Here is a 114,250-nt window from a genome sequence, read left to right as displayed (position 1 = left end):
TCTGCTCGGACGTCTCCCGGCGGGCCCGCTCGTGCATCTCCTCGATCTCGCTCTCCAGGCGAGCCCGCAGCTCTTCCGCCCGCTCCCTTATGGCGGTCGCGTCCCGGCGCGCCCCGACCAGCAGCTCGTCGGCGTCCGTACGGGCCTTCTCGACCAGGGTGTTGCCCTCGACCGTGGACTCCGCGACGAGACGCTCGGCCTCCTTGCGGGCCGCCCCGACCATCGTGTCCGACTGCTCCTCGGCCCGGGTCGCGGTCAGCAGCGCCTCCTCCTGGGCCTTGGCCATCAGCTGGTCGGCCTGCCCGGCCGCGTCGCCGCGCCGCTTGGACGCCGCCTGACGGGCCTCGTCGAGCAGCCGGTCCGCCTCCTCGCGGGCGTCGGTACGCATCTTGTCCGCCGCGCTCTCGGCCTCCGCCCGTACCTTCTGCGACTCCGACCTGATGCGTTCCGCGGCCTGCTGGGCCGAGCCCACCGTCTCGGCGGCCTCCGCGCGCAGCCGCTCGGCCTCGCCGCTCGCCTCCGACACCAGCTGGTCGGCCTGGGCCGCCGCGTCACCGCGCCGCTTGTCCGCGGCCCGGCGCGCCTCGTCGAGAACCCGCTCGCTCTCCCCGCGCGCCTCGGCGCGCAGCCGCTCCGCGCCTGCTTCGCCGTCCGCCTTGACCTGCTCGGCCTCGGACCTGATCCGCGTCGCGTCCTGGCCGGCCGCCGTCAGCGACTGCACGGCCTCGGCCGCCATCCGCTCCGCCTCGCCCGTCGCCTCACCGATCAGCCGGTCCGCCTGAGCCGCAGCCTCGTTACGGATCCGGTTGGCGTCCTCACGGGCCTCGGCGCGCGAACGGGCCGCGTCCTGGTCGGCCGAAGCCAGCGCGTCGGAGGCCTCCGTACGCATCCGCTGGGCCTGCTCCGAGGAGTCGGTACGCAGCCGCTCCGCCTCGGCGATGGCGTCCCCGACCGTGCGCGCCGCCAGCGTCTTCGCCGCGTCCGTCTCCTCCTGCGCGGTGCGGCGCAGCAGGCCCGCGTCCTGCGACGCCCGCTCCCGCTCCGCGTACGCGTCGGCGCGGACCCGGTCCGCCTCCTCCTGCGCCTCGGACTTCGTACGCTCCGCCACATGCTCGGCGGCCGACCGCATCCCGGCGATCTCCTGCTCGGCCTGCTCGTTCATCCCGGCCACGGCGTCCCGTACCTGCTGCGCCGTCTGCTCGGCGGCCGCGACCAGCTCCGTCGCCCGGTAGTCCGCCTCCTGGACCAGACGCTGCGCCTCGGCCTGCGCGTCCTCGACCCGCTTGCGGGCGGAAGCCAGCAGCTCCTCGCCCTGCTCGCGGGCCGCCGCACGCTCCCGCTCGGCCTCCTCGCGCGCCCCGGCCAGCGTCTCCTCCGCCTCCCGGCGGCGCCTCGCGGCCTCCTCCTGGGCGGCGGCCAGCGCCTCCGCGGCCTCGGCGCCCACCCGCTCCGCGGCGGCCGCTGCCTCCGCGCGCATCCGGTCCGCGCTGTCCTGCGCCTCCGCCTTTAGCCGCTCCGCCTCGTTCGAAGCCTCACTGCGCAGCCGAACGGCGACGGCCTCACCCTCGGCGCGCGACCGCGAGGCGTCGGCGGCCGCCTCGTCGCGCAGCCGCTCGGCCTCCGACTCCGCCTGCCCCTGGAGCGTACGTACCCGCTCCGACGCCTCGTTCCTGAGCCGGTCGATCTCCTCGCCGGCCTCCCGGCGCAGTCGCTGCGCCTCGCTCCTGGCCTCGCCCAGCACCTGCTCGGCGGCGGCGACGCGCTGCTCGGCCTCGGTGCGCAGCCTGCTGAGGTTCTCGGCCGCCTCGGCCTGACGGGCCGTGATGCCCCGCTCGGACTCCTCGCGCAGCGCGCCGGCCGCCTCCTCGGCGTCGGCGGCGATGCGCCCGGCCTGCTCCTCGGCCTCCGTGCGCAGCTGGTCGGCCTCGGACCGGGTGCGCTCCAGGGTCTCCTCGGCCTGCTTGCGCAGCGACGTGACCCGCTCGATCGCCTCGCCCCTGACCCGCTCGCTCTCGGCGCTCGCGGACGTACGCAGCTCGTCGGCGTCGTTCCTGGCCTTGGTCAGCAGCTCCTCGGCGGTCCTGGCCGCCTCCTCGATCTGCTGCACGGCCTCGCGGCGTGCCTCGCCGCGGATCCGCTCGCCCTCCGCGGCCGCCTCGGCCCGCAGCTGCTCGGCCTCGCCGCGCAGCCTGCGCGCCTCCTCCTGCAGCTCGACCGTCTTGGCCCGGTACTCCTTGGTGTCGTCCTTGGCCGCGCCCTTGAGCTGGTCGGCCTGCTCCGCCGCCTCGCTGCGCAGCCGGTCGATCTCCGCCTGGGCCTCCCGGCGGATCCGCTCGGCCTCCTCGGACGCCTTGCGGGTGGTCTCCTTGGCGTCGTCGGACGCCTTCGTCAGCACCTCTTCGGCGCTGCGGGCCGCCTTGGCGAGCTGCGCCGCCGAATCCTCGGCCGCGACCGTACGCGCCTTCTCGCCGGCCTCGGTCACCAGCCGCTCCGCCTCGGCGGCGGCGTCGGCGCGGGCCTGCTCGGCCTCCGTCTTCAGCGCCTCGGAGTCCTTCGTGGCCTCCGCGACGAGGCGGGCGATCTCGGACTTGGCCGTACGGGTGCGCTGCTCGTTGACGGACTCCGCCGTCGCCAGCTGCTTCGCCGCAGAGTCCTTCGCCTCGGTGAGGACCTTCTCGGCCTCGGCGCGCGCCTCGCGCAGCGCGGTCTCGGCCTCCTGTATCCGCTGCTCGGCGGCGCGGCTCAGCTCGGTGGCCTGGCGGCGTGCCTGGTCGGACTCGGCGGTCGTCGACGTACGCAGCCGCTCGGCGTGGGTGGTGGCCTCCTGCGCCTGCGTGGAGGCGGCGTTCAGCAGGCGCTCGGCGTCCTTGCGGGCGCGCAGCAGAATCGCTTCGGCCTCGCTGCGGGCGTTCTCCGCCTCGGAGCCGAGGCGCTGGCGGGCCTCCTGGGTGACCCGCTCGGTCTCGGCGCGGGCGGCGGCCAGGGACTGCTCGGCCTCCGCGCGGGACTCCTCCAGGAGCCTGCGGGCCTGTGCCTCGGTACGGGCCCGCAGTTGCTCCGCCCACGCCACGTTCTCGTTGACGTGCGCCTCTACGGTCTGCCGGCGTTCGGACAGCTCCTGGTCGAGCCGCTGGCGGCGGGTGACCGCCTCCGAGTGCAACTCGGCCTGGAGCCGGGACTGGTGCTCGGCGTGCTCCTGGAGGATGCGCTGCGTCTGCGCCCGGGCGTCGCGCAGTTCGCGTTCGGCGTCGGTGCGCAGTTGCTCGGCCTGGATCTGGGCGTTGCGCAGCAGTTGTTCGGCCTGGTAGCCGATGTCGGCGGCATCGTAGGCAGGACGGGACGCGAGGTTGCGGCGCGCCTCGTGGAGCTTGGCGCGCAGCACCTCGACCTGGTAGCCGAGATCCTCGGCGTGCTGAACCGCCTTCTCCCGCTCCGTCTTCAGCCGGTCCATCTCGGCTTCGAACCGCGAGAGATGATCGGTCTCAGCGTGCTGTTGGCTCTCCTGGCGTTCGTAGCCCCGCACGGTGCGGTCCCATCCGTCCCCTGGTCGCAACTCTTCCGAACTCTCCGAACAAGCACCACCCTGACATCGGGCGGCCCCCGGGGGGAATGGTGTCAGATCGACGGTGAGGCATGGGTCGCAGGCCCCGGTCCGGTCCCGGAGCCGGAATCGCCCACTCTACCGGCCGTGGAATGCGGAGGTCAGTGCTCCTCGGGGGAAGTGGGGGCGGAACCGGAGGCGGAGGCGGACGTGACGAGTTCGGTCAGTACGCCGTGGCAGTCCTTGGGGTGGAGGAACGTGATCCGGGAGCCCATCGAGCCGATGCGCGGCTCGTCGTACAGCACCCGTACGCCCTTGCCCCGGATGTCCGCCGCGTCGGCGTCCACGTCCGGGGTGCCGAAGGCGATGTGGTGGACGCCCTCCCCGTTCTTGGCCAGCCACTTTCCGACCGCGGAGTCCTCGCGGGTGGGCTCCAGGAGCTGGAGGTAGGTGGCACCGCCGTCCGACGTCTCGTTGATCTTGAGCATGGCCTCCCGGACGCCCTGCTCCTCATTGACCTCCGAGTGGAACACTTGGAAGCCGTAGGTCGAGCGGTAGAACTCGATGGTCTTGTCGAGGTCGAAACAGGCGATCCCGATGTGGTCGATTCGCGTCAGCATGGGACCAGTGCAGCGCGGAGGGCGGTGGTTACGCAACGTGCGCGCGATCACACTTGCTGCCCGGTGACCGGGCCGGTACCGCTCAGTACATTGAGGTAAACCGTCGTTCACTCCTCATCCCAAGGGGCCGTGCCTCATGCCTGGAACGAACCGCACTACGTCCGTCATCGTCGCGGGTGCCCGTACGCCCATGGGCCGGCTGCTCGGCTCGCTGAAGTCCTTCTCCGCCGCGGACCTCGGCGGGTTCGCGATCAAGGCCGCCCTGGAGCGGGCCGGTATCGCCGGGGACCAGGTCCAGTACGTGATCATGGGACAGGTCCTGCAGGCCGGGGCCGGGCAGATCCCCGCCCGGCAGGCGGCCGTCAAGGCCGGGATTCCCATGAACGTGCCGGCTCTGACCATCAACAAGGTCTGCCTGTCGGGGCTCGACGCGATCGCGCTGGCCGATCAGCTGATCCGCGCGGGCGAGTTCGACGTGGTGGTGGCCGGCGGCCAGGAGTCCATGACGAACGCCCCGCACGTGCTGCCGAAGTCCCGTGAGGGCTTCAAGTACGGCGCGATCGAGATGCTCGACTCGATGGCCCACGACGGGCTGACCGACGCCTTCGAGAACATCGCGATGGGCGAGTCCACCGAGAAGCACAACACCCGGCTCGGGATCGCCCGCGGCCCGCAGGACGAGTTCGCCGCGCAGTCGCACCAGCGGGCCGCCGCGGCCCAGAAGAACGGCCTCTTCGACGCGGAGATCACGCCCGTCGAGATCCCGCAGCGCAAGGGTGAGCCCGTCGTCTTCTCGAAGGACGAGGGGATCCGGGCGGAGACGACGGCCGAGTCGCTCGGCAAGCTGCGGCCCGCCTTCACCAAGGACGGGACGATCACCGCGGGCACCGCCTCGCAGATCTCGGACGGCGCCGCGGCGGTCGTGGTGATGAGCAAGGCGAAGGCCGAAGAGCTCGGATTGGAGTGGATCGCCGAGATCGGGGCGCACGGGAACGTCGCCGGGCCCGACAACTCGCTGCAGTCGCAGCCGTCCAACGCGATCACGCACGCGCTGGGCAAGGAGGGCATCGGGGTGGACGACCTCGACCTCGTCGAGATCAACGAGGCGTTCGCGGCTGTCGCCGTGCAGTCGATCAAGGACCTCGGGGTGTCCCCGGAAAAGGTGAACGTCAACGGCGGCGCGATCGCTCTCGGCCACCCGATCGGGATGTCCGGGGCTCGTGTGGTGCTGCACCTCGCGCTGGAGCTGAAGCGCCGGGGCGGCGGGGTCGGGGCGGCTGCGCTGTGCGGCGGCGGCGGTCAGGGCGATGCGCTGATCATCAAGGTCGCGGGCAAGTAACCCCGTTGTACGCAGGTGCGTACATCTTCTAGGAGCGGAGTTGTGATGCAGGACGTCCCCGAGCTGGTGGCTCAGGCACGAGAGGGCCGGCCGCGTGCCGTTGCCCGGCTGATCTCACTGGTCGAGGGGGCGTCCCCGCAGCTGCGCGAGGTCATGGCGGCGTTGGCCCCGCTGACGGGCGGTGCATACGTGGTCGGGCTGACGGGGTCGCCCGGTGTCGGCAAGTCGACTTCTACGTCGGCGCTCGTGTCCGCGTACCGGCGGGCCGGGAAGCGTGTCGGCGTGCTGGCGGTGGACCCGTCGTCGCCGTTCAGCGGGGGTGCGCTGCTGGGGGACCGGGTGCGGATGTCCGACCACGCGTCGGATCCCGGCGTGTACATCAGGTCGATGGCCACCCGCGGGCATCTGGGCGGTCTCGCGTGGGCCGCGCCGCAGGCGATTCGGGTGCTGGACGCGGCCGGGTGCGATGTGGTGCTGGTCGAGACGGTCGGGGTCGGGCAGTCGGAGGTGGAGATCGCCTCGCAGGCGGACACGTCCGTGGTGCTGCTGGCGCCGGGGATGGGCGACGGGATTCAGGCCGCGAAGGCGGGGATCCTGGAGATCGGTGACGTGTACGTCGTGAACAAGGCGGACCGGGACGGCGCCGACGCCACCGCGCGGGAGCTGAACCACATGCTGGGCCTCGGGGAGTCCCGGGGGCCGGGGGGCTGGCGGCCGCCCATCGTGAAGACCGTGGCTGCGCGGGGCGAGGGGATCGACGAGGTCGTCGAGGCGCTGGAGAAGCACCGGGCGTGGATGGAGGAGTGCGGCGTACTGGCGCAGCGCCGGGCGAAGCGGGCGGCGCACGAGGTGGAGACGATCGCTGTCACGGCTTTGCGGGAGCGCATCGCTGACCTGCGCGGTGACAGGCGGCTGGGGGCGTTGGCGGAGCGGATCGTGGCGGGGGAGCTGGATCCTTATGCGGCGGCGGACGAGTTGGTGGCGGGGCTGACGGAGGGGTAGGCGGGTCTTGGACGCGGGGTGCCGGTGCCGGCTGCCGGGGGTGGGTGCGGGTGCCGGTGCCGGCTTGCGGGGGTGGGGGTGCCGGGGGCGGGGCGCTCCGGGGGCGGTATTCGGGACTGCATGATTTAGGCGCGTAGCGGGGTTGCGTCGCGAAACCGGCGTTCAGCGCCACAAATCACGCTCTACGTCCCGAACACCACCCCCTGCGCGCCCCGCCCCCTGCGCCGGTGGACGAACCGCGCGGGTGGCCGGGTGGTCAGTCGTCGTCGTGGGTCGGCGTCACCTTCGCCGACGTTGCGTCGACCTTGAGCTCGTGCTCCCTGCCGTCCTTGCCCCGGATCTCCGCCTCCCACGCACCCGTGCCCTCGTCGTCGTCGAGTTCGATCGACGTCAGAGTCCCCGGACGCGTCTTGAGCGCCGCCGCGGCGGCCTCGTTGATGTCGACCTTCGTCGCCTTCGGGGCGCGGTCCCCGTCGTCGGAGAGACGTGCCTCGGCCTTTGTGGCGTTCACGTCTACTTCGTGCCACTTGGCGTCCTTGCCGTAGACGTCGACCTCCCAGACCTGGCCGTCGTCGAGTTCGGCGCCGGCGACCGTGCCCGGGACCGACTTGGCCGCCGCTGCCGTCGCCTTGTCGAGCGTGGTCGCCTGCGTTGCCGGCTTCGCGTCGTCGGTGGTGGCGAACGCCGTGGCGCCGGTCCCGACGAGCAGGGCCGCGGCGGTGGTCGCGATGACGAGCTTGCGCTTCATGGTGGTTCCTCCCGAGTGGTTCGGTTCGACATGGACCACCGTGCCGGGGACATGCTGAAGCGGACCTGAAGGGTGCTGAAGGCGTCTTCAGGTCCGGTTTGGGAACCTGGGCGCATGCGCTTGTTGATCGTGGAGGACGAGAGGCGGCTCGCGACGGCCCTCGCCAAGGGGCTCACCGCCGAGGGATTCGCCGTGGACGTGGTGCACGACGGGCTCGAAGGGCTGCACCGGGCCGGGGAGGGTTCGTACGATCTCGTGCTCCTCGACATCATGCTGCCCGGCATGAACGGCTACCGGGTGTGCGCCGCTCTGCGCGCCGCCGGGAACGACGTGCCGATCCTGATGCTGACGGCGAAGGACGGGGAGTACGACGAGGCGGAGGGGCTCGACACCGGCGCCGACGACTATCTGACGAAGCCGTTCTCGTACGTCGTGCTCGTCGCCCGGGTCAAGGCGCTGCTGCGCCGCCGCGGCGCCGGGGCTTCGCCGGTGGTCGAGGTGGGGGAGCTGCGGATGGACACCGGCAGTCGGCGGGTGCATGTGGGGGAGGACGAAATCCTGCTCACCGTAAAGGAGTTCGCCGTGCTGGAGCAGTTCGCCGTGCGGGCCGGTGACGTGGTCAGCAAGGCGCAGATCCTGGAGCACGTGTGGGACTTCGCGTACGACGGTGACCCCAACATCGTCGAGGTGTACGTCAGCGCTCTGCGCAGGAAACTCGGCGCCGGGCGGATTCAGACGGTGCGCGGCGCCGGGTACCGGCTGGTGAGGGGATGAGGCGGCTCTTCGGTTCCGTACGGGCGCGGGCGGCGCTGGGGGCGACCGTGGTGGTCGCCGTCGCGCTCGTCGCCGCGGGGCTCGCCGTGCTGCTGGCCCTGCGGTCCAACCTCATCGACCAGGCCGGGCTGCAGGCCGAAGTGGGGTCCCGGGAGGTCGCCTCGCAGGTGGCTCTGGGGCGGGCGTACCGGGATCTGGAGCTGCCCGACGACCTGCCGGCCCAGGTGGTGGGCGAGAGCGGGCGGGTCCTGGCGGTGAGCGAGGATCTGGAGGCGATCGACGGAACGGGCAGTCCCGATGTGCGGGCCGCCGCGGTGGCCGAGCGGCCGGCGGGTGGGGATGGGGATGGTCCGGGGCGGGGTGAAGTGTCGGACGACGATGCCGAGTTGATGTCGGGGAGTGCGACCGTCGAGGGGGAGCGCGGCGACTACCGCTTCGCCTCCGTGGAGGCCACGTCGCCGGACGGGCAGAGTGTGCGGGTGTACGTCGGTGCCCCGCTGGCCGCCGAGCAGAGCGCCGTCGGCACGGTGGGCGAGGCCATGCTGATAGGGCTGCCGCTGCTGCTCGTCGTGGTGGGCGGGGTGACGTGGCTCGTGACACGGCGGGCGCTGCGGCCGGTGGAGGGGATCCGGCGGGAGATGGCCGCGATCACCGCCTCCGAGGACCTGTCCCGGCGGGTGCCCGAGCCCGACGCCCATGACGAGGTGGCGCGACTGGCCGTCACCACCAACGAGACGCTGGCCGCGCTGGAGGCGTCCGTCGAGCGGCAGCGGCGGTTCGTCGCCGACGCCTCCCATGAGCTGCGCAGCCCCATTGCCTCGCTGCGGACACAGCTCGAAGTGGGCGCGGCCCACCCGGAGTTGCTGGACCTGGACGGCGCGGTCGGGGACACCGTACGGCTGCAGGCCCTGGCCGCCGACCTGCTGCTGCTCGCCCGGCTCGACGCGGGGGAGCGGCCCGGGCACGCGCGGGTGGATCTGGGTGCGCTGGTACGCGAAGAGGTCTCGCAGCGCAGCGACGGCCTGCCCGTGAGCGTGCTGGCGCAGGGGTCGTACGACGTGGCCGGATCGCGGGGGCAGCTCGCGCGCGTGCTCGGCAACCTGCTCGACAACGCCCAGCGGCACGGGAGAAGCGCGGTCGAGGTCCGGGTGCGGGGCGAGAGCGGCGCGGTGGTGCTGGAGGTGAGCGACGACGGCGGTGGGGTGCCCCCGGCGGAGCGGGAGCGGATCTTCGAGCGGTTCGTGCGGCTGGACGACGCCCGCAGCCGCGACGAGGGTGGCGCGGGGCTCGGACTCGCCATCGCCCGCGATGTGGCGCGACGGCACGGGGGAACGCTGAGTGTGACTGAGGGGGGCCTGGGTGGGGCCCTGTTCGAGCTGCGCCTGCCCGCTGCGGGTGGGCCTTGACGGTGCGGTGGGCCTTGACGGTGCGGTGCGAGGAAAGCGCGGCGGTGCTCTCCTCGCGCGGGTCAGGCCTTGCCGCGGCAGCCGCGCAGTTGCTCGACCACGGGGGTGAGGGAGGCCTGGATACCGGCGAGCGCTTCGGGGGACAGCAGGCCGATGAAGTGCCGGCGTACGGACTCCACGTGGTGCGGGGCGACCTGCTTCATGGTGTCGCTGCCCTGGTCGGTGAGTACGGCGTACAGACCGCGGCGGTCGGACTCGCAGTTCGCCCTGCGGACCAGTCCCGCGCTCTCCATGCGGGTGATCTGGTGCGAGAGTCTGCTCTTGGACTGAAGAGTCGCCGCCGCGAGGTCGCTCATGCGCAGCCGCCGCTCGTCCGCCTCGGAGAGGTTGACCAGGATCTCGTAGTCGTTGATCGTCAGCCCGAACGGCTGAAGGTCTCGTTCGAGCTGGTGCGTCAGCAGCCGGTTGGCATCCAGATAGGTGCGCCAGGCGCACTGCTCCGCATCGGTCAGCCAGGGGGTGGCCGTCTCGGTCTCCATGTATGGATTCTACCTAAGAAGTTGAATATTGGACAAAGTTGCGCCGCGTGACGTACGTAACAGGGATTCCGGGCGCAGGGGTGCAGGCGTTCGACGTCACACTCCGCAGACTACCGCTCACAGCCCGAAGCGACGCTGGAGGTCCCCCAGCTGACCGGGAAGGCGCGGTGCCGCGCCCGGCTGCCCCTGACCGCCTCCGTGGCCGCCCGGCACCCCCCGCTGGTCCGGGGTCGCCCCTGTGGCCTGCTCGGGCATGAGGGCCTCGGTGGACTGGAGCAGCACCGTACCGGCCCCCATGAACTCGAACTGGTGCTCCTCGCCCGACGTCCCGCCGGCACCGGTCAGTGTCCGGATTCCGCCCAGCCGACCAGCGCCTGCGGGTCCACCCGGATCGGCGGCTCCATGAAGACCACCGGGCCGTTGGACGCCGCGACGAACTTGCCCGTGCGTGGCTGCGCGAGCACTTCAAGGACGACCCGAAGCCAGAGATCAACATCGCCTGGCGTCGCGATGAGCAGCCCGACCCGGCAGCTTACCGGCGCGTGCTGGAGATCCTGTTCAGTCCACGCGCTGACAATCCCTCAGCGTAAGATCGTGCCCGCATGGGTGACCCCGGCAGCGCGCCAACGCCCCGGGGTCTGGCCAGTCACGAAAGGACTGACATGACCAAGACTCTCATGTCCGCGATCAAGACCGCGGGCAGGGCCGTACGCGTCGACACACTGCGTGCTGTGGACTACCTCCGAGTGTCCACAGAGGAGCAGGCCAAGGGCTACGGCATCACCTACACCGGCAAGAACACTCGCAAGTACATCGCCAGTACATCGCCAAAAAGGGATGGAAGCACGTCGGCACCTACGCCGACGATGGCCTGAGCGGGAGCCTTGAGGCGCACGAGCGCCCCGACCTTCAGCGCCTCATGGCCGACTCGGTAAAGACGCCCCGCCCCTTCGACATGGTGGTAGTCAACGAAGGGCGGGCCATCGGCCGCACCGGCCGCGCCTTCTGGCGCTGGGTCTGGGACCTGGAAGACCTCGGTGTGTATGTCGCCGTCGTGGACGGGGACTTCGATAACTCCACCGACGAGGGCCGAGCGCGCATGCGCGACGCGGCCAGCTACGCGGAGAAAGAGCGCGAGCGATCCGCAAGCGTACCCAGGGCGGCATTCAGGAGAAGGCCGAGGACGGTCTGTACCCCGGAGGCACCATCCCCTTCGGGTGGGCCGTCGCAGACGGCCGGTACATCGTCTGCGAGAAGGAGGTGAAGGCACTACGCCGCGGACGCGAGGTCTACTTGGCCAAGCGCAACTGGCGGACAGTGGCCCTTGCCTGGAACGCCGAAGGCCAACTTACCCGCACGGGCAAGCAGTGGACAGGTAAGAATGCGCGCCGAGTCATGCTCAGCGAAGCGACACTGAACAGCCGCATCATCTGGCGCGGCAAGGACGCGGCCCGCCGGCCGGACGGCTCTCTCATCTTCGGCGAGCAGGTCATCATCAAGCTGCCGAAGGTCTTCGAGAAGGCAGAAGCGCAGGAGCTGCGTCACGCTGCTGAACCCGCCCCCAAGCGGCCGCGGAGCAACGGCAGAGTTTACATCCTCTCCGGGCTCCTGACCAGTCCGTGCGGCAGCGTCTACCGCGGCCACAAACGCCGCCACTACGGCAGTGACTACCGATGCAGGGGGCGGGAGGAGAGGTTCGCCGGCTCCGATAGCGGCTGTACGTGTCCAGCCCTGGACGTTGACGCCATCGAAGGGAGCGTATGGCGAGACCTGGTCGAACTGCTCGCTGACGCCGATCGCCTGAAGGCTATGGCTCAGGATTGGATCGGGGCCAGGGCCGGCGAGCACGTCGACCACGTCAGTCGCATCGCTCAGCTTGATCAGCAGATCGCTGAACAGGCCCAGGTGCTTAACGCGACCATTGCGGTCGCGGCCCGGCAGGCCGCCGCGCGCGGGCTCGGTGACGCGGAGGTGGAGGCCGCCGCGGAGGCGGCCATCCGCCCCTTGAACGAAGACCTGATGGGTCTGGAGAAGCTGCGCGGCGAGGCCGTCGCGTGGCAGCGCGACGGCGAAGATGCGTCACGTCGAGCCCAGGACTTCGAGCGCCTGGCCGAAGCTGCTCGTACCGACCTGGGCGGCCTCACGCCCGAGCTGCGGGCGGAGCTGCTCCAGTTGCTGGAGCTTCGGGCGGAGGTCGTGCGCTGCGCACCCAGGCGCCAGGGCGTCGCCTGTCGGATCACTGACTGGTTCACGACCCGCGAGCGCCTCGTACCCGAACTGACCGACGATGCGTGGCGGAGAGTCGAGCCGCTGCTGAAGGGGCGCAGTGACGCCGCTCCCAAGCGGCCGACGCTCGAAGCGCTGCTACTCAAGGCGCGCACAGGGGTGCGCTTCAAGGATCTGCCCGGCGAGTACGGTAATCCCGCCTCGCTCCAGACGCAGGCGAACCGGTGGCGAGCCTCTGGCGCCTGGGATGCGGCGATGGATCTGCTGAAAGACGAACCAGGAGCGCCGGCCTGGCGGCCCGACCCCGTCGAAATCAAGGTCACCCTGCGACCGCTGGCGATTGAGTCCAGCATTGGCGGAGGGGACCGTTAGGGAAGCCGCGCATGCCCTCACCGCCGCCGGACATCTTCTTGAAGGCCATCTGGCCGTCGTACGCGACCATCGAGCCGTTCTTCGCCTTGACGGCGTCGCCGGACATGTCGACGGCGAGCACCTTGCTGCCTTGCAGTCGGAACTGAGCCACGTCACACACGGTAACCCGGCCCAGGACCCTGATAAAGGGGCCGCGAGGCGAACTGCCACAATGGCCCTCCGAGCTTGTGCGGACATTCACAAGATCGGGAATCAGCTCCCGCGACGACGAAGGTTGCCCCTCCGTGGACATCAAGACCGCTTCCGCTCTCCGCCGCCTCCGCCTGGTGTCCGCACCCGAGGCGGTCTCGTTCCTGCTGCTGCTCGTCTGCTCGGTGCTCAAGCGCACCACGGAATTCAACGCGGTCCCCGTTATGGGCGCGATCCACGGGCTGCTCTTCGTCCTGTACGTCCTGTTCTGGCTCGACGCCTGGAACCGTACGAAGTGGCCGCTGAAGACCGCCGCCTTCTACTTCCTGATGTCCGTCCTGCCAACCGGCGGCTTCTTCGCCGACCGCCGCCTGGTGCGCGAGGCCGAGGACGCCGTCATCGCGGGCCGTGCCCGCAAGCAGGGTGTGGTCGGCGCATGATCGTAGCCTTCTCCGTCAGCCCCCTGGGCGTGGGCGAGGATGTCGGTGAGTACGTCGCCGACGCGGTCCGCGTGGTCCGCGAGTCCGGGCTGCCCAACCGCACCGACGCGATGTTCACCTCCATCGAGGGCGAGTGGGACGAGGTCATGGACGTCGTCAAGCGCGCCGTCGCCGCAGTCGAGGCCCGCGCCCCGCGGGTGTCGCTGGTGCTCAAGGCCGACATCCGGCCTGGAGTCACCGACGGGCTGACCTCCAAGGTCGACACCGTCGAGCGCCATCTGAGCGCCTGATCCCGCTCTACGACACGACCCCGCTTCACAGCCTTCATGACGAAGCCCCCGGCCACTGTGGTCGGGGGCTTCGTCGGCTTCGTCAGCTCCGTCGTGCGCGGCCCGGATCAGGCGCGGGCCGGATGGTGCGGGCCGAATCGCAAAAAACGCCCGCTCGGACGCCCTTGGTTCGACACGCCGCCAAATGTCCCTTTTGGTAGGGGTATCGGGACGCTCTCGACTTCTGGAGGCACTGTGCGGCCGGAAGGCTACGACTACGACACCCACAGCCGGCTCGCCGGGCCGCTGACGGAGCCGGGCTCCGCCGCGTACCGGGTGCAGTACCGGAGCCTGATGGCCCAGGAACCACACCGAATACGGGCCGTGCTGCTGATGACGCTCGCCCCGGTGCTGTCGGCTCTCCTGCTCGTCTACCTCGTATGGCCCACTCACTGGACCGAGCGTGAGGGCGGCGACCGCTGGCTGGTCCACCTCGACATGGTGATGCTGGCCGCCATCGGTCTGATCATGTTCTTCATGCTGGTCAACGTGGTGTCGATCGCGCACGCCACGATGGTCGCCAGGGACCCCGTACCGGTGAAGCCCGAACCCGGGACCAGGGTCGCGTTCCTGACGACGTACGTTCCCGGCAAGGAACCGCTTCCGATGGTGCGGGCCACTCTGCAGGGCGCGGTGCGGCTGCGTCACGACGGGCTGCTCGACGTGTGGCTCCTCGACGAGGGCGACGACGAGCACGCGAAGGCGCTCTGCGCGGAACTCGGGGTACGGCACTTCACCCGGCGCGGCATCCCGGAGTGGAACACCAACAAGGGCCCGCACCGGGCGAAGACCAAGCACGGCAACTACAACGCCTGGCTCGCCATGCACGGCAACGGGTACGACTTCTTCGCCTCCGTCGACACCGACCACGTGCCGCTCGTCAACTTCCTGGAGCGGATGCTCGGTTACTTCCGTGACCCCGACATCGCCTTCGTCGTCGGGCCGCAGGTGTACGGGAACTACGAGTCCTGCGTCACCAAGGCCGCCGAGTCGCAGCAGTTCCTCTTCCACGCCCTGATCCAGCGGGCCGGCAACCGCTACGGCGCCCCCATGTTCGTCGGCACCAACAACGTCGTGCGAGTGAGCGCCCTCAGGCAGGTCGGCGGCCTGTACGACTCGATCACCGAGGACATGGCCACCGGCTTCGAGCTGCACCGCAGGCGCAACCCGAGGACCGGGCGTTTCTGGCGGTCCGTCTACACCCCCGATGTGCTGGCCGTCGGTGAGGGGCCCGCCTCCTGGACTGACTTCTTCACCCAGCAGCTGCGCTGGTCGCGCGGGACGTACGAGACGCTGTTCAAGCAGTACTGGAAGGCGCCCTTCCGGGTGCCGCCCGGCCGGCTCCTCACGTACACCCTGATGCTCGTCTACTACCCGATGACCGCCGTCAACTGGCTGCTCGGCATCCTCAGCTGCGTGCTGTTCCTGTGGTTCGGGGCGTCCGGCACCCAGGTGTCCTCGTCAGTCTGGCTGATGCTCTACAGCGACGCGGCGGCGCTCCAGATCGGGCTGTACCTGTGGAACCGGCGACACAACGTCTCGCCGCACGAACCGGAGGGCTCCGGCGGGCTCGCCGGCATGGCGATGTCCGCGCTCTGCGCGCCGATCTACGCCAAGTCGCTGGGCTCGGCCGTGCTGCGTACCCGTGGCAGGTTCGTGGTCACCCCCAAGGGCGGCCAGGCGAGCCCCGACCGGCTCATGACGTTCCGCATCCACCTGTTCTGGGTGGCGGTCCTCGTCAGCTCCTTCGCGGCTTCCTTCCACTTCGGTCACACCCACGCGGCGATGCGCACCTGGGCGGTGCTCGCTCTGGTCATCGCGCTGTCCCCGGTCGCTGTGTGGTGCTTCACCCTGCTGCGGGAGCGGGCCGCCGCCAGGGAGACGGCGCCGGTCGGCAGGCCCAGCAGCGCCGCACCGGGCGAGGAGCCGGAGCCCGCGCTCGTCACGACGACCGGAGGGAACTGATCCATGGCTTACCGGCCGACGAAGAAGTTCAAGAAGACGCTGCTGGGCAGCGGCGCGGTCGTGGTGCTCGCCGGGCTCAACGCCCCGGCCGCGCTCTCTTTCGCCGAGGAGAAGTACCACGCGTACAAGATCGCCCAGCCCGCCTACAAGGCGGAGTACGGATCGTGGAACACGGTCGACATCCCCGAGAAGTACCGGACGAACGCGATCCACGCGGCGCTGCTGCACACCGGCAAGGTGCTGATCATCGCGGGCTCCGGCAACGAGCAGGCCAAGTTCGACGAAGGGTCCTTCGACACCGTCCTGTGGGACCCGGCGGACGACTCGTTCGAGCTGGTGCCGACCCCCGAGGACTTCTTCTGCGCCGGTCACGCGCAGCTCCCCGACGGGCGGCTGCTGGTGGCCGGCGGCACCGCCCGCTACGAGGTGCTCGGCGACGAGGTCATGCGGGCCGGCGGCGGGATGCGGGTGAAGAACGAGAACCCCGACAAGCCCATCACGTTCAAGAAGGGCACCCGTTTCCGCTCGCCGTCGGGCGTCGTGTACGTCTCGAAGTTCGATGTGACCGTGCCGAAGGCCAAGCGCGGCTTCAAGGTCTCGTACGCCAAGAGCGGGCGCATGCTGCCCTGGAAGACGAAGGTCACCGCCTCCGAGACGCGGGTCTTCGTCGAGGCCGCCAAGGAGGGGCAGCAGTCCATCGTCAAGGAGTCCGCGCAGTACGAGATCGAGGGGCTGACCGGCAAGGACGCCGACAACGCGTACGGCATCGCGGCGGGCCTCACCATGGACAAGCAGGACTTCCAGGGGATCAAGGCGGCGTACGAATTCGACCCGAAGGCCGAGAAGTACATCCCGGTCGACCCGATGAAGGAGGCCCGCTGGTACCCGACGCTGGTGACGCTCGAAGACGGCAGGGTGCTCGCCGTCTCCGGTCTCGACGACGTCGGCGCGATCCTGCCGGGCGACAACGAGTACTACAACCCGAAGACGAAGAAGTGGTCGAAGGCGCCCTTCCGGTACTTCCCGACGTACCCCGCGCTCTTCCTCACCAAGGGCAACAAGATCTTCTACCCCGGTTCGAACGCCGGCTACGGCCCGGCCGACAAGGGCCGTGAGCCGGGCATCTGGGACCTGGAGAAGAACACCTTCAAGAAGGTCGACGGGCTCAGCGACAAGGACCAGACCGAGACCTCGGCCTCCCTGGTGCTGCCGCCGGCCCAGGACCAGAAGGTGATGATCCTCGGCGGCGGCGGAGTCGGCGAGTCCGACAAGGCGACCGGGCGTACGGCGATCATCGACCTGAACGAGAAGAGCCCCGCGTTCAAGACGGGCCCCGAACTCCCGCAAGGCACAAGGTACTTGAACAGCGTCATCATGCCGGACGACTCGGTCTTCACCAGCGGCGGCTCCAGGGACTATCGCGGGCGCGGCGCCAGTAACGTCCTCAAGGCGCAGTTCTACGACCCCAAGACCAACGCCTTCAAGGAAGCCGCCGCGCCGACGGTGGGCCGCAACTACCACTCCGAGGCGCTGCTCCTGCCCGACGGGCGGGTCGTCACGTTCGGCTCGGACTCGCTCTTCGGAGACAAGGACAACACCAAGCTCGGCAAGTTCGAGCAGCGCATGGAGATCTACACGCCGCCGTACCTCTTCCGGGACACGGCGATGCGTCCGGTGCTGGGGGCGGGTCCGCGCGAGCTGGCGGCGAACGGGCGGGCTACGTACGAGACCAAGCACCCGGAGCGGATCGAACGGGCCCGGCTGATGCGGCCGAGCGCGGTCACCCACACCACGGACGTGGAGCAGCGTTCGATCGAGCTGGGCGTGAAGAAGGGCAAGGGCAAGGTGACGTTCGAGGTGCCGGACGACAAGTCGCTGGTGCCGCCCGGCTACTACATGCTCTTCGTCACGGACGTGCAGGGGACGCCGTCGAAGGCGAAGTGGATCCACGTGGGTGAGTGAGGCCCCTCCGGCGCGGTCTCCGTTACGACTTCGCGCGGCGGGCCAGGCCCAGGGCGTAGTCCGGCCACCAGGTGCCCGCCGCCGGGCCGCCCCGGCACTGGCCGTCGGAGTCGCCGGGGCGCTTGATCCACAGGAACGCGTCGAGCAGCGGGTCCTGGGCGCGGTCGCTGGGCGGCGTACCGAGGGCGCGGTCCGGCGGATTGCACCACGCGTCCCGGCGGCCGCCGGACAACGGGCCGTTGCCGTTGCGGCTGCTGTCGATCACGTAGTGGGCGCCGCCCAGCAGCCCTGACAGCGTGCCGCCGAACGCCCGGACCGTCTCGTCCTTCTCGAAGTTGGAGACATTGAGCGAGATGCCGTCGGCCCGGTCGACTCCCGACCGCTTGAGCGGCTCGACGAGCTTGGCCGGGTCGTCGATCCAGGCCGGATTCCCGGCGTCCAGGTACACCTTCGTCTTCGGCTGGCGCTTCAGCCGGTCGACGGCCTCGGAGAGCAGCGCGGTGCGCTCGTCGTGATTCTCCGGCGGGGTGCAGCCGTCGACGATGTGCGCCACCGCGTCCGGCTCCAGGACCACGATGGCCGGGGCGTCACCGATGCTCGCCGCGAACGTATCGATCCAGTTGCGGTACGCGCCGGCGTCGGCGGCCCCGCCGGCGGAGTGCTGGCCGCAGTCACGGTGCGGAATGTTGTACGCGACGAGTACCACGGTCTTGCCGTCGCCCGCCGCACCCTTCACCGCGCTCTTGATGGCGGGCGCGGGGTCGTCGGCGTCCGGCCAGTCGGCGACGGGCCGGTCGGCGATACGCCGCAGCTCCTCGGCGTCCGCGCCGCGCCCCTGCTCCTCCCAGGTCGCGACCTGGCGGGCGGCGTCGCTTTCCGGGTCCACCCAGAACGGCGACGCGTTGCCGACCCGGGCCCCGGCCTCGCTCGCCGCGGCGGCGGGCTCTTCCCCCCGCCCCGGCGTGCCCGCCTCCGGCCCGGAGCTGCCGGATGAGCAGCCCGCGGAGGCGAGCGCGAGCAGGGCCGCGACCACTGCGGCGGTGAGCGTACGGGTCGGCATGCGGCCGGACATCCAGCCCCCTTGAACGGATCGACTGGGCGGGTACGAACCGGGCAATCGTTGCATAACGATCACCTCGTACCGCTGTGCGACACCGGCGGGGGCACTCGCGGGGGCGGCGGCGGGACCGAAGTGCGAGACGGTGATGTTCACGATATGACCGGCCGGTAGGGTCGACGGCGTGCCGAAGCCGCTCAGCCTCCCCTTCGATCCCATCTCCAGAGCCGACGAGCTCTGGCAGCAGCGCTGGGGACCCGTCCCCTCGATGGCCGCGATCACCTCGATCATGCGGGCGCACCAGATCCTGCTCGCCGAGGTCGACGCCGTCGTCAAGCCGTACGGGCTGACCTTCGCGCGTTACGAGGCGCTGGTGCTGCTCACCTTCTCCAAGGAGGGCGAGCTGCCGATGTCCAAGATCGGCGAGCGGCTGATGGTCCACCCGACATCGGTGACGAACACCGTCGACCGCCTGGTGAGATCCGGCCTGGTCGACAAGCGCCCGAACCCGAACGACGGCCGGGGCACGCTCGCGTCGATCACCGAAGTGGGCCGCGAGGTGGTGGAGGCGGCGACGCGGGACCTGATGGCGATGGACTTCGGGCTCGGCGCGTACGACGCGGAGGAGTGCGGCGAGATCTTCGCGATGATGCGGCCGCTGCGGGTGGCCGCGCGCGATTTCGACGATAAATAGCAGGGGTGACGCCGGGCGGGTGACCCGCGCGAATATCGCCCCTTGTGCCCCGTTAGGCTCGACGCCATGAAGTCGAATGTGCTGTCCCGATACCGGGTGATGGCGTACATCACCGCCGTCTGGCTGCTGGTGTTCACCGCGGCGATCGTCGCGAAGTACGGATTCGACGTCGGCGACACCATGCTGATCTCGCAGATCCACGGTGTGTTGTTCATCATCTACGTCGTCTTCGCCTTCGATCTCGGCAGCAAGGCGAAGTGGCCGTTCGGCAAGCTGCTGTGGGTGCTGGCGGCCGGCTGCATCCCCTTCGCCTCCTTCTTTGTCGAGCCGAAGGTCACCCGCGAGGCCCGCTCGCTGATCACGGACGCCCGCCCGGTGACGGTCGGTCTTTAGGGCTGCCCCGAGGCCCACACCGCCGCGAGGATGCTCGTGGCGGTCAGCCATCGACATTTACTAGGACGTCCTAGTAAATTCGAGGTATGGACGCTGAAGCGATCGAGGAAGGCCGCCGCCGCTGGCAGGCCCGCTACGACAAGGCCCGCAAGCGAGACGCGGACTTCACCACGCTCTCCGGAGACTCCGTGGACCCCGTGTACGGGCCGCGGCCCGGCGACACGTACGAGGGATTCGAGCGGATCGGCTGGCCGGGGGAGTACCCCTTCACGCGTGGGCTGTACGCGACCGGCTACCGCGGCCGCACCTGGACCATTCGGCAGTTCGCCGGCTTCGGCAATGCCGAGCAGACCAACGAGCGCTACAAGATGATCCTGGCCAACGGCGGCGGCGGGCTGTCCGTCGCCTTCGACATGCCGACCCTGATGGGCCGCGACTCGGACGAGCCGAAGGCGCTCGGCGAGGTCGGGCACTGCGGTGTCGCCATCGACTCCGCCGCCGACATGGAGGTCCTCTTCAAGGACATCCCCCTCGGTGACGTCACCACGTCGATGACGATCAGCGGCCCGGCCGTCCCCGTCTTCTGCATGTACCTCGTCGCGGCGGAGCGCCAGGGCATCGACCCCGCCGTGCTGAACGGCACGCTCCAGACCGACATCTTCAAGGAGTACATCGCGCAGAAGGAGTGGCTCTTCCAGCCCGAGCCGCACCTGCGTCTGATCGGCGACCTCATGGAGCACTGCGCGAGCTCCATCCCCGCGTACAAGCCGCTGTCGGTCTCCGGCTACCACATCCGCGAGGCGGGAGCGACGGCCGCGCAGGAGTTGGCGTACACGCTCGCGGACGGTTTCGGATACGTCGAGCTGGGCCTCAGCCGGGGCCTGGACGTCGACACCTTCGCGCCCGGCCTGTCCTTCTTCTTCGACGCGCACGTCGACTTCTTCGAGGAGATCGCCAAGTTCCGCGCGGCGCGCAGGATCTGGGCGCGGTGGATGAAGGAGGAGTACGGCGCGCAGACGGACAAGGCGCAGTGGCTGCGCTTCCACACCCAGACCGCCGGCGTCTCGCTGACCGCGCAGCAGCCGTACAACAACGTGGTGCGTACGGCGGTGGAGGCCCTGGCGGCAGTCCTCGGCGGTACCAACTCCCTGCACACCAACGCCCTGGACGAGACGCTGGCCCTGCCGAGCGAGCAGGCGGCGGAGATCGCGCTGCGTACCCAGCAGGTGCTGATGGAGGAGACGGGCGTCGCCAACGTGGCGGACCCGCTGGGCGGCTCCTGGTACATCGAGCAGCTGACGGACCGTATCGAGGCCGACGCGGAGAAGATCTTCGACCAGATAAGGGAGCGCGGCCTGCGGGCGCACCCCGACGGCCGGCACCCGATCGGGCCCATCACGTCCGGCATCCTGCGCGGGATCGAGGACGGCTGGTTCACCGGCGAGATCGCGGAGTCGGCGTTCCAGTACCAGCGGTCGGTGGAGAAGGGCGACAAGCGGGTCGTCGGCGTGAACTGCCTGCACGGCTCGGTGACGGGCGACCTGGAGATCCTGCGCGTCAGCCACGAGGTGGAGCGCGTACAGGTCAGCACACTGACCGACCGCAAGGCGGCCCGCGACGAGACGAAGGTGCGGGAGTCGCTGGCAGCGATGCTGGCCTCGGCGCGCGACGGCTCGAACATGATCGAGCCGATGCTCACTGCGGTACGGGCGGAAGCGACGCTGGGCGAGATCTGCGGCGTACTGCGGGACGAGTGGGGGGTCTACACGGAGCCGCCGGGGTTCTGATCCCGAGAGGATGGCGTGGCGCAGGGGTGGCCCGGTTGCATTCGGCCGGGCCACCCCTGCGTCTACCCGTACGTCTACGTGGTGCGCGCCTGCGTCCTGCGCAGCGCGCGGATGTCCCGGATGAGCACGACTACGCCGCTGAGTATGAGGAGAGCCCCGAACCCGACCCACGCGACGGACCCTCCCGCCCGGTACTCGCGGACGCCGAAGAGGAGGAGGAGCGCGGCGGGGATGAGGCTGAGGACCGAGATCAGCGTGCTGATGCGGTTAATCACAGGGACATCCTCTCGCGCCGGCGCCCGCCCCTCCTACGAACCGGTGATGCCCGGCCCCGGGCTCGCCGTCAGGCCGCTCACCAGCAGGGCCGAGAAGCTGCTCGCCCACTGCGCGTCCACCGGTTCCGCGCTCACCAGCGCCCGGTGGACGACCGCGCCCGCGATGACGTCGAAGATCAGGTCCGCGTTACGGGCCGCCTGCGCGGGATCCTCCTCGTACGGCAGCTCGCCGCGGGCCTGCGCACGCTCCCGCCCCAGCAGCACCAGCCGCTTCTGGCGGTCGACGATCGCGGAGCGGATCCGCGCGCCAAGCGCCTCGTCCCGCGTCGACTCCGCGACCACGGCCATCAGCGCCGTCTTCGTCTCGGGCCGCCCCAGCAGCGCCGCGAACTGCAGCACCACACCCTCGATGTCGGCCACCAGGCTTCCCCGGTCCGGCAGTTGCAGCTCGTCGAAGAGGACGGCCACCGCGTCGACGACCAGTTCGTTCTTGCTCGCCCAGCGCCGGTACAGCGTGGTCTTCGCGACCCCGGCCCTGTTCGCCACATCGCCCATGGACAGCTTCGACCAGCCCAGTTCCACCAGCGCCGCCCGGGTCGCCTCCAGGATCGCCGCGTCGGCCTCGGCGTTGCGCGGACGGCCGGTGCGGGAGGGAGGGGCGGGGGCGGGGGGCGTGATGCTGGGGGGCATGGCGTGACCATACCGGCCAGTAGGTGCGGCGCCACCGTGAGGGAGATCACGGAATCCGGCGGCCGGGAGCGCGGGCCTTCCAGTTACGCTACGACCCGTAGCGAAAGAGCGGTCACTGAGCGACAACCGCGCGACAGCCGCCGGCGCAGGGTGGGGACCCCGCGCCGAACACCGGCCCCTCGGGGCCGTGAACGAACTTGGGCCGTGCCCTCCGTACGCCCCGCAATCCAGCGGGACCGCCGGACGGGCGACCGGCTTTTCTCTACCGCGCGCGAAAGGGGGAGGATGTACGCATGCAGCCTAGGAACATGTCCATGAGTGGCGTCGTCGACCTCGCCGCGGTGAAGGCGGCCGGCGAAGCCCGGCAGAAGGCGGAGCAGGCGCGCTCCGAAGCCTCCGGAGACGGTGGCGGCGGCGCGGCCGTGGCCCCGTCGAGCCTGGTGATCGATGTCGACGAGGCCGGTTTTGAGCTCGATGTACTCCAGCGCTCCGCCGAAGTCCCGGTCGTCATCGACTTCTGGGCCGAATGGTGCGAGCCGTGCAAGCAGCTCGGCCCGCTTCTCGAGCGCCTCGCCGTCCAGTACAACGGCCGTTTCGTCCTCGCCAAGGTGGACGTCGACGCCAACCAGATGCTGATGCAGCAGTTCGGGATCCAGGGGATTCCGGCGGTCTTCGCGGTGGTCGCCGGACAGGCGCTGCCCCTCTTCCAGGGCGCTGCCCCCGAGTCGCAGATCCGCGAGACGCTGGACCAGCTCGTGCAGGTCGCGGAGGAGCGCTTCGGCCTGACCGGCATCGCCGTCGCCCCTGAGCCGGGCGCCGGTGACGGCGTCGGCGTCGGTGTCGGTGACGACGCCGAGGAGCCTCCGGGGCCGTACGACGCGTTGCTCGAAGCGGCCGTACGGGCGCTGGATGCCAACGACTTCGGCGGTGCGGCCCAGGCGTACAAGAACGTACTGGCCGACGACCCCGGCAACACCGAGGCCACCCTCGGGCTCGCGCAGGCCGAACTGCTCGCGCGCGTCCAGGGTGTTGATCCGCAGCAGGTCCACAAGGCGGCTGCCGAGAGCCCGGCCGATGTTGCCGCGCAGATCGCCGCGGCCGACCTGGATCTGGTCGGCGGACATGTCGAGGACGCCTTCGGGCGTCTGGTCGACACGGTGCGCCGTACAGCCGGTGACGACCGTAATGCCGCGCGGGTGCGGCTCCTTGAGCTCTTCGAGGTGATCGGTGGCGACGACCCCCGGGTGGCGTCGGCGCGTACTGCCCTGGCGAGGGTGCTGTTCTGACCGGTGACGCCCCTGGGGACACCACGGGGCGTCACCGTAGATTTGGCGACTCAGTGACACGAGGCGGCCGCCCTTTACCAAAACTTGGTAATGGCGGCCGCTGTTACTTGCAGTAAGCCAATCGAGCCCATCTGCCCTTTTCTGGGCGGCAATCACAGCTTTTTTCCGATCACGTGGCGGCACCGTATGTGGCACCCCGATGCCGGGCGGTCGCGCTTCGGTTATCGGCCCGTTACTAGCGAGTAACGAACCCCCTTGTGCCCCGGCGGTGAATGCACCACGATCGGCCTCGCTCGGTCCAACACCGCACCAGCCCGACAGCCATTCGGTGCCGCGGTCCCCTGGGTCCCCACCGAGTGGGCCGGTGTCCGTTGACGCCGGTCGTGGACAGGGGGGTCTCTGCCGAACGGCGGTGCCTGTCCAGCAGGTTGCGCGAATGCGTGGCCAGTGGTTGTCGCTCGGGGGTGATCGCCGGTGTTTCGGATGTCGTTCGCGCCTCCGATACGGGCGCTCCCCTTCCCGAGGACGTAGCACTTCTCCCATCCCACTGCGGGCTGACGCCCGTCCTGGAGATGTACGTCCGAGAAGGAGGAAAGTCATGGAGTCTGCAGTTCGTGGCGGTACCAGATGGAAGCGGTTCGCCGTCGTCATGGTGCCCAGCGTGGCCGCGACGGCCGCGATAGGCGTCGCCCTGGCACAGGGTGCGCTGGCGGCGTCGTTCAGCGTTTCCGGCCAGAGCTTCAAGGTCAGCGCGGAGAAGCTTGCGGGTAAGGGCTTCTTCCAGTACGGCGGAATGGCCGAAGGCACCGACCTTGAGGGCAACAAGGCTGCCCACCCGGTCGCCGTGTCGGCGTTCAAGACCGCCGAGATCACCAAGATGTGCCAGTCGGTCGTGACGCCCAACGTCCCGATCTTCGGCAACATCTCCCTCCAGCTGACCGCTGGTGGGGGCGGTACTCCGGTCAAGGCCGAGAACCTGTACCTGGATGTCGAGGAGCTCGGCGCCGACGCCACGTTCAAGAACATCGACATCGGTGTGGCGGCGGGCAAGGCCACCAAGGGTCCGGGTATCCAGCCGGGCACGCGGGCCAACCCGTACGGCTTCTCGCAGCAGGCCGACTCGGCTGTGCTGACCAACGTGAAGCAGAAGGCCTGGGCCACCACGGCCGGCACTTTCAAGCTCAGTGGTCTGAGCATGAAGCTGCACAAGGGCGTCAAGGAGTGCTACTAAGCACTCCCTCTGCGGGCGGGGCGCGTGACACGCTGTCCCGCCCGCTCCCTCTCCCTCATCTCTGCACAGCAACACCGGTTCCAGGGAGCTGTTTTCCATGAGCGCCGAGTCCTCGGTCCCGAGCCGCGATGTCCACTACTGGCGGCTGCGTTTCCGTGCCTGGCGGGGCGGCCGGCCGTTCTGGGCGGGCCTGCTCACCATTTTGGGCGGCGTGCCGATCGCGTGGCTTCCGTACGCCGAAATCAAGATCGGCCACCTCACGATGGCCATGGCCACCACTGCGGGAGCGGGGTCGCTGATCATCGGCGTACTGCTCGTCACGCTCGGTCTGACGATGTGGTACCACCACATCGTCCGGGTGTTCGCGGGTGTCGCGTCGATTCTGCTGGCCCTCGTGTCGATCCCCGTGTCCAATCTGGGCGGCTTCATGGTCGGCTTCCTGATGGCGCTGATCGGCGGAGCCCTGTCCATCTCCTGGGTGTCGGCCAGTCCGGACGCGGCCGGCCAGAACCCGCCCGTGGGCGCCGAGCCGTACGCCGGCCGGGACGCGGATCGGCACGCGGAGCCGTACGCCGGTCCCCACGCCGATCCCCACACACCGCACGCCCCGTACGAAGAGGGCGGCACGTACGCAACCGACACATCTGTTGACGCCAACGGCGGGAGGAACAGTGCGGGGTGACGAGGCGGAGCTGACTGCGGCCCGGGGCGACCGGACCCGCGAAAGAATCGGTCCGCGCCACGCGGCCCCCAAGAAGTCGCTCCTGACGAAGCTGCAGATACCCGCGGGCAAGGCGATGGCCCTGGCCGCGATGCCGACGGCGGTGTTCGTTGGGATGGGGCTCACCCCGAAGCTGGCGCTCGCCGACGATCAGGTGACGAACCCCTTCGCGCCGGGCCCCTGCGTAACCCGCTCGGACACGCCCGAACCGGACGCTTCCGCGTCGAAGTCGCCCGAACCCTCGGACATCCCGTCCTCGGGCACCTCCCCGTCGCCCACCGAGAGCCCGAGCGCCACGCCGGACACCCCGGCCGAGACGCCGGAGCCGGACGAGACGCCTTCGGCGGACGAGAGCAGTTCCGAGCCGGCCACCGAGCCGACGACGGAGCCGGCGACCGAGCCCACCAAGGAGCCGGAGGCGGGCCGTACCGCCGACCCGGAGCCGTCGCCGAGCGAGAGCGAGACGAAGAACCCGCTCGATCCGCTGGGTGTGGGCGACGCGGTCAAGGACCTCCTCGACGGCCCGGACAAGGAGACGTTGTCCCCCGAGCCGGACCCCTCAGACAGCGAGACCTCGACCGCCAAGCCGGACATGGACACGTCCGACAAGGCTGAGGACCCCGCCGACAACCCGGCGGGCGACACGGCGGGCAAGCCTGCCGACGAGCCCGCCGACAAGCCCGCCGACAGGACCAAGGACGCCATCAGGGAAGCGGCGGACAAGGCGGGCGCGACGGTCGAGGAGTTGGACGACGACGCCAAGGGCGCCGCTGACGACGCGGCGGACGGCGCCGCGGACGACGCCGCCGAAGGCAAGGCCGACGACCCGGCCGACGACGCCGGCGGCAAGAAGCCCTTCCCCTGCCCGACCGCCGCCCCGGAGGCGCTCGCCGCCGCCGACCTGGAACAGGGCATCCCGGACCTGCCGGACGACCCGTGGATCCTGGAGAGCTCGAAGCTCACCCTGCGCGGGCTCGACTACAAGGGCATCGTCGAGGTCAGGACCGGCAGCGGCAAGATCAAGAAGGTCCTGAAGTTCACCACCAGGGAAACCGACATCAAGGACCTCCATCAGAAGGTCGTCGGCCCGAACGGCACCACAGCTCACGTGCGGGCTTCAAAAGGTTCCACCTCGACGCTGCGCGAAGGCACGGTCACCATGTACACGGAGAAGCTGAAGGGCAACCTCTTCGGCCTCATCCCGATCACGTTCAGTCCCGAGACCCCGCCGCCGCTGAACGTACCGATCGCCATGTTCACGGACGTCACGGTGACCCAGGCCGGCCAGTTCGGCGGCACCCTCAAGGTCCCGGGCCTGCACAACTTCTACACCGGCCCCAACAGCTGAACCCACGTACCCATCCGGGAGCCGCGTCACCGACGTGCCCGCATCCTTGCCGAGGATGCGGGCACGCCCATGTTTCTCCCCTCTCCTCGCCGCGCCGCAGGGCGGACGAGTGGGGTGTTGCCTGCCGAGGACGAGGCAGCGATCTTCACGCACTACGACCTTCCGTACGAAAGCGGCGCCGGCGGCGAGCGCAGACTCGCCCGGCGCTGACACTCCTTACGCAGGCCAACCAGGGGAGTGAGAGGAGGCCGGGCACGGTGTGCGCCATGTACTTCAGGATCTTGCTGGCCTGTGGCTCCGAGGTCAGGTACTTCCGCGCCCAGTCCGGAATCGGCGTCCGCTTCACGTGCGCCCACAGGTCGGACAGGTCGCCGTCCGCGCCCACTACGGCGTCCAGCGCGTCGGAGATGTTCTTCGGCGGTGTTTCGTTGCCGAGTTCGAACTGGGCGATGCGGCTGTGGGCGATCGGGATCTTGTCGCCCAGCTCCCGCTGGGTCCACCCCGCGCGCAGGCGCAGCTTGCGCAGCTTCGCGCCGTGCAGGGCGGTCAGAGAAGTGGTCGGGTCAAGTTCCTTTGGTGCGGGCACCTTTGCCCCCGTTTTCGCTCTCGTTCCCCGAAAACTGTTACTCCTGGTGATCGTAGCCGTACGCACCGATGCTGGTCCCATGACCGAGCGAATTGCCGAGCCGAAGCGTGAGTTCACCCAGCTCTTCAGTTCCACCCGCCGAGGTGCCCATCTCGCCCGTGTCACCGCCGCCCAGCAGCTCGGTGAATGGGGATGCGCCCCTGACGCCGTCGACGTCGCCGCGCTCGTCGTCTCCGAGCTCGCCGCCAACGCGGTCGCGCACTGTCGGACGCCCGGCCGGGACTTCCTGCTGTGCGTCGCAGTGGTGCCCGGCCGGCCCGCCGCCCTGCGTATCGAGGTCTCCGACGCCTGCGCCGACCGCCGTCCGTCGCCGCGCCCCTGCATGCCCGCCGACGACTTTGAGAGCGGGCGCGGCATGGTGCTCGTACAGGCACTCGCGCTGGGGTGGGGTGTGGCCGAGCGGCCGTACGCAAGACGGTGTGGGCCATGTGCGCCCTGGGGGCGGCGTGAGATGTGGGTGTGGGCCGCACCCCCGTGCGGAGGGTGCGGCCCACGGGTGCGGCCCACGGGGCCGGCAATGACGTACGCGTCAGGCGTGTTCGCCGCCCAGGTGGTGGACCCGGACCATGTTCGTGGTGCCGGGGACGCCGGGGGGCGAGCCCGCGGTGATGACCATCGTGTCACCGTTGTTGTAGCGCTGGAGCTTGAGGAGCTCCGCGTCGACCAGGTCGACCATCGCGTCGGTGTTGTCGACGTGCGGGACCACGAAGGACTCGACGCCCCAGCTCAGGGTGAGCTGGTTGCGGGTGCCGGACTCGGTGGTGAAGGCCAGGATCGGCTGGGCCGCGCGGTAGCGGGAGAGGCGGCGGGCCGTGTCGCCGGACTTGGTGAAGGCGACCAGCGCCTTGCCGTTCAGGAAGTCGGCGATCTCGGCGGCGGCGCGGGCCACCGAACCGCCCTGGGTACGCGGCTTCTTGCCGGGGACCAGCGGCTGGAGGCCCTTGGAGAGGAGTTCCTCCTCGGCCGCCACGACGATCTTCGACATCGTCTTGACCGTCTCGATCGGGTACGCCCCGACCGAGGACTCCGCCGACAGCATGACCGCGTCGGCCCCGTCCAGGATCGCGTTGGCGACGTCGGACGCCTCGGCGCGCGTGGGGCGGGAGTTGGTGATCATCGACTCCATCATCTGGGTCGCGACAATCACCGGCTTGGCGTTGCGGCGGCACAGCTCGATGAGCCGCTTCTGCACCATCGGGACTTTTTCGAGCGGGTACTCGACGGCCAGGTCGCCGCGCGCCACCATCACACCGTCGAACGCCGCGACGACGCCCTCCATGTGCTCGACGGCCTGCGGCTTCTCGACCTTGGCGATGACGGGGACCCGGCGGCCCACCTCGTCCATCACCTTGTGGACGTCCTTGACGTCTTCGGCGTCGCGCACGAAGGACAGGGCGACCAGGTCGCAGCCCATCCGGAGCGCGAAGCGCAGGTCGTCGATGTCCTTCTCGGACAGGGCCGGGACGTTGACCGCCGCGCCGGGCAGGTTGATGCCCTTGTGGTCGGAGATCACACCGCCCTCAATGACGATGGTGTGGACCTGGGGGCCCTCGACGGAGGTGACCTTGAGCTCGACGTTGCCGTCGTTGATCAGGATCGGGTCGCCCTTGGTGACGTCACCGGGCAGGCCCTTGTACGTGGTGCCGCAGATGGATTTGTCTCCGGGGACGTCCTCGGCGGTGATGATGAACTCGTCGCCGCGGACCAGCTCGACGGGGCCCTCGGCGAATGTTTCGAGTCGGATCTTGGGGCCCTGGAGATCGGCGAGCACGCCGACCGCGTGGCCGGTGTCCTCGGCGGCCTTGCGGACGCGGACGTACCGCTCCTCGTGCTCCGCGTGGGTTCCGTGGCTCATGTTGAATCGGGCCACGTTCATACCGGCCTCGATGAGCGCTTTCAGCTGCTCATACGAGTCGACGGCGGGGCCCAGTGTGCATACGATTTTGGAACGGCGCATGAGGCGGATCCTATCGGTTTGTTTCCCTGCGGAATATTCCGTCTGGTGGAATGTACAAATGGGCGGGGCGCCGCTCAGGAGAGAACCAACGCATAGGTCTGGCGGGCGATTTCCAGCTCCTCGTCCGTGGGTACGACGGCCACCGCGACCCGGGCGTATCCGGGCGAGATCAGCCGCGCCGAGTCCGCCCGTACCGCGTTGAGATCCGCGTCCACCGCCAGGCCCAGCTCCTCCAGGCCGGTGATCGCGGCCGCCCGCACGGGCGCCGCGTTCTCGCCCACGCCCGCGGTGAACACCACCGCGTCGACCCGCCCCAGAACGGCGTAGTAAGCGCCGATGTATTTCTTGAGCCGGTGGATGTAGATCTCGAAGGCGAGCAGCGCCTGCCGGTCGCCCTCGTCAATGCGGCGGCGGATCTCCCGCATGTCGTTGTCGCCGCACAGTCCGATGAGTCCGCTCTTCTTGTTCAGCAGTACGTCGATCTCGTCGTCGGTCATTTTCGCCACCCGCTTGAGGTGGAAAACCACCGCAGGGTCGATGTCACCGGAGCGCGTACCCATGACCAGCCCCTCCAAGGGGGTCAGGCCCATCGAGGTCTCGACGCACTCCCCGCCCCGGACCGCGGACGCCGAGGCGCCGTTGCCGAGGTGCAGCACGATGACGTTGACATCCGACGGGTCCTTGCCGAGCAGCTTCGCCGTCTCGCGGGAGACGAACGCGTGCGACGTGCCGTGGAAGCCGTAGCGGCGGATGCGGTGCGCGTCGGCGGTCTCGACGTCGATGGCGTAGCGGGCGGCGGACTCCGGAATCGTGGTGTGGAACGCGGTGTCGAAGACGGCGACCTGCGGCAGGTCGGGGCGCAGCGCCCGGGCGGTGCGGATGCCGGTGATGTTCGCCGGGTTGTGCAGCGGGGCGACCGGCACGAGCCGCTCGATCTCCGCCAGAACCTCGTCGTCGATCACGGTCGGCGCGGAGAACCTCAGGCCGCCGTGCACCACCCGGTGGCCGATCGCCGCCAGTTCCGGCGAGTCGAGGCCGAGTCCGTCCCGGGACAGCTCCTCGGCGACGGCTTTCAGCGCGGCCTCGTGGTCGGCGATCGGCGCGGTGTGCTCGCGCCGGTCGGTGCCGTGGGCGAGCGGGGTGTGCACCAGGCGCGAGGTCTCCTCGCCGATCCGCTCGACCAGACCGGCCGCCAGGCGCGAGCTGTCGCTCATGTCGAGGAGTTGATACTTCACCGAAGAGGAACCGGAGTTGAGGACGAGGACGCGCGTGGCAGCAGTCACGGGTGCGGGGCTTTCTGCAGTCGAGGAGGTGGGCGAGTGGGCGTTCATTCGGTCCCGCCCTGTGCCTGGATCGCGGTGATGGCGACCGTGTTGACGATGTCCTGCACCAGGGCGCCGCGCGACAGGTCGTTGACCGGCTTGTTCAGGCCCTGGAGGACCGGGCCCACCGCCACGGCGCCGGCCGAGCGCTGCACGGCCTTGTAGGTGTTGTTGCCGGTGTTCAGGTCGGGGAAGATCAGCACCGTCGCCTGGCCCGCGACCTCGGAGCCGGGCAGCTTGGTGGCGGCGACCGACGGCTCGACGGCCGCGTCGTACTGGATCGGACCCTCGACCAGCAGGTCGGGGCGGCTGCCCCGCACCAGCTCGGTGGCCTCGCGGACCTTGTCGACGTCGGCGCCCGAGCCCGAGCTGCCCGTGGAGTACGAGAGCATCGCCAGCCGGGGCGTGACGCCGAACTTCGCGGCCGTGCCCGCCGACTGGACGGCGATGTCCGCGAGCTGGACGGCGTCCGGGTCCGGATTGACCGCGCAGTCGCCGTACACCAGCACCCGGTCGGCGAGCAGCATGAAGAAGACCGAGGAGACGATCTTCGCGTCCTTCTTGGTCTTGATGATCTCGAAGGCGGGACGGATGGTCGCGGCCGTGGAGTGCACCGATCCGGACACCATGCCGTCGGCCAGGCCCTCGTGGACCATCATCGTGCCGAAGTAGTTGGCGTCGGCCACCACGTCGTGCGCCAGCTCGACGCTGACGCCCTTGTGGGCGCGGAGCCTCGCGTACGACTCGGCGAAGCGGGCCCGCAGCTCCGAGGTCTGCGGGTCGATGAGCTGCGTCCGGGTCAGGTCGATGCCCAGGTCGGCGGCCTTCTTGCGCAGTACGTCGACATCGCCGAGCAGCGTCAGGTCGCACACGTCGCGCCGCAGCAGTACGTCGGCCGCGCGCAGTACGCGCTCCTCGGCGCCCTCGGGCAGCACGACGCGGCGCCGGTCGGCGCGGGCCTGCTCCAGGAGGTCGTGCTCGAACATCATCGGCGTGACGCGGCCGCTGCGGGCCACCGCCATCCGGGCCAGCAGGTCGGCGGTGTCGACGTACCGCTCGAAGAGGCCGAGCGCGGTCTCCGCCTTGCGGGGGGTGGCCGCGTTCAGCTTGCCCTCCAGGGCGAAGAGCTCACCCGCGGTGGGGAAGGAGCCGCCGGCCACCGAGATCACGGGGGTGCCGGGCGCGAGGCGCGCGGCCAGGGTGAGCACCTCGTCGCCGGGGCGCTCGTCGAGGGTGAGTACGACGCCGGCTATGGGCGGGGTCCCGGCGCTGTGCGCGGCCAGTGCCCCCACCACCAGATCGGCGCGGTCGCCGGGGGTGACGACGAGGCAGCCGGGGGTCAGGGCGTTCAGGAAGTTCGGCAGCATCGCGCCGCCGAAAACGAAGTCCAGCGCGTCGCGCGCGAGGCCCGCTTCGTCGCCGAGCACCACCGTGCCGCCCAGGGCCTGGGTGATCTGGGCGACGGTGGGGGCGGACAGCGCGGGCTCGTCGGGCAGCACGTAGCAGGGGACGGGGAGGCGGGTCTCCAGGCGCTCGGCGATCTGTGCACGGTCCATCGGGGCGACCCGGTTGACGGCCACTGCGAGCACATCGCAGCCCAGGGCCTCGTACGCCCGGTAGGCGTTGCGGGTCTCGGCGCGCACCGACTCGGCGAGCTGCTTCCTGCCACCGACCACCGGGATCACCGAGGCGCCGAACTCGTTGGCGAGGCGGGCGTTGAGGGCGAGTTCGTCGGGGAGCTGGGTGGCGGCGAAGTCCGTGCCGAGGACGAGGACGACCTCGTAGTCCCGCGCCACCTTGAGGAAGCGCTCGACGATCCGGGAGACCAGCTCATCGGTGCCCTGCTCGGCCTGGATGACCGACGCCTCGTGGTAGTCCATGCCATACCCGGACGCGGGGTCCTGGGACAGCCGGTAGCGGGCGCGCAGCAGGTCGAAGAGCCGGTCCGGCCCGTCGTGCACCAGGGGGCGGAAGACACCCACCCGGTCTACCTGGCGCGTCAGGAGTTCCATGACTCCCAGTTCGATGACCTGCCGGCCGTCTCCCCGGTCGATCCCGGTCACGTACACGCTGCGCGTCACGCGTGGTCTCCGTCCAGTTGGGGTGGATTACCCGTGGATTACCCTCTTGACAATACCTGCGCGGATGGGTAAGGCGCCCGCCGGGTGAGGCGTCCTGGAGGGCTCGTACTGGGCCCCGGCGCCCCCGCGTGCTGGCGCCCCCGCGTCCCGGCGCACCGGCGTGGCGGCCGGATCGCCGGGAGCCTGAGCTGCCGGGAGCGCGAAGCCGGCGCGGCCCGTGGAAGAATCGGAATCCGGCTCACATGTACCACTACCGAGCAGGAGACAGATCACGATGCGTATCGGAGTTCTCACCGCAGGCGGAGACTGCCCCGGCCTGAACGCAGTGATCCGGTCGGTTGTGCACCGGGCCGTGGCGGAGCACGGCGACGAAGTCATCGGCTTCGAAGACGGATTCAAGGGCCTGCTCGACGGCCACTACCGCCCGCTCGACCTCGACGCCGTCAGCGGCATCCTCGCCCGCGGCGGTACGATCCTCGGCTCCGCGCGCCTGGAGCGCAACCGGCTGCGCGAAGCGGCCGAGAACTGGCACGAGTTGTCGGAGCGCTCCGGCATCGACGCCCTCATCCCGATCGGCGGCGAGGGCACGCTCACCGCGTCCCGGATGCTGTCGGACGCGGGGATGCCGGTGGTCGGCGTACCGAAGACCATCGACAACGACATCAACGGCACCGACCGCACCTTCGGGTTCGACACGGCCGTCGGCGTCGCCACCGAGGCCATAGACCGCCTGAAGACCACCGCCGAGTCGCACCAGCGGGTCATGGTCGTCGAGGTGATGGGGCGGCACGCGGGCTGGATCGCCCTGGAGTCGGGCATGGCGGGCGGCGCGCACGGCATCTGCCTGCCGGAGCGCCCCTTCGCGGTGGACGACCTGGTCAAGATGGTCGAGGAACGCTTCGCGCGCGGCAAGAAGTTCGCCGTGGTGTGCGTCGCGGAGGGTGCGCGTCCGGCCGAGGGCTCCATGCCGTACGAGAAGGGCCTCATCGACCAGTTCGGGCACGAGCGCTTCACGGGCATCGGCACGCGGCTCGCGATCGAGCTGGAGAGGCGGCTCGGCAAGGAGGCCCGCCCGGTCATCCTAGGCCACGTCCAGCGCGGCGGCACCCCGACGGCGTACGACAGGGTGCTCGCCACCCGCTTCGGCTGGCACGCGGTGGAGGCGGTGCACCGGGGCGACTTCGGCAAGATGGCGGCGCTGACCGGCACCCGGATCACGATGGTGCCGCTGGCGGAGAGCGTCGAGGAGCTGAAGACGGTGCCGGAGGAGCGGATGTACGAGGCCGAGTCGGTCTTCTGAGCGCAGGGGCGCAGGGGGGCGAGGGCAAGGGCGGGCGGGCGCTCAGCGGGCCAGCAGCCAGAAGCGGCCGACGATGTCGTCCAGGAACTCCCGGCCCGCCGCCCCGTCCCCGGTCTCGCTGCCGCTCCAGCTGAGCGTCGAGACCATCCGCGACTGGTAGTCGCCGTGCAGCCGCTGGAGTACGTCGTCCAGGCGGCGCCGCGGCACAGGCACCAGCTTGGCCACCGGTCGTACGTACGCCTGCCAGCGTGTCGTCACCGCGCTGCGCAGGACCTCGGCCAGTTCGTCGTTGCGGCCCGACGCCGTCACGAACTCCTCCGGGGTCAGGCCCAGCACCTCGGCCAGCGACGCGGACTGCCGTTCGGTGCCGCGCCAGCGGCCCGCGTCCTCCATCTGCTGGTACGAGTTCATGTCCAGGCCCACCAGCCGCGCCAGATCCTGCGCCGACAGGCTCCGGGAGATCCGGTGCTCGCGCAGCGAGGCCGGGGCGGCGAGCAGGTCGGCCAGCGAGCACCACAGCACCCCGGCCAGCGCGGTGAGCTCCTGGGTGCCGGGCGCGCGCAGGCCGCGCTCCCAGGCCACTACCAGGTCCGGGCCGACATTCAGGCCGTACTGGGCGCGCAGCCCGTAGGCGACATGGCCGGGCGCCATGCCGAGCGCTTCGCGCAGTCGGCGGGCGGCGGGGGCGTTGAAAGGCGGAGAGGGGTGCACGGGCACACCGTATGTAGTCCGGCAGCCCGGCGACTACGGTGCGTTCCCCCAAGATCACAAATCGTAGGAACGTCCTACTTTCGCGCCGCCGCTCTTCTTACACCGAGGTGACCCACCGGTAGTGCAGTTCCGGGCGGCCGATCTGACCGTACTGCGGACTGCGCTCGGCGCGGCCTGTGGTGACCAGGTGCTCAAGGTAGCGGCGGGCGGTGATGCGCGAGATCCCGACCGTGGCTGCGGCCGCCGCGGCGGTGGCGCCGCCGGGGGAGTCGCGCAGGCTACGGGTCACCGCCTCCAGCGTCGGGGCGCTCAGTCCCTTGGGCAGTGCGGCGGGCCGCGGGGAGCGCAGCGCGCCGAGCGCCCGGTCCACCTCGTCCTGGCCGCTGGCCTCACCGGCGGCGGCGCGGAACTCGGCGTAACGGGTGAGGCGGTCGCGCAGGGTGGCGAAGGTGAACGGCTTCAGTACGTACTGGACGACCCCGAGCGAGACGCCTTCGCGCACGACGGCCAGGTCGCGGGCGGAGGTGACGGCGATGACGTCGGCGCTGTGACCGGCGCCGCGCAGCGAACGTACGAGCGCGAGGCCGTGTCCGTCCGGGAGGTACAGGTCGAGCAGGAGGAGGTCGACCGGGGCGCGGTCGAGCGCGCGGGCCGCCTCCGCGCGGGAGTGGGCCACGGCGGAGACGGTGAAGCCGGGGACCCGGGCGACGTACAGGGCGTGGGCGTCTGCGGCGACGGGGTCGTCTTCGACGACGAGGACGCGGATGGGGGGTGCCGTCATGGGGTCGCCCCCTGGGGGTGCGGGTCGCCCGCGGCGTGCTCGTTCCCCACCCCGCCCCTTCCCGAAACTGGGGCAAGCCCCAGACCCCGGACGCCCTCCGGGCGTGTCCTCAAGCGCCGGACGGGCTGGATGTTCCGGCCCCTCCGGCGCCTGAGGAGCGGGGTCCGGAGCGGAGCCCCGTGCGCCGGGGTCATGTCCGCACCCCCGCGCCCGCACCCAGCGGAACCCGCACCGTGAACTCCGCGCCGCCGCCGGCCGCCGCGCCCAGCGCGATCGTCCCACCGCCCCGGTGCACCGCCTGGCGGACCAGGGCCAGGCCCAGGCCCCGGCCCGCGCTCTTCGTCGACCAGCCGTGCGCGAACACCGCGTCGGCCGACTCCGCCGCCACCCCCGGGCCCGTGTCGGTGACCCGCAGCAGCAGTTCGCCGCCGCCGCTGTCGCCACCGTCGTGGGCGCGGGCCGTCACCGTCACGCGGGCGCCTTTACTGCCCTGCGCCGCGTCCACCGCGTTGTCGACCAGATTCCCCAGGATCGTCACCAGATCGCGCGCGCCCAGCGCCCCCGGCAGCACCCCGTCGTCGATCCGGCTGTCCTCGTCGAGTACGAGCGTCACGCCTCGCTCGTTCGCCTGCGCCGCCTTGCCGAGGAGCAGCGCGGCCAGTACCGGCTCGCCGACCGCGCCGACGACCCGGTCGGTCAGCGCCTGGGCCAGCTCCAGCTCCGCGGTGGCGAACTCCACCGCCTCGTCCGCGCGGTCGAGCTCGATCAGTGACACGACCGTGTGCAGGCGGTTCGCCGCCTCGTGAGCCTGCGCGCGCAGCGCCTGCGTGAAGCCGCGTTCTGAGTCCAACTCACCCGACAGCGCCTGGAGTTCGGTGTGGTCGCGCAAGGTCACGACCGTACCGCGCCGCTCTCCGCCGCTCACCGGCCCGCTGCTCACGACGATCACCCGGTCCGCGGTCAGGTGCACCTCGTCGACGCGCGGGCCGGTCGCCATGAGCGCCGCCGTGAGCGGCCCCGGCAGGTCCATGTCGGCCACCGGGCGGCCCACCGCGTCGGGCCCGAGGCCCAGCAGTTCGCGCCCGGCGTCGTTGATCAGCGCGATGCGCCGCTGTCCGTCGAGCATCAGCAGCCCCTCGCGTACGGCGTACAGCGCGGCCTGGTGGTAGTCGTGCATGCGGCCTAGCTCGGCGGCGTTCATGCCGTGCGTGTGCCGCCGCAGACGGGCGTTGATGACGTACGTACCGAGGCCGCCCAGGACGAGCGCGCCCGATGCGACGCCGAGAAGGGCCGCCACCTGCTGCCGAATCTGCGCGCTGATCCGCTCCACGGTGATCCCGGCGCTGACGAGCCCCGTGATCCGGGCCCCGTCCCGCACCGGCGCCACCACCCGCACCGACCGCCCCAGTGTCCCCGTGTACGTCTCGTCGAACGTACGGCCCTCCAGTGCCGGGCCGGTGTGTCCCAGGTACGTCCGGCCGATCTCGGCCGGTTCCGGGTGCGTCCACCGGGTGCCGTCCGGTGCCATGATCACGACGAAGTCGACGCCGGTCTCCTTGTGCAGGGACTCGGCGTAGGGCTGGAGGGCCGCCGTCGGGTCCTCCGAGCGGGCCGCCTCGACCACGGCCGGTGACTTCGCCACGGCGGTGGCGGTCGCGAAGGCCTGCCGGCGCGCGGTCTCCTCCGCTTGGGCCCGGTCGGACACGTACGCGAAGACCGCGCACCCGACGACGATCACCGCCACGAGTACGACCTGCATCGCGAAGAGCTGCCCGGCCAGGCTGCGAGGCAGACCGCGTGGGCGGGGAATGCGCATGGCGCAAGTGTGTGGCCGAAATCCCGTGAACGAAATGCACGTAACGGTGACGGGTGTCACAGCGTGATGGATAGTCGCCGGGACCCATCGGGACATGGGCACCGCAGCACGAACGAGGAGGAACCCCGTGGTAGAGGGCATGGCAAAGGGCGAGGCGACGAAGGCCGCCAGACGGGATCGCACGCACTATCTGTATCTCGCCGTCATCGGCGCGGTCGTGCTCGGCGTCATCGTGGGCTTCGCGGCCCCCGGCGTGGCCGTCGAACTCAAGCCACTGGGCACCGGCTTCGTCAACCTGATCAAGATGATGATCTCGCCGATCATCTTCTGCACGATCGTGCTGGGCGTCGGCTCGGTCCGCAAGGCGGCCAAGGTCGGCGCGGTGGGCGGGCTCGCGCTCGGTTACTTCCTCGTCATGTCGACCGTCGCGCTCGCCATCGGCCTGCTCGTCGGCAACCTGCTGGAGCCGGGCGCCGGCCTCGACCTGACCGAGGCCACCCGCAGCGCGGGCGCCGAGCAGGCGGAAGGTGCGAGCGAGTCGACCGTGGACTTCCTGCTGGGGATCATCCCGACGACCCTGGTGTCCGCCTTCACGGAGGGCGAGGTCCTCCAGACCCTGCTCATCGCACTCCTGGTGGGCTTCGCGCTGCAGGCCATGGGCAGGGCGGGCGAACCGGTCATCCGCGGCATCGGACACATCCAGCGCCTCGTCTTCCGCGTGCTCGCCATGATCATGTGGGCGGCGCCGGTGGGCGCCTTCGGCGCGATCGCCGCGGTGGTCGGCGAGACGGGCGTCGACGCGCTGAAGTCCCTCGCGGTCATCATGATCGGCTTCTACATCACCTGCGCGCTCTTCGTCTTCGTCGTACTCGGCACGATCCTGAAGCTCGTCGCGGGCGTCAACCTCCTCTCCCTCCTGAAGTACCTCGGCCGCGAATTCCTGCTGATCCTGTCGACATCGTCGTCCGAGTCGGCGCTGCCCCGGCTGATCGCGAAGATGGAGCACCTGGGTGTCAGCAAGCCGGTCGTCGGCATCACCGTCCCGACGGGCTACTCCTTCAACCTCGACGGTACGGCGATCTACTTGACCATGGCCTCGCTCTTCGTCGCCGAGGCGATGGGCGACCCGCTCTCTGTGAGCCAGCAGATCTCCCTGCTGGTCTTCATGGTCATCGCCTCGAAGGGCGCGGCGGGCGTCACGGGCGCGGGCCTGGCCACCCTGGCCGGCGGTCTCCAGTCGCACCGCCCCGAACTGGTCGACGGCGTCGGGCTGATCGTCGGCATCGACCGCTTCATGAGCGAGGCGCGCGCCCTGACGAACTTCGCGGGCAACGCGGTGGCGACGGTGCTCGTCGGCACGTGGACCAAGGAGATCGACAAGGACCGCGTCACCGAAGTCCTGGCCGGCCGCGTCCCGTTCGACGAACGAACCCTGGTCGACGACCACGCCGAGACGCCGAAGGAAGGCCCGGCCCATTACCTGCCGGAGCCCCGCGACGCAGAGAAGACAACAGCCTCTGAAGGCCGGGGCAGCTCGATGTTGCCTTGACGTCGGCGTCAAGGCTTACCGTCGGGGCATGCGAATCGGCGAGCTGGCTGAGCGGGCAGGGACCACCGCGCGGGCGCTGCGGTACTACGAGTCCCGCGGGCTGCTGCCCGCCCGGCGTGCGGTCAACGGTTATCGCACGTACGACGAAGACGACCTGCGGCTCCTCCAGCAGATCCGGACCCTGCAGGACTTCGGGTTCGAGCTGGAGGACACCCGGCCCTTCGTGGAGTGCCTGCGGGCCGGGCACCCGGCGGGGGACTCCTGTCCCGCCTCGCTGGAAATCTACCGGCGCAAGGTGGCCGACCTGGACACGCTGATCGGTGAGCTCGGGGCAGTGCGGGCCCAGGTCGGCGCCCAACTGGCCCGTGCCGAACTCGAAGCCGGTGCGGCGGTGCCCGGCGGGCCCGAGCCGCGCTGTGAACTGACGAACTGAGGAGTGGTGGCGATGGTGCAGGCCATGGGAGTGGACGCGGTCACGGACGCGAGCTTCGAGGAGGACGTGATCAGGGCCGGGCTCCCGGTTCTGGTGGAGTTCACAGCCGACTGGTGCGGCCCGTGCCGCCAGCTCGCGCCCGTATTGAGCGAGGTCGCCCGGGAGGAGGCTGCCCGGCTCAAGGTCGTGCAGCTCGACGTGGACAAGAATCCCGAGACGATGGCGCGGTACGGCGTGCTGTCCATGCCGACACTCCTGGTCTTCCGGGACGGTGAGCCGGTGAAGCAGATGGTCGGCGCGCGTGCCAAGCGGAAGCTGCTGCAGGAGCTCGAAGACGTGATCTGACCGGGGGAGAGGGGTCCGCCGCCCTGCTTGGGCGGCGGACCCCGGCCCCGGTCAGGCCGGCTTGAACCACACCGTCGCCAGCGGCGGCAGGGTCAGCTGGAGACTGGAGCGTTGTCCGTGCGCCCCGGCCGGTTCCGGCTTGAGCGGCTCCGGGTTGTGCACGTCGCTGCCGCCGTAGCGGGCCGCGTCGGTGTTCAGGACCTCCATCCAGGCCGGGGCGAGGTCCGGGACGCCGAGCCGGTACTCGTGCCGTACGACCGGCGAGAAGTTGGACACCGCCAGCAGCGGTCCGCTCTGCGCGTCGAAGCGCAGGAACGCGAAGACGTTGTCCTCCGCCGCGTCGCCCGCCACCCACGCGAAGCCCTCCGGCACGGTGTCCCGCTCCCACAGGGCGGGCGTCGCCGTGTACGTCTGGTTGAGGTCGCGTACCAGGTCACGCACACCCCGGTGGTCCGGCTCCGCCGAGTACGCCGGGTCGAGCAGCCACCAGTCGGGGCCGTGCCCCTCCGACCACTCCGCGCCCTGCGCGAACTCCTGCCCCATGAAAAGCAGTTGCTTGCCGGGGTGTGCCCACATGAAGCCGAGGTACGCCCGGTGGTTGGCGCGCTGCTGCCACCAGTCGCCCGGCATCTTGCTGACCAGCGCCCGCTTGCCGTGCACCACCTCGTCGTGCGAGATCGGCAGCACGTAGTTCTCGCTGTACGCGTACACCATCGAGAAGGTCATCTCGTTGTGGTGGTACTTGCGGTGCACCGGCTCCTTGCTGACGTACTCCAGCGAGTCGTGCATCCACCCCATGTTCCACTTCAGGCCGAAGCCGAGGCCCCCGCCGTCGGTGGGCCGGGTGACGCCGTCCCAGGCGGTGGACTCCTCGGCGATCGTCACCACACCGGGATTGCGGCGGTAGACGGTGGCGTTCATCTCCTGGAGGAACGCCACCGCGTCGAGGTTCTCCCGGCCCCCGTACTGGTTCGGCGACCACTGGCCGTGCTCGCGCGAGTAGTCGAGGTAGAGCATCGAGGCGACCGCGTCGACGCGCAGCCCGTCGATGTGGAACTCCTCGCACCAGTACGTGGCGTTGGCGACCAGGAAGTTACGCACCTCCGGGCGCCCGTAGTCGAATTCGAGCGTGCCCCAGTCGGGGTGCTCGGCGCGCAGCGGGTCCTCGTGCTCGTACAGTGTCCGCCCGTCGAACCTGGCCAGCGCCCAGTCGTCCTTCGGGAAGTGCGCGGGCACCCAGTCGACGATCACGCCGATGCCGGCCCGGTGCAGCGCGTCGACCAGGTACCGGAAGTCGTCGGGCGTGCCCATGCGGGACGTCGGCGCGTACAGGCCGGTGACCTGGTAGCCCCACGAGCCGCCGAAGGGGTGCTCGGCGACGGGCATCAGCTCCACGTGGGTGAAGCCGAGGTCGGAGACGTACGCCGGCAGCTGCTCGGCGAGCTGGCGGTATGTCAGGCCCGGACGCCAGGAGCCGAGGTGGACCTCGTAGACCGAGAACGGGGCCTCGTGGACCGGGCGGTCGCCGCGCCGGCCCATCCACTCCTGGTCGCGCCACACATGGTGCGAAGCCGTCACGATCGACGCGGTCGCGGGCGGCACCTCGGTGCGGCGGGCCATCGGGTCGGCGCGCATGGTGTGGCCGCCGTCCGGGCGCATGATCTCGTACTTGTAGAGCGCCCCCTCGCCGACGCCCGGCACGAACAGCTCCCAGATTCCCGACGACCCGAGGGAGCGCATCGGGAACCCGCGGCCGTCCCAGAAGTTGAAGTCGGCCGCGACGCGCACCCCTTGCGCGTTCGGCGCCCAGACGGTGAACCGGGTGCCGGTGACGCCCTGGTGGACCATCGGCTGGGAACCGAGCGCCTGCCACAGCTCCTCGTGGCGGCCCTCGCCGATGAGGTACAGGTCGACGTCGCCGAGGGCCGGCAGGAAGCGGTACGGGTCCTGCACCTCCAGCTCGTTGTCGTCGTAGGTGACCAGGAGCGTGTACTGCGGTACGTCGTCCAGGGGCAGCAGGCCCGAGAAGAAGCCGTCGCCGTCATCGTGCAGCGGGGTGCGCGTGCCCTCTGCCAGCACCGTGACGGCCTTCGCGAACGGGCGCAGCGCCCGGGTCAGCACACCGCCGTCGGGTCCGGGGTGCGCGCCGAGCACGCCGTGCGGGTCGTGGTGCCCGCCGGCCAGCAGCCGGTCCCGGTCGCCGCCGCCGACCGCGAAGGGGCCGGGCTGGGGCTTCGCGGGCTCGGCCTTCTTCGCGGTGCGGCGGGCCCGGGTCTCCTTGGGGGCGGGCGCGGGGGCGGGGGTCGTGGCGGCTGCGGGGGGCGTGGCTGTGGCGGTGGCGCGCTGGGTTGCGGGTGTGGCTGCCGCAGCGGTCGCCGCGGCCTTCGTGGCCTTGCGCGGCTGCGGCGCCTTGGCGGGTTCGTTCTTCTTCGCCGGCTTGGCCGCCTTCACTGCTTTCACCGCCTTCGCCGCCTTCTTGCGCGGCTGCGGCGCCCCGGCCGCCTCAGCAGCGGCCGTCTGCGGCTCCGGGGACTGCGTCGGCTCCGGCAGCGTCGGGGTCTGCGCCGCCTCCGGGGGGCTCATGGGCGCGGGCGCCCCGGGCGCGTTCGGGGAAGCGGAAGACTTGCGGGACGGCGGACGGGGGGTCACGGGTACGGCCTCCTCGGGAGGGTCCGGTCGGTGCCGGTGGAAGGGAGAAGCAGGGCTCAACCGCGCCTTCGACAAGGGCGAAGGTGAGGGCAGGGGCGCGGGCATGGGCCGGGCGGCGGCCGCGTGACGCGGCGCCGCCGTCGGCCATGGCCGCCGCTGGACGGCCGCGATGCAGGCGTGCAGCAGCGTGAGCTGGTTCATGTGCGGGTCCTGGAGGTCATGGAATGGGCCTCGGTGGGTCGTGGTCGTGTCGTCGCGGGGCGGGTCGGGTTGGGCGGGTCGTCGCGGGGCGGGTCGGGTTGGGCGGGTCGTCGCGGGGCGGGGCGGATCAGGTCGGGTCACGCGGCGGGGGAAGGGGGCTCGCCGGCCAGGCGCCGGACCGCGGCAAGTGGCACCGGGAGCCAGTCCGGGCGGTGGCTGGCCTCGTACAGCACCTCGTACACCGCCTTGTCGGTCTCGTACGCCCGCAGCAGCTCCGGTTCGTCCCGCGGGTCGGCGCCCGACGCCTTCGCGTATCCGGTGCAGAACGCGTCCCGGCAGCGCGTAGCCCAGTCGGCGTCCCACCGCGACGGGGCCTCCCCCGGTCGAGCGGAGTCGGGAGCTTGGGGAAGCGAGCGGGCGGCGTAGTCGAAGGAACGCAGCATGCCCGCCACGTCCCGTACGACCGGCTGGGGGCGGCGCCGCTCCGTTAGCGGCCGCGAGGGCTCGCCCTCGAAGTCGATGACCGACCACTCGCCGCCCGGCGCCCGCAGCGTCTGCCCCAGGTGCAGATCGCCGTGGACCCGCTGGGCCGGCCACACCCGCCCCGCCCGGCCCAGCGCCGCGAACGCCTCGAACGCGGTGCGCAGCGCCGGGGCGTACGGGACCAGGGCGGGCACGGCCTGCGCTGCCGCGTCGAGGCGCTCCGTCATGGCCTCGGCCAGGCGCTCCGTCTGCTGCCGGCGCAGCGACTGCGTCGGCAGGGCGGCGGCGAGCGCCGTGTGCACCTCGGCCGTGGCCCGGCCGAGCGCCTGCGCGTCGTCGGTGAAGTCGCTGCCGACGGCCAGCGACCGCAGTGCGCGCTGCCAGCCGTCCTCGGAGCCGTGCAGGAAGGGCTGGAGGACGCCGAGCGTGTACGGATCGTCTCCGCCGTCGGGGTTCATGGCCTCGTACCAGGCGACCGGTGCGGGCACCCGCTCACAGCCCGTGCGGGCGAGTGCGAGAGGCAGTTCCAGGTCGGGGTTGGCCCCGGCACTGACCCGGCGGAAGACCTTCAGGATAAACGAATCTCCGTAGACCAGAGATGAGTTGGACTGTTCGGCGCCCAGCAGCCTCGGTGTGAGCCCGGCCGGGATGCTGACCGAGGGAGCGCGGTCGAAGCGCAACGCCCCCGCCGTGCCGGGGCTGCGCAATCGTTCCAGCAGCAGGCCGGCGAGTTGCGGGTCGAGCAGCGCGTCGTAGACGCTGCGGCCGGCCAGCGGACCCTCTTGGACGTGGCCGATCAGCGCCGGCGCGAGCCGCGTGGGCAGCATGCCCCTTACGCCGACCAGTAGTTGGTAGCAGTCGACGGGTGGCGGCGCCGTGGGCGGGCCGTGCCTGGGCACGACGGGCTGCCGCACGCCGAGCAGCAGATGGAGCAGGCCGGGAGCGCCCGTGGCACCGTCCTCCGGATCGCCCCGGACAGGCAGCAGTTCCGTGGCGGCGATCAGTGTGAAACCGGTGACGGGGCGTCCCTTGCCCGCGAACCAGCGCTGCCTCGGCAGCCATTCGTGTAGCAGTGGCGCCAGCGAGGGGAGCAGCGCCGCGGGTGGTGCTGGAGGACTGGAGCGGCGGGCGGCCGTACTCCGGATGGATGCAGCCTCCGACATGGCATCGCGTCCTTTCCCCGGGCACACCACAGGATGCGCAGGGTGTCCCGGATTGCGACCGTAGCTGTCCGGGCGGTGCGTGGGGTTCTCTCCCGGCGCCGACGCGGGGAGTGTCGGGGCGGGGATGGTCCGTACGGACCCCATGTGACGAGTCGAGTGCCCAGGGCGGGGCGGGAGAAACCGCCCCGCCGCAGAAGGCACTTCAGGCGCGCTTGGCCGCGAGCGGGGTGGCGTCCTTGCGGAGCCGGAACCAGTAGAACCCGTGACCTGCGAGGGTCAGCAGATACGGCCATTCGCCGATGGCGGGGAATCGCACCCCACCGATCAGTTCGACCGGATGCCTTCCGTTGAAGGTCTGGAGATCAAGTTCCGTCGGCTGCGGGAACCGCGAGAAGTTGTGGACGCACAGCACCAGATCGTCCTCTCCGTCCCTGGTTCGGGGGGCCTCGCGGAGGAACGCGATCACCGCCGGGTTGGACGACGGCAGCTCGGTGTACGAGCCGAGTCCGAAGGCCGGGTTCTGCTTGCGGATCTCGATCATCCGCCGGGTCCAGTGCAGCAGCGAGGACGGCGAGGTCATCGCCGCCTCTACGTTGGTCACCTGGTAGCCGTAGACCGGGTCCATGATCGTCGGCAGGAAGAGCCGGCCGGGATCGCAGGACGAGAAGCCCGCGTTGCGGTCGGGCGTCCACTGCATGGGTGTGCGTACGGCGTCCCGGTCGCCAAGCCAGATGTTGTCGCCCATGCCGATCTCGTCGCCGTAGTACAGGATCGGCGATCCGGGCAGGGAGAGCAGCAGAGCCGTGAACAGCTCGATCTGGTTGCGGTCGTTGTCGAGCAGCGGGGCGAGCCGCCGCCGGATGCCGATGTTGGCCCGCATCCGCGGGTCCTTGGCGTACTCCGCGTACATGTAGTCGCGCTCTTCGTCGGTGACCATTTCGAGCGTCAGCTCGTCGTGGTTGCGCAGGAAGATGCCCCACTGGCAGTTGGAGGGGATCGCCGGGGTCTTGGCCAGGACTTCCGAGACCGGGTAGCGCGACTCGCGGCGCACCGCCATGAAGATGCGCGGCATCACCGGGAAGTGGAACGCCATGTGGCACTCGTCGCCGCCGGTCTCGAAGTCGCCGAAGTAGTCGACGACGTCTTCCGGCCACTGGTTGGCCTCGGCGAGGATCACCGTGTCCGGGTACGAGGCGACGATCTCGGCCCGCACCCGCTTGAGGAACTCGTGGGTGCGCGGCAGGTTCTCGCAGTTCGTGCCCTCCTCCTGGTAGAGGTAGGGCACGGCGTCGAGACGGAAGCCGTCGATGCCCAGGTCCAGCCAGAAGCGCAGCGCCGAGATCATCTCTTCCTGCACGGCCGGGTTCTCGTAGTTGAGGTCCGGCTGGTGTGAGAAGAAGCGGTGCCAGAAGTACTGCTTGCGGACCGGGTCGAAGGTCCAGTTGGACGTCTCGGTGTCGACGAAGATGATCCGGGCATCCTGGTACTGCTTGTCGTCGTCGGCCCAGACGTAGTAGTCGCCGTACGGGCCGTCCGGATCGGACCGCGACTCCTGGAACCACGGATGCTGGTCGCTCGTGTGGTTCATGACGAAGTCGATGATCACGCGCATGCCGCGCTGGTGGGCGGCGTCGACGAACTCCACGAAGTCGGCGAGGTCGCCGAACTCGGGCAGCACGGACGTGTAGTCCGAAACGTCGTAACCGCCGTCGCGCAGCGGTGACTTGAAGAACGGCGGCAGCCAGAGGCAGTCGACTCCCAGCCACTGGAGATAGTCCAGCTTGGCGGTGATGCCCTTGAGGTCACCTACGCCGTCTCCGTTGCTGTCCTGGAAGGAGCGGACAAGGACCTCGTAGAACACGGCGCGTTTGAACCACTCGGGGTCGCGGTCCTTGGCGGGTGTGTCCTCGAAGGTGTCATGGACGGGCTCGTTGACGATCATGATGTGGGTGACCCTCCGATCGGCGGGGACGGTCGCAGGACGACGATGTGCGCGGGCGTACGGCCCGGCTCGAGGCGCACATAGTTGGCCCTGCCCCAGTGGTAGGTCTCACCGGTGAGCTCGTCGCGCACCGGGACGGAATCAAGCCAGTCGAGGCCGAGTTCCGGCATGTCCAACGAGACCGTGGCCTCCTGGGTGTGGTGCGGGTCGAGGTTGACGACCACCAAAACGATGTTCGAACCCGAACGCTTCGAGTACGCGATCACCGCGTCGTTGTCGGCGTGGTGGAAGTTCAGGTCGCGTAGCTGCTGAAGCGCGGGGTGACGGCGGCGGACGCGGTTGAGCGTGGTGATCAGCGGTGCGATGGTGAGGCCCTCGCGCTCGGCCGACTCCCAGTCGCGGGGCCGCAGTTGGTACTTCTCGGAGTCAAGGTACTCCTCGCTGCCCGGCTTCGCGGCGGTGTTCTCGCACAGCTCGAAACCGGCGTACACACCCCAGGAGGGCGCCAGCGTCGCGGCCAGCACGGCACGTGCCTCGAAGGCCGGCCGGCCGCCCTGCTGGAGGTAGGCGTGCAGGATGTCCGGGGTGTTCACGAAAAAGTTCGGACGCATGTACGAAGCCGCCTCGCCGGAGAGTTCCGTGAGGTACTCCGTCAGTTCCTGCTTGGTATTGCGCCAGGTGAAGTAGGTGTACGACTGCTGGAAGCCGACCGCGCCGAGGGTGTGCATCATGGCGGGGCGGGTGAAGGCCTCGGCGAGGAAGATGATGTCCGGGTCGGTGGCGTTGATGTCCGCGATGACCCGTTCCCAGAAGACCACCGGCTTGGTATGCGGGTTGTCGACCCGGAAGATCCGCACACCGTGGCTCATCCACAGCCGCAGTACCCGCAGCGTCTCGGTGACCAGGCCCGGCATGTCGGCGTCGAACGCGATCGGGTAGATGTCCTGGTACTTCTTCGGCGGGTTCTCGGCGTACGCGATCGAACCGTCGGCCCGGTGGTGGAACCACTCGGGGTGCTCGGTGACCCAGGGGTGGTCGGGTGAGCACTGGAGCGCGAAGTCCAGCGCGATCTCCATGCGCAGGTCGCGGGCGCGCGCGACGAAGGCGTCGAAGTCCTCGAAGGTGCCCAGCTCGGGGTGGATCGCGTCGTGCCCGCCGGCGGGGGAGCCGATCGCCCAGGGCACGCCGACGTCGGAGGCGGAGGCGGCCAGCGTGTTGTTGGGGCCCTTGCGGTGTGTGGTGCCGATGGGGTGGATGGGCGGCAGGTAGACCACGTCGAAGCCCATGGCGGCGACGGCGGGCAGCCGCTCGGCGGCCGTCTTGAACGTGCCCCCCTTCTGCCTGCCCTTCTTGTCGGTACGGGCGCCCTCGGAGCGGGGGAAGAACTCGTACCAGGAGCCGAAGAGCGCGCGCTCGCGCTCCACGAGCAGCGGCAATGGGTCCGAGGACGTGAGGAGTTCACGCAGCGGGTGGCGGGCGAGCGCGGCGTCCGCTTCCGGCTCCAGCGCGGCGGCGAGGCGGCCCGCGGCCGGTTTCTTCGTGTCACGCAGTGCGTCGACGGCGGCCAGGACGGCCTCACGCCCGTCCTTCTTGGGCACGCCGGACGCGGCGCGCTCGTACAGCGCGGCGCCCTCCGCGAGCACCATTTCGATGTCCTGGCCCGCCGGGATCTTGATCCCGGCGTGGTGGCGCCAGGTCGCCACCGGGTCGCTCCAGGCCTCCACGGCGTACGTCCAGCGGCCCTCGGCGACCGGCGTGACGCGGGCGCCCCACCGGTCGGTGCCGGGCGCGAGTTCGTACATCGGCGTCCAGGGGCCCTCGCGGCCCGCCGGATCGCGCAGGACGACGTTGGCGCCGACGGCGTCGTGGCCCTCGCGGAAGACGGTGGCGGTGACCTCGAAAGCCTCACCGGCCGCCGCCTTGGCGGGCCTTCTGCCGCAGTCGACGGCGGGACGTACGTCCAGGACAGGGATGCGACCGATCATTGGCTCACCTGGGGGCTGTGCGGCCGCGGGCGAGCGCGGCGCGCGTTCGGGGGCTTTCTTGGGGTCTGTCCTTTTTAGCTGCTCCGTTGGCGACTGACGGGCTGCGGGCATCACCGCTCCTGTCCACGTTCACTCGGGTGGCGGGTGGGCCGACTTGGGACGTACCGAGGGAGCCTTCCCTCGTATCTCGGGTGCGCAATCCGCAGCTTTGTTAACTACTGCCGCGTAATGAAGCTGCAAAAAGTGCGGGCGGCGGGGGACGGGGCTTCGGCCGGGGGTCCGGGGGTTGCCTCCGGGGTATGCAGCACTACTGCCGCGTAATGAAGCTGCAAAAAGTGCGGGGCGGCGGGGACGGGGGGGCTTCGGCCGCGTGAGGAAGGTGCAAGAGCACGGGGCCGAAAAAGACCGGCCCCGCCGAGGAGGAGGCGGGGCCGGTGTCAATGTGATCCGGGGGTCACGAAGCCGTGGGGACCTCGTCGGACCAGATCTGCCACGGCTGACGCGCCACCCACTCGTCCACGGGGGCCGGCTTCACCCGCAGCGCCTCCGCCGAGGTGCCGTCGTCCTCCGTCATCAGGTCGGGGCCCGCGCCGCTCGCCATGTAGTGGTAGATGCCCGCCACCCCGGCCGCCGCGTCCGGGCCGACGACCTGCGCCAGTCCGTCCTCGAAGACGTGCGGCGGCAGCGCCACGTACTGCACCTCGCTGCCCAGCCCCTTCGCGAAGCTCTCCGCGAGCTCACTGCCGGTCAGACTTTGCGCACCGCCGATGTCGAGCGTGCGGCCCGCGACGCCGTCCACGGTGAGCGCCGCGTACACCGCCTCGGCCAGGTCCCGGTGGGAGATCCACGCCACCCGGGTGTCGGCGGGCAGCGGGTACGCGAGGACGCCCTGCTTCGCCAGGGCCGGGCCGTTCCAGGGACTGAAGAGGTTGTCGAGGTAGACCGGCGGCCGCAGCACGACCAGTTCCACATCGCTCTCCCGAAGGCCCTCGCGGAGCACCGACTCGGCCAGCCGCCGGGTCTCGAACGCCGCCACGTTGGTGGCGGCCTTGGGGATCCGGGTGTTGGCGTTGTAGACGAGCCTGCGCACCCCTGACTCGCGCGCCGCGGCGGCGATGTTCTGCGCGTACGTGCGTACCGTCCCGGCGTCGTACACCAGCGGCATCACCACAGAGGCGTGCGTGGCCTTCTCGAAGAGGTGGCGTACGTCGTCCCGGTTCGCGAGGTCGCCGGAGACGTAGGCGACCCCGGACAGGTCGGGACGCTCGGCCTCCGGCTTGCGGGTCAGCGTGCGGATGCGGTGGTTGCGTTCGGCCAGCAGACGGGCGACGGCGCCGCCCTGAAAGCCGGTCGCCCCCACGACGGCTACGCGCATAGGCATCTGATCGGACATGGGTGTGTAGAGCCCTTCGATAGGGTGAGGCTGTCGCCGTGACCGGCCTTTCCAGGCTGGCGGCGGGGGCTTCGGCCGATCAATTAACAAACCGGGGTGAGGGTTGAGGGATCGTCCAATGGACGGCATGGAACGAGACGGCGAGCGAGGCGCGGAGAGCAACGGCTGGCGAGGCGGCGAGCGCGATGGCGACGACCTGCTCAGCGAACTGCTCAAGCCTCTGCGGCTGACGGGCGTCTTCGACAGCCGCTGGCACGTGAGCGCCCCGTGGGCCATCGAGGGCGACGCCGAGCAGAGTTGCGCCGTACTCCACTACATCGTCGAGGGCGGCTGCTGGATCAGCGGCGAGGACCAGACGCCCCTCGAACTCCACGCGGGCGACCTCGCCGTCTTCCCGACCGGTATCGCGCACCGCCTCTCCGACAGGCCGGGGCGTCAGGGCGTACCGCTGCGGGCGGTGCTGCCCGAGCGGCAGCCCGGCACGTCCGGGGAGATCAGGATCGAAGGGGGCGGGCCGGAGAGCCGGCTGCTGTGCGCGGGACTGCACTACGACGCCAGCGCCGCGACCGGCCTCTACAAGGCCCTGCCCTGGGCCCTGGTCCTCGACGGGTCGCAGGTCGCCGCCGAGCCGCTGCTGCGCGACACGCTGCGGCTGCTCGCCGCCCCGGACCGGCCCGTCGGGCCCGGCGACCGGCTGATCACCCTGCGTGCCTTCGAGATGGCGCTGGTCCTCGCGCTGCGGCCGCTGCTGCGCGAACTGACCGACAACCCGGCCGCGCTGCCGGTCCTGCGCCACTCCGGGATCAGCCGGGCCATGGTGATCATCGCGACCCGGTTCGCGGAGCCGTGGACCATCGAGTCGCTCGCCCGCGAGGTCGGAATGTCCCGGTCCGCTTTCACCGCCGCGTTCCGCCAGCTCGTCGGGGACGCTCCGGCCCGGCACCTGACGGGGCGGCGCATGCAGGAGGCGGCGCGGCTGCTCGGCGAGACGACGGTGGCTCAGTCGGCGGTGCCGCAGCGGGTCGGCTACCAGAGCTCGGTCGGCTTCCACCTGGCGTTCCGCAAGTGGTTCGGCACGACACCGGGCGAATACCGCAATGCGGCGGGCCCGGCCTGAGGCGGGTCCTGCGGCGTGTCCTGCGCCGATTGAGGAGCGGGGACCGGGGCGAAGCGCCGGTGGCCAGGGGGTATGGCCGGTTGATAAGGACCGCTGGACGGGTGTTCATTGCAGCCGGCCCTATGGGCGGACAGGCTCGGCAGCGGCATTGCCGTTCCGCATGAGGAGAAGGTGTGACGAGGTCCGGTCAGGATTATCTGGAATCGCTGCGAGACGGCCGAGAGGTGTGGCTCGACGGCGAGCGGGTCAAGGATGTCAGCCGGCACCCGGCGTTCCGCAACACCGCCGGGTCCATCGCCCACCTCTTCGACCTCGCGCACAACTCCGAGCACACCCCCGTGCTCACCTCCGCCGGCGTCCACCGGGCCTACGCGATCCCGCGTTCGTACGACGACCTGGTCGCCCGGCGCAAGGCGTACAAGGTGTGGGCGGAGGCCAGCTTCGGCTTCCTCGGACGTACGCCCGACTACATGGCCGGCGGCGCCGCCGGGTTCGCCGCCCGGCCGCAGATCTTCACCACCGACTCCTTCGACGGAGCACCGAACGCCCTCGCCTACCACCGGCGCCTCGCCGACGGCGACCTCTACCCGACGTTCACCATCACCAACCCGCAGATAGACCGAACCAAGTCCGCGTCCGAGCAGGAGGAGGACGACCTGGTGGTGCGGGTCGTCGCCGAGCGCGACGGCGGGATCGTCGTGCGCGGCGCCAAGATGATCGGCACCGGCGCGGTCTTCGGCAACGAGGTCATCGTCGGCACCATCGAACCCCTCGCCCCGCAGGACATCGAGCACGCCGTCTGCTTCTCCGTCCCCATCGACACCCCGGGACTGAAGTTCCTCTCCCGCACCTCGTACGAGGCCCAGGCGCGCAGCGTCTTCGACAACCCGCTGTCCTCCCGCTTCGACGAGAACGACGCCCTGCTGGTCTGCGAGGACGTCTTCGTGCCGTGGGAGAACGTCCTCGCGTACCGCAACGTCGACGCGAGCTTCCAGATGTGGTGGCAGACCCCGGCGTACGTGAACTTCGTGCACCAGGCCGCGACCCGCTTCTGGACGAAGCTGGAATTCCTCACCGGCCTCGCGATCCTCATCACCAAGGCCAACAACACCTACACGCTGCCGCCCGTGACCCAGGCGATCGGCCGACTCATGGGCAAGGTCGCCCAGGCCAAGGCATTCGTGCTGGCCGCGGAGGCGTCGTACGAGAGCGTCGAGGGCGGGGAGGGCGTCAAGCCCGGCAAGGAGATCTCCTTCGCCCAGCGCATCATGGCCGGCGAGCTCTACCCGCAGGCCGTGCAGGAGATCAAGATGCTCGCGGGCGGCGGCGTCATCCAGCTGCCCGCCTCCGCCGACGACCTGCTGCACCCGGAGCTCGGGCCGCTGGTGAGGAAGTACATCCGCTCGCCCGGTCACCCCGCCGAGGACCGCATCAAGCTGCTGAAGCTGGCCTGGGACGCGCTCGGTTCGGAGTTCGCGGGCCGCCACGAGCAGTACGAGCGCTTCTACCACGGCGCCCCGCACATCTACCTGATGCAGCAGGCCTGGGAGGGCGACACCGGCGCCTGCGAGTCGCTGGCCCGGGCCTGCCTGGACGGCTACACGCTGGGCTCGGGCGGCGCGCAGCGGTGAAACGTTCCCTCAAGCGTTCCGCCGAGCGTTCCCCCAAGGCCGCGCTCGCGCTGCTCGCCTCCACCCAGCTGCTGCTCATCATGGACACCGCGATCATCAACGTCGCGCTGCCTTCGATCGGTGACGACCTCGGCTCCGGCTCGGCGGGACTGTCCTGGGTGGCCAACGCGTACCTGATCACCTTCGGCGGGCTGCTGCTGCTCGGCGGCCGCACCGCCGACCTCATCGGCCACCGGCGGCTGTTCACCGCCGGTCTCGCCCTGCTCGCGGCCGCCTCCGCCGTCGGCGGGATCGCGCAGAGCGCCGGCGCGCTGATCGCCGCCCGCGCCGTCCAGGGCGTCGGCGCGGCGCTCGCCGCCGCGGCCGCGTTCGCTCTGCTGCTGATCCTCTTCCCGGACGGGCCGGGGCGGCACAAGGCGCTCGGCGCGTTCGCCGCGATGGGCGGACTCGGGGGCGTACTCGGAACCGTGCTCGGCGGGGTCCTCACCGACCTGCTGGGCTGGCGCTCCACGTTCTGGCTGAACGTGCTCGTCGCCCTGCTGCTCGGCGTCCTCGCCCTGCGCCTGCTCGACGGCGGTACGCGCGCCGGCGAGCCCGGCTTCGACCTCGGCGGCGCGCTCACCGCCACCGGCGAGCCCGGCTTCGACCTCGGCGGCGCGCTCACCGCCACCGGCGGGCTCGGCCTGATCGCGTACGCCCTCGTCGGCGCCGGCGAGGCGGGCTGGACCAGCGCCCGCACGCTCGTCGCGGGCGGCGCCGGACTGCTGCTGCTCGCCGCCTTCGCCGTACTCGAAGGCAGGATCGCCCGCCCGCTGGTGCCGCCCGCCGTACTGCGCAGACCCGCACTGCGGCTCGCCAACGTGCTCAGCGCGCTCGCCCAGATGGCGCTCTTTCCGATGTTCTTCCTGGTCAGCCTCTATCTCCAGAGCGTCATCGGCCACGGCCCGCTGGTCGGCGGGCTCGGCTTGCTGCCCCTGTCGCTGGCCGTCGTCGCCACCGCGCCGCAGAGCGGGCGCATCATCGCCCGCCTCGGCCTGCGCGCCACGACGACGCTCGGCTTCGGGCTGCTGTTCGCCGGTACGGCCTGGCTCGCCCTCGCGCTCCGGGCCGACGGCACCTTCTTCACCACCGTCCTCGCCCCCAGCCTGGTGCTCGGCGTCGCCCTGCCGCTGGTCATGGTCACCACCAACGTCGCCGCGACGGCCGACGCGGCGCCCGAGGAGACCGGGCTCGCCTCCGGGCTCATCAACACCAGCCAGCAGTTCGGCTCGGTCCTCGGCCTCGCCGTCCTGGTCGCCGTCGCCACCACCGTCACGGACGCCTCCCAAAGCTCCGCCGCCACGGCCGAGACCGCCGGGTTCCGGGCGGCGCTGCTCGTCGGCGCCGCCTTCGCCGGCCTCGCCGCGCTGCTGTCGACCCGGCTGCGCCTGCCGGCCTCGCCGGTGGGGTCCGCGAGCCAGGAGCGGGTGACCGGCGCCGTGACCTGAGGTCCGGGCGGGCGGCGCACAGGGGGCGCCGCCCGCCCGGCACCGCAGGGCGGCCGTCAAAGAACCGCCCGCCGCGATCGATCCGGGGCCGCCACCACGGACCGCACCACCGCACCGCGCACGCCTCCGCGACGGACCCTCACCGCCGCGGAACCACGCCGTCGGCCGCACCGCATGGCATCCACCGCATCAACTGCCCGAGGGGGGCACTCCCATGACGCTGTACGACCTTGTCGCGCCCGGACTCGACCCGCGCTACGAGCCGCGCTACCGGATATCCGAGATACGCGCCGCCGACCCGCTCGCCGCCGATCCGCTGCTCGTCGCCCTGCCCGCGATGAACCGCGACGCCGACGTGCCCGCCCTCACCGTCGCTTTGCGCGCCCTGCTGCCCGACTCCGCCAGGGTCGCCGACTGGAACGTCGTCGAAGCGCTCGCCGCGATGCGCGACCTCGGCATGATCCTCGGCTCGCTCAAGCGCCACGGCACCGAACCGCTGTCCGTCGTCCCCGAGGCGCTGCCCGTACTGGAAGCTCTGGGCCAGCGCACCGACATGGTGCCGCGCGACACCGTGCACCACTACACGACGTGGAACCCGCTGGGCGTACGCCAGCGCATGTACACCGGCGAGGAGATGGAGGGCAACCTCCAGGACGCCGTCCGTATGGTCTTCCCCAGCCTCGCCGCCTCCCTCGACACCTGCGGCGCACTGGCCCGGCTCGAACCGCACGATCCCGGTTTCGCCGTCGCCCTCGACCGTACGGCCCAGCATGTTCAGTCGATGGTCGACTCCATCGACTTCACCGTCGCCAACGTCTCGCCGGTCTTCTTCGCGCAGACCCTGCGCCCCTACTTCGAGGAGGTCGACGTGGCGGGCCGCAACTACCTCGGCCCGGCCGCTGCCCAGGTGCCGCTGTGGCTCGTCGACCTGGTGCTGTGGCAGAGCGACCACAGCAGCCCGCAGTACGACGAGTTCCTCGCCGACGCGGTGCAGTACGGCCTGCCGGGCTGGCGCGACTTCTACGCACGCCACCGCACCGGCATCTCGGCCGTCACCAAGCTGCGCGCCGCCGTCGCCTGGGAGATCACCGACCGGCTGCCCGCCGAAGTCAAGGCCTCCGCCGTCTCGCTGGCCCGCGTACTGCGCATCCTCAAGACGTTCCGGGCGCGCCACCTCGGCATCGCGCGCAAGGCGTACAGCGAAGAGGTGCGGCTTTACGACGTGGGCTCCGGCGGCGCCCCGATCGAGCTGCTGCGCTCCGTCCTCGACCTGACGCGCGACAACGAGACCCTGGTGCGCGGGGCCACCGCCCGGCCGCGCACCCCTGTCGCCTGAGCGGTGTCCAGTCCAGTCCAGCCCGGTCCAGCCCAGTCCGGCCCGGTCCGGTCCACCCGTACGTCCGAAGGGGCTCCCCGCATGACCCACATCCTCATCGCCGGCGGCGGCATAGCCGGGCTCACCGCCGCCCTGAGCCTGCACGCGGCCGGCTTCGACCGGATCACCGTCGTGGAGGCGGCGCGCGAGATCCAGCCGGTCGGCGCCGGGCTGAACATCATGCCCAACGCGGTACGCGAACTCGACGCGCTCGGTCTCCTCGGCGTGCTCGACCGGCACGCCGTACGCACCCGGGAACTGCGGTACTACCACTACCGCGGCGGCCTGGTCTCCAGCGAGCCCCGCGGCCTCGGCGCGGGCTACCGCTGGCCCCAGCTCTCCATCCACCGCGCCGGCCTGCAACTGGCCCTGGCAGACGCGGTACGGGAACGACTCGGCGCCGGCGCGATCGTCGGCGGGGTACGGGTGGCCGGGCTGACCCCGCTGCCGGACGGCCGGGCGCGCGTGGCCCTGGAGCACCGCGACGGCGGGAGCCGCGCGCGGACCGCCCTGGAGCCCGATGTCGTCATCGGCGCCGACGGCATCCGCTCCACCGTCCGCACCGCGTTGCACCCCGGCGGCGGCGAGCCGCCGTGGAACGGCATGCTGGTGTGGCGCGGCGTCTCCCGGATGCCGGCTGAGCGGGCGGGGACGTTCATGTTCATCGCCGGCTCCGACCGGCAGAAGGCCGTCGTCTACCCGATGACCGAACCCGCCCCGGACACCGGCGAAGTGCTGGTCAACTGGGCGCTCGCGATGCCGGCGGACTCCATCGACGACGCCTCGCGCGGCGACTGGAACCGGTCGGTCCCCCTCGCCAAGTTCGCCCACCACTACGAGGGCTGGGAGTTCGACGGCGTCAGCGTCCCCGAAGTGCTGCGGGCCGCCGACTGCGCGTTCGAGTACCCGATGGTGGACATCGACCCGCTGGAGCGCTGGAGCCGCGGCGCGGCGACGCTCATCGGCGACGCCGCCCACGCGATGTACCCCATCGGCTCCAACGGCGCGACCCAGTCCGTCGTGGACGCCCGCGCCCTCGCCCACGCCATGGCCCTGCACGCCGACCCGGCCGAGGCGCTGGCGGCGTACGAGGCGGAGCGCAGGCCCGCGATGACCGAACTCCAGCGCGCCAACCGGCGGCTCGGGCCCGAGGTCGTCATCAACATGGCGCACGAGCGGGCGCCCGGCGGATTCACCGACATCCGCGACGTGCTCCCGGCGCACGAGCTGGCCGCCGTAGCCGCCGGATACGCGGCGACCGGCGCGTTCGATCCGGCCACCGTCAACCTGGGCTCGCCCTACGACGTACCGGCGCGCGCCGGGCGTCTCTGACCCCCAGGCATCCCCAGCGATCCCCAGCGCCCGCCGTGCGCCGTGGTGGCGAACAGCGGAGCGGCACTACCGTCGGAGGGAAAGGCCGGGCGCACACCGCCGTGCGTCCGCCCCGGTTCGTACGTCCCCTGCGAAGGTGGAACACGTGAAGGCCATTCGTCGATTCACCGTGCGCCCCGTTCTTCCCGAACCCCTACGACCCCTCAGCGACCTCGCCCGCAACCTGCGCTGGTCCTGGCATACCGACACCCGCGACCTCTTCGAGGCCGTGGACCCCGAAGGCTGGGCGGCCTGCGGGGGTGATCCCGTACGGCTGCTCGGGACCGTGCCTGCCGGCAGGCTGGCCGGCCTGGCCCAGGACCGGCGGTTCCTGGACAGGCTGACCGCCGCCGCCGACGACCTGGACGACTACCTGCGCGGCCGGCGCTGGTACCAGTCCCAGTCGCCCACTCCCGAACTGCCCGCAGCCGTCGCCTACTTCTCGCCCGAATTCGGAGTCACGGCCGCCCTCCCGCAGTACTCCGGCGGCCTCGGCATCCTCGCCGGGGACCACCTGAAGGCCGCCAGCGACCTGGGCGTGCCCCTCATCGGTGTCGGGCTTCTCTACCGGCACGGGTACTTCCGCCAGAGTCTGTCCAGGGAAGGCTGGCAGCAGGAGCACTATCCCGTACTCGATCCCAACGAACTGCCCGTCTCCCTGCTGCGGGAGGCCGACGGCACCCCCAGCCAGGTCGCCCTCGCCCTGCCCGGCGGCCGGGCGCTGCGCGCCCACATCTGGCAGGCCCAGGTCGGGCGCGTACCGCTGCTGATGCTCGACTCCGACGTCGAGGACAACGCGCCGGGGGAGCGCGACGTCACCGACCGGCTCTACGGCGGCGGCAGCGAACACCGTCTGCTCCAGGAGATGCTGCTCGGCATCGGCGGGGTGCGGGCCGTGCGCGCGTACTGCCGGCTGACCGGGCACCCCGACCCGGAGGTCTTCCACACCAACGAGGGCCACGCCGGCTTCCTCGGCCTCGAACGGATCCGGGAGCTGGCCCGCGACGGGGTCGACTTCGACCCGGCGCTGGAGACGGTGCGGGCCGGCACCGTCTTCACCACGCACACCCCCGTTCCGGCGGGTATCGACCGCTTCGACCGCGAACTGGTCGCGCACCACTTCGGGGAGTCCGGCGAGCTGCCGGGCGTCGACGTGGGCCGCATCCTCCAGCTCGGCATGGAGACCTACCCGGGCGGCGAGCCGAATCTCTTCAACATGGCCGTCATGGGCCTGCGCCTCGCCCAGCGTGCCAACGGAGTCTCCACCCTGCACGGCGCGGTCAGCCGCGAGATGTTCTCCGGGCTCTGGCCGGGATTCGATCCCCTGGAGGTGCCGATCACCTCCGTCACCAACGGAGTGCACGCCCCGACCTGGGTCGCCCCCGAGGTGGCCCGCGTCGCGGACGTCGACCACGCCCCCGACGCGGAGCTGTGGGACCTGCGGCGGACCCTGCGCGAGCAGCTCGTCGGGGAGGTGCGGTCGCGCCTGCGCGCGTCCTGGCGCCAGCGCGGCGCCGCCGACGCCGAACTCGGCTGGATCTCCGACGTCATGGACCCGGACGTCCTGACCATCGGATTCGCCCGCCGCGTCCCGTCGTACAAGCGGCTCACGCTGATGCTGCGCGACCGCGACCGGCTGATGGAGCTGCTGCTGCACCCGAGCCGGCCGATCCAGATCGTGGTGGCGGGCAAGGCTCATCCGGCGGACGACGGCGGAAAGCGTCTCGTCCAGGAACTGGTGCGGTTCGCGGACGACCCGCGGGTGCGCCACCGGATCGTCTTCCTCCCCGACTACGGCATGGGTATGGCGCAGAAGCTCTACCCGGGCTGCGACGTGTGGCTCAACAACCCGCTGCGCCCGCTGGAGGCGTGCGGCACCAGCGGGATGAAGGCGGCGCTCAACGGCTGCCTCAACCTGTCGGTGCTGGACGGCTGGTGGGACGAGTGGTTCGAGCCGGACTTCGGCTGGGCCATCCCGACCGCCGACGGCATCGCCACCGACGAGGACCGGCGCGACGACCTGGAGGCGAACGCGCTGTACGAGCTGATCGAGCAGCGCGTCGCACCACGGTTCTACGAGCGCGGCCCGGGCGGACTGCCCGACCGCTGGATCGACATGGTGCGGCGTACCCTCACCACGCTCGGACCCAAGGTGCTGGCGGGGCGCATGGTGCGGGAGTACGTCGAGCGGCTGTACGCCCCGGCCGCCGAGGCGCACCGCGCGCTGGTCCCTGGGACGGCCCGCGAACTCGCCGGGTGGAAGGCCCGGGTGCGGGCCGCCTGGCCGCAGATCGCCGTCGACCACGTCGAGGCGGTGGCGGCGACCGCCGTGGGCGGCACGGCGGAACTCGGCTCGACGCTCACCCTGCGGGTGCGCGTGGCCCTCGGGCAGTTGCGGCCGGACGACGTGGAGGTGCAGGCCGTCGCGGGCCGGGTCGACTCGGACGACGCGATCGGCGAGGCGCAGCACTTCCCGCTGAAGCCGGCGGGCGGCCCGGACCTGGAGGGCCGTTGGATGTACGAGGGCCCACTCGCCCTCGACCGGACCGGGCCCTTCGGCTACACGGTCCGGATACTGCCGGCCCACCGCCTGCTGCCGCACAACGCCGACCTGGGTCTGGTGGCGCTGCCGACGGAGGCGACGGGGGAAGGCGCGGGCGTACTGATGCGCTGAACGCGCTGCGCGACTGAACGCTGAGTGCCCCGGGGGATCTCCCCCGGGGCACTCAGCGTTCAGCGCGTGCGTGGAGCCTTACGGGAAGGTCAGCTTGAAGCTGTTGATGTAGCCGGTGTCCTGCGCGGCCACGTCCTGGACCTTGAGCTTCCAGACGCCGTTCGCCGTCTCGGAGGACGCGTCGACGGTGTAGGTCGCCTTGACGTTGTCCGCCGAGTCCGAGGAGCTGGAGCCCTTCAGCCGGTACGCGGTCCCGTCCGGGGCGAGCAGGTCCACGACCAGGTCACCGCGCCAGGTGTGCACGATGTCCACATCGACCTTGAGGGCGCTGGGTGCCGCGCCGTCTTGGTGGAGGTGACCGACGAGGTCACCGCGGCGCCGTTGTCCGGAATGGCCACGTCGGTGGTGTTCTCGAACGACGTACCGCCACCGCCGCCGCCCGGACGGGAGCCGACGTTGATGCCGGCCCAGGCGTTCTCGACGGCCTTGACCTCGGCGCTGCCTGCCCCGTACAGCTCGGTAGCGACGGCGACGGTGCCGGTGCGGGCCCCCGCGTAGTCGGTGCGCGAGTTGAACTTGGTGGTGAGCGCCTTGAACCAGATCTGCGCCGCCTTGTCGCGGCCGATGCCGGTCACCGGCAGGCCGTCGGAGGTCGGCGAGTCGTAGCTGACGCCGTTGATGGTCTTGGCGCCGCTGCCCTCGGAGAGCATGTAGAACCAGTGGTTGGCCGGGCCCGAGGAGTAGTGGACGTCGATGCTGCCGATGCCCGAGTACCAGGCGTCCTTGGACGAGCCGTCCCTGCTCGGCTTGTCCATGTAGCGCAGCGGAGTGCCGTTGCCCCGGATGTCGATCTTCTCGCCGACCAGGTAGTCGCCCTTGTCGGTGGCGTTGTTGGCGTTGAACTCGACGGCTGCGGCGAAGATGTCGGAGGTCGCCTCGTTGAGGCCGCCCGACTCGCCGCTGTAGACGAGGCCGGCGGTGTTGGAGGTGATGCCGTGCGTCATCTCGTGCGCGGCGACATCGATCGACGTGAGTGGCTTGGTGTTGCCGGCCCCGTCGCCGTACGTCATGCAGAAGCAGGAGTCCTGCCAGAAGGCGTTGACGTACGCGTTGCCGTAGTGGACGCGGGAGTACGCGCCGACGCCGTCACCGCGGATGCCGGAGCGCCCGTGCACCGTCTTGAAGTAGTCCCAGGTCAGACCCGCGCCGTACGCGGCGTCCGCGCCGGCGGTCTCGGCGTTCTGCGGGGTGCCGTCGCCCCAGACGTCGTCGGGACCCGAGAAGAGGGTGCCGGTGCCGGACGTGCCGCGGTTGAGGTTGTACGTCTTGTGGTTGCCGCGCCCGGTGTCGGTCAGGGTGTACGAGGGGGCGGAGCCCACCGTCACCTGGCCGCTGTACTGGGTGTTGCCGGTGCCGTTGTGGACGGCCTGCCACTCGAAGAGCTTCTTGCCGGTGGCGGCGTCGGTGACGACGTGCAGCTCGTTCGGCGTCCCGTCGTGCTGGAGCCCGCCGACCACGGTCTCGTACGCCAGGGTGGGCGTGCCCTGCCCCATCCACACCACCTTGCGGGGGGCGCGCTCGGCCTCGGTCTTCTTCGAGCCCTCGGCCCTGGCCGCGCCGAGCGCCTGCTTCTCGGCGGTGGCGGCCGTGATGTCCGCGCTCGTGTCGATGGACTTCAGCGCCTTCGTGGACGCCTTGGTCACGCCCTCGGTCCTGCCCGCCTTCGTCTGCGCGACGATCAGGTCGCCGCCGAGGACGGGGAGGCCGGCGTACGTACGCTCGTACCGCGTGTGGGTGGTCCCGTCGCGGTCCTGGACGACATCGCGTACGGCGAGCTTCTCCTTGGCGCCGAGCCCGAGCTCCTTGGCGGTGGCCGCCTTGGTGGCGTTGGCCTCGCGTATCAACTCCGCGCGCTGGGCGGGGGAGAGCTTGGCGGGCAGCGCGCCGGGATCGGGCTTGGCCGCCGCGGCGGCGGGTGCGGCGGTCCTGGCGTCGTCGGCCGATGCGATGCCGGTCTGTACACCGACGGTCAGCAGGGCTGCGGCGGTGAGCAGCGCGCCGGTCGTGGTGGCACGTCGTCTGGGCGTGGATCTCACGCGAACTCCTTCTGCAAGGGGGGGTGTCGGGCCGCTGGGTCGGCGGCCCGGGCAGAGCTGCGGAGCAAGGTGGAGCGCGGAACTGGGGAAGACGGGGGAAGAGTGACAGGAGACCGGGTGCTCTGTCAGGACCGCGTCAACAAGTTGGCCGGAAATCGTCCGTTGCTCGAAAGGTCATGTTCGGTAGTCGGACGCTTCACCGGGGCGCCACCTTGATTGCTCCGGGAAGTTCCGACGCTGGTGGGCGCCGAAGCGCGATGATGCTGCGGACCAGCCGGCATCGAGCGCCGGCCGACCGGCGCTCCGGAGGGACCACCACCATGGACGGACCGATTCTCGTTACCGGCGCCACGGGCACCCTGGGACGCCCCCTGGTGGACCGGCTCCTGGCGGACGGCGTGCCCGTACGCGCCATGAGCCGCCGCGCCCGCCGGGCGAGGGACGACCGGCCGTGCACGTGGGCGATCTGCGACCTCGCCTCGGGCAAGGGGCTCGCGGCGGCGGTGCGGGGAGCGTCCGTGATCGTGCACTGCGCCACCAACGTGCGCAACGACACGGCGACGACCGAACGGCTCATCGCCGCCGCGACGAGCGCGACCGGCACCACCGGGAGCCCGCCGCACCTTGTCTACATCTCGATTGTCGGCGTCGACCGGGTGCCGCTCTTCTACTACAGGTCCAAACTCCGGGCGGAGCGCCTTCTGGAAGCCTCCGGCCTGCCGTGGACGATCCTGCGCGCCACCCAGTTCCACGACCTGGTGGCATCGATGACACTGGCCCAACGCCGACTGCCGGTCACCTTCGTACCGGCCGGTCTGCGGGTTCAGCCCGTCGAGGTGACAGAGGTCGCCGGCCGGCTCGCCGAACTCGCCCAGGGCGCCCCGGCAGGCCGCGCACCGGACATGGGCGGCCCCGAGGTACGCGACGCCCGCGACCTCACCGAAGCGACCCTGCGCGCGGCGGGCCGCCACCGCCGCATCGCGGCGCTGCGCCTGCCCGGCAAGACGATGCGGGCGTTCCAGCAGGGCGGAAACCTGGCTCCCGGCCACGCCGTCGGCACGGTGACCTTCGAGCAGTACCTGGCGAGGCGCGCCGACGCGGGTCTGCTGTAGGCCGCGACGGTTTCGGTGCAGCCGATGGTACGACCACGTGCGACCACGTGCCCTGTCCTCGCGCTCACACCAGGCTCTCGCGCCACGCCCGGTGCAGGTCCGCGAAGCGGCCCGTGCCGGCGATGAGGTCGGCGGGGGAGCCGTCCTCGACGATGCGGCCGGCTTCCATGACCAGCACCCGGTCGGCGATCTCCACCGTCGACAGCCGGTGCGCGATCACTACCGCCGTACGGCCCCGCAGCACCGTGTCCATCGCGCGCTGCACCGCCCGCTCGCCGGGGATGTCCAGGGACGAGGTCGCCTCGTCGAGGATGAGCACCGCCGGGTCGGCGAGCAGGGCGCGGGCGAAGGCGACCAGCTGGCGCTGGCCGGCCGAGATGCGTCCGCCGCGTTTGCGTACGTCCGTGTCGTAGCCCTCCGGCAGGCCGTTGATGAAGTCGTGCGCGCCGATCGCCTTCGCGGCCCGCTCGATGTCCTCGCGGGAAGCGTCGGGGCGGCCGATGGCGATGTTCTCTGCGACGCTGCCGGAGAACAGGAACGCCTCCTGGGTCACCATCACCACCCCGCGCCGCAGTTCCGGTACGGCGAGGTCGCGCAGATCGGTGCCGTCGAGCAGGACGCGGCCCCCGGTCGGGTCGTAGAAGCGCGCGAGGAGCTTGGCGAGCGTCGACTTGCCCGCGCCCGTCGAGCCCACGACGGCGACGGTGTGGCCCGCCGGGAGGGTCAGGCTGAAGCGGGGCAGGATTTCGCCGCCCGTGCGGTAGCCGAAGCTGACGTCGTCGAAGACGACCTCGCGGCCGGGGCGGCCGCCGTCGGCAGCGGGCAGCTCGCGCGGTTCGGCGGGCTCGGGCACGGCCGGGGTCTGGGCGAGCAGGCCAGCGATCTTCTCCAGGGAAGCGGCCGCCGACTGGTAGTAGTTGAGGAACATCCCGAGCCGGTCGATCGGGTCGTAGAGCCGCCTCAGATAGAGCACGGAGGCGGCCAGGACGCCGAGCGCCAGGCTTGCGTCGGCCACCTGGTAGGCGCCCCACAGCACAATGCCGGCGACCGCGATGTTGGCGACCAGCCGCGAGCCGATGACGTACTGGGCCATCTCCAGGAGGCTGTCGCCGTTGGTCCGCTCGTGGCGGTGGTTGAGCACCCGGAACTGCGCCTCGTTGGCCCGCTCGCGCCGGAACGCCCGCACCGGCCTGATGCCGTTCATCGTTTCGGCGAACTTCACGATGACGGCGGCGATCGCCGTGGAGCGGTCGCCGAAGATGACGGAGACCCGGGCGCGGTAGCGGCGGATCAGCCAGTACAGCGGTGCGAACGACAGCACCGCGAGCCCGCCGAGTCCGGCGTCCAGATACAGCAGCAGCGCGCAGATGAAGACGGACGAGACAACGACCTCGATCAGTTCCTGCAGTCCCTCGCTGAGCAGCTCCCGCAGCGACTCCACGTCCGTCGTCGACCGGGAGATCAGCCGCCCGGAGGTGAACCGCTCGTGGAAGTCGACACTGAGCGCCTGCGCGTGGCGGAAGATCCTGCCGCGCAGGTCGAGCAGCACGTCCTGGTTGACGCGGGCAGAGATCCGGATGAAGGCGTACTGGAGGACACCGGCGCCCACCGAGCACAGGACGTACGCGGCAGCGACGACGGTCAGCGGGCCGAAGTCGTCGCGGCGCAGCGCCGGTACGCCCCGGTCGATCGCGTACGCGACGAGCAGCGGGCCCGCCTGCACCGCGCACTGCTGGAGCAGCAGGACCAGCGCGGCGAACCCCACCCTGGCCCGCCGGGGCCGCAGCAGTGAGCGCAGCAGCGCGGCCGTGGCGCCCCTGGGGGCGGGCAGCGCGTCGCGGTCGAAGGGGTCGCCGCCCCGGTCGCCGGGAGGAGGGGCCGGCTCGAAGTCCGGCTCCGGCTCCGGCCCCCGCTCCGGCGGCGTGCCGGCGGTGGACCTGCCGTCCACGGTGGTTGTCATGCGCCTTGCCCCTCCTGCTCCCTGTCACCGGCTCCTGACATCAGCCAGGCGTACTCGTCGCTGTCCCGCAGCAGTTCGTGGTGGGTGCCGACCGCGGCGATGCGGCCCCCGGAGAGCAGCGCGACCCGGTCGGCCAGCAGCACGGTGGACGGCCGGTGCGCCACGACGAGCGCGGTGGTGTCCTCCAGAACGCGTCGCAGCGCCGCCTCCACCAGCGCCTCCGTGTGCACGTCGAGCGCCGACAGCGGATCGTCGAGCACCAGGAACCGCGGCTTGCCCACCACCGCCCTGGCCAGCGCCAGACGTTGGCGCTGCCCGCCCGACAGGGTGAGCCCCTGCTCGCCGACCTGCGTGGCCGCTCCCTCGGGCAACCGGTGCACGAAGTCGGCCTGCGACGTGTCCAGGGCCTGCCCCAGCTCCCCCTCGCCCGCGCTGGGGCCCGCGCCCATGAGTACGTTCTCGCCGACGCTCGCCGAGAAGAGCGTCGGCTCCTCGAAGGCCACCGACACCAGCTCCCGCAGCCGCTCGCGCTCCATCGCGGTGATGTCCTCGCCGTCCAGTGCGATGCGTCCGGCCGTGACTTCGTGCAGTCGCGGTACGAGAGCGGTCAGCGTGGTCTTGCCGCTGCCGGTGGCCCCGACGAGCGCCAAGGTCTCGCCCGGCCGGATGTGCAGGTCGACGCGGGTGAGGACAGGCGTGGCCCCGTCGGGCGCGTCCGGGTACCGGAACTCGACCCCGTCGAAGACGATTCCGCGCGGGAGGGAGCCGTCCGCGGACTTCGCGGTGTCCGGCCGCCCGCCACTGTCCGCACCCTCCTCGCGCGCGTCCATCACCTCGAAGTACCGGTCGGTCGCCGTCGCCGCGTCCTGGCTCATCGCGAGCAGGAAGCCGATCGACTCCACCGGCCAGCGCAGCGCCAGCGCAATCGAGAGGAACGCCACCAGCGTGCCCGCGGACAGCCCGCCGTCGGCGACCTGGACCGTACCGAGCACCAGCGCCGCGCCGATGGCCAGCTCCGGGAGGGTCGTGATCACCGCCCAGATCCCCGCGAGCAGCCGGGCCTTGGTCAGCTCGGTGCCCCGCAGGGTCAGGGACAGCTCCCGGAAGGCCTCGGCCTGGCTGCGGTGCCGGCCGAAGCCCTTGATGACGCGGATGCCGAGCACGCTCTCCTCGACGACGGTGGTCAGATCACCGACCTGGTCCTGCGAACGCCGTGCCACCCTCGCGTACTTCGCCTCGAAGACCGAGCACAGCGCGACCAGCGGAATCACCGGCGCCAGCAGCACCAGCCCCAGCGTCCACCGCTGTTGCAGCAGGATGACCATCCCCACCAGGATCGTCACCGCGTTGACCAGCAGGAACGTCAGCGGGAACGCAAGGAACATCCGCAGCATCATCAGGTCGGTGGTCGCCCGTGACAGCAACTGCCCCGAGGGCCAACGGTCATGGAAGGCCACCGGCAGCCGCTGGAGGTGCCGGTACAGATCGGCCCGCATCGTCGCCTCGACTCCGGCCAGCGGCCGCGCCACCAGCCACCGCCGGAACCCGAAGAGCACCGCCTCGGTGATGCCGAGCAGCAGCAGATACAGCGCGCCGAGCCATACTCCGCCGGGGTCGCCGTCCGCCACCGGTCCGTCCACGATCCACTTCAGGACGAACGGGATGACCAGGCTCAGGCAGGAGGCCAGCACGGCCACAACGGCCGCGCTGAACCAACGCGTTCGCACCGGGCGTACGTACGGCCACAGGCGCAGCAGCGAACGTACGGCCGATCGGTCCTTGGTGGGTGCATGTGTTCCGGTCATCAGGAACGAGCGTACGGTTCACCACTGACAGCGCTCACTGATTTTCCGGCCTTGTCACACAGTCGGACCGCACAGTGCGACCGCACAGCCTTCCCGCCCACCCGGGCCGCCCGGTCAGACCGCCCTCAGCAGCAGCACCGACCTCGCCGGCACCGCGATGGCCGCCCCACCGCGGTGCGAAGTGCCCGGCGGAGCCCCCTGGCTCTCCCGCGAGGTGTCGACGACCAGTTCGTACCGCCCCGCCCACGGCGGCCCCGGCAGCAGGAAACTCGCCGGGCGGTCCCCGGCGTGCAGGACGGCCAGGAAACTGTCGTCCGTGATCTTCTCCCCCCGCGCGTCGCGCCCCGGAATGTCGCGCCCCGACAGATAGAGCCCCAGCGTGGGGGCCGGCGCGTACCAGTCCTGCGGCGTCATCTCCTCGCCGCGCGGCGTGAACCACGCCAGGTCGCGCAGCCCGTCCGCCGCCTGCGCCCGCCCGGAGAAGAACGCCCGGCGTCGCAGCACCGGATGGGCGTGCCGCAGAGCCAGCAGCCGCGACGTCAGGGTTGCCAGTTCCCGCCAGCCGGGGTCCTCAAGGAGCGACCAGTCCACCCAGCTGATCTCGTTGTCCTGGCAGTACGCGTTGTTGTTGCCGCCCTGGGTGCGTCCCATCTCGTCGCCCGCGACCAGCATCGGCACCCCCGTCGACAGCAGCAGCGTCGTCAGAAGGTTCCGCAGCTGCTGTCTGCGCAGCGCGTTCACCGCCGGGTCGTCACTCTCGCCCTCGGCGCCGCAGTTCCATGCCCGGTTGTCGTTCGTCCCGTCCCGGTTGCTCTCGCCGTTCGCCGCGTTGTGCTTCTGCTCGTACGACACGAGGTCGCGCAGCGTGAAGCCGTCGTGCGCGGTGATGAAGTTGACGGAGGCCTGCGGGCGCCTGCCGCCCCACGCGTAGAGGTCGCTGGACCCCGAAAGCCGGTACCCCAGGTCCCGTACGTCGGGCAGGGCGCCCCGCCAGAAGTCCCGCACGGCGTCCCGGTAGCGGTCGTTCCACTCCGTCCACAGCGGCGGGAAGGCGCCGACCTGGTAGCCGCCGTTGCCCACGTCCCACGGTTCCGCGATCAGCTTGACGCGCCGCAGCACCGGGTCCTGTGCGATCACGGCGAGGAACGGCGACAGCATGTCGACGTCGTGCATCGAGCGGGCCAGCGCCGCCGCCAGGTCGAACCGGAAGCCGTCCACGCCCATCTCGGTCACCCAGTACCGGAGCGAGTCCGTGATGAGCCGCAGCACGTGCGGCTGCACGACGTGCAGCGTGTTGCCGCAGCCCGTGTAGTCCGCATATCGCCGTGCGTCGCCCTGGAGCCGGTAGTAGCCGCGGTTGTCGATGCCGCGCAGCGACAGCATCGGGCCGAGTTCGCTCGCCTCCGCCGTGTGGTTGTAGACCACGTCGAGGATCACCTCGATGCCGGCCGCGTGCAGCGCCCGCACCATGAGCTTGAACTCCTCGACCTGCTGGCCCGCCGTACCGGACGCGGCGTAGGCGGCGTGCGGGGCGAAGTAGCCGATGGAGTTGTAGCCCCAGTAGTTGCGCAGGCCGCGCCGCAGCAGGTGGTCCTCGTGGGCGAACTGATGCACCGGCAGCAGCTCGACCGCCGTCACCCCCAGCCGCTGGAGGTGCTCGACGGCCGCGGGGTGCGCGAGCCCCGCATAGGTGCCGCGCAGCTCCTCGGGGATGCCCGGGTGCAGTTTGGTGAAGCCGCGCACGTGCAGCTCGTAGACGACCGAGTCGGCCCACGGCGTCTTGGGCCGCCGGTCGTCCACCCAGTCGTCGTCGGGCGCGTCGTCGTGGACGACCACCCCCTTGGGGACGTACGGCGCCGAGTCGCGGTCGTCGCGCACCGTGTCGGCGATCTGCTGCTGCGGCCAGTCCCTGACGTGCCCGTACACCTCGGCGGGCAGCGTGCTGTAGTCGTTCCCGGGGGCGCCGTCGACGGCCCGTGCGTACGGGTCGAGGAGCAGCTTCGCGTGGTTCCACCGGGCCCCCGTCCAGGGGTCCCAGCGGCCGTGCACGCGGAAGCCGTAGCGTTGTCCGGCCCGCACACCCGGTACGAAGCCGTGCCAGATCTCGTGCGTCAGCTCGGTCAGCGGGCAGCGCGTCTCGGTGCCGTCCTCGTCGAAGAGGCACAGCTCGACGGCCTCCGCCCCGCCCGCCCACAGCGCGAAGTTGGTGCCCGCCACACCGTCGGGCCCGACGCGGAACCGCGCCCCCAGCGGGGTCGGCGCCCCGGGCCACACGGGCGGCCTGTCCGCCTCGCTGCCCGGGCGGTGGCCGTTGGCCGCGCCCGGTGCGTGGGCGGGTGCGTGGAGTGGCGCCGCGGCCGGTGCGGGTGAGGGGGCGGGCGGGCCGTCGCTCACGGCCTCCCGCGCCACTTCCCGCACCACGTCCTGTTCCTGTACTGCCTCCTGCTCGGGTGCGCTGGACACCTGAAAGCCTCCCGGCGGCTCGGTGGGACCGGCGGATCCTTGAGGCCGTACGGCGTCCCGGCCGTGGCGTCCCTCGCTGGCTCCTCCCCCTGTTCTGCCCGCAACGGAGGTCGTACTCACGTTTCCCCCACTCGGGGGTGCTGGGATGGCGGTGGGATCAGGGCCTTCCCGGTAACCGTCGCTGACCAGCAAGGCCCGTGCGCCGCCCGTGCGCCGCCGCCCGGGCGCACGCGTGCCACTTGGGACCGAACGGTGACAAACGCGCCGAGGCGTGCGGCACGCCCGGTGTGATTACCTTTTCTCAGCGCACGCGGGAGCGCGCGCAGGGGTGCGGGCCATGGCCGGGGGCCAGGCCGTGCGAGGGGAGAAGACAAAGTGAATAAGCAGCTGATACCGGGCACATGGGCCGGAGTACGCCGGGGGAGCGGACCGGGGCGCGGCAGCCGTCGCGCAAGCCGTCGCGCGGGCCGCGAACTGCTCGCGCCGCTGCTGGGGGTGACGCTGCTGCTGGTGACGGCCTGCGGCGGAAGCGGGGACGCCGGCGGCGACGGCAAGGGCGGGGAGCAGCCGGGGACGCGGGCCGACGGCAAGGCGTCGCAGGCGGTGGTGACGATAGCGCCGAAACACGAGGCGAAGAACGTCGCCACCAGCGGGGCGCTGAAGATCAGCGCGGACCACGGCAGGCTGACGTCGGTCGAGGTCGAGGACACCAAGGGCAACGAGGTGGCGGGGAAGATCACCGCGGACGGAGCCGGCTGGGAGCCGCGGCAGCACCTGGGCGCCGCGACGAAGTACCGGGTCCACGCGGTCGCGAAGGACTCCGAGGGCCGTGAGTCGGCGAAGGACACCACGTTCACCACCCTCGTGCCGAAGAACACCTTCGTCAGTTACTTCACGCCCGAGGACGGTTCGACCGTCGGTGTCGGCATGCCGGTCTCGCTCCGCTTCAGCCGCGGCATCACCGAACCCGGCGCCGTCGAGCGGGCCGTCCGGGTGACGGCCGAGCCGTCGGTGCCGGTCGAGGGGCACTGGTTCGGCAACGACCGCCTCGACTTCCGGCCCGAGAAATACTGGGCGGCGGGCACCAAGGTGACCCTGAAGCTCGACCTGGACGGCGTCGAGGGCCGCCCCGGTGTGTACGGCAAGCAGAGCAGGACCGTGCGGTTCACCGTCGGCCGCAGCCAGGTCAGTGTCGTGGACGCCAAGACCAGGACCATGACGGTCAAGCGCGACGGCAAGGTCCTCAAGACCGTCCCGATCACCGCGGGCGCCCCGGCGACGACGACGTACAACGGGCAGATGGTGATCAGCGAGAAGCACAAGGTGACGCGCATGAACGGCGCCACCGTGGGCTTCGGCGGCGAGTACGACATCAAGGACGTGCCGCACGCCATGCGGCTGTCCAACTCCGGCACCTTCATCCACGGCAACTACTGGGCCGGCGCCGGCACGTTCGGATCGGCGAACGTCAGCCACGGGTGCGTGGGCCTGCGGGACGTGCGGGGCGGGTACGACAAGAAGCTCCCGGCGGCCTGGTTCTACAACAGCTCGATGATCGGTGATGTCGTCGTAGTGAAGAACTCCGACGACAAGCAGATCCAGCCGGACAACGGTCTCAACGGCTGGAACATGTCCTGGTCGCAGTGGAAGAAGTGACACTCCCCTTGCGGGTTAACGAGGGCTAACCTCGCACGTATGACTGTGAATCTCGAAGTCTCTGAGGGCGTCGGCACCATCCGCCTCGCCCGCCCCCCGATGAACGCCCTGGATGTCGCCACCCAGGACCGTCTGCGCGAACTGGCCGAAGAGGCGACCCGGCGCGAAGACGTGCGCGCCGTGGTCGTCTACGGCGGCGAGAAGGTGTTCGCGGCCGGCGCGGACATCAAGGAGATGCAGGCGATGGACCACGCGGCGATGGTCGTACGGTCCCGGGGCCTGCAGGACGCGTTCACCGCCGTGGCGCGCATCCCCAAGCCCGTGGTCGCCGCCGTGACCGGCTACGCCCTGGGCGGCGGCTGCGAGCTGGCCCTGTGCGCCGACTTCCGCATCGCCGCGGACAACGCCAAGCTCGGCCAGCCCGAGATCCTGCTCGGCCTGATCCCCGGCGCCGGCGGCACCCAGCGGCTCGCCCGGCTGGTCGGCCCTTCCAAGGCGAAGGACCTGATTTTCACCGGACGGATGGTGAAGGCCGACGAGGCGCTGACGATCGGTCTCGTCGACCGGGTCGTCCCGGCGGCCGAGGTGTACGAGCAGGCGCACGCATGGGCGGCGAAGCTGGCCCAGGGGCCCGCGCTGGCGCTGCGCGCGGCGAAGGAGTGCGTCGACGCGGGCCTGGAGACGGACCTGGACACGGGTCTCACCGTCGAACGCAACTGGTTCGCCGGGCTCTTCGCGACCGAGGACCGCGAGCGCGGCATGCGCAGCTTCGTGGACGAGGGACCTGGCAAGGCCAAGTTCCTCTGACGAGTGGAGTGTTGCGGCTCAAGAGAGCCTTAAGGCATCCTCAAGACGGTCTGGCCCCAAACGCCGGGTGATCAGTCGCACGCAGTATGTCATCGCAGCTCGCAGGGGGTGCGAGGGCCCCCGTGCCGTCACCGGCATATGCCCAAGTGTCGTCCGGTCGGGGGCTGTTCCGGGGTGACCATTCCGCCGGAACGGCCCCCGGCGGCCCTCGGGGCGGCCATGATGGGGGCATGGCGGGGCTGGAGGATGTGGAGCAGCCGCGGCCGCGCGGGAGCGCGACCGCGGCGCGGTGGTCGCAGGGCATCGACGACGAACAGGCCTTGAAGGCGCTGGAGTTGTTCGGGAACCCGACCGAGGAAGAAGTACGGCTGCCCTCGCGGCCCGAGTCGGCGGCGGCGGCCCGGCGGCTCGTGCACGGCGTGGTGTTCCGCCAGTGGGCGCTCCCGCCGCAGACCACCGAGCACGCGGTGCTGCTTGTCTCGGAGCTGGTGGGAAACGCCGTGCGGCACACCGGCGCCCGGATCTTCGGACTGCGCATGCTGCGGCGCAGGGGCTGGATCAGGGTCGAGGTGCGCGACCCGTCGCGGGGTCTGCCCTGCCTGATGCCGGTGCATGAGATGGACACGAGCGGCCGCGGACTCTACCTCGTGGACAAACTGTCCGACCGGTGGGGCGTTGATCTGCTGCCGCGCGGTAAGACCACCTGGTTCGAGATGCGGGTCAGCGACCGCACCACCGACCGCTGACACACGAAAGCCCCCTGCGGCGCCGGAATCCGGCCGCCTCGGGGGCTCAGTGAAGCGTTGCGGACGGAAAGGGGTGTGTCCACGACGACTGTGAAGACGACCTGGCCCGGGTCAATGGGGGTCGTGGCTCCGACTATGGCAGACAGCGGGCCCGCAACCAAAAGTTTCTATCGGTGCATTTTCGGGCTAAACGTGTCGTACCGGAAATGAATCGTAGGTGAGCTAAGCCACCCACCTCGTAAACGCCGCATAGATATGAGATTTCATGGGTGATTCATCGCCCGCTGTCGCCGCAGGCTGGCCCGTGCGCTCGACTCGGAAACGCGGTGAATCGGTTCAATCGTTATTTTCAGGTCGTATGCCCCGTTAAATGGGCGCGTGACTCCGACATGCCGACGCGGTGTGCTGCGCGCGGGCGCGGCCACCGCCGGGATGCTCGCCACCGGCTGCGTCGGCGGCGGCAGCACACCGTCCGCCGATCCGCCCGCCGCCGCCCCCTCCGCTGCCCCGCCGCGCCGCCCCGAGGCCCCGCCGCCGGCCCCCGAAGCCCGCCGCTTCGCCGGCCTCCCCGTCCAGATCACGCACGGCCCCCGCGACCGCCCCCGGGTCGCCCTGACCTTCCACGGCCAGGGCGACCCTGCCACCGCGAAGGCCGTGCTCGCCGAGGCGCGACGGGCCGGGGCCCGGATCACCGTCCTCGCCGTCGGCAGCTGGCTCGACGCCCAGCCCGGCCTCGCCCGCGCGATCCTCGACGGCGGCCACGACCTCGGCAACCACACCCAGCGCCACCTCACCATCTCCGCCATGGGGGAGCGGGAGGCGTACGCCGAGATCGCCGGCTGCGCAGACCGGCTGCGCCGCCTCACCGGTTCCATCGGCACCTGGTTCCGCCCCTCACGCACCCAGTACGCCACCCCGCTCGTCCAGCGGCTGGCCCGCCGGGCGGGCTACCCGCACGTCCTGTCGTACGACGTCGACTCGCTCGACTTCACCTCACCCGGCGCCCCGGCCGTCACCGGCAAGGTCACCGGGGAGATCCGCAACGGATCGGTGGTGAGCCTGCACTTCGGCTACCGGGACACGGTCGCCGCCCTGCCCGCCCTCCTCGACGAACTCGACCGCCGCGGCCTGCGCGCGGTGACGACCACGGAGCTGCTGACCCGATGACGACGATCATCCGACGTACGACCGCGCTGCTCGCCGGCGTCCTGCTGGCCGCCCTCGTGGGCTGCGGCGGCCCCGACGACAAGGACCGCACCGAGACCCTCGGCACCAACGGCATCGTGCCGCCCGCCAAGGCCAAGAAGACCGCCGCGCCCGGGCTTCCCGGGATGCCGCCGGTGCTCGACCCCGAGGACATCTACGCCGCCGACCGGCCGAACAAGCTGTCATCGGTGGTCAAGAACTTCCCGTCCCGCGTCTACGTCCCCAACACCAACTCCAACACCGTGTCGGTCATCGACCCCAAGACGTACAAGGTCATCGAGACCATCCCGGTCGGCATCCAGCCGCAGCACGTCGTCCCGTCCTGGGACATGAAGACCCTGTGGGTCAACAACAACCGCGGCCACACCCTCACCCCGATCAACCCGGCCAACGCCAAGGCGGGCAAGCCGGTTGAGGTGCACGACCCGTACAACCTCTACTTCACGCCCAACGGCAAGTACGCCGTCGTCATGGCGTCGATGGACCGCGAGCTGGTCTTCCGTGACCCGCACACCATGGACCGGGTCAAGACCGTGCCGGTCTCCTGCTACGGCGTCAACCACGCCGACTTCTCGGCCGACGGCCGGTACTTCATCGTTTCCTGCGAGTTCTCCGGCGAGTTGCTCAAGGTCGACACCGAGAAGATGGAGGTCATCGGCCAGCAGAAGCTCCCCTTCGCGGGTGCGATGCCGCAGGACGTGAAGATCTCGCCCGACGGCAAGACCTTCTACATCGCCGACATGATGGCGCACGGCATGTGGGTCCTGGACGGCAAGAAGTTCACCACCCCCCGGCTGCTTCCCACGGGCAAGGGCTGCCACGGCCTCTATGTCTCGCGCGACTCCAAGGAGATGTACGTACCCAACCGGGGCGAGGGATCGATCTCCGTCTTCGACTTCGCGAAGAACAAGCTGACCAAGAAGTGGCACCTGCCGGAGGGCGGCAGCCCCGACATGGGCGGTGTCTCGGCGGACGGCAAGGTGCTGTGGCTGTCGGGGCGTTACGACTCGGAGGTGTACGCAATCGACACCGCCACCGGCAAGCAGCTCGCCCGCATCCCGGTCGGCGGCGGCCCGCACGGCCTCGCCGTCTACCCGCAGCCGGGCCGCTACTCGCTCGGCCACACCGGCATCTTCCGCTGACGCCGGCCGGGCCGGCATGCGCAGATCACCCCCGGACCGGGCGTCTGTCGGGGCAGCCCCGGCGGGCCGATAATCTGTGCCTGTTCTGACAGCAGCAGAAGGGGTGGATCAAGTGGCGGACATCGAGTCGGCGCGCAAGGCCTTTGAGCGGTACGACGTCAACGGGGACGGGGCGATCTCCGCGGTGGAGTACAAGAGCGTCATGGCGCAGCTGGGTGACCCCTACGTCACCGAGACGGTGGCCCAGGCCGTGATCAACTCCCACGACGGCAACGGTGACGGCAAGCTCACCTTCGACGAGTTCTGGGCGTCGCAGAACAAGGCCCAGAACGCCCAGAACAAGGGCTGACGCGGCCCGCCGCCGGGGGCCCGGAAGCGCCCCCCGCCCTTGTTCAGGGGGCGGGTTCCGGGCCCCCGGCGTTCGCGTCCAGGTCCGCCAGTTCCGACCGCGCAGCCTCCAGCCAGCTCAGCCAGAAGTTCTCCAGGTCGATCCCGGCACGCAGGACGAGATGGCGCAGCCGGTCGCTTTCGCTGCGCCTGCCCTCGCCGAAGTCGCGCTGCTCGATGGCGGCGTACTCCGCCAACTGGGCCCGGTGCAGGTCCAGATGGCGCAGCACCTCGGCCCGCAGACCCTGGGTGCCCACCACTCCGGCCGCCCGCAGGCGCAGCAGCAGCGCGTCGCGGATCGGCTTGGGGTCCTCGATCTTCGCGACCCAGGCGGCCAGTTCCGCGCGCCCGGCCGCCAGGACCTCGTACTCCTTCTTCTGCCCCCGCGTCGCCTGCTGGGCGGCAAGTGCGCGGATCGCACCGGACTCCTCCAGCTTGCCCAGCTCGCGGTAGATCTGCTGATGCGTGGCGGACCAGAAGTAGCCGATGGACTTGTCGAAGCGGCGCGTCAGCTCCAGCCCCGACGACGGCTTTTCGAGCAGGGCGGTGAGGATCGCGTGCGGGAGGGACATGACCGCATCCTAGGGACGACGGGCGGGTGGGACGGCCGGACGTCGGGCGGGCGCCGGTACGCCGGTCAGAGGGCGGCCGCGAGTTCCGTGCCCTGGCGAATCGCGCGCTTGGCGTCCAGCTCGGCGGCCACGTCCGCACCGCCGATGAGGTGCACCGGGTGTCCGGCCGCGAGCAGTACGTCGTACAGCTCGCGGCGGGGTTCCTGGCCGGTGCACAGGACGATCGTGTCGACGGGGATCAGCCGCTGTTCGCCGTCGACCGTCACGTGCAGGCCCGCGTCGTCGATCCGGTCGTACGTGGCGCCCGCGACCATCGTGACGCCGCGGTGCTTGAGCTCTGTGCGGTGGATCCAGCCGGTGGTCTTGCCCAGCCCCGCGCCGACCTTGGTGGCCTTGCGCTGGACGAGGTGCACGGTGCGGGTCTGCGGCGGGCGGACGGGGAGCCCCAGGCCGCCGCGCGAGCCGTAGTCCATGTCGACGCCCCACTGGCGGAAGAAGACCTCGGGGCTGAGGCTCGCGCTCTCCTCGGCGCCGTCGCCGGTGTCCTTGAGGCCGGTGTCCGTGAGGGCGGTGTCCGTTAGAAACTCGGCGACGTCGAACCCGATGCCACCGGCCCCGATGACCGCGACGCGGTCGCCGGCCTTGGCGTCGTCGCGCAGGAGGTCGAGGTAGCTGATGACGCTGCGGTGGTCGATGCCCTCGATCGCCGGGATCCGTGGCGTGACGCCGGTGGCGAGGACGATCTCGTCGAATCCGGCGGCGGCCAGGGACTCGGCGGTGACGGGGGTGCTCAGGCGCAGCTCGACGCTGTGCTCATCGAGCTGGTTGCGGAAGTAGCGCAGCGTCTCGTTGAACTCCTCCTTGCCGGGGACCCTGCGGGCGATGTTCAGCTGGCCGCCGATCACGTCGGAGGCGTCGTACAGCGTCACGGTGTGACCGCGTTCGGCCGCCGTCACCGCGCAGGCGAGCCCGGCCGGGCCGGCGCCGACGACGGCGACACGCTTGGAGCGGCGGGTGGGGGAGAGGACCAGCTCGGTCTCGTGACAGGCGCGCGGGTTGACCAGGCAGGAGGTGATCAGCCCGCTGAAAGTGTGGTCGAGGCAGGCCTGGTTGCAGCCGATGCAGGTGTTGATCGCGTCGGCGCGCCCGGCGCGGGCCTTCGCGACGAAGTCGGGGTCGGCGAGGAAGGGGCGGGCGAGCGAGACCAGGTCTGCGCAGCCGTCGGCGAGGAGTTCCTCGGCGAGTTCGGGGGTGTTGATGCGGTTTGTGGTCACCAGTGGAATGGACACCGAGCCCATGACCTTCTTGGTCACCCAGGCGTACGCGCCGCGCGGCACGGAGGTCGCGATGGTGGGTATGCGGGCCTCGTGCCAGCCGATGCCGGTGTTGATGATGGTCGCTCCGGCTGCCTCGATCCGCCGGGCGAGGGTGATCACCTCGTCGAGTGTGGAGCCGCCGGGGACCAGGTCCAGCATGGAGAGCCGGTAGATGAGGATGAAGTCGGCCCCGACCTCCTCGCGCACCCGGCGGACGATCTCGATGGGGAAGCGGATTCGGTTCTCGTACGACCCGCCCCACCGGTCCTCGCGGTGGTTGGTGTGGGAGGCGATGAACTCGTTGATCAGGTAGCCCTCTGACCCCATGATCTCGACGCCGTCGTACCCGGCGGACTTGGCGAGCGCCGCGGTGCGCACGAAGTCCCCGATGGTCTCCTCGACCTCGTCGTCGGTCAGGGCGTTGGGTGTGAACGGGCTGATGGGGGCCTGGAGGGCGCTGGGGGCGACCAGGTCGGGGTGGTGGGCGTACCGCCCGAAGTGCAGGATCTGCATCGCGATCCTGCCGCCCTCACGGTGTACGGCGTCGGTCACCTGCCGGTGCTGCGCGGCTTCCTCGGGGGTGGTCAGCTTGGCGCCGCCGGGGTAGGGGCGGCCGCGGTCGTTGGGGGCGATGCCGCCGGTCACCATGAGGCCGACGCCGCCGCGGGCGCGGGTCGCGTAGAACTCGGCCATCCGCTCGAAGCCGCGCTCGGCCTCTTCGAGTCCGACGTGCATGGAACCCATCAGCACGCGGTTGGGGAGGGTTGTGAAGCCCAGGTCGAGGGGGCTCAGCAGGTGCGGGTACGCGGAGGGCGCAGGCGTCGGACTCATGCCGCAATGTGTAGTCCACGCGGCATGTGTTGTGCAACAAGTTGCATAAAGATGGGCGGTGTGAGTTCGGCAACGCAGGGCGGCCGGGGGCCTGCCTGGGTGCCGCCGGGGGCTGCCCGCGCCCGACGGCGCGGACAGCCTCTGGGGCGTACTTGGATGGCGTACTAGATGTTGACGCCGAAGTCCGTCGCGATGCCGCGCAGGCCCGAGGCGTACCCCTGGCCTACCGCGCGGAACTTCCACTCCGCGCCGTTGCGGTAGAGCTCGCCGAAGACCATGGCGGTCTCGGTCGAGGCGTCCTCGGAGAGGTCGTAACGGGCGAGCTCGTTGCTGTCGGCCTGGTTGACGACCCGGATGAACGCGTTGCGGACCTGGCCGAAGCTCTGGCCGCGGCTCTCGCCCTCGTGGATCGACACCGGGAAGACGATCTTGTCGACCTCGGCGGGGACCGTGGAGAGGCCCACCTTGATCTGCTCGTCGTCGCCCTCGCCCTCACCGGTGAGGTTGTCACCGGTGTGCTCCACGGAGCCGTCGGGGCTCTTGAGGTTGTTGAAGAAGACGAAGTGCTGGTCGGACACGACCTTGTTGTTGACATCTACCAGCAGGGCGCTGGCGTCGAGGTCGAAGTCGGTCCCGGTCGTGCTGCGTACGTCCCAGCCCAGGCCGACCGTGACAGCGGTCAGACCAGGGGCTTCCTTGGAGAGCGAGACGTTGCCGCCCTTGGAGAGACTGACACCCATGAAGATCCCTGCTCAATCCGGCGCGGGCCGCGCCCTTTGACGATCTCTTTGCCCACCCCGCCAACGCTTGCGCCGCCCGCTCAGTTCCCGGATGTCCTCCGAATGGCGGCAGGTCCGCGACGCGACCGGGTCAGCACACCTCAATGACGAGCTCGGGGCGGTCCCACATCACCGCCGGCGGACTCGCCAGGAGCGTCCCTGTGCGCCGCGCGCCCACGCCGAGATAGAAGCCCTCGGCGGGCGGATGGGAGACCACACGCACTTCCCTGAGCCCCGCGCCACGGGCCTCGTCGAGCATGTGGGCCATCAGCAGGCGGCCGATGCCGAGCCCCTGGGCGGAGTCGGCCACGAACATCAGATCGAGTTCCGGCGGGTCGAGGACCAGGGCGTAGAACCCGAGCACCCGGCCGTCGGCGCCGGTGGTCACGAAGACCCGGTGCGTCTCGATGTAGTCGGGGCCGACCCGGTACCCGGCGACCATCGGGGCGTAGTGCCCCTCGTACGCCCCCGAGGTCCGTACGAGCCGGGTGAGCCGCTTCGCGTCCCGCGGGGTCGCCCGCCGGATGCCCGTAATGCTTGATGCCATCCCAGGAGTATTACCCGAGTGTCGCCTGTCGGGCGAGCCGGCCGGCCGCCCCTGGAGTTCACCCGTCCGATCCGGCGTCCGGCCCTCATGCACCCGACAACCGCAGCCGCAACCACAGCAGGCACGGCAGCCACAGCCATCACAGCCATCACTCCAGCCCCCACCGCGCCCGCAGCGGCCACCCCCCCCAGACCTACGTCACCTCCATCGCCGACTCCGTGGACCAGATCCGGGCCGCGCAGCGCCTGCGGTACCGGGTCTTCGGTGAGGAGATGGGAGCCAGGCTCGACTCGCCGCTGCCGGGCCACGACATGGACGCGTACGACGACCTCGTCGACCACCTCATCGTCACCGAAAGCGCCACCGGAGAGGTCGTCGGCACCTACCGGCTGCTGCGGCCCGGACGCGCCGAACGGTCCTACTCCGACAGCGAATTCGACCTGGGTGCCCTCGGCGGCCTGCGTCCCGCCATGATCGAGACGGGCCGCTCCTGCGTACACCCCGACCACCGCTCCGGCGCCGTGATCAACCTGATGTGGTCCGCACTGGCCCGCTACGTCCTGCTCTCCGGCCACCGCTACCTCGCCGGCTGCGCCTCCGTACCCCTCGCCGACGGTGGCGCGGCCGCGTCCAGCGCCTGGCTCCTCGGTACGTCGAAGCACGCCGCCCCGCCCGAACTGCGCGTGCACCCCCACCGGCCATGGACCCCCACCGGGCCGCCGCCCGCGCAACCCGGCTACGCCGACCTGCCGCCGCTGCTCCGCGGCTACCTGAGGCTCGGCGCCTGGATGTGCGGGGCGCCCGCCCACGACCCCGAGTTCGACGTCGCCGACTTCTTCGTCCTGCTGGACATGGACCGCCTCGGCGACCGCTACCGCCGCTACTTCCTGGGGGAGACCCGGTGACCCCCTGGGCCGTGGACGTCGGATGCGCGCCGGACTGTGCCACCCATGCCGCCCCCAGGGTCCCGCTCGCCGAGACCGTACGCCGATGCGCCGCCCTGACGTACGCCATCGGCCGGGGTGTGTCCCTGGGCGGTCGGCTCGCCGACCCCGGGACGCTGCGCGATCAGGCCCGCAGCATCCTCGGCGCCCTCGGCATACGACTGGAGGCCGGGCCGCAGCCACTCACCGTGGCGGCGTCGGCGGGCGGGCCCGGCACACTGCTCGTGGCCAACCACGTCTCCTGGCTCGATGTCGTCGCCGTACTCGCCGTGGAGCCCGTGACGCTCCTCGCCAAGCGGGAGATCGGGCAGTGGCCGGTCGTCGGCACCCTGGCGCGGCGCGTCGGCACCCGCTTCATCGACCGCGAAGGAGTACGGGCGCTGCCGGCCGCCGTGGCGGACCTGGCCACGACGCTGCGCGCCGGGCGGTCCGTCCTGGTCTTCCCGCAGGCCACCACCTGGTGCTCCGCACCGGGCGGCCGGTTCCGGCGGGCCACGTTCCAGGCGGCGGTCGACGCGGGTGCGCCCGTACGGCCGGTGACGATCGGCTACGAGCAGCGGGGCGCCCCCAGTACGGTGGCGGCCTTCCTCGGCGAGGAGGACTTCCTCACCTCGCTGCGCCGCGTGACGGGCGCCGCCGACCTGACGGTACGCGTCACTCCGCACGCCCCGCTGCCGCCGTCCGGCCGCCGGGCGCTGGCGGCCGAGGCCCAGGCGGCCGTCGGCCGTGCCGTGCCGAGCCGGTGTGGGCGAAGTCCCCGGGTGGCGCCCGTCGGTCCTCTCGCCCATGACGCCGCGTCTGCCGTATGAGGTCCCACAGATTCCTCGGAGCGGGCACCCGACCTCGTCACTCGGGGTCGCGGCGCTCCTGTGGCGCCGCTGCGCCCGCGCCGCCCGAGAGCCCCGTCCGGACCAGCAGGACGATGGCCGAGGCGCCGAACAGGGCAGCGGTGATGAGCAGCCAGCGCGGGAGGAACCCGGCGTCGGACAGGCCGGTGTCCTTCGTGTAGTTGTCCACCTGCCCCAGGATCAGCGGGAAGTACGTCAGGAGCAGCACGCCGGACAGGAAGACCGGCACCCGGACGTAGTTGATCCACCCCCGCGCTGGGCGACGGCCCCGCAGCAGGCTCTGCGCTGCGCGGTCGATGACCGCGTACACGGGCAGCAGGACGAGGTCGTGCAGGAGAGCCGCTCCGACGAACCACACCACGACCATCCACGGTTCCTTGCCTTCCAGCAGCCGGATGCCCGCGTACCCCGTGAGGGCGAACGAGCCCAGCGTCAGCAGCAGATGCAGGGGCGAGGCCCCGTAGCGCGCCCGGAAGCCGCTCATGCGCGCGCTCATGCGCCCTCTCCGAAAGTCAGCCGGGTGACCCATTTGGTGTTGTGGACCCCTGGGTTGGCCGGGACGATGACGCGCGCCGGGTACCCGTGGTCCGCCGACAGCACCGCCCCGTTGACCCGCAGCGCCAGCAGCGACCGGCTGTCGCGGACCTGGTTGTCGCGCAGCATGGCCGAGCGGAAGGCTCCGCTGCGCTGCGCGGACTCGACGAACACACCTGGCGCTGGGCCGTCGAAGCCGGCGAGCGCCGCCAGGTCGGACAGCCGTACCCCGCTCCACTCCTGGTTGCCGGTGGACCACCCCTCCACGCAGGCGATCGGCAGCGACGCGGTGTGTTGCGGCAGCGCGAGAACCTCCTCGCGCGACAGGATCCGACGGGTGCCAGGGCCCCGTACGACGAGCCGCCAGTCGGGCCCGATGTCCTGGGCCCTGATGCCCACACCCGCCGCGGTCTTGTTGATCTGGAAACCGTTCGGACCCGGCCCCGGATCCTCGCCGTGCGGGGCGAGCAGCGCCGTGTAGCGCAGCGGGCCGCCGATGCTCTGCCCCGCCGTCACCGCGAACAGCAGCGCCGATCCCGCCCCCACCACGCCGAGCGCGCCCCGCCGGGAGATGGTCGCCGGGGCAGGGTCCGGAGTCACCAGGCCCGTCTCGTCGAGCGGTTCGGCTTCCGTACGGCTGACCGGTGTTCGCAGTTCCCTCAGCAGCGCACCGCCGCGCAGGGTCCGCATCACCACGGGGATGCGGAAGGCGACATGTACGACGAAGGCGCCGATGAACACCCAGGACCCGTAGAAGTGCAGGACGTAGAACGAGCCGGGAAAGATGTAGTCCAGCTGGACGTTGAGCACGCCGGTGGCGAAGACGAACAGCACACCGCCGACGAGCAGCAGCAGCGACACTCGCTCCAGCACCTGGCTCGCGGACCTGACCGGCGGCCAGGCGAAGAGGCGCGGAATCACCGACCACAGCTTCGCCAGCAGCACCGGGATCAGCACGATGCCGACGGTGACGTGGACGCCCTGGTTGAGGCGGTAGAGCCAGGACGGCTCGGTGGGCCAGGAGAAGAGATAGAAGCCCAGCCATCCCCGCTGGGGCGTCTGGTCGTTGCCCGCGAGATTCGGGTTGTACGCGGCGTACGAGAGCAGCCCGGTCAGCATCAGCAGCGGCAGCCCGAAGAGCAGAACCGTCCCGAGCACCGACGTCAGCCAGGGCCCCCGGATGGGACTGCGCCAAAACCCCGGCCGCGTCGGACCGATGGGCGGACCCTCGCGCAGCAGATCCGCCACGCGTGTCCGTGGCGGCGGGGTGGCGGGCGCGGGGGGAGGAACGGGGGGAGATTCGTCTTTGCCGTGGGTGTCACCCATGCGGAGTCCTTGCGCGATTTACGGAACGCGGTTGACGGAATGCGGTCGCGGAGCGGTTCTAAGAGTGCGGTTCGCCGAACGGCGAGCACCGCCGCATGCCGACCCTAGACGCGCCCGTACCGAATCCGCGGGATCCGGATCACGGCGTCAGACTCATGTCATTTCTGTCCGCCGGCCGGGGGCCGCCCCGGCGCTCCCTGATCCGTCGGCCGCCGGCTGTGCGGAGGCCCGGCAGCGGTCCGCCGCGGCCCGCAGTCGCGCTGCCTTGCGGGACCGCCCCCGGGAGCGCGCCCGCTCGGCCCGGTCGTCGTACCGCGCGGCCTGCCTGGTCAGAGCCGTACGGGTGGTGTGCGGGTCGAGGCCACGCTCGGTGCACATCGGCGCCTCACCACCCTCTCCGTCCCCTCACCGGGTTAACCGGATGAACTCCACGCTACGCCGGTGGAGCCGCTCAAGATGCGGCGCGGGCGATCCTCATCAGACTCGACTTGGTCACATGGCAGAACAACGTCGCACGCGGTCCCGGTCCTCTTCCACGTCGACCGCCCGCCGCCCCGCATCCAGGCAGGCGTCCGGGCGAGGGCCGCTGCACGCCGCACGGTCCGCCTGCCAGGGGCTGGAGGGGCTGATCGGCCACCCCTCGGAGGGTGTGTCGGCCGTACGCCCCAACGAGGACGGCTGGTGCGTCGTCGTGGACGTCCTCGAAGTGCCCCGGATCCCGGACACCACGAGCCTCCTCGCCTCCTATGAGGTGCTGCTCGACGAGGACGGCGAGCTGCAGGAATACCGCAGGGTCCGCCGCTACCGAAGAGGCTCCGCCGACGAGTAGCGCGCCGGGGCCCGCCCACAGTGCGTGGCCCACCAGCTGAGAGGACGTCCCCCATGCCCACGACCACCTACTCCGACGAGGTTGTCGCGTGCCCGCCACGCTCCGGCACGTTGTACGACGTGCTGGAACTCATCCTTGACCGGGGCATGGTGATCGATGTGTTCGTCAGGGTCTCCCTGGTCGGCATCGAGATCCTCAAGATCGACGCGCGCATCGTCGTGGCGAGCGTCGACACCTACCTGCGGTTCGCCGAGGCCTGCAACCGGCTGGACCTGGAGCGCGACTCGGGCAGTACGACCGTCCCGGAACTGCTCGGCGGCAGCGCTGCCAAGTCCATCGGCAAGCGCAAGGTGAAACGGACCGCGCAGAACGTCGGTGACACCGTGCGCAAGGCCGTCGGCGGTCGCGGCGACGACGATTCCGAGGACTCCGAGGACTCCGAGGACTACGACGAGGAGGAGCAGGAGCAGGAGGAGCCGAAGCGTGAACGGCCGAAGCGCCGCGCGCCCTCTTCCTCTTCGTCCTCCCGCAGCCAGGCCAGTCGGCGCCGACGCGTGGAGGCGTGAGCCGTGACGAGTACGGGTAGCGGTGCGAACGCTGGTGTGCATGCCGGTGCGTACGCCGGTGTGTATGTCTACGCCGTCGTACGGGCCGGCACCCCGCTCCCGCGCGGCAGCAGCGGAGTGGGCAACCCGCCGGCTCCCCTGCGCACGGTCCGGCAGGGACCGGTGTCCGCTGTCGTCAGTGACGCGCCCGAGCGGTTGCGTGCGCGGCGGCGCGACCTGCTCGCGCACCAGGACCTGCTGATGCGCCTGGCCGAGGCCGGCCCGGTCCTTCCCATGCGGTTCGGCGTGGTCGCGCCGGACGAGGAGACCGTACGTGAGCAGCTGGCCGGCGCCGAAGTGCGCCACCTCGCGGCCCTGGAGCACCTGGAGGGCCGGTTCGAGGTCAACGTGAAAGCACTTCCGGCGCAGAAAGCGCTCGCCGCCCTCGTCGCCGAGGAGCCGACCATCCGAAAGCTCCGTGAGGCGGTGCGCCGTACTCCTGGGTACGAGGCCAGCCTCCGGCTCGGCGAAGCGGTCGCCGCGGCTCTCGCACGCCGGGCCGCCGACGCGGGGAAACGGGCCCTGCGCGAGCTCACGCCGCTGGCGCGGGCGGTGGCCGACGGGCCGGAGGTCCAGGGGTGCGCGCTGAACGTGTCGTTCCTCGTCGACCGGGCCGATCACGAGAAGTTCAGCACGACGGCGCGGCGATTCGGTGCGGCGCACCGCGACCACGTCGAGCTGCGGCTGGCGGGTCCGCTGCCCTGCTACAGCTTCGTCCCCGCCGAAGGCCAGCTCGTACCGGCCGCAGGAGCGTGAGATGGGACTGATCACGGGACTGCTCACCCTTCCGCTGGCGCCGGTCCGCGGAGTCATCTGGGTGGCGGAGAAGATCCACGACACCGCTGAGCGCGAGCTGCACGACCCGGCGGTGCTGCGCGCCCAACTGGCTGTGCTCAACCAGGAACTTGAAGACGGAGACATCACGCTCGAAGAGTTCGAGCGAGAAGAGGAACGGCTGCTCGACCGGCTGCACGAGTCGGCCTCGCACCCCAACGCTGGAAGGTGAGTCAGACATGGATGATCAGCAAAAGGCGGCGCTCGCGGTCGCGGTCGTCGGCGGCTACGTGCTGGGCCGTACGAAGAAGGGCCGAATGGCCATCACCGTGGCCACGTATCTGGCGGGTCGGCGCTTCGGGCTCGAACCACGTCAGCTCGCTGCCGAAGGGATGAAGAAGCTCGGCGAGATCTCGCAGTTCGCGGATTTGCAGGACCAGTTGAAGGGCGAGGTTCTCGGCGCGGGCCGCCAGGCGGTCACCGCAGCGGCCAACCGGGGCCTGAGCTCGCTGGCGGACGCCATCAGCGACCGCACGGCGCGCCTGGGGCAGCGCGACGAGGACGAGGACGAGGGCGAGGGCGAGGACGAGGAGGGGGAGTTCGAGGACGAGGAAGAGGAGGAGCCGGAGGAAGAGGAAGAGCCGGAGGAGGAGGAAGAGGAAGAGCCGGAGGAGGAGGAAGAGGAAGAGCCGGAGGAGGAGGAAGAGGAGGAAGAAGAGCCGGAGGAAGAGGAAGAGCCGGAGGAAGAGGAAGAACCGGAGGAAGAAGAACCGGGGGAAGAAGAGGAGCCGGAAGAGAAGCCACGCCCGCGCAGGGGCTCCCGGGAGCCCGCCCGCCGGCCGTCACCCCGCAGCGACGCCCGGAAGAAGGCCGCCTCCCCGGCCAAGAAGTCGCCCCCGGCGAAGAAGGCCGCAGCCAAGAAGAGTGCCCCGGCCAAGAAGTCGGCACCCGCGAAGAAGAGCGCACCCGCGAAGAAGAGCGCACCCGCGAAGAAGTCGGCACCGGCGAAGAAGAGCGCACCGGCGAAGAAGAGCGCACCGGCGAAGAAGAGCGCACCGGCGAAGAAGAGCGCACCGGCCAAGAAGAGCTCTGCGAAGAAGTCGGCGCCGGCGAAGAAGAGTGCGGCGAAGAAGACGTCCCAGCGCGCGAATCGCCGGAGGTAGCCGGTCATGGCTGACACGACGAAGAACGAACAATCCGAGGGGCAGGCGTCGGGACTGGACCGGCTCCGCCAGGAAGTCACGGGCTACCTCGGCGCACAGACGGAGCGCCTCGCGGAGAAAGCGGGCGACAAACTGACCGGTCTCACCGACCAGTTCAAAGACTCCGCCCAGGAAGGCGGCTCGCTGCCGGCCATCGGCCAACGCATGCTCCAGGGCGACTCCCCGATGAAGGCGTTCGTCTCGGAGAAGGCGAAGGGCGTCAAGGACAAGGTCGTGGGCAAGGCCAAAGACGCCGTGGGCATGGGCGGCGGCAAGGGCAAGCGCAAGTCCAGCGGCAGCAAGGTCATGAACATCGTCGAGGTACTCGACGTGGGTATGCCCCTGCGAACGGCATACGACCACTGGACGCAGTACGACAATTTCAGCAGCTTCGCCAAGGGCGTCCGGGACGTCTCGAAGAGCGACGAGATGGCCAGCGACTGGAAGGTCAAGATCGGGCCGTCCAGCCGGAGCTTCAAGGCGACGGTCCAGGAGCAGATTCCCGACGACCGCATCGTGTGGACCTCCGAGGGTGCCAAGGGCAGCACGCGCGGAGCGGTCAGCTTCCACGAGCTGGGGCCGACGCTGACCCGCATCGTCCTGGTCATCGAGTACTACCCGTCAGGATTCTTCGAGAAGACGGGCAATCTCTGGCGCGTCCAGGGGCGGCGCATGCGCCTGGACTTCAAGCACTTCCAGCGGTTCGTGACCCTCACAGAGGAAGAGGCGGAAGGCTGGCGCGGCGAAATCCGCGACGGCGAGGTGACCGTCACGCACGAGGACGCGATGGAAGAGGAAGAGGCGGCAGAGGCTGAGGAGGGCGAGGGCGAGGAGGGCGAGGGCGAAGAGGGCGAAGACTCCGAGGTCGAGGAGGAGGGCGAGGAAGAGGAAGGGGACGACGAGGAACCCGAGGAGGAAGAGGAGGAAGGCGAAGAGGAAGAAGGCGATTGGGAGGACGAGGGCGAAGAAGAGGCTGACGCCGAGAGAGAGGGCTGAGAGGCTGTCGGGTGGCCGGTTGTGAGCGGGGCGTGACCGGTCACTCCGGTCGTCAGGCATGACGAAGGCCCCGGAATGATCACGCGGTGTGTATACGTGCGACAACTCCGGGGCCGTCAGCGGCTCATGCTATCCGTCCAGTCTCACCGATGCGATGTGGGCCATCGTCAAACCCCTGCTTCCTGTACCTGACCAGCGAAAAGGCGGTGGGATACGCAGGTACGGGGACCGGCTGGTGCTGGACTCGATCTTCTACGTGCTGCGGTCCGGCTGCCAGTGGCGGATGCTCCCGCACGACTTGATGCCCTGGGATGCCGCGCACCGCTGGTTCGCCAAGTGGCGTCGGGACGGCACCTGGGACCGCATCCACGACGAGCTCCGCCGCCAGGTCCGGATCGGGGCCGGGCGCGATCCCGAGCCGTCGGCCGCCGTGATCGACGCCCAGTCGATCAAGACCAGCGAGGGCGGCGAAGCCCGCGGGTTCGATGCGGGCAAGCGAACGACAGGGCGCAAGAGGCACGTGATCGTGGACACGATGGGCCTGCTGCTCGTCGTCGCGGTCACCTCCGCGTCCGTGCAGGACCGGGCGGGAGGCCGCATCGTCCTGGACCGCCTCGCGAAGGCGTTCCGCACCAACAGCCTGGTCTGGGCCGATGGCGGATACGCCAACTCCGTTGATTCCACACTGCTTTCATGGGCCCGGGACGCGTTGGGCATCGTGGTCGAGATCGTGAAGCGGACCGACGACGTCAAGGGCTTCAAGGTCCTGCCCCGCCGCTGGGTCGTAGAGCGAAGTTTGTGCGCCACGAGGCGCTCTGTTTGTATCCCCGGTTCAACCGGGAGGAACTCGGAAGGAGGTTTCTGGGCCGAATGACTTACCTGGATCCGAAAGGTGAAGGGGACAACAGCATGTCAGAAAACCAGTGACCGGGCTCAGTTGTCAGAGACGGTGTGCTGGGCGGCCCGCGCGATATGGCGAAGACTGGATTGTTTGAAGCCCAATCTCCAGAAGATGCAAGTTCCCATCCGCCGGAAAGACGGCTGAAACCGGCGCCGCGCTCTGCCCTGGGTTCGATACTTGCCCGGTGCACTTCCGGAGCACGGAGCGATGCCCAGCGAGGGCATTCAAGGAGATGAATGGGACGCCTAAGTCGCGCTAGAACGTACAGACAGAGACGAACGTGGGATCGCCTACGGGACGCGAGTCCTACGGCGACGGAGGCCCCGTAGTAGTCGCCGGAGTAACGACCGGCCAAGGAGGACGGGAAAGCCGTCCGCATTGGGCGAAGGGGGCCAGGTGATTCGGACACCGAGACTCGGGAGGTATGCGAAATGCAGAGCGCCGAAACGGTGCTGGGTGTCCTGCGTGAGCGCGGCCGGCGTGGCCTGCCGTGTGACGAACTGTATCGACAGATGTTCAACCCGCAGTTGTATCTACTGGCTTACGGGCGCATCTACGCCAACCACGGTGCGATGACACCCGGAGTCACGAAGGAAACAGTGGATGGCATGTCCCAGCGGAAGATCGGACGCATCACTGATGCAATGCGCCACGAGCGTTACCGATTCCGTCCAGTGCGACGCGTAAATATTCCCAAGAAGAATGGGAAAATGCGGCCACTGGGATTGCCGACGTGGTCGGACAAACTTGTCGGCGAAGTCGTACGCCTCCTGCTGGAAGCGTATTACGAGCCGACGTTCTCCGGCCACTCCCACGGGTTCCGGCCCCGGAAGGGATGCCACACTGCCTTGCGCGAGGTGGCTCACACCTGGACCGGAACCTCTTGGTTTGTCGAGGGTGATATCGCCGACTGCTTCGGAAGTCTGGACCATGAGGTCCTGCTCTCGATTCTTGGGGAGAAGATCCGAGACAACCGGTTCCTGCGGCTGGTGCGGAACATGCTGACGGCCGGATACGTAGAGGACTGGAGGTGGGGAGCCACGCTCTCCGGAGCACCGCAAGGCGGAGTGACCTCCCCGGTTCTGTCCAACATCTACCTGCACCAGTTGGACGAGTTCGTTGAGAGAGTTCTGGTTCCGGAACACACCCGAGGAGAGCGCCGGGCTCGTAACCCGCAATATCTCGCGGTGGCCAATCTGTTGGCGAAAGCACGCCGACGCGGTGATCGGGTCGAGGCCCGCCGACTGCGTCAGCAGATGCACAGCCTGCCAAGCGCCGATCCTGACGATTCGGCATTCAGGCGGCTGCGCTATGTGCGCTACGCAGACGACCACCTGCTCGGGTTCACCGGACCGAAGGCCGAGGCCGAGGAAATCAAACAGCGACTGGCGACGTTCCTGCGTGAAGAACTCAAGCTGGAACTCTCCCAGGAAAAGACGCTGATTACCCATGCCCGCACCCAGGCGGCACGGTTCCTCGGCTACGAGATCACAACCCAGCAGAACAGCAGCAAAATCACCCGCGGCCGCCGTGTGGTCAACGGACAGATTGCGCTACGTGTCCCGCTGGATGTGATCAAGGCCAAATGTTCCCCCTACCTTGCTCACGGAAAACCCGCGAAGCAACCGGCTCTGATGAACAGCGACGACCACGCAATTGTCGCTACCTTCGGAACCGTCTACCGGGGAATTGTCCAGTACTACCTGTTGGCCGGTGATGTATACCGACTGCATCGTCTGCAATGGGTCATGGAGACCTCCATGCTCAAAACCCTTGCTGGCAAGCACCGTTCAACGGTGTCGAAGATGGCAGCGAAACACAAGACCATCTTGGAGACACCGAACGGGCCGCGTGTTGCTTTCGAGGCCCGCATCGAACGAGAGAACAGGAAACCACTGGTTGCACGGTTCGGTGGCATTCCACTCCAACGTCAGCGGACGGCGGAACTCGCCGATCGTGAGCCGGTCCGAGTGGACTATCCGCAGAGGGAGCTCATCGCGAGACTTCTGGCGGATACGTGCGAGATCTGTGGAAGTAAGGGCAATGTGCAAGTGCACCATGTCCGAGCGCTCGCCGACCTCGCACATGCCGGATGGCAGCCCTCTGACTGGGCGCGCGTCATGCTTCAACGGCGTCGCAAAACGGTTGTGGCTTGCGACACTTGCCATGACCGAATCCATGCAGAACGGCCTGTCAAACCACTCACGCAGTAATCACTGGAGAGCCGGATGACAGGGAAACCGTCATGTCCGGTTCGGCGGGAGGCCGCGCGGAAAAGGACCCGTCTCGACGGGCACCTCGTTGCGCGGCCCACCCATCCGGCTGGCTGGTCCGAAACCGCCGGCTGGCCCGGGACTACGAACGACTGACCGCAACCTCCGAGGCCATGATCAAGGTGGCGATGATCCGCCTGATGCTCGTCCGCCTCGCCGGGCAGTCCTCCCGGTGGAGCCACGAACCCCACCGCAAGACCGCCCGAGCCAAGACCGCCGAGGACCTCATCGCAGCGTAATCAACCGGCCACCCGACAGCCTCTGAGGCTCCACGTGACTGATGTCGACTTCCGCCAGAACACCCAGCCCGTCCCCGGACCGCAGACCACCAACCTCGCCGACATCCTCGAACGCGTCCTCGACAAGGGGATCGTCATCGCGGGCGACATCAAGATCGACCTGCTCGACATCGAGCTCCTGACCATCCGGCTCCGCCTGTTCGTTTCCTCCGTGGACACGGCGAAGAAGGCCGGTATCGACTGGTGGGAGACCGACCCGGCGCTCAGCTCACGCGCGTACCGCAGCGCCCTGCAGGACGAGAACCGCGAGCTGCGGGAGCGCCTGCAGGCGCTCGAATCCGGGTCGGACGAAGACGCGCGGCCGGCCACGCGTACCAAGGAGAAACGAGGAAAATGACCCAGCGCGTCCCCGTGTCTCCCGACCCCGACGCCCTCGCCACCTACGTCTTCGCCGTCTGCCACCGCCTCGATCCGGCAGCGGTGGCGGAGCTGGCCGGCCTCGCGGAGGCGCCCGTACGCACACTGCGATTCGGGAGGCTGACGGCAGTCGTGCAGGCCGTACCCGCCGTCGACTTCACCGACGAGGCGTGGCAGGAGCGCCTGTCGGACGTCGAGGAGCTCGAACGCTGCGCCCGCGCCCACCACGAGGTCGTGTCGGCGGCCGCCGCCCGCTGCCCCACGGTTCCGCTCCCGCTGGCCACCCTCTACCGGGGCGACGAGCGGGCCTGCCAGGCTCTCACCACCGAGGCGAACCGTTTCGACGCAGCCCTCCAGCGCATCGCGCACCACGCCGAATGGGGGGTGAAGGTGTACGCCGCCCACGCCCCCAACTCCCCGGACGCCCCCACCCCAGACCCCCGCGGCACCCCTGCCGACACGCCGCAGCCCCGCCCCCCGCGCCCCGCGACCGCTCGCGCCCGGCTCCGGGCGCCGGGCTGGCGTACCTGGAGCGCAAGCGCGGCATCCAGCAGCGCTGGGAGCGACAGCACGAAGACACGTTGCGCATCGCCGAAGAGGTGGACGCCGAAGTCCGCGCCCTTGCCGCCGACTCCCGCAGGCTCCGGCCCCACGGCCGGGAGGTGACGGGGGAGGGACGTACGCAAGTCCTCAACGCCACCTACCTCGTGGCCGATCAGCGGGCCCGGGACCTGGAGATCCTGGCGCAGACCCTGGGCCGGCGGACCGGGGCGCAGATCGAGATCTCGGGGCCCTGGGTGCCGTACTCCTTCGTCGGCGAGGTGTGAGACATGGCGCGTGAAGTGGTGCCCTGGGACACCCCCGGACCGCTGTCAGGGCCGATCGGTGTACCGCTCGTCGACCTGCTGGACCGCCTGCTGGCGACCGGGGTGGTGATCAGCGGAGACCTGGTCATCGCGATCGCCGACGTCCCGCTGGTACGCCTCTCCCTGCACGTGCTGCTGTCGTCCGTCGGCGAGCGTGTCCCCGCCCCGTGGGCCGACGGAGGACCCCTGTGACAACCCCAACCCCGTCCCCAATCGCACCAGCACCCACGACCCCGATCCCGACCGCGCGACTCGACATCGACCGGGACCGGATGGGCCGTGACCTGGTCACCTTGGTGCTCACCGTGGTCGAGCTACTGCGCCAGCTCATGGAACGCCAGGCGATCCGCCGCGTCGAGCAGGGCGACCTCACCGATGCCCAGGTGGACGAGATCGGCACCACGCTCATGCTGCTCGACGAGCGCATGAGCGAACTGTGCGACCAGCACGGACTGAGCCCCGAAGACCTCAACCTGGACCTGGGCCCCCTCGGCACTCTCCTGCCGCGCGACTGACCCGCCGACCCCCGCCGCCGTGCCGTGTGGCTGTGAGCCCGCCCATAGGGCCCGGATCACATACGAAGCACGGTAGGAGGTACGCCACGGCGCCCGGACAACGGGCCCGTGCGCGCCCCACCCGCCCTACGCACCGCTCTGTCGCTTCTTGGCTGCCCTTTCCTACGTAGAAACGTAGTATGCAGGGTCATTGCGGACATCTCCCACCACCGCTAACGATGGTTCGAGCCCCGGTGAGCCGACCGCTCCCGCGGCGCCCCTTGCAGCCATCGAATGGAGAGTCTCATCCGTATGCCCGCCCAGTCCCGGACCCTTGTCAGCCGCGCCACAAGGATGCGTAAGTTCTCGGTCGGCAGCCTTTGCGCCACCGGCGCCGCAGCAGCGGCCCTCACGCTCGCTCCGTCTCCCGCGCAGGCGGCCCAGCCGGCCCCTCAGGGCGTGGCCGCGGCCAAGGACTCGGCATCCGCGGTCTCCGCGCAGGCCCACACGCTCCCCAAGAAGGCGGACAAGGATTCCAGCTACCCCGACAACCTCGACGGCTGGATCCGTGAGTCCCTGGACATCATGAAGGACAAGGACATCCCCGGCAGCTACGAAGGCCTGCACCGCAACATCATCCGCGAGTCCGGCGGCGACCCCGACGCAGCCAACAACTGGGACGTCAACGCCCAGAACGGCACGCCGTCCAAGGGCCTGCTCCAGGTCATCCAGCCGACCTTCGACGCCTACCACGTCAGCGGAACGCCGCAGGACCTGACCGACCCGGTCGCCAACATCACCGCGGCTGCCAACTACGCCGCCGACAAGTACGGCTCCATCGACAACGTCGACTCCGCCTACTGACCGGCATGTACGAGCCGCGGCGAGCGCGCAGCAACAGGTCCCACTGGCAGCCGGTGCGGTTCTGGTACAGGATCGCGTTCACGATCTCCCGCATCGCATATCTGCCCTGGTGGCCACTGACCGACGGGTGCCCGGCCTTCCAGGCGCTGATCACGGGCTCGACCAACGCCCACTGCTCGTCGGAGACATCACTCGAGTACAACACCAGTGCGTTAAGCCTGTGACCTGCGATGCAACCCCGGTGTGAATGAGGAACGGGACCCCTGATAGATCGTCTTGCGACCAAGCTCGAAGATCGTCGGGAGTCCCGTTGCAGGAGCAGTCTGTCATCACGTCGTCCGCGGAGATGGCATCGGGGGTCCACGCGCCGGGGCATCTGGGCGAGCTGAGCCAGGTCGTGGATTTCGACCTTGTGGACGCCGTTCTCACCGAGACCGGAGCTCGGGAGAAGCGGATACGGCTGCTGCCGGCCCGGGTGGTGGTCTACTTCGTGCTCGCGCTGGCACTGTTCGAGGACTGCTCCTACCGGGCGGTGTGGGGCAAGCTGACCGTACATCTGCCCGCCTCGGTCATCACGCGTCCGGCGGTCTCCTCGCTCTCACGGGCCCGACGTCGCCTGGGTGCCCGCCCGTTGAAGGTGTTGTTCGAGATACTGGCCGGGCCGGTCGGCGAGAAGAGCCGGCCCGGCGTGTACTACCGGGGCCTGCGGACCGTCGCGATCGACGGCACCAGCCTGCACGTCCCCGAGGACGAGCGGACTCTCTGGCGTTACCCCAAGCGGGCCGGGGAGAAGATGGAGTTCGGCTACCCGCTGCTGCGGCTGCTGGTGATCGTCGAGTGCGGCACCCGGGCCCTACTCGCCGCGGCCTTCGGCCCCGAGAGCGACGGCGAGACCACCTATGCCGCCCGGCTGTTGCACGTCCTGGACGACACGGCGCTGCTACTGGCCGACGCCGGCTTCGACGCCCGTGACCTGCTGGAACGCGTGCGGGATACCGGAGCACAGTTCCTGGTGCGTTCGGGTGCTTCGCGCTGCCCCACCGTCGTGCGCCGCCTGCCCGACGGTTCCTACCTCTCCCGGCTGAGCGGCCCCTACCGGGCCGGCCGGGGCTACTCGTTGCTCACGGTGCGGGTGGTGGAAGCATGGATCACCGTCACCCTGGACGACGGCACCGTACGCCGTGAACAGTGGCGTCTGATCACCAGCCTGCTGAACCACGAGCACTACCCCGCCGCCGAGTTGGTAGATCTCTACCACGAAAGGTGGCAGGTGGAGACCACCTATTTCTCGGTCAAGGCGAGCCTGCTGGACGGCCGGGTCCTGCGCTCCCACAGCATCGACGGCATCGACCAGGAGGTCTGGGCCCTGCTCACCACCTACCAGGCCCTCATCCGAGCCGCCTCCGACGCCGTCACCCACCGGCCCGGCCTGGACATGGACCGCCTCAGCTTCACCATCCTGCTCCAGACCGCCGCCGACACCGTGATCACCGGACACGGCATCACCACCGGGAACATCGACCTGGTCGGCACGATCGGCACCGCCGTCCTGGCCGCCCTCTGGCCCGCCCGTCGGCGCCACCGCGTCAAGGCGCGCAGCATCAAGAACTCGACCAGCAAATACGGCCCCAACGCCGGCAAACACCCCCAGAGCGCCCGGCACTACACCGTTCACACAGAGATCACGTACATGGAGAACGGACTCGCCTCCCGGTCCCGACGTCCCTCCTTGGACAGGTTGCACCGCAGGTCACAGGCTTAACGCACTGGTGTTGCACTCGAGTACGGCTTGCGATCACCCATCCCGCCACCCAAACGAATCCCGAACGCTTGACCGGCCACGATGCCCCAACGTCACCCCATCGAGTGATGACAAGCCGGGCATAAGGTCGCGTACCGCACTCTCAGTCTGCAGGCCAACGCCAAGACCATCGAAGGCGCACAGCACCGCGACCGGGGCTCCCAGTTCCGCTACATCAACGGGCAGGCCAAGGACCACATGGGTGCCGAGGGCCCGGTGATCAGCGTGGACACCGAGAAGGAGGAACTGGTCGGCGACTGCAAGAACGCCGGACGCCAGTGGCGGCCCAGGGGTGAGCCTGTGATGGTCAAGACGCACGACTTCCTGGATCGGCAGGGGCCGGGCAAGGCGATCCCGTACGGGATCTACGATGTCGCCGCGAACACCGGCTGGGTCAGCGTCGGCACCGACCATGACACCGCCGCATTCGCAGTCGCCTCGATCCGCCGGTGGTGGCAAGCCCGCGGCCAGCACGGCTACCCGCGCGCCACCCGTCTGCTGATCACCGCCGACGCGGGCGGCTCCAACGGCTACCGCACCCGCACCTGGAAGAGCGAACTCGCCGCCCTGGCCACCGAAACCGGATTATCGATCACCGTGTGTCACCTGCCGCCGGGGACATCGAAATGGAACAAGGTCGAGCACCGGCTGTTCTCCCACATCAGCATGAACTGGCGCGGCAGGCCGCTCACCAGCCACGAAGTCATCGTGAACAGCATCGCGACCACCACCACCCGCAACGGACTGAAGTCCATGCCGAACTCGACCCGGGCACCTACGACACTGGCGTGAAGGTCACCGACCGCGAGATCGACGCGCTGGCGATGAACCGGCACCGCTTCCACGGCGACTGGAACTACACGCTCCACCCTGGCCGATCCCAGCCGGCCCCCGACCGTGAGGCGGAACCGGAAGCTGTCGCCGCGATCGCCGCCGAGCAGCGGCATGACTATCGAGCAACTGGACACTCTAGCCGACTCGTTGATCCCGGTGCTGTCACACCGGCGCGCGCGGATTCGCCACGAACGCCGGGGCGGTGAGCGACTCCGCGCGCGAGGCGCGGGCGCCAAGGACAAGCTCTCCGATACGGACCGGATCCTGGCCACCGTCCTCTGCCACCGCGAGATCGGTACCCATGACCTGCTCGCCCGGCTCTTCGGCGTCACCGGCAGCACGCTCACCCGGGCCGTCCAAGAAGTCCGGCCCCTCCTGGCCGACCACGCTATCCCGCCCTCAACCGTCAGGCTCCGCACCCCGACGGATGTGGTCGCCCACCTCGACAAGTACGGCAGCCAGCCCTCGGCGAAGACCAAATCCGCATGTTGATTCTCTGCGAGCCCTAAGAACAGCCGTCCGGCGCTTGCCTGCCCCCGTCCTGCGCGAGCAGCTCGCCCATCCACGTCTCGATGGCGTCCACGTCACGCGGCAGCGCGCCTGACATCAAGCGCGCGCCGTCGGACGTGATGACCAGGTCGTCCTCAATGCGGATGCCGATGCCGCGTAGCTCGACGGGGAGCGTCTCGTCGTCGGGCTGGAGGTAGAGGCCCGGTTCGACGGTGAGGACCTGGCCCTCTTCCAGGGCGGCGTCGAGGTACGTCTCCGCGCGGGCCTTCGCGCAGTCGTGGACGTCCAGGCCGAGCATGTGGCCGCTGCTGCACAGCGTGTAGCGGCGGTGGAAGTCACCCTCCGCGTCCTTCAGTACGCCCAGGTCGGCGAGGCCCTCGGCGATCACCCGCATGCCCGCGCGGTGGAAGTCGCGGAAGCTCGCGCCCGGCTTGAGCGCCGCGATGCCCGCGTCCTGTGCGGCGAGGACCAGCTCGTACAACTGGCGCTGGACGGGGGAGAAGCGGCCGGACAGCGGCAGGGTGCGGGTGATGTCGGCGGTGTAGAGGGTGTCGGTCTCCACACCCGCGTCGAGCAGCAGCAGCTGGGACGGGTCCAGCGCGCCATCGTTGCGTATCCAGTGCAGTACGCAGGCGTGGGCGCCCGACGCGACGATGGTGTCGTAGCCGGTGCCGTTGCCCTCGGCGCGCGCGCGCAGGTTGAACGCGCCTTCGATCCAGCGTTCGCCGCGCGCGTGCCTCAGCGCCTGGGGGAGGGCCCGCACCGCGTCCTCGAAGCCGCTGATCGTGTGGTCCACGGCGAGTTGGAGCTGCCCGACCTCCCACTCGTCCTTCACTAGACGCAACTCCGCGAGCGCGATGGCCAGTTCAGTGTCGTTGGAGGGGTCGCGGCCGGGTGGCAGTGTGTCGTACCCGTCCAGGTGCTCGCACCGGATGCCGGTCAGCCGCTCGGCCTCGGCGAGGTCGGGGCGGCGGCCGACCCAGAACTCGCCGTACCGCCGGTCGCGGTAGAACTCCCCGCCCGTGCGCGGGGAGCGCGGGCGCAGGTAGAGGACGGCCTCGTGCCCTGCGGGTCCCGCGGGCTCCATGACGAGGACGTGGCCGACCTGGTCCTCGCCGGTGAGGCTGGTCAGCCAGGCGTACGCGCTGTGCGGGCGGAAGCGGTAGTCGCAGTCGTTGGAACGGACCATGAGCTGTCCGGCGGGGACGACGAGTCGCTCGCCGGGGAAGCGGGCGGACAGCTTCGCGCGGCGGGCCGGGGTGCGGTCGTGGCCGGGTACGCGGCTGTCGGCGGGCAGCGGGGTGGCGGCCCAGCCGGTGCCCATGAAGGCATCCAACTCCGCGGAGACGGGCAGATCATGACTTCCCGTATTGAGTCGGACAGAGCGCTCGGGAAGGGGGGTCTCGGGCACCTGGACTGCTCCTTTGGACACGGGTCGGTAACGGCGACGCAGACATCTTGTCAGTGCAATTTCACATTACTATGTTACGGGTCACATCTTAGAGCGCGGTTCTTCAGCGGAGTGACTACTTATGACCAAGCGCACCCAACTCGCCCTCGCCACCGCCCTGGCGGCGTCCCTCACCCTCGGCCTCTCCGGCTGCGGCGGCGACGACAAGAACGACGGCAAAAGCAGCGGGAAGAACCCGATCTCCGAGCAGGCGGGCAAAACCGTCGGCGGCCAGCCGGTCAAGGGCGGCACCCTCACCGTCCTGTCCAACCAGGACTTCGCCCACCTCGACCCGGCGCGCAACTGGACCATGCCCAACATGGACCTGGGCATCCGCCTCCTCTACCGCACCCTCACCACCTTCAAGGCCGAGCCGGGCAAGGGCGGCAGTGAGATCGTCCCCGACCTCGCCACCGACCTGGGCAGGCCCACCGAGGGCGGCAAGGTGTGGACCTTCACCCTCAAGAAGGGCATGAAGTACGAGGACGGCACGCCGATCACCGCCAAGGACATCAAGTACAACGTCGAGCGGTCCTTCGCCCCCGACCTCACCGGCGGCCCCGACTACGCGGCCCAGTACCTCGCGGGCACCGAGGGCTACAAGGGCCCGCTCGAGGGCAAGCACCTGGACTCCATCCAGACCCCCGACGAGCTCACCATCGTCTTCACGCTCAAGCGCGCGGTCGCCGAGTTCGGCTCCACGGCCACCCTGCCCACCTTCGCGCCGGTCCCGCAGTCGAAGGAGAAGGGCGCGCAGTACGACGCGCGACCGTTCTCCTCGGGCCCGTACAAGATCGACAGCTACGACCGCGGCAAGAAGCTCGTCCTGGTCCGCAACGAGCACTGGGACGCGGCCAGCGACACCGTACGCAAGGCCTACCCGGACAAGTTCGTCTTCGTCCAGGGCCTCAAGGGCGGCCAGGTCGACGACCGCATCATCGCCAGCACGGGCCCCGACGCCTCCGCCGTCCAGTGGTCCGACATGCGGCCCGAGAGCGCGCCCAAGGTGCTGCCCAAGGCCGACATCAAGCAGCGCCTGATCGCCGAGTCCCAGGGCTGCACCGAGATGCTGCACCTCAACACCACCCGGGCGCCGTTCGACGACCCCAAGGTCCGCGAGGCCATGCAGTACGCGGTCGACAAGGAGTCGCTGCTCACCGCGTCCGGCGGCCCGGCGCTCAACGAGATCGCCACCGCCTACCTGCCGCCCGCCCTCACCGGCTCCAAGCAGGCCGACACCCTCAAGATCACCCCGGCGGGCGATGTCGACAAGGCCAAGGAGCTGCTCAAGTCGGCCGGCAAGGACGGCGGATTGAAGGCCGCCTTCACTGTCTCCACCGGCGACAAGACCAAGGCCGAGGCCATCCAGCAGGGCCTGAAGCGGGTCGGCGTCGACGTCACCATCAACACCGTCGACCCGGCCGCGTACTACGACACCGTCGGCGACACCAAGAACGCGCCCGACATGGTTATGGCCGGCTGGTGCCCCGACTACCCCTCCGGCTCCACCTTCCTCCCCTTCATCTTCGACGGGCGCACCATCAAGGAGAAGGACAACTCCGGCAACTACGCCCAGTTCCGCGACGACGCCGTGATGAAGCGCATGGACGAGATCGCCGCGATGTCCGACCCCGTCCAGGCCAACCAGGCGTGGATCGAGCTGGACGCGCAGATTATGGCCAAGTCCCCCTCCGTACCGCTGATCCTGGAGCGCAAGCCGCTCCTGGTCGGCACCAACATCGCCGGAGCCTTCGGCCACCCGGTGTGGTCGGGACAGCTCGACTACGCCGTCATCGGCCTCAAGGACCCGTCCAAGAGCCAGGGCTGAGGGGCCGGACGACCATGACCGCCCTTCTCCCTCCCGTCGAGGCCGCACCGGCCACGACGGCGAGCCGCCAGGGCCCCTGGCGGCTCGCACTCCACCAGTTGCGGCGCCGTCCCGCCGCCCGCTTCGGACTGGTCGTCGTCGTCCTGCTCGTCGTGATGGCCGCCGCCGCGCCGCTGCTCAGCGCGCTCGGCGGCTGGTCGCCCGACGAGTTCGACAAGACGGCCGTCGACCCGTACCTCGGCGGGCTGCCGCTCGGCTCGTTCGGCGGGATCGGTACGGACCACTGGCTCGGCGTCGAACCCGTCACCGGGCGCGACCTGTTCGCCCGCGTCGTGCACGGCGCGCAGGTCTCGCTGCTCATCGCCTTCAGCGCCACCGCGATGGTGGTCGTCGCCGGTACCGCCGCGGGGATCGCGGCGGGCTACTTCGGCGGCCGGGTCGACGCGGTACTCAGCCGCCTGATGGACCTGACCATGTCCTTCCCGTCCCTCATCTTCATGATCGCGATGATGTCGGTGGCCAAGGACGTCAACCGGATCTTCCTGATGACCGCCATCATCGGCGTCTTCGGCTGGCCCGGCATCGCCCGCGTCGTGCGCGGCGAGACGCTCTCGGTCAAGCACCGCGAATACGTCGAGGCCGCGCGGGTCGGCGGCTCCGGCTCCTGGCGGATCCTCACCAAGGACATCCTGCCCAACGTCGCCGGTCCCGTCATCGCGTACACCACCCTGCTCATCCCCGGCATGATCAGCACCGAAGCCGCCCTCAGCTACCTGGGCGTCGGCGTCCGGCCACCGACCCCCTCGTGGGGCCAGATGATCGCCGAGAGCGTCGCCTTCTACGAGACAGACCCGATGTACTTCATCATCCCCAGCGTCTTCCTCTTCCTCGCCGTGCTCGCCTTCACCCTGCTCGGCGACGCCCTGCGCGACATCCTCGACCCCCGGGGAGGCCGCACGTGATCCTCTACCTGGCCCGCCGTCTCCTCGGCGTACTCGGCGTACTCCTGGCCATCGCCGCCATCACCTTCACCATCTTCTACGTGCTGCCCGCCGACCCGGCCGCGGCCGCCTGCGGCAAGACCTGCAGCGCGGAACGGCTCGAACTGGTCCGCCAGCATATGGGCCTCGACCAGCCGATCTGGCGGCAGTTCGGCGACTTCCTCACCGGCATCTTCGCCGGCCGCACCCTCGGCGAGGGCCCGCACGCGCTGCAGTGCGGCTTCCCCTGCCTCGGCTACTCGTACGAGAACTCCCTGCCCGTCTGGGAGCTCCTGATGGACCGGCTCCCGGTCTCCGCCTCCCTCGCCGTCGGCGCCGCCGCCCTGTGGCTGGTGCTGGGCCTGGGCGCGGGCGTCACCGCCGCCCTGAAGAAGGACAGCCTCACCGACCGCTCCCTGATGGTCGGCGCGGTCGCGGCCGCCTCGCTGCCGGTCTACTTCACCTCGGTGCTGCTCATCTACGGCGTCATCCGCATCGCGGGCCTGCTCCCGTACCCCTCCTACGTGGACCTCACCGCCGACCCGCTCGGCTGGGCGTCCAACCTGCTCCTCCCCTGGGTGGCGCTCGCCCTGCTCTACGCCGCCATGTACGCCCGGCAGAGCCGCAGTTCGATGATCGAGGCGATGGCCGAGCCGTACATCCGCACCGCCCGCGCCAAGGGAATGCCGGAACGCACCGTCGTCGTCAAGCACGGGCTGCGCTCCGGGATGACTCCCATCCTCACCATCTTCGGCATGGACCTCGGCGGCCTGCTCGCCGGAGCCGTCATCACCGAGTCGATCTTCGGACTCCCCGGCGTGGGACGGCTGTTCTACGACGGCCTGGTCCGCTCCGACCAGCCGGTCATCCTCGGCGTCACACTGCTGGCCGCCTTCTTCATCGTCGCCGCGAATCTGATCGTCGACCTGCTCTACGCCTTCGTCGATCCGAGAGTGAGGTACTGATGGCCGAGCGGCACCCCCTGCTCGAAGTCCGTGACCTCCAGGTCACGTTCACCACTCCCGCCGGCCCCGTCCGGGCCGTCGACGGCATCGGCTTCACCGTCGAGGCGGGCCGCACGCTGGGCATCGTCGGCGAATCCGGCTCCGGCAAGTCCGTCACCTCGCTGGCCGTCATGGGCCTGCACCGGGACGCGGCCGTCGCAGGGTCGATATCCCTCGACGGCCGGGAACTCGCCGCCCTGCCGGACAAGGAACTGAACCGGCTACGCGGCCAGAAGATGGCGATGATCTTCCAGGACCCGCTGTCCAGCCTCCACCCCTACTACACCGTCGGCGAGCAGATAGCCGAGCACTACCGCGTGCACTTCAAGGCGAGCCGCGCGGTCGGCCGCCGCCGGGCCGTCGAGATGCTCGGCGAGGTCGGCATCCCCGAACCCGCCCGGCGCGTCACCGACTACCCGCACCAGTTCTCCGGCGGCATGCGCCAGCGCGTCATGATCGCCATGGCGCTGGCCTGCGAGCCCGACCTGCTCATCGCCGACGAACCCACCACGGCCCTGGACGTCACCGTCCAGGCGCAGATCCTCGAACTCATCGCCCGCATCCAGGCCGACCGCGGCCTCGGCGTCGTCATGATTACCCACGACCTGGGCGTCGTCGCCCGCGTCGCCCACGAGGTGCTGGTCATGTACGGCGGCCGGGCCGCCGAACAGGCCCCCGTGGACGAGCTGTTCACCAGCCCCGCCCACCCCTACACCCGCGGCCTGCTCGACTCGCTGCCCCGCCTCGACGACGCGGACGACGCCCCGCTGCGGGCCATCCCTGGAAGCCCGCCGTCGCTGCTCGTCCCGGCGCCGGGCTGCGCGTACGCACCGCGCTGCGCGCGGGCCGCCGCCGGTACCGCCGCCGAACGCGCCCGCTGCACGGACCAGCGCCCCGCCTTCGACGGCCTGGCCTCCGGCCCGGGCGGCGACCAGGGCAGCGCCCCGGGCGGCCGTCTGGTGGCGTGCCACCTTCCGTTGCGCGGAGCGCCGGGGGACCACCACCCGGTCGGGACGGCAGCCGTCGACTCAACCCCGGGAGGCCCGCGATGACCGCCCTCGGCGCGGCGGCGCGCGCTCTCGGACACGGCACGCCGCCCGCATCCGCCCAGCTGCCGCCCGTCGCCGTCCCGGGACCGCCGCCCAGCGACAGCCGAGGGCGACCGAGGACACAGCGCGGCCCGCGGTCCGGCAGCGGCGTGCGGTCCGGCACTGGCCCGCGGTCCGGCACCCGCCCGCCGCACGACACCCGCCCGCGGCCCGGGACACCCGTCGGCCTCATCCAGGGAGGAGCGCGATGACCACCCCCGAAACACTGACCATCGACCGGCCCTCGCCTGAGGCGACACCGCTGCTCTCCGTCCGCGACCTGGTCAAGACCTTCCCCGGCCGCCGCACCCGTACCGGACGGGCCGGATCGCCGGTACGGGCCGTGGACGGGGTCAGCTTCGACATCGCGGCGGGGGAGACGCTGGGCCTGGTGGGGGAGTCGGGCTGCGGGAAGTCGACCACCGGCCGCGCCGTGGTCCGGCTGCTGGAGCCGACCTCCGGGTCCGTCACCTTCGACGGCCAGGACATCAGCCACCTCCCCGCGCGCGGCCTGCGCCCGGTACGACGCCACATACAGATGGTGTTCCAGGACCCGTACTCCTCCCTCAACCCTCGGCAGACGGTCGCCCGCATCATCTCCGACCCGATGCTCGTGCAGGGCACCAGCGTGGCGGACGCCCGCAGGCGCGCCGCCGAGCTGATGGAGCTGGTCGGCCTCATCCCCGAGCACCTCGACCGCTACCCGCACGAGTTCTCCGGCGGCCAGGCCCAGCGCATCGGCATCGCCCGCTCGCTGTCCACCGGACCGCGCCTGGTCATCGCCGACGAACCGGTCTCCGCCCTCGACGTCTCCATCCAGGCCCAGATCGTCAACCTGATGGAACGCCTCCAGAACGAACTCGGCCTCGCCTACCTCTTCATCGCCCACGACCTGTCGGTGGTCAAGCGGGTCTGCGACCGCGTCGCGGTGATGTACCTCGGCCGGATCGTGGAGATCGGCGACAAGGCCGAGGTCTACGGGGCCCCGGCCCACCCCTATACGCGGGCGCTGCTCTCAGCGGTCCCGTTGCCCGACCCGGCCGCCGAGCGCAGGCGCGAACGCATCGTGCTGCTCGGCGACCCGCCCAGCCCGGCCAACCCGCCGTCGGGCTGCACATTCCACCCGCGCTGCCCCAAGGCGCAGGACATCTGCCGCACCACCTCTCCGGTGCTGCAGATCGCGGGCCCGGGCCTGCGGCAGGCCGCTTGCCACTTCCCGGAGCCCGCACCCGTCATCTGAACCCGACGGTCGCACGACCCCATCGCACCACCTCCACCCCACCTATAGCCATAGGGAGTTCTTCGGTGTCTTACACCCGTACCGTCCGCAAGGGTCTGCTCGTCGCCGCGCTGTCGGCCTCGCTCACCCTGCCGATGATCCAGGCCGCGCAGTCCGCCCCGGCCGCCCCGGCCGGGATCGACGCCCAGCAGGTCCCGGCGACGTTCCAGGCGGGCCCCCGGGCCGGTGCCACGGACACGCCCACGGCCAACCCGTTCGACGAGGTCGAGCGACTCGCCGAGGCCAGCAAGACCGCTCCCACCCAGGCCCCCGCCCCTGGCGGCGGACTGCTGGTCACCGGCCGTGTGCCCGGCGACATGTCCGTCAAGCCGGGCGCCAAGGTCCCGGCCGTTACCAACCAGGCCCCCTCGCAAAGAGCCCTGGCCGGAACCGTCCCATGTACGCTCGACGGGATCACCGGGCTGTCACCCACCGCGTTCGCGAACTTCCTCGCCGACACCTACGCCGTGTCCGTCGACGGCTGCCTCAGGAACATCCTCTGGACCTGGGACGCGCGCCTCGCGCCCGTCATGTCCGACGCCCACGTCCAGGCCGTGGCGAAGCGCATAACGCAGCTCGCCCCGAAGCACAGCGGCACCAACTCCACCAACCTGTACGAGATGTTCACGTACCTCCACGCCGTCGCGTACCACGACTACTCGCGCGACGAGATCGACACCAGCGACGCGACGACGACCGCCGCCGTCACCGCCGCGGTCACCGCCTTCGGCAAGGCCGCCCGCACCTTCGGCAACACCCCCACCAACGGCTACACCCTGCGCGAGGCGCTGTACGCGGCCAGCGGCCCCGGCCTGCGCCAGCACCACCTCGGCCTGATCCAGAAGGTGCTGGCCACCATGGCCCCTGGCACCGCCACCTTCGCCGACCCGGCCTGGGGCGCCGCCGTGCTGGGCGCGCTGTCCGTCAACTACCTGGGCGTCTACCCCGGCAACACGGACGACGACTTCCACGCGGCGGCCGGCGCCGACGCCGAGTACCGCAAGGCCTTCCGGGTCTTCGCCACGTACAGCCACCTCAAGGGCACGCCCAACGCCTGGGCGGCACGCGACGCGATGGGCGAGTACGGCCGCTTCGGCGAGATCGACGCCATCAAGGCCTCGATCATCACCGACCTCGGCGACGTGCTGACCCTCACCGAGACCCACTTCGGCAAGTTCACTGCCCCGTGGGCGAGTATCGTCGGCTGGCTCAACTACTACGGCGAGTGCGAGCGCTTCAACGTCTGCAAGGCCCAGATCGAGGCCCAGCTCTTCACCAACACCTTCACCTACGACAACGGTGCCATCAAGGTCCGTACCGCCCTGTCGCGCGAGACCGTCGACCAGCTCTACTACGCGAGCAAGCGCGTCAAGACGCAGTTCCACCGCGTCATCGGCAGCGACAAGCCGCTGGCGGGCGACACCAACACCACCCTCAACATCCACCTTTACGCGACCCGTTCCGACTACGAGGTCTACCACCCGCTGCTGACCGGCTACCCGACCAACAACGGCGGCATCTACATCGAGAAGGGGGCCACCTTCTACACGTACCAGCGCACCGCGCAGGAGTCGACCCTCACCCTCGAGGAGCTCTTCCGCCACGAGTACACCCACTACCTCAACGGCCGCTTCGCCGTCCCCGGCACCTTCGGCCAGGGCGACTGGTACCGCGACGACCGCACCACCGCCATGGACGAGGGCACCGCCGAGTTCTTCGACGGCGCCACCCGCGACAACGGCATCGCCGTGCGAAAGTCGCTGGTCCGCAGCATCATCAACGACACGGCAGGCGGCGGCCCGCGCATGTCCGTCCAGGAGCTGCTGCACGCCGAGTACGACCGCGACGGCTTCCGCTTCTACTCCTACGCGGGCACGTTCTTCGAGTTCCTGTGGGCCGAGCACCCCTCCGAGCTGCGCACCATGTACGGCTTCCTGCGCGCCAACGACCCGGCGGGCTTCGACGCCTGGCGCAACCGCCTCGGCGCGGACACCGCCTTCCAGGCGCAGTACGACACCTTCCTGGACGCGCAGATCGCCAAGGTCGACTCCCTCTACATCCCCAACACGACCTTCACCCCGAACGGCAGCCTGAAGTTCGCCACCGCCGACGAGGTCAAGAGCGCGTTCACCAGCGCGACCGCCTACACCCCGGTCTGCAACGACAACGCCGACTGGAACAACAAGGTCCGCTTCACCTGCACCGGCCGCATCACGGCCACCCTCACCGACTCCAACAACTCCGACAAGGTCTTCAAAGACATGTCCGAGACCGTCGACTACTTCATCCTCGACCGCTCGGCCACGGCCGGTAACAACCTCGCGGACATGAACTGCTCCTTCAGCCCCGTCGACATCTGGTCCAACGGCCAGGCGGGCTCCTCCGACTACGTCTGTGAGGGCCCGCTGCGCCGCTGACCATGGGCTCAATCCGGCGCCCGGTCCCCGCTCACCACGGGGGCCGGGCGCTTCCGCACGTAGCGCCCCGGGGTGGTCCCCACATGCTTCACGAAGTGCCGGGTGAGGTGCGACTGGTCGTAGAAGCCCGATGCGACGGCCGCGTCCCCGGGCCGCTGCCCCGCCAGCAGGCGGCGCCGCGCCGCGTTGACGCGGCGGCCCGTCAGATACGCGCGCGGCGGCAGCCCGCGGCGATGGCGGTGCGGGCGATCAACTGGAAGTACGCGCTCGGTGCGGAGCTGACGGACACCGGATTCGACGCCAGCGTGCTGTCCAGTCTGGCTGGCCGGGCAGATCAACGTCACTGAGTTCGCCGAGCGGTACGGGCCGCGGGTCGACGGCTGGCGCATGCCGCCCTCGCAGACCAGACGTGACCGTCTCGCCCAGGTCTTCGGGCAGATGCCCTCGCCTTGTGCCGGGCGGTCTGGGCCGAGGACGCCCCGGGCTGGATCCGGGAGATCGAGGCCGTGCACCTGCTGCGGCAGGTCCTCGTGCAGACCTACATCATCCGCAGCGACACGCGGGGACGGCAGGTGATCAGGAAGCGGGACGCCGACGACGGTGTCCCGCCCGGTCAACTCCGCCTGGTCTCCCCCTACGACCGTGACGCACGGTGGGCGGCCAAGGGCGATGACCTGTTCTGGATGGGATACAAGATCCACCTCACGGAGACCTGCACCACACTCCCCAGCGTCGACGCCGTAGAAGGGGCAGGGGTGATGCCGAATCTGATCACCGACGTGTACACCACCGACGCGACCGTGCCCGACGTGAAGGCGACCGCGCCGATCCAGAAGAACCTCGCCGAGCGCGATGTGAAGCCCGCCGAGCACTGCCTCGACTCCGGTTTCCCGTCGGCCGACCTGATCACCAAGGCCCTGAAGCAGGGCATCCGCATGGTGACCCCCGTTCTCCTGGACCGCTCCGCGCAGGCCAAGGCCGCCGAGGGCTTCGACAAGAACGCCTTCACCATCAACTGGAAGACCCGCCAGGTCCGCTGCCCCGCCGGGAAGACCAGTTCCCACTGGAACCCGGTGAAACAGCACGGCACCGACGCCATCGTCATCACCTTCAGTGTTCTGACCTGCCGCGACTGCCCCTTCCAGAAGCAGTGCACCACCTCGAAGACCGGGCGCCGCAACCGCATCAGCTTCACCGTCCTGCGGACCACCGCCGCCGACACCGTCACCACCGCGACCGCGACCGCAATCCTGCCCCCGGCGGGACCCGCCGAGCTCGTCGGCACCATCGGCCGGGCCGTCCTCGACGCCCTGCACCCCGCCCGCCACCGACACCGCGTCAAGGCTCGCACCCGCAAGAACCCCACCAGTACGGACCGAACGCCGGACAACACCCCACGACCAGTCAGAACTACACCGTCCACCACCGTCACGTTCTTCGAACACGGACTCTCGAACCGCTCACGGACGTAAACGCAACGGTGTTGATTTCGCGGTCTCAAAACAATCTTCCACCGACCACCGCAAGCCCGCGACCCGCACCAACGTGGTGAGCGTGGTGGAGGTCCGGGCGTATGCGGCGAAGTAGGCGAGCCTGCCCGGATCGTTGATCGACCGGCGGACCAGGAGCAGGTACGTCCACCCCTGGCGGGGCGCTCCGGCGTCCGAGGGCCAGGAGGCCTCGGCCAGCGCCCAGTCGTAGTACCGCTCGCCCTTGCTCCCGTGGCCGCACGAGCGGCGCTCGAAGACCAGCGGCAGCCGGGGAACCAGCAGATCGACCCGCATCGACCCCATGCCGGGAACCGACACGGTCTCATCGACGCCGACCGCCATCACGTAACCCTTGCCCCGGCGCTCCAGGGCGGCCCGGAGTTTACGGTCCTCGCCGTAGACGCTGTCGGCGGCCACCCACCCGAACGGCACCTTCGCCCGGAACGCCCGCTCGACCATGCGCCGGCCCAGTTCGGGCTTGGTGACCACGGACCGGCGGCGCCCGGCGGCACCCCGGCGGCCTCGCAGCGTCCGGTATCACCGGCCCAGTGTTTGCCGAGGTACAACTCACGGTCGATCAGGGCCCGCCCCCGCTCGGTCGCATACGCCGCGAACACTGCCACCTGGCAGTTCCTGGCCGGGCAGACCGCGCTCGACCAGGGCGGGAAGGTCGTCGGGGACACGCTCCCCGAGCAGTTCCGGCGGTCGCTGGGCAACCTCCTACGGGCGCTGGCCGCCTGCGGCGGACGCCCCGCCGACCTGGCCAGGATCACCGTGCACACCACCGACGTCGCCGCGTACCGGGATCACGCGCCCGAGCTCGGCGGAATCTGGCGGGAGCTGGCGGGGCGGGAGTATCCGGCGATGGCGATGGCGATGGCGGTGGTGGGGGTGGTGCGGCTGTGGGACGAGGAGCGCTGGTGGAGCTGGACTGCATCGCGGTGCTGTCGTGAGGTGGTGCTGTCGTGAAGGCGGTGCTTCCGCTTCTCTTGGCAACGTAAAAGCAATGTGACATATTACTGACGTGCCCACGAGACACCCCCTGGATGCCGTCATCGTCGGGTCCGGAGTGGTCGGCGCGGCCTGCGCCTACTACGCCACCCGGTCCGGACTGTCCGTCGCCGTCGTCGACCGCGGCCCCGTCGCGGGCGGCACCACCGGCGCCGGAGAGGGCAATCTCCTGGTCTCCGACAAGGAGCCCGGCCCCGAGCTCGACCTCGCGCTGCTGTCCACCCGACTCTGGCGCGAGCTCTCCGGTGAACTCCCGCAGGAGATCGAGTTCGAGCCCAAGGGCGGCCTCGTCGTCGCATCGGACGAGGCCCGCCTGGGCGCGCTCGCGGCGTTCGCCGCGAAGCAGGCGGCGGCGGGCGTGACGGTGCGGGAGGTCCCCGCGGACCGGTTGCACGACTTCGAGCCGCACTTGGCGCCCGGCCTCGCGGGCGCCTTCCAATACTCCCAGGACGCCCAGGTGCAACCCGCTCTGGCAGCGGCGCATCTGCTGCGGGCCGCCCGCCGTGACGGCGCCCAGGTGCGTCTCGGCGAGGAGGTCACCGCCGTACTCATCGGCCCGGACGGCGCGGTGCGCGGTGTGCGCACGGCTCGCGGCGAGTCACTGCTGGCCCCGGCCGTGGTCAACGCGGCCGGTACCTGGGGAGGGCAGCTGGCGGGCCTCGCGGGGGTGGGCCTGCCGGTGCTGCCCCGCCGGGGCTTTGTCCTGGTCACCGAACCGCTGCCGCGCGTGGTCCGGCACAAGGTCTACGCCGCCGACTACGTCGCCGATGTCGCCAGCGGCTCGGCCGCGCTCCAGACTTCCGCCGTCGTCGAGGGCACGCCCTCGGGGCCGGTGCTTATCGGCGCCAGTCGGGAGCGGGTCGGCTTCGACCGCACGCTGTCGACCGACGCGCTGAGCAGGCTCGCCGCGCAGGCTGCGGCGCTCTTCCCGATGCTCGCGGATGTCCGCGTGATGCGGGCCTATCACGGCTTCCGGCCTTACCTGCCGGACCACTTGCCCGCGATCGGGGCCGACGCCCGGGTCCCTGGGTTCTTTCATGCGTGCGGTCACGAAGGGGCGGGGATCGGGCTGGCTCCGGCGACCGGGCTGTTGCTGGCCGCTGCGATTCGGGGGGAGCCGCCCGAACTCGACCTCGCGCCGTTCCGGCCCGACCGGTTCGGTCCTGACGGCTGACGCGGGTTCTTTCCCCCACCCTGCCCCTTCCTGAAACTGGGGGCGAGCCCCCAGACCCCCCTTGTCCTCAAACGCCGGACAGGCTGAAACTGCGGACCGGGGTCCAGAGGCAGAGCCCCTGGTTACGGGAAGGAGGGGGCACCTCCCAGCGGTAGCTGGGGGAGGGCGGGGGATAGCCCCGCAGGGCAACCGAACATCCACCCCGAGAGGAGCCTGCCGTGCCGCGTACCCCAGCCGATCTGGTCAGAGCCGTGCCCGAGCCGTCGTTCGAGATCACGATGGACGACCGCGTCCTCCCCGCGCTGCCCGGCCAGAGCATCGCCGCCGTGCTCTGGGCGGCGGGCATCCTCGCCTGGCGGACCACCCGGGTCAACGGCCGCCCGCGCGGAGCGTTCTGCGGCATCGGGTCCTGCTACGACTGCCTCGCCACCGTCAACGGCCGCCCCAACCAGCGCGCCTGCCTCGTCCCGGCCCGTCCGGGCGACCGCGTCACCACCCAGGAGGGCGACGGCCGTGCCGAACTCGCTGTATGACCTCGCCGTGGTCGGGGCGGGGCCGGCCGGGCTCGCCGGAGCGGTCGCCGCCGCCGATCTCGGGCTGAGCGTCGCCGTACTCGACGCGGGTGCGGCTCCTGGCGGGCAGTACTACCGGCACCCCGCACCGGAGCTCGGCGCCGCCCGCCCTGAGGCACTGCACCACGACTGGGCGGCCTTCGCCGGACTCGCCGAACGGCTCCGGGCGCACGGGCGCACAGGGCGGGCCGACCATCTCGCCGAGCACCACGTGTGGACCGTCGGCCGGACCGGCGAGATGTGGACGCTGCACGCCGCCACCGGCCCCGACGGGCAGGGACGCGCCGTCGTCCGGGCCCGCGCGCTGCTCCTGGCCACCGGCTCCTTTGAACGCCAACTGCCGTTCCCCGGCTGGACGCTGCCCGGCGTAGTCGGCGCGGGCGGCGCCCAGGCGATGCTGAAGTCCGGGCTCGTCCTGCCGGGGCAACGCATCGTCGTCGCGGGCAGCGGCCCCCTGCTGCTGGCCGTCGCCGCCTCGCTGGCCGCGGCGGGCGCCAAGGTCCCCGCCGTCGTCGAGGCCGCCGGATACGTGGCCTACGCCCGCGCCCCCAAAGCGCTGGCCGCCAACCCCGGCAAGCTGGCCGAAGGCGCGGTCCACGGCACGGCCCTGCTGCGGCACGGCGTACGGTCCCACCTGCGCAGCGCCGTCGTGGAGGCGCACGGCACCGACCGTGTCGACGCCGTCACCGTCGCGCGCCTGGACCACGACTGGCGCCCGCTGCCGGGAACGGAACGCCGCATCGCCTGCGACGCGCTCGCCGTGGGCCATGGCCTCGTACCGCAACTGGAGCTCGCCACCGGTCTGGGCTGCGCCACCCGGCGCACCTCCGACGGCACCTACGCACTCGAACTGGACGCTTTCCAGCGGTCGTCGGTGCCCGGCGTCTGGGCGGCCGGTGAGGCCGCCGGAATCGGCGGGGCGCAACTCGCGATGATCGAGGGCGAGCTGGCGGCCAACGCGGCCGCCGCCGCGCTGCTCGGCGACTTCCGCTGCAACCGCAGCCGCCGGGTGGTGGCGCTTCGCCGCGCCCGCACTCGGCTGCGGGCCTTCGCCGACCTCATGGGAGCCGCGCACCGGCCGGGGCCCGGCTGGCCCGGGTGGCTGCGGGACGACACGGATGTGTGCCGTTGCGAAGAGGTCGCCGTCGGGCGGATCCAGGAGGCGGTCGACGAGCTAGGTGCGGGTGATGCGCGGTCCGTGAAGCTGCTCACCCGGGCCGGGATGGGGTGGTGTCAGGGGCGGATGTGCGGGCCCGCCGTGGACTGCCTGGCGGGTGGCGTAACGGCGGCGGACCGCCGCCCGCTGTCCTGCCCGGTCCCGCTGTCCACGTTGTCCGAGCTCGGCGGCTAGGCCGTGGCCCTGTGGGGGCATTCCCCCACCCCGCCCCTTCCCGTAACTGGGGCTCCGCCCCGGACCCCGGTCCTCAACCGCCGGACGGGCTAGTTCCCCAGCCTCACCCCTTGTGGGGCCCGCACGACCCCTAGTAAAATGTCACACCTCACTCAAGGAGATCCACCGTGACCCCCATCACCCCGCCCCGCGACCAGCCATGGCACGGCATCATGGTCGCCACCACCCTGCCCCTGCGCGACGACCTCTCGGTGGACTACGACGCCTACGGCGAGCACGTCCGCTGGCTCATCGACTCGGGCTGCGACGGCGTCGTACCCAACGGGTCCCTGGGTGAGTACCAGACCCTCACCGACGACGAGCGCGCCCGCGTTGTGCGCACCGCCGTCGAGGCGGCGGGCGACGGCGCCCGCGTCATGCCCGGCGTCGCCGCGTACGGAAGCGCCGAGGCCCGCCGCTGGACCGAGCAGGCGGCCGACGCGGGCGCGGGCTCCGTCCTCCTGCTGCCACCGAACGCCTTCCGTGCCGATCACGCGGCGGTCCGCGCGCACTACGCGGACGTCGCCCAGGTCGGGATGCCCGTCGTGGCGTACAACAATCCCTTCGACACCAAGGTCGACCTCGTCCCGTCGCTCCTCGCGCAGCTCCACCACGACGGCAGCATCGTGGCCGTCAAGGAGTTCAGCGGCGATGTCCGCCGGGCCTACGAGATCGCCGAGCTCGCCCCCGGTCTCGACCTCCTCATCGGCGCCGACGACGTCCTGCTGGAGCTCGCCGTCGCGGGCGCGGTCGGCTGGATCGCGGGCTACCCCAACGCCCTCCCCGAAGCGTGCGCCACCCTCTACCGGTCGGCGGTCTCCGGCGACCTCGACACCGCGCGGCCGCTCTACAAGGCGCTGCACTCCCTCCTGCGCTGGGACTCCAAGACCGAGTTCGTGCAGGCCATCAAGTTGTCCATGGACATCGCGGGGCGGCCCGGCGGCCCCGTCCGCCCGCCGCGCTTCCCCCTGCCGGAGGAGACCGAGGCGGCGGTACGCTCCGCCACCGAGAAGGCACTGGCTGAGGGCCTCGGCTAGAACTTGTCCAAGCCCGTCCGGCCGCCGGTTCGTCCTCAGAGGCCGGACGGGCTTAACCCACACGCCCCAGGGGAGATCTCTTGCGCAGCCTGAACATCTACCACGCCGTGGATTCGCACACCGAGGGCATGCCGACCCGCGTCATCACCGGCGGCATCGGCGTGATTCCCGGCGCCACCATGGCCGAGCGCCGCCTGTACTTCCAGGAACACCTCGACCATGTGCGCACCCTGCTGATGTACGAGCCGCGCGGCCACGCCTCCATGAGCGGCGCGATCCTGCAGCCGCCGACCCGGCCCGACGCGGACTTCGGCGTGCTCTACATAGAGGTCTCCGGCTACCTCCCCATGTGCGGCCACGGCACCATAGGCGTCGCCACGGTCCTGGTCGAGACCGGCATGGTGCCGGTCACCGAACCCGTCACCACCGTCCGCCTCGACACCCCCGCCGGGCTGGTCACCGTGGACGTGTCGGTCGAGGACGGTGCCGCCACCGCCGTCACGCTCACCAACGTCCCGGCGTTCTCCGTGGGCCTCGACCGCAAGGTCGACGTCCCCGGTTTCGGCGCCCTCACCTACGACCTGGCGTACGGCGGCAACTTTTACGCCATGCTGCCGCTGGACGCCCTCGGCCTGCCCTTCGACCGCGAGCGCAAGAACGACATCCTCGCGGCCGGACTCGCCATCATGGACGCCATCAACGCCACCGAGCGGCCCGTCCACCCGGAGAACCCCGACATCCACAGCGTCAAGCACGTCCAGCTGATCGCCCCCGGCTCCGACGCGACGCTGTCGAAGCACGCGATGGCCATCCACCCCGGCTGGTTCGACCGTTCCCCGTGCGGCACCGGCACCTCCGCGCGCATGGCCCAGCTGCACGCTCGGGGCGAGCTCCCGCTGCACACCGACTTCGTCAACGAGTCGTTCATCGGCACGTCCTTCACCGGCCGCCTCGCCGAGGAGACCACGGTCGCGGGGCTGCCCGCCGTGATCCCCACCGTCACCGGACGCGCCTGGATCACCGGCACCGCGCAGTACTTCCTCGACCCGGCCGACCCGTTCCCCGGAGGGTTCCTCCTGTGACCACCTTCGTTTCCCACAACCCGGCCGACCCCGCCGACCTCGTCGCCGAGGTCCCCGCAGCGGGCGCCCGCGCCGCCACCGAGGCCGTGGACCGGGCGCGTGCCGCCCAGCCCGGCTGGCTCGCCGCCGGGGCGGCCGCCCGCTCGGCCGCGCTCACCCGGGCGGTCGCCGCCGTCGAGGACGCGGCGGACGAGCTGGCCGCGCTCATCACCCGTGAGGTCGGCAAGCCGCCCGCCGAGGCACGCGGCGAGTGCGCCCGTACCGCCGCCATCCTCCGCTTCTACGCGCAGGCGCCCTACGAGGCGTCAGGCGCCGTCCACGAGCCCGCCGCCGGAGCAGGGCTGCTGCTCACCCGCCGCCGCCCGCACGGCGTCGCCGGGCTCGTCACCCCGTGGAACTTCCCCCTCGCGATCCCCGTGT

The 114,250-nt window shown here is 70.5% G+C and carries 97 protein-coding genes and 9 pseudogenes (2 of these 106 cut by a window edge); 70 read left to right on the top strand and 36 right to left on the bottom strand.

The features are described 5' to 3' along the window. On the bottom strand, positions 1–3,523 hold the 5' portion of the coding sequence (gene scy, locus ACU6WZ_RS07260) for a polarized growth protein Scy (RefSeq protein WP_447032291.1). The gene continues 461 nt to the left of window position 1, outside the view; the window shows 3,523 of its 3,984 coding nt (coding positions 1–3,523); its start codon is at positions 3,521–3,523; its stop codon lies off the left edge, out of view. Between the two features lie 179 nt (positions 3,524–3,702). Further along, the gene (gene mce, locus ACU6WZ_RS07255) at positions 3,703–4,161 is read right to left on the bottom strand and encodes a methylmalonyl-CoA epimerase (protein WP_447032290.1); all 459 of its coding nucleotides are present in this window, start codon (positions 4,159–4,161) and stop codon (positions 3,703–3,705) included. A 136-nt stretch (positions 4,162–4,297) separates the two neighbouring features. On the opposite strand from mce, the gene ACU6WZ_RS07250 reads away from it, so the two are divergent. Then, a complete protein-coding gene (locus ACU6WZ_RS07250) occupies positions 4,298–5,500 on the top strand; it encodes an acetyl-CoA C-acetyltransferase (RefSeq protein WP_447032289.1) in 1,203 nt (400 codons plus the stop codon). A gap of 45 nt (positions 5,501–5,545) precedes the next feature. Further along, positions 5,546–6,502, top strand: coding sequence for a methylmalonyl Co-A mutase-associated GTPase MeaB (gene meaB, locus ACU6WZ_RS07245; RefSeq protein ID WP_447032288.1), 957 nt, complete (start codon positions 5,546–5,548; stop codon positions 6,500–6,502). Positions 6,503–6,758: 256 nt separating this feature from the next. Here meaB and ACU6WZ_RS07240 read toward each other — a convergent pair whose 3' ends face one another. Continuing rightward, complete coding sequence (locus ACU6WZ_RS07240; protein WP_447032287.1) at positions 6,759–7,250, bottom strand: PepSY domain-containing protein; 492 nt, start codon at positions 7,248–7,250, stop codon at positions 6,759–6,761. Between the two features lie 114 nt (positions 7,251–7,364). Between ACU6WZ_RS07240 and ACU6WZ_RS07235 the strand changes: the two genes are divergently transcribed. Both ACU6WZ_RS07235 and ACU6WZ_RS07230 read left to right on the top strand, forming a co-directional pair. After that, positions 7,365–8,024, top strand: coding sequence for a response regulator transcription factor (locus ACU6WZ_RS07235; protein WP_447032286.1), 660 nt, complete (start codon positions 7,365–7,367; stop codon positions 8,022–8,024). Next, complete coding sequence (locus ACU6WZ_RS07230; protein WP_447032285.1) at positions 8,021–9,430, top strand: sensor histidine kinase; 1,410 nt, start codon at positions 8,021–8,023, stop codon at positions 9,428–9,430. The genes ACU6WZ_RS07235 and ACU6WZ_RS07230 overlap by 4 nt, the downstream gene beginning before the upstream one ends. Positions 9,431–9,492: 62 nt before the next feature. Here the strand turns inward: ACU6WZ_RS07230 and ACU6WZ_RS07225 are convergent, their stop codons facing one another. Further along, positions 9,493–9,969 carry a MarR family winged helix-turn-helix transcriptional regulator gene (locus ACU6WZ_RS07225; protein WP_447032284.1) on the bottom strand — a complete coding sequence of 159 codons (477 nt, stop codon included), beginning with the start codon at positions 9,967–9,969 and terminating at the stop codon, positions 9,493–9,495. Between the two features lie 117 nt (positions 9,970–10,086). Next, positions 10,087–10,523: pseudogene (locus tag ACU6WZ_RS07220) on the bottom strand (AIM24 family protein); the annotation flags it as partial. Between the two features lie 108 nt (positions 10,524–10,631). On the opposite strand from ACU6WZ_RS07220, the gene ACU6WZ_RS07215 reads away from it, so the two are divergent. Genes ACU6WZ_RS07215 through ACU6WZ_RS07205 form a run of 3 tightly spaced genes read left to right on the top strand, consistent with a single transcriptional unit; the run spans position 10,632 to position 12,567 of the window. Next, a complete protein-coding gene (locus ACU6WZ_RS07215; RefSeq protein WP_447032283.1) occupies positions 10,632–10,844 on the top strand; it encodes a hypothetical protein in 213 nt (70 codons plus the stop codon). Further along, positions 10,793–11,233 carry a recombinase family protein gene (locus tag ACU6WZ_RS07210; protein WP_447033908.1) on the top strand — a complete coding sequence of 147 codons (441 nt, stop codon included), beginning with the start codon at positions 10,793–10,795 and terminating at the stop codon, positions 11,231–11,233. Before ACU6WZ_RS07215 ends, ACU6WZ_RS07210 begins: the two co-directional genes overlap by 52 nt. A 29-nt stretch (positions 11,234–11,262) precedes the next feature. Next, the gene (locus ACU6WZ_RS07205) at positions 11,263–12,567 is read left to right on the top strand and encodes a transposase (RefSeq protein WP_447032282.1); all 1,305 of its coding nucleotides are present in this window, start codon (positions 11,263–11,265) and stop codon (positions 12,565–12,567) included. Between the two features lie 4 nt (positions 12,568–12,571). On the opposite strand, the pseudogene ACU6WZ_RS07200 reads toward ACU6WZ_RS07205, so the two are convergent. Then, positions 12,572–12,718 (bottom strand): annotated as a pseudogene (locus ACU6WZ_RS07200) (AIM24 family protein); the annotation flags it as partial. Between the two features lie 133 nt (positions 12,719–12,851). On the opposite strand from ACU6WZ_RS07200, the gene ACU6WZ_RS07195 reads away from it, so the two are divergent. The 4 genes from ACU6WZ_RS07195 to glxA all read left to right on the top strand — a co-directional run bounded on the left by ACU6WZ_RS07195 (position 12,852) and on the right by glxA (position 17,452). Then, positions 12,852–13,196: a DUF3817 domain-containing protein gene (locus tag ACU6WZ_RS07195; protein WP_447032281.1), complete on the top strand. Its 345-nt coding sequence runs from the start codon at positions 12,852–12,854 to the stop codon at positions 13,194–13,196. Next, a complete protein-coding gene (locus ACU6WZ_RS07190) occupies positions 13,193–13,486 on the top strand; it encodes an MTH1187 family thiamine-binding protein (RefSeq protein ID WP_447032280.1) in 294 nt (97 codons plus the stop codon). The genes ACU6WZ_RS07195 and ACU6WZ_RS07190 overlap by 4 nt, the downstream gene beginning before the upstream one ends. A gap of 234 nt (positions 13,487–13,720) precedes the next feature. Continuing rightward, positions 13,721–15,490, top strand: a complete 1,770-nt coding sequence (locus ACU6WZ_RS07185) for a glycosyltransferase family 2 protein (protein WP_447032279.1) — start codon at positions 13,721–13,723, stop codon at positions 15,488–15,490. A 3-nt stretch (positions 15,491–15,493) separates the two neighbouring features. Then, entirely contained in the window at positions 15,494–17,452 is a 1,959-nt protein-coding gene (glxA, locus tag ACU6WZ_RS07180; protein WP_447032278.1) for a radical copper oxidase GlxA, read from the top strand. A 22-nt stretch (positions 17,453–17,474) separates the two neighbouring features. On the opposite strand, the gene ACU6WZ_RS07175 is transcribed toward glxA, so the two are convergent. Next, positions 17,475–18,524, bottom strand: a complete 1,050-nt coding sequence (locus ACU6WZ_RS07175; protein WP_447032277.1) for a glycoside hydrolase family 6 protein — start codon at positions 18,522–18,524, stop codon at positions 17,475–17,477. Between the two features lie 169 nt (positions 18,525–18,693). On the opposite strand from ACU6WZ_RS07175, the gene ACU6WZ_RS07170 reads away from it, so the two are divergent. From ACU6WZ_RS07170 to icmA, 3 genes are all read left to right on the top strand, one after another. Beyond that, positions 18,694–19,203, top strand: coding sequence for a MarR family winged helix-turn-helix transcriptional regulator (locus ACU6WZ_RS07170; protein WP_447032276.1), 510 nt, complete (start codon positions 18,694–18,696; stop codon positions 19,201–19,203). Between the two features lie 66 nt (positions 19,204–19,269). Continuing rightward, the gene (locus ACU6WZ_RS07165; protein WP_447032275.1) at positions 19,270–19,596 is read left to right on the top strand and encodes a DUF3817 domain-containing protein; all 327 of its coding nucleotides are present in this window, start codon (positions 19,270–19,272) and stop codon (positions 19,594–19,596) included. Between the two features lie 86 nt (positions 19,597–19,682). Continuing rightward, on the top strand, positions 19,683–21,383 hold the full coding sequence (icmA, locus tag ACU6WZ_RS07160; RefSeq protein WP_447032274.1) for a coenzyme B12-dependent isobutyryl-CoA mutase large subunit: 1,701 nt from the start codon (positions 19,683–19,685) through the stop codon (positions 21,381–21,383). A gap of 74 nt (positions 21,384–21,457) precedes the next feature. Here the strand turns inward: icmA and ACU6WZ_RS07155 are convergent, their stop codons facing one another. Then, positions 21,458–21,658: a hypothetical protein gene (locus ACU6WZ_RS07155; protein WP_447032273.1), complete on the bottom strand. Its 201-nt coding sequence runs from the start codon at positions 21,656–21,658 to the stop codon at positions 21,458–21,460. Positions 21,659–21,691: 33 nt separating this feature from the next. After that, on the bottom strand, positions 21,692–22,348 hold the full coding sequence (locus ACU6WZ_RS07150) for a TetR/AcrR family transcriptional regulator (RefSeq protein ID WP_447032272.1): 657 nt from the start codon (positions 22,346–22,348) through the stop codon (positions 21,692–21,694). Between the two features lie 293 nt (positions 22,349–22,641). Here ACU6WZ_RS07150 and ACU6WZ_RS07145 point away from each other — a divergent pair, with 293 nt between their 5' ends. The 4 genes from ACU6WZ_RS07145 to ACU6WZ_RS07130 all read left to right on the top strand — a co-directional run bounded on the left by ACU6WZ_RS07145 (position 22,642) and on the right by ACU6WZ_RS07130 (position 26,934). Next, complete coding sequence (locus tag ACU6WZ_RS07145) at positions 22,642–23,634, top strand: tetratricopeptide repeat protein (protein ID WP_447032271.1); 993 nt, start codon at positions 22,642–22,644, stop codon at positions 23,632–23,634. Between the two features lie 598 nt (positions 23,635–24,232). Then, positions 24,233–24,865: a DUF6230 family protein gene (locus ACU6WZ_RS07140; RefSeq protein ID WP_447032270.1), complete on the top strand. Its 633-nt coding sequence runs from the start codon at positions 24,233–24,235 to the stop codon at positions 24,863–24,865. Between the two features lie 97 nt (positions 24,866–24,962). Then, positions 24,963–25,547: a DUF6114 domain-containing protein gene (locus tag ACU6WZ_RS07135; RefSeq protein WP_447032269.1), complete on the top strand. Its 585-nt coding sequence runs from the start codon at positions 24,963–24,965 to the stop codon at positions 25,545–25,547. Beyond that, complete coding sequence (locus tag ACU6WZ_RS07130) at positions 25,537–26,934, top strand: MSCRAMM family adhesin (RefSeq protein WP_447032268.1); 1,398 nt, start codon at positions 25,537–25,539, stop codon at positions 26,932–26,934. The genes ACU6WZ_RS07135 and ACU6WZ_RS07130 overlap by 11 nt, the downstream gene beginning before the upstream one ends. Before the next feature lie 145 nt (positions 26,935–27,079). On the opposite strand, the gene ACU6WZ_RS07125 is transcribed toward ACU6WZ_RS07130, so the two are convergent. Then, positions 27,080–27,520, bottom strand: a complete 441-nt coding sequence (locus tag ACU6WZ_RS07125; RefSeq protein ID WP_447032267.1) for a helix-turn-helix domain-containing protein — start codon at positions 27,518–27,520, stop codon at positions 27,080–27,082. Between the two features lie 79 nt (positions 27,521–27,599). Here ACU6WZ_RS07125 and ACU6WZ_RS07120 point away from each other — a divergent pair. Continuing rightward, a pseudogene (locus ACU6WZ_RS07120) lies at positions 27,600–27,899 on the top strand (ATP-binding protein); the annotation flags it as partial. A 210-nt stretch (positions 27,900–28,109) separates the two neighbouring features. Here the strand turns inward: ACU6WZ_RS07120 and pyk are convergent. From pyk to pta, 3 genes are all read right to left on the bottom strand, one after another. Further along, positions 28,110–29,537, bottom strand: coding sequence for a pyruvate kinase (pyk, locus tag ACU6WZ_RS07115; protein WP_447032266.1), 1,428 nt, complete (start codon positions 29,535–29,537; stop codon positions 28,110–28,112). Between the two features lie 74 nt (positions 29,538–29,611). Beyond that, the gene (locus ACU6WZ_RS07110) at positions 29,612–30,868 is read right to left on the bottom strand and encodes an acetate kinase (RefSeq protein WP_447032265.1); all 1,257 of its coding nucleotides are present in this window, start codon (positions 30,866–30,868) and stop codon (positions 29,612–29,614) included. Then, on the bottom strand, positions 30,865–32,940 hold the full coding sequence (pta, locus tag ACU6WZ_RS07105; protein ID WP_447032264.1) for a phosphate acetyltransferase: 2,076 nt from the start codon (positions 32,938–32,940) through the stop codon (positions 30,865–30,867). Before pta ends, ACU6WZ_RS07110 begins: the two co-directional genes overlap by 4 nt. A 274-nt stretch (positions 32,941–33,214) precedes the next feature. Here pta and ACU6WZ_RS07100 point away from each other — a divergent pair, with 274 nt between their 5' ends. Further along, the gene (locus ACU6WZ_RS07100) at positions 33,215–34,240 is read left to right on the top strand and encodes an ATP-dependent 6-phosphofructokinase (RefSeq protein WP_447032263.1); all 1,026 of its coding nucleotides are present in this window, start codon (positions 33,215–33,217) and stop codon (positions 34,238–34,240) included. Positions 34,241–34,282: 42 nt separating this feature from the next. On the opposite strand, the gene ACU6WZ_RS07095 is transcribed toward ACU6WZ_RS07100, so the two are convergent. The 3 genes from ACU6WZ_RS07095 to ACU6WZ_RS07085 form a co-directional block, all read right to left on the bottom strand. Next, positions 34,283–34,957, bottom strand: coding sequence for a helix-turn-helix domain-containing protein (locus ACU6WZ_RS07095; protein WP_447032262.1), 675 nt, complete (start codon positions 34,955–34,957; stop codon positions 34,283–34,285). Between the two features lie 91 nt (positions 34,958–35,048). Beyond that, complete coding sequence (locus ACU6WZ_RS07090) at positions 35,049–35,732, bottom strand: response regulator (RefSeq protein WP_447032261.1); 684 nt, start codon at positions 35,730–35,732, stop codon at positions 35,049–35,051. Positions 35,733–35,922: 190 nt separating this feature from the next. Next, complete coding sequence (locus ACU6WZ_RS07085) at positions 35,923–37,548, bottom strand: ATP-binding protein (RefSeq protein ID WP_447032260.1); 1,626 nt, start codon at positions 37,546–37,548, stop codon at positions 35,923–35,925. Between the two features lie 139 nt (positions 37,549–37,687). Here ACU6WZ_RS07085 and ACU6WZ_RS07080 point away from each other — a divergent pair, with 139 nt between their 5' ends. Genes ACU6WZ_RS07080 through trxA form a run of 3 tightly spaced genes read left to right on the top strand, consistent with a single transcriptional unit; the run spans position 37,688 to position 39,875 of the window. Then, complete coding sequence (locus ACU6WZ_RS07080; RefSeq protein WP_447033906.1) at positions 37,688–39,097, top strand: cation:dicarboxylate symporter family transporter; 1,410 nt, start codon at positions 37,688–37,690, stop codon at positions 39,095–39,097. A gap of 28 nt (positions 39,098–39,125) precedes the next feature. Further along, entirely contained in the window at positions 39,126–39,530 is a 405-nt protein-coding gene (locus ACU6WZ_RS07075; RefSeq protein ID WP_447032259.1) for a MerR family transcriptional regulator, read from the top strand. Between the two features lie 12 nt (positions 39,531–39,542). Beyond that, positions 39,543–39,875 carry a thioredoxin gene (gene trxA / locus ACU6WZ_RS07070; RefSeq protein ID WP_447032258.1) on the top strand — a complete coding sequence of 111 codons (333 nt, stop codon included), beginning with the start codon at positions 39,543–39,545 and terminating at the stop codon, positions 39,873–39,875. A gap of 51 nt (positions 39,876–39,926) precedes the next feature. On the opposite strand, the gene glgB is transcribed toward trxA, so the two are convergent. The 5 genes from glgB to ACU6WZ_RS07045 all read right to left on the bottom strand — a co-directional run bounded on the left by glgB (position 39,927) and on the right by ACU6WZ_RS07045 (position 49,691). Then, complete coding sequence (glgB, locus tag ACU6WZ_RS07065) at positions 39,927–42,326, bottom strand: 1,4-alpha-glucan branching enzyme (RefSeq protein ID WP_447033904.1); 2,400 nt, start codon at positions 42,324–42,326, stop codon at positions 39,927–39,929. Between the two features lie 536 nt (positions 42,327–42,862). After that, a complete protein-coding gene (locus ACU6WZ_RS07060) occupies positions 42,863–44,371 on the bottom strand; it encodes a maltokinase N-terminal cap-like domain-containing protein (RefSeq protein ID WP_447032257.1) in 1,509 nt (502 codons plus the stop codon). Positions 44,372–44,573: 202 nt separating this feature from the next. Next, positions 44,574–46,313 carry a maltose alpha-D-glucosyltransferase gene (treS, locus tag ACU6WZ_RS07055; protein WP_447032256.1) on the bottom strand — a complete coding sequence of 580 codons (1,740 nt, stop codon included), beginning with the start codon at positions 46,311–46,313 and terminating at the stop codon, positions 44,574–44,576. Next, positions 46,310–48,298: an alpha-1,4-glucan--maltose-1-phosphate maltosyltransferase gene (locus ACU6WZ_RS07050; RefSeq protein WP_447032255.1), complete on the bottom strand. Its 1,989-nt coding sequence runs from the start codon at positions 48,296–48,298 to the stop codon at positions 46,310–46,312. The genes treS and ACU6WZ_RS07050 overlap by 4 nt, the downstream gene beginning before the upstream one ends. 454 nt (positions 48,299–48,752) lie before the next feature. Beyond that, positions 48,753–49,691, bottom strand: a complete 939-nt coding sequence (locus ACU6WZ_RS07045) for an SDR family oxidoreductase (RefSeq protein ID WP_447032254.1) — start codon at positions 49,689–49,691, stop codon at positions 48,753–48,755. A gap of 127 nt (positions 49,692–49,818) precedes the next feature. On the opposite strand from ACU6WZ_RS07045, the gene ACU6WZ_RS07040 reads away from it, so the two are divergent. The 6 genes from ACU6WZ_RS07040 (at position 49,819) to glgP (ending at position 59,346) form a co-directional block, all read left to right on the top strand. Next, a complete protein-coding gene (locus ACU6WZ_RS07040) occupies positions 49,819–50,808 on the top strand; it encodes an AraC family transcriptional regulator (protein WP_447032253.1) in 990 nt (329 codons plus the stop codon). Positions 50,809–50,981: 173 nt separating this feature from the next. Next, positions 50,982–52,439, top strand: coding sequence for a 4-hydroxyphenylacetate 3-hydroxylase family protein (locus tag ACU6WZ_RS07035; protein WP_447032252.1), 1,458 nt, complete (start codon positions 50,982–50,984; stop codon positions 52,437–52,439). Beyond that, entirely contained in the window at positions 52,436–53,926 is a 1,491-nt protein-coding gene (locus ACU6WZ_RS07030; protein WP_447032251.1) for an MFS transporter, read from the top strand. The genes ACU6WZ_RS07035 and ACU6WZ_RS07030 overlap by 4 nt, the downstream gene beginning before the upstream one ends. Before the next feature lie 214 nt (positions 53,927–54,140). Next, positions 54,141–55,262, top strand: a complete 1,122-nt coding sequence (locus ACU6WZ_RS07025) for a monodechloroaminopyrrolnitrin synthase PrnB family protein (RefSeq protein ID WP_447032250.1) — start codon at positions 54,141–54,143, stop codon at positions 55,260–55,262. An 81-nt stretch (positions 55,263–55,343) separates the two neighbouring features. Continuing rightward, a complete protein-coding gene (locus tag ACU6WZ_RS07020; protein WP_447032249.1) occupies positions 55,344–56,633 on the top strand; it encodes an FAD-dependent monooxygenase in 1,290 nt (429 codons plus the stop codon). 145 nt (positions 56,634–56,778) lie between these two features. After that, positions 56,779–59,346 carry an alpha-glucan family phosphorylase gene (gene glgP, locus ACU6WZ_RS07015; RefSeq protein ID WP_447032248.1) on the top strand — a complete coding sequence of 856 codons (2,568 nt, stop codon included), beginning with the start codon at positions 56,779–56,781 and terminating at the stop codon, positions 59,344–59,346. A gap of 78 nt (positions 59,347–59,424) precedes the next feature. Here glgP and ACU6WZ_RS07010 read toward each other — a convergent pair. Further along, positions 59,425–61,442, bottom strand: a pseudogene (locus tag ACU6WZ_RS07010) (M4 family metallopeptidase). Between the two features lie 320 nt (positions 61,443–61,762). On the opposite strand from ACU6WZ_RS07010, the gene ACU6WZ_RS07005 reads away from it, so the two are divergent. Further along, positions 61,763–62,554: an SDR family oxidoreductase gene (locus ACU6WZ_RS07005; RefSeq protein ID WP_447032247.1), complete on the top strand. Its 792-nt coding sequence runs from the start codon at positions 61,763–61,765 to the stop codon at positions 62,552–62,554. 64 nt (positions 62,555–62,618) lie between these two features. Here ACU6WZ_RS07005 and ACU6WZ_RS07000 read toward each other — a convergent pair whose 3' ends face one another. The 3 genes from ACU6WZ_RS07000 to glgX form a co-directional block, all read right to left on the bottom strand. Beyond that, positions 62,619–64,514, bottom strand: coding sequence for an ABC transporter ATP-binding protein (locus tag ACU6WZ_RS07000; RefSeq protein ID WP_447032246.1), 1,896 nt, complete (start codon positions 64,512–64,514; stop codon positions 62,619–62,621). Then, positions 64,511–66,319, bottom strand: a complete 1,809-nt coding sequence (locus ACU6WZ_RS06995; RefSeq protein WP_447032245.1) for an ABC transporter ATP-binding protein — start codon at positions 66,317–66,319, stop codon at positions 64,511–64,513. Before ACU6WZ_RS06995 ends, ACU6WZ_RS07000 begins: the two co-directional genes overlap by 4 nt. 114 nt (positions 66,320–66,433) lie before the next feature. Then, positions 66,434–68,782, bottom strand: a complete 2,349-nt coding sequence (gene glgX / locus ACU6WZ_RS06990) for a glycogen debranching protein GlgX (protein WP_447032244.1) — start codon at positions 68,780–68,782, stop codon at positions 66,434–66,436. Between the two features lie 375 nt (positions 68,783–69,157). On the opposite strand from glgX, the gene ACU6WZ_RS06985 reads away from it, so the two are divergent. The 6 genes from ACU6WZ_RS06985 to ACU6WZ_RS06960 all read left to right on the top strand — a co-directional run bounded on the left by ACU6WZ_RS06985 (position 69,158) and on the right by ACU6WZ_RS06960 (position 74,688). Further along, positions 69,158–70,438 carry a L,D-transpeptidase gene (locus ACU6WZ_RS06985; RefSeq protein WP_447032243.1) on the top strand — a complete coding sequence of 427 codons (1,281 nt, stop codon included), beginning with the start codon at positions 69,158–69,160 and terminating at the stop codon, positions 70,436–70,438. A gap of 39 nt (positions 70,439–70,477) precedes the next feature. After that, positions 70,478–71,245: an enoyl-CoA hydratase/isomerase family protein gene (locus ACU6WZ_RS06980; protein WP_447032242.1), complete on the top strand. Its 768-nt coding sequence runs from the start codon at positions 70,478–70,480 to the stop codon at positions 71,243–71,245. Between the two features lie 230 nt (positions 71,246–71,475). After that, positions 71,476–71,991 (top strand): ATP-binding protein, encoded by a 516-nt coding sequence (locus ACU6WZ_RS06975; protein ID WP_447032241.1) that lies wholly within the window; start codon positions 71,476–71,478, stop codon positions 71,989–71,991. A gap of 378 nt (positions 71,992–72,369) precedes the next feature. Next, the gene (locus tag ACU6WZ_RS06970; RefSeq protein WP_447032240.1) at positions 72,370–73,158 is read left to right on the top strand and encodes a polysaccharide deacetylase family protein; all 789 of its coding nucleotides are present in this window, start codon (positions 72,370–72,372) and stop codon (positions 73,156–73,158) included. Further along, on the top strand, positions 73,155–74,339 hold the full coding sequence (locus ACU6WZ_RS06965; RefSeq protein ID WP_447032239.1) for a YncE family protein: 1,185 nt from the start codon (positions 73,155–73,157) through the stop codon (positions 74,337–74,339). The genes ACU6WZ_RS06970 and ACU6WZ_RS06965 overlap by 4 nt, the downstream gene beginning before the upstream one ends. A 112-nt stretch (positions 74,340–74,451) precedes the next feature. Further along, a complete protein-coding gene (locus tag ACU6WZ_RS06960) occupies positions 74,452–74,688 on the top strand; it encodes an EF-hand domain-containing protein (protein WP_447032238.1) in 237 nt (78 codons plus the stop codon). 43 nt (positions 74,689–74,731) lie between these two features. On the opposite strand, the gene ACU6WZ_RS06955 is transcribed toward ACU6WZ_RS06960, so the two are convergent. The 4 genes from ACU6WZ_RS06955 to ACU6WZ_RS06940 all read right to left on the bottom strand — a co-directional run bounded on the left by ACU6WZ_RS06955 (position 74,732) and on the right by ACU6WZ_RS06940 (position 78,771). Then, entirely contained in the window at positions 74,732–75,298 is a 567-nt protein-coding gene (locus tag ACU6WZ_RS06955; RefSeq protein WP_447032237.1) for a PadR family transcriptional regulator, read from the bottom strand. Positions 75,299–75,363: 65 nt separating this feature from the next. Then, on the bottom strand, positions 75,364–77,445 hold the full coding sequence (locus ACU6WZ_RS06950; RefSeq protein WP_447032236.1) for an oxidoreductase: 2,082 nt from the start codon (positions 77,443–77,445) through the stop codon (positions 75,364–75,366). Between the two features lie 164 nt (positions 77,446–77,609). Continuing rightward, positions 77,610–78,185 (bottom strand): TerD family protein, encoded by a 576-nt coding sequence (locus ACU6WZ_RS06945; RefSeq protein ID WP_447032235.1) that lies wholly within the window; start codon positions 78,183–78,185, stop codon positions 77,610–77,612. 130 nt (positions 78,186–78,315) lie between these two features. Then, positions 78,316–78,771 (bottom strand): GNAT family N-acetyltransferase, encoded by a 456-nt coding sequence (locus tag ACU6WZ_RS06940; RefSeq protein WP_447032234.1) that lies wholly within the window; start codon positions 78,769–78,771, stop codon positions 78,316–78,318. Between the two features lie 218 nt (positions 78,772–78,989). On the opposite strand from ACU6WZ_RS06940, the gene ACU6WZ_RS06935 reads away from it, so the two are divergent. Together ACU6WZ_RS06935 and ACU6WZ_RS06930 are read left to right on the top strand one after the other, a co-directional pair. Next, positions 78,990–79,676: a GNAT family N-acetyltransferase gene (locus tag ACU6WZ_RS06935; protein ID WP_447032233.1), complete on the top strand. Its 687-nt coding sequence runs from the start codon at positions 78,990–78,992 to the stop codon at positions 79,674–79,676. Next, positions 79,673–80,524, top strand: a complete 852-nt coding sequence (locus ACU6WZ_RS06930; protein ID WP_447032232.1) for a lysophospholipid acyltransferase family protein — start codon at positions 79,673–79,675, stop codon at positions 80,522–80,524. Before ACU6WZ_RS06935 ends, ACU6WZ_RS06930 begins: the two co-directional genes overlap by 4 nt. Before the next feature lie 37 nt (positions 80,525–80,561). On the opposite strand, the gene ACU6WZ_RS06925 is transcribed toward ACU6WZ_RS06930, so the two are convergent. The 3 genes from ACU6WZ_RS06925 to ACU6WZ_RS06915 all read right to left on the bottom strand — a co-directional run bounded on the left by ACU6WZ_RS06925 (position 80,562) and on the right by ACU6WZ_RS06915 (position 82,801). Continuing rightward, entirely contained in the window at positions 80,562–81,059 is a 498-nt protein-coding gene (locus ACU6WZ_RS06925) for a hypothetical protein (protein WP_447032231.1), read from the bottom strand. After that, the gene (locus tag ACU6WZ_RS06920) at positions 81,056–82,423 is read right to left on the bottom strand and encodes a molybdopterin-dependent oxidoreductase (RefSeq protein WP_447032230.1); all 1,368 of its coding nucleotides are present in this window, start codon (positions 82,421–82,423) and stop codon (positions 81,056–81,058) included. Before ACU6WZ_RS06920 ends, ACU6WZ_RS06925 begins: the two co-directional genes overlap by 4 nt. Positions 82,424–82,576: 153 nt before the next feature. Further along, positions 82,577–82,801, bottom strand: coding sequence for a hypothetical protein (locus ACU6WZ_RS06915; protein ID WP_447032229.1), 225 nt, complete (start codon positions 82,799–82,801; stop codon positions 82,577–82,579). Positions 82,802–82,919: 118 nt separating this feature from the next. Here ACU6WZ_RS06915 and ACU6WZ_RS06910 point away from each other — a divergent pair, with 118 nt between their 5' ends. From ACU6WZ_RS06910 to ACU6WZ_RS06840, 15 genes and pseudogenes are all read left to right on the top strand, one after another. Next, entirely contained in the window at positions 82,920–83,252 is a 333-nt protein-coding gene (locus ACU6WZ_RS06910) for a gas vesicle protein GvpO (RefSeq protein ID WP_447032228.1), read from the top strand. 53 nt (positions 83,253–83,305) lie between these two features. Next, positions 83,306–83,818, top strand: a complete 513-nt coding sequence (gene gvpJ / locus ACU6WZ_RS06905; protein WP_447032227.1) for a gas vesicle protein GvpJ — start codon at positions 83,306–83,308, stop codon at positions 83,816–83,818. A gap of 3 nt (positions 83,819–83,821) precedes the next feature. Then, positions 83,822–84,613 (top strand): GvpL/GvpF family gas vesicle protein, encoded by a 792-nt coding sequence (locus ACU6WZ_RS06900; RefSeq protein ID WP_447032226.1) that lies wholly within the window; start codon positions 83,822–83,824, stop codon positions 84,611–84,613. A gap of 1 nt (position 84,614) precedes the next feature. Continuing rightward, entirely contained in the window at positions 84,615–84,863 is a 249-nt protein-coding gene (locus tag ACU6WZ_RS06895) for a gas vesicle protein GvpG (RefSeq protein WP_447032225.1), read from the top strand. Positions 84,864–84,870: 7 nt separating this feature from the next. Next, positions 84,871–85,794, top strand: a complete 924-nt coding sequence (locus ACU6WZ_RS06890; RefSeq protein ID WP_447032224.1) for a histone protein — start codon at positions 84,871–84,873, stop codon at positions 85,792–85,794. 6 nt (positions 85,795–85,800) lie between these two features. Further along, on the top strand, positions 85,801–86,829 hold the full coding sequence (locus ACU6WZ_RS06885; RefSeq protein ID WP_447032223.1) for an SRPBCC family protein: 1,029 nt from the start codon (positions 85,801–85,803) through the stop codon (positions 86,827–86,829). A 154-nt stretch (positions 86,830–86,983) separates the two neighbouring features. Then, entirely contained in the window at positions 86,984–87,703 is a 720-nt protein-coding gene (locus ACU6WZ_RS06880; protein ID WP_447028975.1) for an IS5 family transposase, read from the top strand. A 458-nt stretch (positions 87,704–88,161) separates the two neighbouring features. Beyond that, on the top strand, positions 88,162–89,943 hold the full coding sequence (locus ACU6WZ_RS06875; RefSeq protein WP_447028974.1) for a reverse transcriptase/maturase family protein: 1,782 nt from the start codon (positions 88,162–88,164) through the stop codon (positions 89,941–89,943). Between the two features lie 107 nt (positions 89,944–90,050). Next, a pseudogene (locus tag ACU6WZ_RS06870) lies at positions 90,051–90,242 on the top strand (hypothetical protein); the annotation flags it as partial. Positions 90,243–90,276: 34 nt separating this feature from the next. Continuing rightward, positions 90,277–90,639, top strand: coding sequence for a gas vesicle protein (locus ACU6WZ_RS06865; protein WP_447032222.1), 363 nt, complete (start codon positions 90,277–90,279; stop codon positions 90,637–90,639). Beyond that, positions 90,636–91,004: pseudogene (locus ACU6WZ_RS06860) on the top strand (GvpL/GvpF family gas vesicle protein); the annotation flags it as partial. The gene ACU6WZ_RS06865 and the pseudogene ACU6WZ_RS06860, both read left to right, overlap by 4 nt. Positions 91,005–91,036: 32 nt before the next feature. Beyond that, entirely contained in the window at positions 91,037–91,486 is a 450-nt protein-coding gene (locus tag ACU6WZ_RS06855) for a GvpL/GvpF family gas vesicle protein (protein WP_447032221.1), read from the top strand. Positions 91,487–91,489: 3 nt separating this feature from the next. Further along, entirely contained in the window at positions 91,490–91,717 is a 228-nt protein-coding gene (locus tag ACU6WZ_RS06850; protein WP_447032220.1) for a gas vesicle protein, read from the top strand. Positions 91,718–91,797: 80 nt separating this feature from the next. After that, positions 91,798–92,040 (top strand): gas vesicle protein K, encoded by a 243-nt coding sequence (locus tag ACU6WZ_RS06845; protein WP_447033902.1) that lies wholly within the window; start codon positions 91,798–91,800, stop codon positions 92,038–92,040. Positions 92,041–92,313: 273 nt separating this feature from the next. Continuing rightward, positions 92,314–92,883, top strand: a complete 570-nt coding sequence (locus tag ACU6WZ_RS06840; protein ID WP_447032219.1) for a transglycosylase SLT domain-containing protein — start codon at positions 92,314–92,316, stop codon at positions 92,881–92,883. On the opposite strand, the gene ACU6WZ_RS06835 is transcribed toward ACU6WZ_RS06840, so the two are convergent. After that, positions 92,816–93,091 (bottom strand): transposase, encoded by a 276-nt coding sequence (locus ACU6WZ_RS06835; protein ID WP_447033901.1) that lies wholly within the window; start codon positions 93,089–93,091, stop codon positions 92,816–92,818. The two genes, ACU6WZ_RS06840 and ACU6WZ_RS06835, sit on opposite strands and share 68 nt — an antisense overlap. Positions 93,092–93,193: 102 nt before the next feature. Here ACU6WZ_RS06835 and ACU6WZ_RS06830 point away from each other — a divergent pair, with 102 nt between their 5' ends. The 3 genes and pseudogenes from ACU6WZ_RS06830 to ACU6WZ_RS06820 all read left to right on the top strand — a co-directional run bounded on the left by ACU6WZ_RS06830 (position 93,194) and on the right by ACU6WZ_RS06820 (position 96,010). After that, positions 93,194–94,645, top strand: a complete 1,452-nt coding sequence (locus tag ACU6WZ_RS06830; protein ID WP_447031735.1) for an IS4 family transposase — start codon at positions 93,194–93,196, stop codon at positions 94,643–94,645. A gap of 117 nt (positions 94,646–94,762) precedes the next feature. Further along, positions 94,763–95,556: pseudogene (locus ACU6WZ_RS06825) on the top strand (ISAzo13 family transposase); the annotation flags it as partial. A 73-nt stretch (positions 95,557–95,629) separates the two neighbouring features. Next, positions 95,630–96,010, top strand: coding sequence for a helix-turn-helix domain-containing protein (locus ACU6WZ_RS06820; RefSeq protein ID WP_447034343.1), 381 nt, complete (start codon positions 95,630–95,632; stop codon positions 96,008–96,010). 13 nt (positions 96,011–96,023) lie between these two features. On the opposite strand, the gene ACU6WZ_RS06815 is transcribed toward ACU6WZ_RS06820, so the two are convergent. Continuing rightward, on the bottom strand, positions 96,024–97,439 hold the full coding sequence (locus ACU6WZ_RS06815) for an aminopeptidase P family protein (protein ID WP_447032218.1): 1,416 nt from the start codon (positions 97,437–97,439) through the stop codon (positions 96,024–96,026). Between the two features lie 121 nt (positions 97,440–97,560). Between ACU6WZ_RS06815 and ACU6WZ_RS06810 the strand changes: the two genes are divergently transcribed. The 6 genes from ACU6WZ_RS06810 to ACU6WZ_RS06785 all read left to right on the top strand — a co-directional run bounded on the left by ACU6WZ_RS06810 (position 97,561) and on the right by ACU6WZ_RS06785 (position 106,074). Beyond that, a complete protein-coding gene (locus tag ACU6WZ_RS06810; protein WP_447032217.1) occupies positions 97,561–99,306 on the top strand; it encodes an ABC transporter substrate-binding protein in 1,746 nt (581 codons plus the stop codon). Positions 99,307–99,320: 14 nt separating this feature from the next. Next, positions 99,321–100,268: an ABC transporter permease gene (locus ACU6WZ_RS06805; RefSeq protein ID WP_447032216.1), complete on the top strand. Its 948-nt coding sequence runs from the start codon at positions 99,321–99,323 to the stop codon at positions 100,266–100,268. After that, the gene (locus tag ACU6WZ_RS06800) at positions 100,265–101,251 is read left to right on the top strand and encodes an ABC transporter permease (RefSeq protein ID WP_447032215.1); all 987 of its coding nucleotides are present in this window, start codon (positions 100,265–100,267) and stop codon (positions 101,249–101,251) included. The genes ACU6WZ_RS06805 and ACU6WZ_RS06800 overlap by 4 nt, the downstream gene beginning before the upstream one ends. Further along, positions 101,251–102,342 carry an ABC transporter ATP-binding protein gene (locus tag ACU6WZ_RS06795; protein ID WP_447032214.1) on the top strand — a complete coding sequence of 364 codons (1,092 nt, stop codon included), beginning with the start codon at positions 101,251–101,253 and terminating at the stop codon, positions 102,340–102,342. The genes ACU6WZ_RS06800 and ACU6WZ_RS06795 overlap by 1 nt, the downstream gene beginning before the upstream one ends. 244 nt (positions 102,343–102,586) lie before the next feature. Beyond that, entirely contained in the window at positions 102,587–103,618 is a 1,032-nt protein-coding gene (locus tag ACU6WZ_RS06790) for an ABC transporter ATP-binding protein (RefSeq protein WP_447032213.1), read from the top strand. Positions 103,619–103,683: 65 nt separating this feature from the next. Further along, entirely contained in the window at positions 103,684–106,074 is a 2,391-nt protein-coding gene (locus ACU6WZ_RS06785) for a collagenase (protein ID WP_447032212.1), read from the top strand. Between the two features lie 8 nt (positions 106,075–106,082). Here ACU6WZ_RS06785 and ACU6WZ_RS06780 read toward each other — a convergent pair. Beyond that, positions 106,083–106,292: pseudogene (locus ACU6WZ_RS06780) on the bottom strand (helix-turn-helix domain-containing protein); the annotation flags it as partial. Between the two features lie 231 nt (positions 106,293–106,523). Here ACU6WZ_RS06780 and ACU6WZ_RS06775 point away from each other — a divergent pair. After that, positions 106,524–107,546 carry a transposase gene (locus ACU6WZ_RS06775; RefSeq protein ID WP_447032211.1) on the top strand — a complete coding sequence of 341 codons (1,023 nt, stop codon included), beginning with the start codon at positions 106,524–106,526 and terminating at the stop codon, positions 107,544–107,546. Here ACU6WZ_RS06775 and ACU6WZ_RS06770 read toward each other — a convergent pair. Then, complete coding sequence (locus ACU6WZ_RS06770) at positions 107,535–108,053, bottom strand: transposase (RefSeq protein ID WP_447032210.1); 519 nt, start codon at positions 108,051–108,053, stop codon at positions 107,535–107,537. The genes ACU6WZ_RS06775 and ACU6WZ_RS06770 overlap by 12 nt on opposite strands. Positions 108,054–108,191: 138 nt before the next feature. On the opposite strand from ACU6WZ_RS06770, the pseudogene ACU6WZ_RS06765 reads away from it, so the two are divergent. From ACU6WZ_RS06765 to ACU6WZ_RS06735, 7 genes and pseudogenes are all read left to right on the top strand, one after another. Further along, positions 108,192–108,517 (top strand): annotated as a pseudogene (locus ACU6WZ_RS06765) (RidA family protein); the annotation flags it as partial. Between the two features lie 71 nt (positions 108,518–108,588). Next, the gene (locus ACU6WZ_RS06760; protein ID WP_447032209.1) at positions 108,589–109,749 is read left to right on the top strand and encodes an NAD(P)/FAD-dependent oxidoreductase; all 1,161 of its coding nucleotides are present in this window, start codon (positions 108,589–108,591) and stop codon (positions 109,747–109,749) included. Between the two features lie 218 nt (positions 109,750–109,967). Beyond that, complete coding sequence (locus ACU6WZ_RS06755; RefSeq protein WP_447032208.1) at positions 109,968–110,282, top strand: (2Fe-2S)-binding protein; 315 nt, start codon at positions 109,968–109,970, stop codon at positions 110,280–110,282. After that, a complete protein-coding gene (locus ACU6WZ_RS06750; protein ID WP_447032207.1) occupies positions 110,263–111,672 on the top strand; it encodes an FAD-dependent oxidoreductase in 1,410 nt (469 codons plus the stop codon). The genes ACU6WZ_RS06755 and ACU6WZ_RS06750 overlap by 20 nt, the downstream gene beginning before the upstream one ends. 212 nt (positions 111,673–111,884) lie before the next feature. Beyond that, positions 111,885–112,748 (top strand): dihydrodipicolinate synthase family protein, encoded by an 864-nt coding sequence (locus tag ACU6WZ_RS06745; RefSeq protein ID WP_447033899.1) that lies wholly within the window; start codon positions 111,885–111,887, stop codon positions 112,746–112,748. A gap of 128 nt (positions 112,749–112,876) precedes the next feature. After that, on the top strand, positions 112,877–113,830 hold the full coding sequence (locus ACU6WZ_RS06740) for a proline racemase family protein (RefSeq protein WP_447033897.1): 954 nt from the start codon (positions 112,877–112,879) through the stop codon (positions 113,828–113,830). Further along, a protein-coding gene (locus tag ACU6WZ_RS06735) for an aldehyde dehydrogenase family protein (RefSeq protein ID WP_447032206.1) crosses the window boundary here: on the top strand, positions 113,827–114,250 show its start. 926 nt of this gene lie beyond the right edge of the window; the window shows 424 of its 1,350 coding nt (coding positions 1–424); it begins with the start codon at positions 113,827–113,829; the stop codon falls past the right edge of the window. Before ACU6WZ_RS06740 ends, ACU6WZ_RS06735 begins: the two co-directional genes overlap by 4 nt.

The sequence above is a fragment of the Streptomyces hypolithicus genome (assembly GCF_052934925.1).
Note: the sequence above shows the minus strand (reverse complement) of the source record. Positions and strands in the feature narration are given on the sequence as shown.

Coding starts and splice junctions, on each gene's coding strand:
- mce (WP_447032290.1), bottom strand. CDS start 4,161: ATGCTGACGCGAATCGACCACATCGGGATCGCCTGTTTCGACCTCGAC.
- ACU6WZ_RS07250 (WP_447032289.1), top strand. CDS start 4,298: ATGCCTGGAACGAACCGCACTACGTCCGTCATCGTCGCGGGTGCCCGT.
- meaB (WP_447032288.1), top strand. CDS start 5,546: ATGCAGGACGTCCCCGAGCTGGTGGCTCAGGCACGAGAGGGCCGGCCG.
- ACU6WZ_RS07240 (WP_447032287.1), bottom strand. CDS start 7,250: ATGAAGCGCAAGCTCGTCATCGCGACCACCGCCGCGGCCCTGCTCGTC.
- ACU6WZ_RS07235 (WP_447032286.1), top strand. CDS start 7,365: ATGCGCTTGTTGATCGTGGAGGACGAGAGGCGGCTCGCGACGGCCCTC.
- ACU6WZ_RS07230 (WP_447032285.1), top strand. CDS start 8,021: ATGAGGCGGCTCTTCGGTTCCGTACGGGCGCGGGCGGCGCTGGGGGCG.
- ACU6WZ_RS07225 (WP_447032284.1), bottom strand. CDS start 9,969: ATGGAGACCGAGACGGCCACCCCCTGGCTGACCGATGCGGAGCAGTGC.
- ACU6WZ_RS07215 (WP_447032283.1), top strand. CDS start 10,632: ATGACCAAGACTCTCATGTCCGCGATCAAGACCGCGGGCAGGGCCGTA.
- ACU6WZ_RS07190 (WP_447032280.1), top strand. CDS start 13,193: ATGATCGTAGCCTTCTCCGTCAGCCCCCTGGGCGTGGGCGAGGATGTC.
- glxA (WP_447032278.1), top strand. CDS start 15,494: ATGGCTTACCGGCCGACGAAGAAGTTCAAGAAGACGCTGCTGGGCAGC.
- ACU6WZ_RS07175 (WP_447032277.1), bottom strand. CDS start 18,524: ATGTCCGGCCGCATGCCGACCCGTACGCTCACCGCCGCAGTGGTCGCG.
- ACU6WZ_RS07165 (WP_447032275.1), top strand. CDS start 19,270: ATGAAGTCGAATGTGCTGTCCCGATACCGGGTGATGGCGTACATCACC.
- icmA (WP_447032274.1), top strand. CDS start 19,683: ATGGACGCTGAAGCGATCGAGGAAGGCCGCCGCCGCTGGCAGGCCCGC.
- ACU6WZ_RS07150 (WP_447032272.1), bottom strand. CDS start 22,348: ATGCCCCCCAGCATCACGCCCCCCGCCCCCGCCCCTCCCTCCCGCACC.
- ACU6WZ_RS07145 (WP_447032271.1), top strand. CDS start 22,642: ATGCAGCCTAGGAACATGTCCATGAGTGGCGTCGTCGACCTCGCCGCG.
- ACU6WZ_RS07140 (WP_447032270.1), top strand. CDS start 24,233: ATGGAGTCTGCAGTTCGTGGCGGTACCAGATGGAAGCGGTTCGCCGTC.
- ACU6WZ_RS07135 (WP_447032269.1), top strand. CDS start 24,963: ATGAGCGCCGAGTCCTCGGTCCCGAGCCGCGATGTCCACTACTGGCGG.
- pyk (WP_447032266.1), bottom strand. CDS start 29,537: ATGCGCCGTTCCAAAATCGTATGCACACTGGGCCCCGCCGTCGACTCG.
- ACU6WZ_RS07110 (WP_447032265.1), bottom strand. CDS start 30,868: ATGAACGCCCACTCGCCCACCTCCTCGACTGCAGAAAGCCCCGCACCC.
- ACU6WZ_RS07100 (WP_447032263.1), top strand. CDS start 33,215: ATGCGTATCGGAGTTCTCACCGCAGGCGGAGACTGCCCCGGCCTGAAC.
- ACU6WZ_RS07090 (WP_447032261.1), bottom strand. CDS start 35,732: ATGACGGCACCCCCCATCCGCGTCCTCGTCGTCGAAGACGACCCCGTC.
- ACU6WZ_RS07085 (WP_447032260.1), bottom strand. CDS start 37,548: ATGCGCATTCCCCGCCCACGCGGTCTGCCTCGCAGCCTGGCCGGGCAG.
- ACU6WZ_RS07080 (WP_447033906.1), top strand. CDS start 37,688: ATGGCAAAGGGCGAGGCGACGAAGGCCGCCAGACGGGATCGCACGCAC.
- ACU6WZ_RS07075 (WP_447032259.1), top strand. CDS start 39,126: ATGCGAATCGGCGAGCTGGCTGAGCGGGCAGGGACCACCGCGCGGGCG.
- trxA (WP_447032258.1), top strand. CDS start 39,543: ATGGTGCAGGCCATGGGAGTGGACGCGGTCACGGACGCGAGCTTCGAG.
- ACU6WZ_RS07060 (WP_447032257.1), bottom strand. CDS start 44,371: ATGTCGGAGGCTGCATCCATCCGGAGTACGGCCGCCCGCCGCTCCAGT.
- treS (WP_447032256.1), bottom strand. CDS start 46,313: ATGATCGTCAACGAGCCCGTCCATGACACCTTCGAGGACACACCCGCC.
- ACU6WZ_RS07050 (WP_447032255.1), bottom strand. CDS start 48,298: ATGATCGGTCGCATCCCTGTCCTGGACGTACGTCCCGCCGTCGACTGC.
- ACU6WZ_RS07045 (WP_447032254.1), bottom strand. CDS start 49,691: ATGTCCGATCAGATGCCTATGCGCGTAGCCGTCGTGGGGGCGACCGGC.
- ACU6WZ_RS07040 (WP_447032253.1), top strand. CDS start 49,819: ATGGAACGAGACGGCGAGCGAGGCGCGGAGAGCAACGGCTGGCGAGGC.
- ACU6WZ_RS07025 (WP_447032250.1), top strand. CDS start 54,141: ATGACGCTGTACGACCTTGTCGCGCCCGGACTCGACCCGCGCTACGAG.
- ACU6WZ_RS07020 (WP_447032249.1), top strand. CDS start 55,344: ATGACCCACATCCTCATCGCCGGCGGCGGCATAGCCGGGCTCACCGCC.
- ACU6WZ_RS07005 (WP_447032247.1), top strand. CDS start 61,763: ATGGACGGACCGATTCTCGTTACCGGCGCCACGGGCACCCTGGGACGC.
- ACU6WZ_RS07000 (WP_447032246.1), bottom strand. CDS start 64,514: ATGACAACCACCGTGGACGGCAGGTCCACCGCCGGCACGCCGCCGGAG.
- ACU6WZ_RS06995 (WP_447032245.1), bottom strand. CDS start 66,319: ATGACCGGAACACATGCACCCACCAAGGACCGATCGGCCGTACGTTCG.
- ACU6WZ_RS06980 (WP_447032242.1), top strand. CDS start 70,478: ATGACTGTGAATCTCGAAGTCTCTGAGGGCGTCGGCACCATCCGCCTC.
- ACU6WZ_RS06975 (WP_447032241.1), top strand. CDS start 71,476: ATGGCGGGGCTGGAGGATGTGGAGCAGCCGCGGCCGCGCGGGAGCGCG.
- ACU6WZ_RS06965 (WP_447032239.1), top strand. CDS start 73,155: ATGACGACGATCATCCGACGTACGACCGCGCTGCTCGCCGGCGTCCTG.
- ACU6WZ_RS06955 (WP_447032237.1), bottom strand. CDS start 75,298: ATGTCCCTCCCGCACGCGATCCTCACCGCCCTGCTCGAAAAGCCGTCG.
- ACU6WZ_RS06950 (WP_447032236.1), bottom strand. CDS start 77,445: ATGAGTCCGACGCCTGCGCCCTCCGCGTACCCGCACCTGCTGAGCCCC.
- ACU6WZ_RS06945 (WP_447032235.1), bottom strand. CDS start 78,185: ATGGGTGTCAGTCTCTCCAAGGGCGGCAACGTCTCGCTCTCCAAGGAA.
- ACU6WZ_RS06940 (WP_447032234.1), bottom strand. CDS start 78,771: ATGGCATCAAGCATTACGGGCATCCGGCGGGCGACCCCGCGGGACGCG.
- ACU6WZ_RS06925 (WP_447032231.1), bottom strand. CDS start 81,059: ATGAGCGCGCGCATGAGCGGCTTCCGGGCGCGCTACGGGGCCTCGCCC.
- ACU6WZ_RS06920 (WP_447032230.1), bottom strand. CDS start 82,423: ATGGGTGACACCCACGGCAAAGACGAATCTCCCCCCGTTCCTCCCCCC.
- ACU6WZ_RS06915 (WP_447032229.1), bottom strand. CDS start 82,801: ATGTGCACCGAGCGTGGCCTCGACCCGCACACCACCCGTACGGCTCTG.
- ACU6WZ_RS06910 (WP_447032228.1), top strand. CDS start 82,920: ATGGCAGAACAACGTCGCACGCGGTCCCGGTCCTCTTCCACGTCGACC.
- gvpJ (WP_447032227.1), top strand. CDS start 83,306: ATGCCCACGACCACCTACTCCGACGAGGTTGTCGCGTGCCCGCCACGC.
- ACU6WZ_RS06895 (WP_447032225.1), top strand. CDS start 84,615: ATGGGACTGATCACGGGACTGCTCACCCTTCCGCTGGCGCCGGTCCGC.
- ACU6WZ_RS06890 (WP_447032224.1), top strand. CDS start 84,871: ATGGATGATCAGCAAAAGGCGGCGCTCGCGGTCGCGGTCGTCGGCGGC.
- ACU6WZ_RS06885 (WP_447032223.1), top strand. CDS start 85,801: ATGGCTGACACGACGAAGAACGAACAATCCGAGGGGCAGGCGTCGGGA.
- ACU6WZ_RS06880 (WP_447028975.1), top strand. CDS start 86,984: ATGTGGGCCATCGTCAAACCCCTGCTTCCTGTACCTGACCAGCGAAAA.
- ACU6WZ_RS06875 (WP_447028974.1), top strand. CDS start 88,162: ATGCAGAGCGCCGAAACGGTGCTGGGTGTCCTGCGTGAGCGCGGCCGG.
- ACU6WZ_RS06855 (WP_447032221.1), top strand. CDS start 91,037: ATGGGGGGTGAAGGTGTACGCCGCCCACGCCCCCAACTCCCCGGACGC.
- ACU6WZ_RS06850 (WP_447032220.1), top strand. CDS start 91,490: ATGGCGCGTGAAGTGGTGCCCTGGGACACCCCCGGACCGCTGTCAGGG.
- ACU6WZ_RS06845 (WP_447033902.1), top strand. CDS start 91,798: ATGGGCCGTGACCTGGTCACCTTGGTGCTCACCGTGGTCGAGCTACTG.
- ACU6WZ_RS06840 (WP_447032219.1), top strand. CDS start 92,314: ATGGAGAGTCTCATCCGTATGCCCGCCCAGTCCCGGACCCTTGTCAGC.
- ACU6WZ_RS06820 (WP_447034343.1), top strand. CDS start 95,630: ATGACTATCGAGCAACTGGACACTCTAGCCGACTCGTTGATCCCGGTG.
- ACU6WZ_RS06810 (WP_447032217.1), top strand. CDS start 97,561: ATGACCAAGCGCACCCAACTCGCCCTCGCCACCGCCCTGGCGGCGTCC.
- ACU6WZ_RS06805 (WP_447032216.1), top strand. CDS start 99,321: ATGACCGCCCTTCTCCCTCCCGTCGAGGCCGCACCGGCCACGACGGCG.
- ACU6WZ_RS06795 (WP_447032214.1), top strand. CDS start 101,251: ATGGCCGAGCGGCACCCCCTGCTCGAAGTCCGTGACCTCCAGGTCACG.
- ACU6WZ_RS06790 (WP_447032213.1), top strand. CDS start 102,587: ATGACCACCCCCGAAACACTGACCATCGACCGGCCCTCGCCTGAGGCG.
- ACU6WZ_RS06745 (WP_447033899.1), top strand. CDS start 111,885: ATGGTCGCCACCACCCTGCCCCTGCGCGACGACCTCTCGGTGGACTAC.
- ACU6WZ_RS06740 (WP_447033897.1), top strand. CDS start 112,877: ATGCCGACCCGCGTCATCACCGGCGGCATCGGCGTGATTCCCGGCGCC.